This window comes from Pseudomonas sp. IT-232MI5 (assembly GCF_949767845.1).
Taxonomy (GTDB): Bacteria; Pseudomonadota; Gammaproteobacteria; order Pseudomonadales; family Pseudomonadaceae; genus Aquipseudomonas.
In genome coordinates this window covers 57,672-173,014 of the sequence record NZ_CATKQE010000004.1, presented here as the reverse complement: position 1 = coordinate 173,014, position 115,343 = coordinate 57,672, and the positions used below count along the sequence as shown (strand labels likewise).

98 protein-coding genes and 5 pseudogenes (2 of these 103 cut by a window edge) are annotated in these 115,343 nt (G+C 59.1%); 46 read left to right on the top strand and 57 right to left on the bottom strand.

Translation table 11 applies throughout. The features are described 5' to 3' along the window. Window positions 1-9,287: the 5' portion of an autotransporter-associated beta strand repeat-containing protein gene (locus tag ACM6JQ_RS04635; RefSeq protein ID WP_414893311.1), read on the bottom strand. It extends 1,237 nt beyond the left edge of the window; only the first 9,287 of its 10,524 coding nucleotides appear in the window; the start codon lies at window positions 9,285-9,287; the stop codon falls past the left edge of the window. Between the two features lie 452 nt (window positions 9,288-9,739). Between ACM6JQ_RS04635 and ACM6JQ_RS04630 the strand changes: the two genes are divergently transcribed. Both ACM6JQ_RS04630 and ACM6JQ_RS04625 read left to right on the top strand, forming a co-directional pair. After that, a complete protein-coding gene (locus ACM6JQ_RS04630) occupies window positions 9,740-10,699 on the top strand; it encodes a nucleoside-specific channel-forming protein Tsx (RefSeq protein WP_123376971.1) in 960 nt (319 codons plus the stop codon). 15 nt (window positions 10,700-10,714) lie between these two features. Then, window positions 10,715-11,737 carry a purine-nucleoside phosphorylase gene (locus ACM6JQ_RS04625; protein WP_414893310.1) on the top strand — a complete coding sequence of 341 codons (1,023 nt, stop codon included), beginning with the start codon at window positions 10,715-10,717 and terminating at the stop codon, window positions 11,735-11,737. A 122-nt stretch (window positions 11,738-11,859) separates the two neighbouring features. Here the strand turns inward: ACM6JQ_RS04625 and ACM6JQ_RS04620 are convergent, their stop codons facing one another. The 3 genes from ACM6JQ_RS04620 to ACM6JQ_RS04610 form a co-directional block, all read right to left on the bottom strand. Beyond that, entirely contained in the window at window positions 11,860-12,816 is a 957-nt protein-coding gene (locus ACM6JQ_RS04620; RefSeq protein ID WP_095114266.1) for a quinone oxidoreductase family protein, read from the bottom strand. A gap of 30 nt (window positions 12,817-12,846) precedes the next feature. Continuing rightward, the gene (locus ACM6JQ_RS04615; RefSeq protein WP_007969534.1) at window positions 12,847-13,020 is read right to left on the bottom strand and encodes a DUF1427 family protein; all 174 of its coding nucleotides are present in this window, start codon (window positions 13,018-13,020) and stop codon (window positions 12,847-12,849) included. Window positions 13,021-13,160: 140 nt separating this feature from the next. Continuing rightward, window positions 13,161-13,934, bottom strand: coding sequence for an AraC family transcriptional regulator (locus ACM6JQ_RS04610; protein ID WP_095114265.1), 774 nt, complete (start codon window positions 13,932-13,934; stop codon window positions 13,161-13,163). A 136-nt stretch (window positions 13,935-14,070) separates the two neighbouring features. On the opposite strand from ACM6JQ_RS04610, the gene ACM6JQ_RS04605 reads away from it, so the two are divergent. Together ACM6JQ_RS04605 and ACM6JQ_RS04600 are read left to right on the top strand one after the other, a co-directional pair. Next, window positions 14,071-14,298 carry a DUF6555 family protein gene (locus ACM6JQ_RS04605; protein WP_007919026.1) on the top strand — a complete coding sequence of 76 codons (228 nt, stop codon included), beginning with the start codon at window positions 14,071-14,073 and terminating at the stop codon, window positions 14,296-14,298. Between the two features lie 40 nt (window positions 14,299-14,338). Continuing rightward, a complete protein-coding gene (locus tag ACM6JQ_RS04600; protein ID WP_007919028.1) occupies window positions 14,339-14,611 on the top strand; it encodes a hypothetical protein in 273 nt (90 codons plus the stop codon). 26 nt (window positions 14,612-14,637) lie between these two features. Here ACM6JQ_RS04600 and ACM6JQ_RS04595 read toward each other — a convergent pair whose 3' ends face one another. From ACM6JQ_RS04595 to ACM6JQ_RS04585, 3 genes are all read right to left on the bottom strand, one after another. Further along, window positions 14,638-14,796 (bottom strand): metallothionein, encoded by a 159-nt coding sequence (locus ACM6JQ_RS04595; protein WP_095114264.1) that lies wholly within the window; start codon window positions 14,794-14,796, stop codon window positions 14,638-14,640. Between the two features lie 988 nt (window positions 14,797-15,784). Continuing rightward, window positions 15,785-16,237, bottom strand: a complete 453-nt coding sequence (locus tag ACM6JQ_RS04590; RefSeq protein WP_095114263.1) for a DMT family transporter — start codon at window positions 16,235-16,237, stop codon at window positions 15,785-15,787. 3 nt (window positions 16,238-16,240) lie between these two features. Then, a complete protein-coding gene (locus ACM6JQ_RS04585; protein ID WP_016987941.1) occupies window positions 16,241-16,726 on the bottom strand; it encodes a DMT family transporter in 486 nt (161 codons plus the stop codon). 113 nt (window positions 16,727-16,839) lie between these two features. Between ACM6JQ_RS04585 and ACM6JQ_RS04580 the strand changes: the two genes are divergently transcribed. After that, a complete protein-coding gene (locus ACM6JQ_RS04580; protein WP_127929071.1) occupies window positions 16,840-17,775 on the top strand; it encodes a LysR family transcriptional regulator in 936 nt (311 codons plus the stop codon). A gap of 208 nt (window positions 17,776-17,983) precedes the next feature. On the opposite strand, the pseudogene ACM6JQ_RS04575 reads toward ACM6JQ_RS04580, so the two are convergent. The 3 genes and pseudogenes from ACM6JQ_RS04575 to ACM6JQ_RS04565 all read right to left on the bottom strand — a co-directional run. After that, window positions 17,984-18,577 (bottom strand): annotated as a pseudogene (locus ACM6JQ_RS04575) (methyl-accepting chemotaxis protein); the annotation flags it as partial. 312 nt (window positions 18,578-18,889) lie between these two features. Next, a pseudogene (locus tag ACM6JQ_RS04570) lies at window positions 18,890-19,666 on the bottom strand (cache domain-containing protein); the annotation flags it as partial. A 194-nt stretch (window positions 19,667-19,860) separates the two neighbouring features. Then, window positions 19,861-21,177, bottom strand: coding sequence for a Na+/H+ antiporter family protein (locus tag ACM6JQ_RS04565; RefSeq protein WP_414893309.1), 1,317 nt, complete (start codon window positions 21,175-21,177; stop codon window positions 19,861-19,863). 48 nt (window positions 21,178-21,225) lie between these two features. Between ACM6JQ_RS04565 and ACM6JQ_RS04560 the strand changes: the two are divergent. Continuing rightward, a pseudogene (locus tag ACM6JQ_RS04560) lies at window positions 21,226-22,722 on the top strand (HAMP domain-containing protein); the annotation flags it as partial. Window positions 22,723-22,824: 102 nt separating this feature from the next. Continuing rightward, on the top strand, window positions 22,825-23,580 hold the full coding sequence (locus ACM6JQ_RS04555) for a methyl-accepting chemotaxis protein (RefSeq protein WP_371857720.1): 756 nt from the start codon (window positions 22,825-22,827) through the stop codon (window positions 23,578-23,580). A gap of 295 nt (window positions 23,581-23,875) precedes the next feature. On the opposite strand, the gene ACM6JQ_RS04550 is transcribed toward ACM6JQ_RS04555, so the two are convergent. Genes ACM6JQ_RS04550 through ACM6JQ_RS04535 form a run of 4 tightly spaced genes read right to left on the bottom strand, consistent with a single transcriptional unit; the run spans window position 23,876 to window position 26,477 of the window. Continuing rightward, window positions 23,876-25,189, bottom strand: coding sequence for a sensor histidine kinase (locus ACM6JQ_RS04550; RefSeq protein WP_414893308.1), 1,314 nt, complete (start codon window positions 25,187-25,189; stop codon window positions 23,876-23,878). Then, a complete protein-coding gene (locus ACM6JQ_RS04545; protein ID WP_038362523.1) occupies window positions 25,186-25,854 on the bottom strand; it encodes a response regulator transcription factor in 669 nt (222 codons plus the stop codon). The genes ACM6JQ_RS04550 and ACM6JQ_RS04545 overlap by 4 nt, the downstream gene beginning before the upstream one ends. A gap of 3 nt (window positions 25,855-25,857) precedes the next feature. Next, entirely contained in the window at window positions 25,858-26,169 is a 312-nt protein-coding gene (locus ACM6JQ_RS04540) for a PepSY domain-containing protein (protein ID WP_007915591.1), read from the bottom strand. Beyond that, window positions 26,169-26,477: a PepSY domain-containing protein gene (locus ACM6JQ_RS04535; RefSeq protein WP_007915590.1), complete on the bottom strand. Its 309-nt coding sequence runs from the start codon at window positions 26,475-26,477 to the stop codon at window positions 26,169-26,171. The genes ACM6JQ_RS04540 and ACM6JQ_RS04535 overlap by 1 nt, the downstream gene beginning before the upstream one ends. 192 nt (window positions 26,478-26,669) lie before the next feature. Between ACM6JQ_RS04535 and ACM6JQ_RS04530 the strand changes: the two genes are divergently transcribed. The 5 genes from ACM6JQ_RS04530 to codA all read left to right on the top strand — a co-directional run bounded on the left by ACM6JQ_RS04530 (window position 26,670) and on the right by codA (window position 31,897). Beyond that, the gene (locus ACM6JQ_RS04530; protein ID WP_137218750.1) at window positions 26,670-27,749 is read left to right on the top strand and encodes a patatin-like phospholipase family protein; all 1,080 of its coding nucleotides are present in this window, start codon (window positions 26,670-26,672) and stop codon (window positions 27,747-27,749) included. Window positions 27,750-27,834: 85 nt separating this feature from the next. Then, complete coding sequence (gene queD / locus ACM6JQ_RS04525) at window positions 27,835-28,191, top strand: 6-carboxytetrahydropterin synthase QueD (RefSeq protein WP_007915588.1); 357 nt, start codon at window positions 27,835-27,837, stop codon at window positions 28,189-28,191. 142 nt (window positions 28,192-28,333) lie between these two features. Continuing rightward, the gene (locus tag ACM6JQ_RS04520; protein WP_414893307.1) at window positions 28,334-29,146 is read left to right on the top strand and encodes an alpha/beta fold hydrolase; all 813 of its coding nucleotides are present in this window, start codon (window positions 28,334-28,336) and stop codon (window positions 29,144-29,146) included. 217 nt (window positions 29,147-29,363) lie between these two features. After that, window positions 29,364-30,635, top strand: a complete 1,272-nt coding sequence (codB, locus tag ACM6JQ_RS04515; RefSeq protein WP_007915586.1) for a cytosine permease — start codon at window positions 29,364-29,366, stop codon at window positions 30,633-30,635. 14 nt (window positions 30,636-30,649) lie between these two features. Further along, window positions 30,650-31,897 carry a cytosine deaminase gene (codA, locus tag ACM6JQ_RS04510; RefSeq protein ID WP_095114259.1) on the top strand — a complete coding sequence of 416 codons (1,248 nt, stop codon included), beginning with the start codon at window positions 30,650-30,652 and terminating at the stop codon, window positions 31,895-31,897. Window positions 31,898-32,150: 253 nt separating this feature from the next. Here codA and ACM6JQ_RS04505 read toward each other — a convergent pair whose 3' ends face one another. Further along, window positions 32,151-33,131: a diaminopimelate epimerase gene (locus tag ACM6JQ_RS04505; protein WP_414893306.1), complete on the bottom strand. Its 981-nt coding sequence runs from the start codon at window positions 33,129-33,131 to the stop codon at window positions 32,151-32,153. A gap of 236 nt (window positions 33,132-33,367) precedes the next feature. Here ACM6JQ_RS04505 and ACM6JQ_RS04500 point away from each other — a divergent pair, with 236 nt between their 5' ends. Together ACM6JQ_RS04500 and ACM6JQ_RS04495 are read left to right on the top strand one after the other, a co-directional pair. Beyond that, complete coding sequence (locus tag ACM6JQ_RS04500) at window positions 33,368-34,519, top strand: MFS transporter (protein ID WP_007915581.1); 1,152 nt, start codon at window positions 33,368-33,370, stop codon at window positions 34,517-34,519. 93 nt (window positions 34,520-34,612) lie between these two features. Continuing rightward, window positions 34,613-36,121 (top strand): trypsin-like serine peptidase, encoded by a 1,509-nt coding sequence (locus tag ACM6JQ_RS04495; RefSeq protein ID WP_414893305.1) that lies wholly within the window; start codon window positions 34,613-34,615, stop codon window positions 36,119-36,121. Between the two features lie 55 nt (window positions 36,122-36,176). Here ACM6JQ_RS04495 and ACM6JQ_RS04490 read toward each other — a convergent pair whose 3' ends face one another. The 7 genes from ACM6JQ_RS04490 to ACM6JQ_RS04460 form a co-directional block, all read right to left on the bottom strand. Continuing rightward, window positions 36,177-38,603, bottom strand: a complete 2,427-nt coding sequence (locus tag ACM6JQ_RS04490) for a TonB-dependent siderophore receptor (protein ID WP_414893304.1) — start codon at window positions 38,601-38,603, stop codon at window positions 36,177-36,179. A 98-nt stretch (window positions 38,604-38,701) separates the two neighbouring features. Next, the gene (locus ACM6JQ_RS04485) at window positions 38,702-39,685 is read right to left on the bottom strand and encodes a FecR family protein (protein ID WP_414893303.1); all 984 of its coding nucleotides are present in this window, start codon (window positions 39,683-39,685) and stop codon (window positions 38,702-38,704) included. Window positions 39,686-39,725: 40 nt separating this feature from the next. Next, the gene (locus ACM6JQ_RS04480; RefSeq protein ID WP_007915577.1) at window positions 39,726-40,217 is read right to left on the bottom strand and encodes a sigma-70 family RNA polymerase sigma factor; all 492 of its coding nucleotides are present in this window, start codon (window positions 40,215-40,217) and stop codon (window positions 39,726-39,728) included. A 106-nt stretch (window positions 40,218-40,323) separates the two neighbouring features. Next, window positions 40,324-40,701 (bottom strand): c-type cytochrome, encoded by a 378-nt coding sequence (locus ACM6JQ_RS04475; RefSeq protein WP_007915575.1) that lies wholly within the window; start codon window positions 40,699-40,701, stop codon window positions 40,324-40,326. A 208-nt stretch (window positions 40,702-40,909) separates the two neighbouring features. Then, window positions 40,910-45,379: a hemagglutinin repeat-containing protein gene (locus ACM6JQ_RS04470; RefSeq protein WP_414893302.1), complete on the bottom strand. Its 4,470-nt coding sequence runs from the start codon at window positions 45,377-45,379 to the stop codon at window positions 40,910-40,912. 111 nt (window positions 45,380-45,490) lie between these two features. Continuing rightward, the gene (locus tag ACM6JQ_RS04465; protein ID WP_095114253.1) at window positions 45,491-47,227 is read right to left on the bottom strand and encodes a ShlB/FhaC/HecB family hemolysin secretion/activation protein; all 1,737 of its coding nucleotides are present in this window, start codon (window positions 47,225-47,227) and stop codon (window positions 45,491-45,493) included. A gap of 108 nt (window positions 47,228-47,335) precedes the next feature. Further along, window positions 47,336-48,469: an MFS transporter gene (locus ACM6JQ_RS04460; RefSeq protein WP_095114252.1), complete on the bottom strand. Its 1,134-nt coding sequence runs from the start codon at window positions 48,467-48,469 to the stop codon at window positions 47,336-47,338. A 98-nt stretch (window positions 48,470-48,567) separates the two neighbouring features. On the opposite strand from ACM6JQ_RS04460, the gene ACM6JQ_RS04455 reads away from it, so the two are divergent. The 3 genes from ACM6JQ_RS04455 to ACM6JQ_RS04445 all read left to right on the top strand — a co-directional run bounded on the left by ACM6JQ_RS04455 (window position 48,568) and on the right by ACM6JQ_RS04445 (window position 52,127). Further along, window positions 48,568-49,332 carry an AraC family transcriptional regulator gene (locus ACM6JQ_RS04455; protein WP_095114251.1) on the top strand — a complete coding sequence of 255 codons (765 nt, stop codon included), beginning with the start codon at window positions 48,568-48,570 and terminating at the stop codon, window positions 49,330-49,332. A gap of 96 nt (window positions 49,333-49,428) precedes the next feature. Next, window positions 49,429-50,538, top strand: a complete 1,110-nt coding sequence (locus ACM6JQ_RS04450) for an HlyD family secretion protein (protein WP_414893301.1) — start codon at window positions 49,429-49,431, stop codon at window positions 50,536-50,538. Further along, on the top strand, window positions 50,535-52,127 hold the full coding sequence (locus ACM6JQ_RS04445; protein ID WP_414893300.1) for a DHA2 family efflux MFS transporter permease subunit: 1,593 nt from the start codon (window positions 50,535-50,537) through the stop codon (window positions 52,125-52,127). The genes ACM6JQ_RS04450 and ACM6JQ_RS04445 overlap by 4 nt, the downstream gene beginning before the upstream one ends. Window positions 52,128-52,174: 47 nt before the next feature. Here ACM6JQ_RS04445 and ACM6JQ_RS04440 read toward each other — a convergent pair whose 3' ends face one another. Further along, window positions 52,175-52,615 carry a carboxymuconolactone decarboxylase family protein gene (locus tag ACM6JQ_RS04440; RefSeq protein WP_007915567.1) on the bottom strand — a complete coding sequence of 147 codons (441 nt, stop codon included), beginning with the start codon at window positions 52,613-52,615 and terminating at the stop codon, window positions 52,175-52,177. A 186-nt stretch (window positions 52,616-52,801) separates the two neighbouring features. Here ACM6JQ_RS04440 and ACM6JQ_RS04435 point away from each other — a divergent pair, with 186 nt between their 5' ends. Further along, window positions 52,802-53,101, top strand: coding sequence for a hypothetical protein (locus tag ACM6JQ_RS04435; protein WP_007915566.1), 300 nt, complete (start codon window positions 52,802-52,804; stop codon window positions 53,099-53,101). Between the two features lie 224 nt (window positions 53,102-53,325). Here the strand turns inward: ACM6JQ_RS04435 and ACM6JQ_RS04430 are convergent, their stop codons facing one another. The 3 genes from ACM6JQ_RS04430 to ACM6JQ_RS04420 form a co-directional block, all read right to left on the bottom strand. After that, a complete protein-coding gene (locus ACM6JQ_RS04430) occupies window positions 53,326-54,897 on the bottom strand; it encodes a diguanylate cyclase (protein WP_095114248.1) in 1,572 nt (523 codons plus the stop codon). 177 nt (window positions 54,898-55,074) lie between these two features. Beyond that, window positions 55,075-55,848, bottom strand: a complete 774-nt coding sequence (locus ACM6JQ_RS04425) for an aldolase (protein ID WP_414893299.1) — start codon at window positions 55,846-55,848, stop codon at window positions 55,075-55,077. 12 nt (window positions 55,849-55,860) lie between these two features. Then, entirely contained in the window at window positions 55,861-56,565 is a 705-nt protein-coding gene (locus ACM6JQ_RS04420; protein WP_007915562.1) for a haloacid dehalogenase type II, read from the bottom strand. A 109-nt stretch (window positions 56,566-56,674) separates the two neighbouring features. On the opposite strand from ACM6JQ_RS04420, the gene ACM6JQ_RS04415 reads away from it, so the two are divergent. Beyond that, window positions 56,675-57,532: a LysR substrate-binding domain-containing protein gene (locus ACM6JQ_RS04415; RefSeq protein WP_414893298.1), complete on the top strand. Its 858-nt coding sequence runs from the start codon at window positions 56,675-56,677 to the stop codon at window positions 57,530-57,532. A 17-nt stretch (window positions 57,533-57,549) separates the two neighbouring features. Here ACM6JQ_RS04415 and ACM6JQ_RS04410 read toward each other — a convergent pair whose 3' ends face one another. From ACM6JQ_RS04410 to ACM6JQ_RS04395, 4 genes and pseudogenes are all read right to left on the bottom strand, one after another. Then, window positions 57,550-58,071, bottom strand: a complete 522-nt coding sequence (locus ACM6JQ_RS04410; RefSeq protein WP_414893297.1) for a hypothetical protein — start codon at window positions 58,069-58,071, stop codon at window positions 57,550-57,552. Further along, on the bottom strand, window positions 58,071-58,799 hold the full coding sequence (locus tag ACM6JQ_RS04405) for an alpha/beta hydrolase (RefSeq protein WP_414893296.1): 729 nt from the start codon (window positions 58,797-58,799) through the stop codon (window positions 58,071-58,073). Before ACM6JQ_RS04405 ends, ACM6JQ_RS04410 begins: the two co-directional genes overlap by 1 nt. Window positions 58,800-58,802: 3 nt before the next feature. Continuing rightward, a pseudogene (locus ACM6JQ_RS04400) lies at window positions 58,803-59,099 on the bottom strand (hypothetical protein); the annotation flags it as partial. Window positions 59,100-59,256: 157 nt separating this feature from the next. Next, the gene (locus ACM6JQ_RS04395; RefSeq protein WP_123376994.1) at window positions 59,257-59,922 is read right to left on the bottom strand and encodes a ribonuclease T2; all 666 of its coding nucleotides are present in this window, start codon (window positions 59,920-59,922) and stop codon (window positions 59,257-59,259) included. A 165-nt stretch (window positions 59,923-60,087) separates the two neighbouring features. On the opposite strand from ACM6JQ_RS04395, the gene ACM6JQ_RS04390 reads away from it, so the two are divergent. The 8 genes from ACM6JQ_RS04390 to ACM6JQ_RS04355 all read left to right on the top strand — a co-directional run bounded on the left by ACM6JQ_RS04390 (window position 60,088) and on the right by ACM6JQ_RS04355 (window position 68,906). Then, window positions 60,088-60,558: a hypothetical protein gene (locus ACM6JQ_RS04390; protein WP_095114243.1), complete on the top strand. Its 471-nt coding sequence runs from the start codon at window positions 60,088-60,090 to the stop codon at window positions 60,556-60,558. Between the two features lie 135 nt (window positions 60,559-60,693). After that, a complete protein-coding gene (locus ACM6JQ_RS04385) occupies window positions 60,694-61,965 on the top strand; it encodes a hypothetical protein (protein ID WP_414893295.1) in 1,272 nt (423 codons plus the stop codon). A gap of 53 nt (window positions 61,966-62,018) precedes the next feature. Further along, window positions 62,019-63,716: a copper resistance system multicopper oxidase gene (locus tag ACM6JQ_RS04380; protein WP_414893294.1), complete on the top strand. Its 1,698-nt coding sequence runs from the start codon at window positions 62,019-62,021 to the stop codon at window positions 63,714-63,716. An 11-nt stretch (window positions 63,717-63,727) separates the two neighbouring features. Next, window positions 63,728-64,597 (top strand): copper resistance protein B, encoded by an 870-nt coding sequence (locus tag ACM6JQ_RS04375; RefSeq protein WP_414893293.1) that lies wholly within the window; start codon window positions 63,728-63,730, stop codon window positions 64,595-64,597. A 31-nt stretch (window positions 64,598-64,628) separates the two neighbouring features. Further along, complete coding sequence (gene copC / locus ACM6JQ_RS04370) at window positions 64,629-65,003, top strand: copper homeostasis periplasmic binding protein CopC (protein ID WP_414893292.1); 375 nt, start codon at window positions 64,629-64,631, stop codon at window positions 65,001-65,003. Window positions 65,004-65,006: 3 nt separating this feature from the next. Then, window positions 65,007-65,876, top strand: a complete 870-nt coding sequence (copD, locus tag ACM6JQ_RS04365; RefSeq protein ID WP_414893291.1) for a copper homeostasis membrane protein CopD — start codon at window positions 65,007-65,009, stop codon at window positions 65,874-65,876. Between the two features lie 59 nt (window positions 65,877-65,935). After that, complete coding sequence (locus tag ACM6JQ_RS04360; protein WP_414893290.1) at window positions 65,936-66,727, top strand: transporter substrate-binding domain-containing protein; 792 nt, start codon at window positions 65,936-65,938, stop codon at window positions 66,725-66,727. A 496-nt stretch (window positions 66,728-67,223) separates the two neighbouring features. After that, window positions 67,224-68,906: a glycosyltransferase gene (locus ACM6JQ_RS04355; protein WP_414893289.1), complete on the top strand. Its 1,683-nt coding sequence runs from the start codon at window positions 67,224-67,226 to the stop codon at window positions 68,904-68,906. Between the two features lie 63 nt (window positions 68,907-68,969). On the opposite strand, the gene ACM6JQ_RS04350 is transcribed toward ACM6JQ_RS04355, so the two are convergent. The 5 genes and pseudogenes from ACM6JQ_RS04350 to ACM6JQ_RS04330 form a co-directional block, all read right to left on the bottom strand. Further along, the gene (locus ACM6JQ_RS04350) at window positions 68,970-69,182 is read right to left on the bottom strand and encodes a hypothetical protein (RefSeq protein ID WP_095114238.1); all 213 of its coding nucleotides are present in this window, start codon (window positions 69,180-69,182) and stop codon (window positions 68,970-68,972) included. Window positions 69,183-69,356: 174 nt separating this feature from the next. Next, window positions 69,357-70,136, bottom strand: a complete 780-nt coding sequence (locus ACM6JQ_RS04345; RefSeq protein WP_095114237.1) for an EAL domain-containing protein — start codon at window positions 70,134-70,136, stop codon at window positions 69,357-69,359. A gap of 144 nt (window positions 70,137-70,280) precedes the next feature. Continuing rightward, window positions 70,281-71,060, bottom strand: a complete 780-nt coding sequence (locus ACM6JQ_RS04340; protein ID WP_371857974.1) for a methyl-accepting chemotaxis protein — start codon at window positions 71,058-71,060, stop codon at window positions 70,281-70,283. 78 nt (window positions 71,061-71,138) lie between these two features. Beyond that, window positions 71,139-72,215, bottom strand: a pseudogene (locus tag ACM6JQ_RS04335) (methyl-accepting chemotaxis protein); the annotation flags it as partial. 414 nt (window positions 72,216-72,629) lie between these two features. Further along, a complete protein-coding gene (locus ACM6JQ_RS04330; protein ID WP_007915532.1) occupies window positions 72,630-73,130 on the bottom strand; it encodes an Lrp/AsnC family transcriptional regulator in 501 nt (166 codons plus the stop codon). Between the two features lie 119 nt (window positions 73,131-73,249). Between ACM6JQ_RS04330 and ACM6JQ_RS04325 the strand changes: the two genes are divergently transcribed. The 3 genes from ACM6JQ_RS04325 (at window position 73,250) to ACM6JQ_RS04315 (ending at window position 76,930) form a co-directional block, all read left to right on the top strand. Next, window positions 73,250-74,284 (top strand): histone deacetylase family protein, encoded by a 1,035-nt coding sequence (locus tag ACM6JQ_RS04325; RefSeq protein WP_123376999.1) that lies wholly within the window; start codon window positions 73,250-73,252, stop codon window positions 74,282-74,284. 50 nt (window positions 74,285-74,334) lie between these two features. Next, a complete protein-coding gene (locus tag ACM6JQ_RS04320) occupies window positions 74,335-75,387 on the top strand; it encodes an ornithine cyclodeaminase (RefSeq protein ID WP_414893288.1) in 1,053 nt (350 codons plus the stop codon). 127 nt (window positions 75,388-75,514) lie between these two features. After that, entirely contained in the window at window positions 75,515-76,930 is a 1,416-nt protein-coding gene (locus ACM6JQ_RS04315) for an amino acid permease (protein WP_414893287.1), read from the top strand. Between the two features lie 86 nt (window positions 76,931-77,016). Here the strand turns inward: ACM6JQ_RS04315 and ACM6JQ_RS04310 are convergent, their stop codons facing one another. Next, window positions 77,017-77,379 (bottom strand): DUF6124 family protein, encoded by a 363-nt coding sequence (locus ACM6JQ_RS04310; RefSeq protein WP_414893286.1) that lies wholly within the window; start codon window positions 77,377-77,379, stop codon window positions 77,017-77,019. Window positions 77,380-78,223: 844 nt separating this feature from the next. Here ACM6JQ_RS04310 and ACM6JQ_RS04305 point away from each other — a divergent pair. The 4 genes from ACM6JQ_RS04305 (at window position 78,224) to ACM6JQ_RS04290 (ending at window position 81,146) form a co-directional block, all read left to right on the top strand. Beyond that, window positions 78,224-79,321: a hypothetical protein gene (locus ACM6JQ_RS04305; protein ID WP_414893285.1), complete on the top strand. Its 1,098-nt coding sequence runs from the start codon at window positions 78,224-78,226 to the stop codon at window positions 79,319-79,321. A gap of 139 nt (window positions 79,322-79,460) precedes the next feature. Continuing rightward, on the top strand, window positions 79,461-80,006 hold the full coding sequence (locus ACM6JQ_RS04300) for a PAAR domain-containing protein (RefSeq protein WP_414893284.1): 546 nt from the start codon (window positions 79,461-79,463) through the stop codon (window positions 80,004-80,006). A 10-nt stretch (window positions 80,007-80,016) separates the two neighbouring features. Continuing rightward, window positions 80,017-80,799 (top strand): hypothetical protein, encoded by a 783-nt coding sequence (locus tag ACM6JQ_RS04295; RefSeq protein ID WP_414893283.1) that lies wholly within the window; start codon window positions 80,017-80,019, stop codon window positions 80,797-80,799. Continuing rightward, window positions 80,784-81,146, top strand: coding sequence for a hypothetical protein (locus ACM6JQ_RS04290; protein WP_414893282.1), 363 nt, complete (start codon window positions 80,784-80,786; stop codon window positions 81,144-81,146). The genes ACM6JQ_RS04295 and ACM6JQ_RS04290 overlap by 16 nt, the downstream gene beginning before the upstream one ends. Before the next feature lie 184 nt (window positions 81,147-81,330). Here ACM6JQ_RS04290 and ACM6JQ_RS04285 read toward each other — a convergent pair whose 3' ends face one another. Beyond that, window positions 81,331-82,032, bottom strand: coding sequence for a hypothetical protein (locus ACM6JQ_RS04285; RefSeq protein ID WP_414893281.1), 702 nt, complete (start codon window positions 82,030-82,032; stop codon window positions 81,331-81,333). 175 nt (window positions 82,033-82,207) lie between these two features. Here ACM6JQ_RS04285 and dusA point away from each other — a divergent pair, with 175 nt between their 5' ends. Beyond that, on the top strand, window positions 82,208-83,203 hold the full coding sequence (gene dusA, locus ACM6JQ_RS04280; RefSeq protein ID WP_414893280.1) for a tRNA dihydrouridine(20/20a) synthase DusA: 996 nt from the start codon (window positions 82,208-82,210) through the stop codon (window positions 83,201-83,203). Between the two features lie 27 nt (window positions 83,204-83,230). Then, window positions 83,231-83,650: a DUF2388 domain-containing protein gene (locus ACM6JQ_RS04275; protein ID WP_414893279.1), complete on the top strand. Its 420-nt coding sequence runs from the start codon at window positions 83,231-83,233 to the stop codon at window positions 83,648-83,650. On the opposite strand, the gene ACM6JQ_RS04270 is transcribed toward ACM6JQ_RS04275, so the two are convergent. After that, window positions 83,651-84,484: an undecaprenyl-diphosphate phosphatase gene (locus ACM6JQ_RS04270; protein ID WP_095114324.1), complete on the bottom strand. Its 834-nt coding sequence runs from the start codon at window positions 84,482-84,484 to the stop codon at window positions 83,651-83,653. It abuts the gene before it with no gap. Between the two features lie 586 nt (window positions 84,485-85,070). On the opposite strand from ACM6JQ_RS04270, the gene ACM6JQ_RS04265 reads away from it, so the two are divergent. The 3 genes from ACM6JQ_RS04265 to ACM6JQ_RS04255 all read left to right on the top strand — a co-directional run bounded on the left by ACM6JQ_RS04265 (window position 85,071) and on the right by ACM6JQ_RS04255 (window position 88,509). Further along, window positions 85,071-85,811: a winged helix-turn-helix domain-containing protein gene (locus ACM6JQ_RS04265; RefSeq protein WP_007915508.1), complete on the top strand. Its 741-nt coding sequence runs from the start codon at window positions 85,071-85,073 to the stop codon at window positions 85,809-85,811. Between the two features lie 279 nt (window positions 85,812-86,090). Further along, window positions 86,091-86,723, top strand: a complete 633-nt coding sequence (locus tag ACM6JQ_RS04260; protein ID WP_414893278.1) for a winged helix-turn-helix domain-containing protein — start codon at window positions 86,091-86,093, stop codon at window positions 86,721-86,723. A gap of 391 nt (window positions 86,724-87,114) precedes the next feature. Beyond that, the gene (locus ACM6JQ_RS04255; protein ID WP_414893277.1) at window positions 87,115-88,509 is read left to right on the top strand and encodes an undecaprenyl-phosphate glucose phosphotransferase; all 1,395 of its coding nucleotides are present in this window, start codon (window positions 87,115-87,117) and stop codon (window positions 88,507-88,509) included. An 810-nt stretch (window positions 88,510-89,319) separates the two neighbouring features. Here ACM6JQ_RS04255 and ACM6JQ_RS04250 read toward each other — a convergent pair. From ACM6JQ_RS04250 to galE, 6 genes are all read right to left on the bottom strand, one after another. Then, the gene (locus ACM6JQ_RS04250) at window positions 89,320-91,398 is read right to left on the bottom strand and encodes a YjbH domain-containing protein (protein ID WP_414893276.1); all 2,079 of its coding nucleotides are present in this window, start codon (window positions 91,396-91,398) and stop codon (window positions 89,320-89,322) included. After that, window positions 91,395-92,153 carry a capsule biosynthesis GfcC family protein gene (locus ACM6JQ_RS04245; RefSeq protein ID WP_007910555.1) on the bottom strand — a complete coding sequence of 253 codons (759 nt, stop codon included), beginning with the start codon at window positions 92,151-92,153 and terminating at the stop codon, window positions 91,395-91,397. The genes ACM6JQ_RS04250 and ACM6JQ_RS04245 overlap by 4 nt, the downstream gene beginning before the upstream one ends. Continuing rightward, the gene (locus ACM6JQ_RS04240; RefSeq protein ID WP_414893275.1) at window positions 92,153-92,818 is read right to left on the bottom strand and encodes a YjbF family lipoprotein; all 666 of its coding nucleotides are present in this window, start codon (window positions 92,816-92,818) and stop codon (window positions 92,153-92,155) included. The genes ACM6JQ_RS04245 and ACM6JQ_RS04240 overlap by 1 nt, the downstream gene beginning before the upstream one ends. A gap of 11 nt (window positions 92,819-92,829) precedes the next feature. Further along, window positions 92,830-93,891: a polysaccharide biosynthesis/export family protein gene (locus tag ACM6JQ_RS04235; RefSeq protein ID WP_042705001.1), complete on the bottom strand. Its 1,062-nt coding sequence runs from the start codon at window positions 93,889-93,891 to the stop codon at window positions 92,830-92,832. A 144-nt stretch (window positions 93,892-94,035) separates the two neighbouring features. After that, window positions 94,036-94,272, bottom strand: a complete 237-nt coding sequence (locus ACM6JQ_RS04230) for a hypothetical protein (protein ID WP_007910552.1) — start codon at window positions 94,270-94,272, stop codon at window positions 94,036-94,038. 230 nt (window positions 94,273-94,502) lie between these two features. Beyond that, window positions 94,503-95,519, bottom strand: coding sequence for a UDP-glucose 4-epimerase GalE (gene galE / locus ACM6JQ_RS04225; RefSeq protein WP_007910551.1), 1,017 nt, complete (start codon window positions 95,517-95,519; stop codon window positions 94,503-94,505). A 392-nt stretch (window positions 95,520-95,911) separates the two neighbouring features. Between galE and galU the strand changes: the two genes are divergently transcribed. Beyond that, the gene (galU, locus tag ACM6JQ_RS04220) at window positions 95,912-96,745 is read left to right on the top strand and encodes a UTP--glucose-1-phosphate uridylyltransferase GalU (protein WP_007910549.1); all 834 of its coding nucleotides are present in this window, start codon (window positions 95,912-95,914) and stop codon (window positions 96,743-96,745) included. A gap of 29 nt (window positions 96,746-96,774) precedes the next feature. Beyond that, window positions 96,775-97,179 (top strand): mannose-1-phosphate guanylyltransferase, encoded by a 405-nt coding sequence (locus ACM6JQ_RS04215; protein WP_414893274.1) that lies wholly within the window; start codon window positions 96,775-96,777, stop codon window positions 97,177-97,179. Between the two features lie 120 nt (window positions 97,180-97,299). Here ACM6JQ_RS04215 and ACM6JQ_RS04210 read toward each other — a convergent pair whose 3' ends face one another. The 8 genes from ACM6JQ_RS04210 to ACM6JQ_RS04175 all read right to left on the bottom strand — a co-directional run bounded on the left by ACM6JQ_RS04210 (window position 97,300) and on the right by ACM6JQ_RS04175 (window position 106,995). After that, window positions 97,300-98,430, bottom strand: coding sequence for an SGNH/GDSL hydrolase family protein (locus tag ACM6JQ_RS04210; protein ID WP_414893273.1), 1,131 nt, complete (start codon window positions 98,428-98,430; stop codon window positions 97,300-97,302). Between the two features lie 223 nt (window positions 98,431-98,653). Then, on the bottom strand, window positions 98,654-99,700 hold the full coding sequence (locus ACM6JQ_RS04205; protein WP_414893272.1) for an acyltransferase family protein: 1,047 nt from the start codon (window positions 99,698-99,700) through the stop codon (window positions 98,654-98,656). A gap of 12 nt (window positions 99,701-99,712) precedes the next feature. Further along, a complete protein-coding gene (locus ACM6JQ_RS04200) occupies window positions 99,713-100,816 on the bottom strand; it encodes a hypothetical protein (RefSeq protein WP_007910541.1) in 1,104 nt (367 codons plus the stop codon). Then, entirely contained in the window at window positions 100,807-102,039 is a 1,233-nt protein-coding gene (locus ACM6JQ_RS04195; protein WP_123377045.1) for a polysaccharide biosynthesis C-terminal domain-containing protein, read from the bottom strand. Before ACM6JQ_RS04195 ends, ACM6JQ_RS04200 begins: the two co-directional genes overlap by 10 nt. After that, on the bottom strand, window positions 102,036-103,148 hold the full coding sequence (locus tag ACM6JQ_RS04190) for a polysaccharide pyruvyl transferase family protein (protein WP_414893271.1): 1,113 nt from the start codon (window positions 103,146-103,148) through the stop codon (window positions 102,036-102,038). The genes ACM6JQ_RS04195 and ACM6JQ_RS04190 overlap by 4 nt, the downstream gene beginning before the upstream one ends. Window positions 103,149-103,163: 15 nt before the next feature. Next, a complete protein-coding gene (locus tag ACM6JQ_RS04185; protein ID WP_414893270.1) occupies window positions 103,164-104,246 on the bottom strand; it encodes a glycosyltransferase family 4 protein in 1,083 nt (360 codons plus the stop codon). A 40-nt stretch (window positions 104,247-104,286) separates the two neighbouring features. Further along, window positions 104,287-106,515: a polysaccharide biosynthesis tyrosine autokinase gene (locus tag ACM6JQ_RS04180; protein ID WP_414893269.1), complete on the bottom strand. Its 2,229-nt coding sequence runs from the start codon at window positions 106,513-106,515 to the stop codon at window positions 104,287-104,289. A 39-nt stretch (window positions 106,516-106,554) separates the two neighbouring features. Continuing rightward, window positions 106,555-106,995, bottom strand: a complete 441-nt coding sequence (locus ACM6JQ_RS04175) for a low molecular weight protein-tyrosine-phosphatase (RefSeq protein WP_414893268.1) — start codon at window positions 106,993-106,995, stop codon at window positions 106,555-106,557. 294 nt (window positions 106,996-107,289) lie between these two features. On the opposite strand from ACM6JQ_RS04175, the gene ACM6JQ_RS04170 reads away from it, so the two are divergent. Both ACM6JQ_RS04170 and tal read left to right on the top strand, forming a co-directional pair. Beyond that, window positions 107,290-108,246: a glycosyl hydrolase family 5 gene (locus ACM6JQ_RS04170; RefSeq protein ID WP_123377048.1), complete on the top strand. Its 957-nt coding sequence runs from the start codon at window positions 107,290-107,292 to the stop codon at window positions 108,244-108,246. Between the two features lie 202 nt (window positions 108,247-108,448). Next, window positions 108,449-109,375 (top strand): transaldolase, encoded by a 927-nt coding sequence (gene tal, locus ACM6JQ_RS04165; RefSeq protein WP_007910528.1) that lies wholly within the window; start codon window positions 108,449-108,451, stop codon window positions 109,373-109,375. Window positions 109,376-109,591: 216 nt separating this feature from the next. Here tal and rssC read toward each other — a convergent pair whose 3' ends face one another. Both rssC and rssB read right to left on the bottom strand, forming a co-directional pair. After that, complete coding sequence (gene rssC / locus ACM6JQ_RS04160; protein WP_003226553.1) at window positions 109,592-110,074, bottom strand: anti-sigma factor antagonist RssC; 483 nt, start codon at window positions 110,072-110,074, stop codon at window positions 109,592-109,594. Then, window positions 110,074-111,255 carry a two-component system response regulator RssB gene (rssB, locus tag ACM6JQ_RS04155; RefSeq protein ID WP_042705031.1) on the bottom strand — a complete coding sequence of 394 codons (1,182 nt, stop codon included), beginning with the start codon at window positions 111,253-111,255 and terminating at the stop codon, window positions 110,074-110,076. The genes rssC and rssB overlap by 1 nt, the downstream gene beginning before the upstream one ends. 275 nt (window positions 111,256-111,530) lie before the next feature. Between rssB and ACM6JQ_RS04150 the strand changes: the two genes are divergently transcribed. Further along, a complete protein-coding gene (locus ACM6JQ_RS04150; protein WP_123377049.1) occupies window positions 111,531-111,830 on the top strand; it encodes a PilZ domain-containing protein in 300 nt (99 codons plus the stop codon). Window positions 111,831-111,882: 52 nt separating this feature from the next. Here the strand turns inward: ACM6JQ_RS04150 and ACM6JQ_RS04145 are convergent, their stop codons facing one another. Continuing rightward, window positions 111,883-112,572: a VacJ family lipoprotein gene (locus ACM6JQ_RS04145; protein ID WP_007910522.1), complete on the bottom strand. Its 690-nt coding sequence runs from the start codon at window positions 112,570-112,572 to the stop codon at window positions 111,883-111,885. Between the two features lie 198 nt (window positions 112,573-112,770). Between ACM6JQ_RS04145 and ACM6JQ_RS04140 the strand changes: the two genes are divergently transcribed. Further along, window positions 112,771-113,391, top strand: a complete 621-nt coding sequence (locus ACM6JQ_RS04140; RefSeq protein ID WP_007910521.1) for a hypothetical protein — start codon at window positions 112,771-112,773, stop codon at window positions 113,389-113,391. A gap of 108 nt (window positions 113,392-113,499) precedes the next feature. Beyond that, on the top strand, window positions 113,500-113,763 hold the full coding sequence (locus tag ACM6JQ_RS04135; RefSeq protein WP_414868868.1) for a DUF4404 family protein: 264 nt from the start codon (window positions 113,500-113,502) through the stop codon (window positions 113,761-113,763). 173 nt (window positions 113,764-113,936) lie between these two features. Here the strand turns inward: ACM6JQ_RS04135 and queF are convergent, their stop codons facing one another. Both queF and ACM6JQ_RS04125 read right to left on the bottom strand, forming a co-directional pair. Beyond that, a complete protein-coding gene (queF, locus tag ACM6JQ_RS04130; protein ID WP_414893266.1) occupies window positions 113,937-114,767 on the bottom strand; it encodes an NADPH-dependent 7-cyano-7-deazaguanine reductase QueF in 831 nt (276 codons plus the stop codon). 61 nt (window positions 114,768-114,828) lie between these two features. Then, window positions 114,829-115,343: the 3' portion of a plastocyanin/azurin family copper-binding protein gene (locus ACM6JQ_RS04125; protein ID WP_414893265.1), read on the bottom strand. 13 nt of this gene lie beyond the right edge of the window; the window shows 515 of its 528 coding nt (coding positions 14-528); its start codon lies off the right edge, out of view; it ends in the stop codon at window positions 114,829-114,831.

Genomic DNA, 115,343 nt, shown 5'->3' with positions numbered 1-115,343 from the left:
TTTACGCCACCGCCCGCCGTAATCAGCGAATACGTGGTGTTGCCGGTGAACGGTGCCAGCGAGTTGACTTGCAAAGCGCCGCCCAGATTTGCCGTGCCGCCGATTGCCAGTGGCGTCGCGGTTGGCGAACTGACGGTCAAGGCCAGCACACCGTCGCTAGCGTTGGTCAGGTTACCGGCCACGCTCAAGGTGCCCGCTTCAGAACCCGAGGCGACAACGCCATGGTTGACCACCGAGCCGACACTGCCGTTGCCGCTCAGACCGGCGCCGTTGGCCACGGTGACTTGCCCACCCAACGAAGCGCGCGCCGCAAGGCTGCCGACTTGCAACACACCTTGATCGACCGCGACCGTGCCGCTGAACGGATTATCACCGGTCAACAGCAAGGTGCCGGTACCGCGTTTGAGCATCGCGCCAAGTCCACGCAGCGATCCGTTGAACTGACCATTGAAGTTCTGCAAGAAGAGCAGCGATGCGTTGTTGAGGATGTTGCCCTGCAGGCTGGTGGTGTTACCGACCAGCGTACCGCCGCTGACCGTGGTGCCACCGCTGTAGGTGTTGGCGCCACTGAGCACCAGCGTGCCGGAATCGAGTTTTTCGATCCCGCCAGTGCCCACCAGCGGCGCGGAGATTTCCGCACTCGCGCCGGCGTTGACGCGCACCGGTGCAAGGCTGCCGTCCGTCCCGTTGACCGGGGTCAGTGAGCCACCGGCACCCGGCGTCAGGCTGTAGCCATTGGCGAGGAATTGCAGGCCGGTAAAGTTCTGATTGCCCTGCACGGTGACCGTACCTGCCTGACCGCCGAACACCGCGAACTGACCATTTGAAGCCAGGGCCTGAGTACCGCTCGGATCGGTCCAGTTAGTACCCGGCCCCCACACGCCGCTGCCGCCACCGATGCTGCCGTCCGGGTTTGTGGTGCCACCGTTCCAGAACTGCACCTCACCCGGGGTGCCTTGCACCAGCAGGTTGATCTGATTGGCGATAGCCGTTTGCAGGGTCAGATTGGCCGCCGACACCGGCAGGCTGCCATACACCAGACCGTTGTCGGTCAGGCTGCCGCCGTAGCTGAACAGTTGATAAACGCCGGTGCCGAAACCGCCGGCGTTGCTGATGTTCAACGTACCGTCGAGGGTCAGGTTGCCGGCAACATTGACCACGGTGGTCGAACTGGCCGCCGAGCCGAGACTGAAATCCAGATTGGTCCCCGAGGACAGTGCCAGCGAACCGACCGACAACGGCGTCGCGGTGCCGCCACCGGCCAGCGTCGCACCGTCAGCCAGTTGCACAGCGCCACCGAGCTGACCGCCACCGCCGATGCTCGCGCCGCTGGCGACACTGACGTTGGCGCTGTTGAGCACACCATTTACGATCAGGTTGCCGGCCTGCACCGACGTGTTGCCGGTAAAGCTGTTGTTGCCAGTCAGCAGCAACTCACCCGTACCGGTTTTGTTCAGCGTACCGGCGCCGGTGAGATTGCCGGTGTAGCTGCCATCGGCGTTTTGCTCGAAGGTCAGCGTCGCGTTGTTGACGATTGCACCTTGCAGGCTACTGGTATCGCCGCGCGTCGTGCCGCCGTTCAGGGTGGTGCCGCCGCTGTAGGTATTGGCACCACTGAGCACGAGATCACCGCTACCGTTTTTCACCAGACTGCCGGTGCCAGTCACAGCACCGATCAACGTGGTGTTCTGGTTGCCGGCGAGGATCAGTTGCGCGCCAAGGTTGACGGTGTTGGCCAGTTGCAATGCCGAGGTGCTGTCGAGGGTGCCGGTGCCGGTCACGTTGAGTGCACCGCTGCTGATTGCACTGTTGTTGCCGAGGATCAGCGTACCGCCGGCGAGTTGAGTGCCGCCGCTGTAAGTGTTGCTGCCGTTGAGGGTCAGGCTCGAAGCGCCGGCCTTGATCAGGCTGCCGCTGCCGCTAACCACGCCGCCGAGGGTCAAGGCGTTGGAACCGGCAACGGTCAAACCACCGTTGACGACCACGTCGTTACCGAGGCTGACGGCCGCATTGCTGTCCAGCGCCGTGCCATCGGCGGCGGTCAACACACCGCTGCCGAGCGCCGTGTTGTTGCCGACCACAATCTTGCCGCCATTGAGCGCCGTGCCACCGGTGTAGCCGTTGGCCGCGTTGAGCACCAGCGTACCCGTGTCGTATTTGCCCAGCGTGCCGCTGCCGTTCAGCGCGACACCAATGGTTGCCGTGGCGTTCGGGTCAACCCGCACCGTGGCATTGCCCAGCGAACCGTTGACCAGATTCAACGAGCCCGCCGCGCCGTTCACCAGGCTGTAGCCGTCGGTGACGAACTGCATGCCGGTGATGGTTTGCGCGCCGTTGACAGTCACTGTGCCGGCCGCGCCCTGGAACACCGCAAAATTGTTGGTCCAGGCCTGGTTGGTGGTGCCGTTGACGTCGGTCCAGTTGGTGGTGCCGGTGCCCCAGGCGCCGCTGCCACCCTCCACCGAACCGTTGGCCATCAGTTGATTGCCGTCCCAGAACTGCACGGTGACGCCCGGTGCGGTGACCAGCAGGTTGATCTGATTGGCCAGCGCGGTTTGCAGGGTCAGATCGCCCGGCGTCACGCTGCCCGGCAGTGTGCCGAAGAGCATGCCGTTGTCGGTCAGGCCGCCGGTGTAGTCGATCAGGCGATAGACACCGCTGCCAAAACCACCGATGTCGCTGACGTTGAGGGTGCCGTCGAGGGTCAGGTTGCCGCCGACATTGACCAGCGCATTGCCGCCACCGGACACCGGTGTGCCGAGACCGACGTCGAAGTTGGAATTGCCGTTGAACAGCAGCGAACTGACGTTCAGCGTACTGCCGGTGACGCCAGCCAGATGACCGCCATCGGCCACGGTCACGGCACCGGTCAGGGTGCCGCTGCCGCCGAGGGTGCCGCCGTTGTTGACCAGCACATTGCCGCTGGCCAGCGAACCGTTGACCTGCAAGGTACCGGCGTTGACGTTGGTGTCGCCGGTCAGGTCGCTGATGCCGCTGAGGGTCAGGGTGCCCGTGCCAAGTTTGCTCAGGCTGCCGTCACCGCTGAGGATGCCGGCGAAGGTGCTGCTGACGTTGTTGCCACCGAGGCTCAGCGTGTTGCCAGTGCCGATCAGCGCCGTACCGCTGCCGGTGAGGCTGGCAAGGCTGCCCGAAGCACCGAGATTCAGCGCCGCGCCGCCCGCGAGATTGACCGTGGCGTTATTGCCCAATGCCGTGCCGTTCAGGGTGGTCAGGCTGCCGGACAGTACATCGAAAGTGCCGCTGAAGGTGTTGTTGCCGGACAGTGTCACGTCGGCCAGACCGTTCTTGGTCAGAGTGCCCGCACCGGCAATCACGCCGCCGAGGGTCAGGTTGTTGTTGCCGGCCAGACTCAGGTTGGCATTGACGTTGACGTTGTTCGCCAGCACCAGCGGCGCACTGGTGTCGAGGCTCGACGCGCCGGCCACGGTCAGTGCGCCGCTGCCCAATGCCGAACCGGTGCCGAGGGTCAGCGTACCGGCGTTCAACGTGGTGCCGCCGGTGTAAGTGTTGACGCCGTTGAGTGTCAGGTTCGACGCGCCGTCCTTGATCAAGCCACCCGCGCCGCTGACCACACCCGCGAGGGTCAGATTGTTGCTGCCGGTGTTGCTCAGATTGGCATTGAGCACAACGTTGTTGCCCAGGCTCAGCGCACTGTTGCTGTCCAGCGCGGAGGCGCCGGCTACGGTGAGATTGCCCAGACCCAGCGCCGAGTTGCTGCCGGCGGTCAGGGTGCCCGCGTTGAGGGTCACGCCACCAAGAAAATTATTGTTGCCACTCAGGCTCAGGTTGGCCGCGCCGTTTTTGCTCAGGCTGCCGGCGCCGTTGACCGTGCCGGCCAGGGTCAGATCCGCCGTGCCGCCAATGCCGAGGTTGCCCGCGAGGTTGACCGCGTTGTTCAGCGAAACCCCGGTGCTGGCATCCAGCGTGGTGCCGCCCGCTGCATTCAGCGTGCCCGAGCCGAGCGCCGAGTTCGACGCCAGAACCAGTCCGCCGGCATTCAGCGCGACCGGCCCGAGGAAGGCATTGTTGCCGCCGAGGGTCAGGTTGGCCGCGCCGGTTTTGATCAGGCCACCGGTGCCGCCAATCACGCCGTTGAGGGTCAGGGCATTGCTGCCGACGATGGTCAGGTTGCCGTTCAGCGTCGCCGCGTTGGCCAGTGTCACCGCCGCGTTGCTGTCCAGCTGCGTACCGGCATTCGCCGTCAGCGTACCGGTACCGAGCGCCGTATTGCTGCCGACGATAATCTTGCCGCCGTCCAGTTGCGTGCCGCCGGTGTAAGTGTTGGTACCGCCGAGCACCAGGGTGCCGGCGTCAAGTTTATTAAGGATGCCGCTGCCATCGATATTGGCATTGATGGTCGCCGTGACGCCCGGATCGACGCGCAACGAAGTGGTGCCGCCGGTGCCGTTGACCGCCGTGAGTTGCCCCGCCGCACCGTTGACCACGTTGTAGCCATCGGTGAGGAATTGCATGCCGGTAAACGCTTGCGTGCCGTTCACCGTCACCGTGCCGGCAGTGCCCTGGAACACCGCGAAGTCGCCGGCCCACGGTTGGTTGACCAAACCGTTGGCGTCGGTCCAGTTGGTGCCGACCGCGTTCCACGTGCCGCTGCCGCCATCGACCACGCCGTTGGCGATGGTCTGGCTGCCGTCCCAGTAACGAATGTTGACGTTCGGCGCCGACACTTGAATGTTGATCTGATTGGCCACGCCGGTCTGCACCACCAGGTCGCCGAGGCCGTAGCCGACCGGCACGCTGGCCACGTCCAGACCGAGATTAGTCAGGGCACCGGTGTAGTTGAACAGGCGATACACACCAACGCCGAAACCGCCGGCATCGCTGACGTTGAGATTGCCGTCAAGGGTGAGGTTGCCGCCGACGTTCATCAGCGACGCAGTCGACGGTGTGCCCAGTGCCACATCAACGTTGCTGCCGGCGCCGAGAGTCAGAGCACTCGCCGACAAGGTGTTGCCCGACGCCAACGCCAGATGCCCACCGTTGTTGATGTTGACCGCGCCGAGCGCCGAGCCGGTACCGGTCAGGGTGCCGCCGGTATTGACGTTGAGTTGAGCACTGCCCAGCGAACCGCTCAGGTTCACGATACCGCCATCGATCGCGGTATTGCCGGTAATGCCGTTGATGCCAGTGAGGTTCAAGGTGCCGGTACCGACTTTGACCAGGCCGCCGCTGCCGCTGAGATCGCCATCAAAGATGCTGGTGACGTTGCCGGTGCCGACCGTCAGGGTGTTGCTGCCGGTCAGTTGCACACTGCCGCTGCCGCTCAGCGCGCCGAGGCTGGCGTCACTGCCCAGATTCAGGCCGGCGCCGGCGCTGATGTTGACGCCGGAGGTGTTGCCCAATGCGTTGGTATTGAGCGTGGTGACGCTGCCCGAAATGATGTTCAGCGCGCCAGTGAAGGTGTTATTGCCGGCCAGGGTCAGGTCTGAAAGGCCGTTTTTGGTCAGGCTGCCGGCGCCGTCAATGATGCCGTTCAAGCTCAAATCGTTGTTGCCGGCGACGGTCAGTCCGGCATTCAGGGTAATGGCGTTGCCGATGCCGAACGATGCGCTGTTATCCAGCGTTGCCGCGCCACCGACGACCAATGCGCCACTGCCCAGACCGTTGGCATTGCCAAGGGTCAACGTGCCGGCGTTGAGTGTGGTGCCGCCGCTGAAGGTGTTGTTGCCATTGACGGTCAGGTTGGCTGCGCCGTCCTTGATCAACTGGCCGGTGCCACTGGTCACGCCGCCGAGGGTCAGGTTCTGCGTACCGCCCACGGTCAGCGCCGCATTCAGGGCGACATTGTTGTTGAGGCTGACCAGCGGCGAGTTGCTGTCCAGTGTCGCGGCGCCAGCGACGGTCAATGCACCGGAACCGAGCGCCGAACTGTTGCCGACGGTCAGAGTGCCGGCGTTCAGCGTGGTGCCGCCGAGGTAGTTGTTGGCGGCATTGAGAATCAGATTGGCCGCGCCGTCTTTCACCAGACTGCCAGCCCCGCTGACCAGACCGGTCAGGGTCATATCCGCTGTGCCGCCGATGTTCAAGGCACCGGCGAGTGCCACGGCATTGTTCAGGCTGACGGCGGTGTTGGCATCCAGCGTGGTGTTGGCCGCCGCGTTCAACGTGCCGGAACCCAGCGCGGTGTTGCTGCCGACGGTCAGTTTGCCGGTGTTCAACAGGGTGTTGCCAAAATAAGTGTTGGCGCCGTTGAGGGTCAGGTCGGCAGCACCGTTCTTGGTCAGTCCACCGATACCGGCGACCACGCCGCCGAGGGTCAGCGCATTGGAGCCACCCAGGGTCAGAGTGCCGGCGAGGTTGACGTTGTTGGCCAAGGTCGCGGCGGTACTGGTATCGAGGGTGGTGCCGTTCGAGGCGTTGAGTGTGCCGGTGCCCAGGGCGGTGCTGGAACCGACAATCAGTGAACCGGCGTTCAGCGCCGTGGTGCCGGTGTAGGTGTTGTTGCCGTTGAGGGTCAGACTCGAAGCGCCGGTTTTGATCAGACCGTTACCGCCACTGATCACCCCGCCAAGGGTCAGCGCATTGGCGCCGCCGGCGGTGAGGTTGGCGTTGAGAATGACGTTGTTGTTGAGGGTCACGGCCGAACTGCTGTTGAGGGTGCCCGCGCCTTCCACCGACAAGGCGCCAGTGCCCAGTGCCGCGCCGTTGCCGACCGTCAAGCTGCCGGCATTCAGCGTGGTGCCGCCGCTGTAGGTATTGGTGCCATTGAGCGTGAGATTGGCGGCGCCGTTTTTCACCAGTTGGCTGGTGCCGCTGATCACGCCGCCGAGGGTCAGCGCGTTGCTGCCGCCAATGCCCAGGCTGTTGTTGAGAATGATGGCATTGTTCAGGGTCACCGTCGCATTGCTGTCGAGGGCGGCCACGCCGCCGACGGTGATATTGCCACTGCCCAGCGCCGCGTTGGCGCCCGCCGTGATCGTACCCGCGTTCAACGCGACGGCACCGAGGAAGGTGTTGGCGCCGTTGAGAATCAGGTTGGCCGCGCCGTTTTTGGTCAGCCCGCCGCTGCCGCTGACAATCCCGCCCAGGGTCAGGTTGGCACTGCCGCCGACAGTCAGGTTGCCGCCGAGTGAGACTGCGTTGGTTAGCGCAACGGCAGTGCTGGCATCGAGGGTGGTGCCCGCCGCCGTGGTCAAGGCACCCGTGCCCAGCGCGGCGTTGGAGCCGACAATCAGCGTGCCGGCATTCAGCGCGGTACCGCCGGAAAAGGTGTTGTTGCCGCTGAGGCTGAGGTTGGCGGTGCCGTTCTTGATCAGATTACCGGCACCGCTGATGACGCCGCTCAAACCCAGCGCCTGCGTGCCGCCGATGGTCAGATCGGCCGCCAGCGCGACGGCGTTGGCGAGAGTCACCGCCGTGGTCGCATCCAGTGTGGTACCGGCCGCCGCGTTCAACGCGCCCGTACCCAGCGCGGTGTTGCTGCCAACGAACAGGCTGCCGGCATTGAGCAGCGTGTTGCCGCTGTTGGTGTTGTTGCCGCTCAAGGTCAGGCTGGCGCTGCCGGATTTGGTAATCCCACCAGTGCCGGACAACACGCCGCCGAGTGTCAGGGCATTGCTGCCGAGCACGTTGAGCGCACCGGTCATGCCGATGTTGTTGGCCAGGGTGACGTTGGTGGTGCTGTCCAGACTGGTGCCGGCGGCGGTATTCAGCGCGCCACTACCCAGCGAGTTGTTGTTGGTCACCAGCAGGGTGCCGGCGCTCAGGGTGGTGGTGCCGGTGAACCCGCTGTTGGCGCCACTGACAGTCAGGCTGCCGCTGCCGGTTTTGGTCAGGCCGCTGCTGCCGCTGATCAAACCGCCGAGGGTCAGCGCGCCAGTGCCGCCGGCGGTCAAGGTGCCGCCGAGGCTGATGGCGTTGTTCAGGCTGATCGTGCCCGGGGCGCTCAACGTTGTCGCGCCAGTGACGTTGAGGGTGCCGGTGCTCAGCGCCAGGTTGTTGCCCAACTGCACGGTGCCGCCGTTGAGCGTGGTGTTGCCCAGGTAGGTGTTGGCGGCGCTGAGGCTCAGTTGCCCGGAACCGACTTTGGTCAGGCCGCCGCTGCCGGAAATGACGCCGCTCAGGGTGGTGGCGTTGGTACCTTGCACTGTCACGCCGCCCGCGCCGAGGGAAATCAGGTTACTGACGTTCAACCCGGCATTGCTGGCCTGGAGTATCCCGCCGTTGGAGGTGATCACGCCGCTGCCGAACGTGGCGTTGTTGTTGAACTGGGCGACACCACCGTTAAGCGTGGTCGCGCCGCTGACCAATGGCCCCTGCAAGGTCCAGGTGCCGCTGTTGAGGGTCAGGTTGTTGAAGTTGACGTAGGTCGCGCTCGATGCGGTGCCGACACCCGTGGTGCCGCCGCCGACGCCGATCGGGTTTTGCAGAATCAGGCTGTTGGTGCCGCCCGCGCCACCATCGACCGTGCCGGTCGGAGCGAAGGTCAGATTGATGCCGATCAACCCGCCGAGGCCGACGCTGATCTGTACACCGTCACCGACGTTGACGCTGGAACCGGTCACCGCGGTGAAGGTGTTGGTGCTGGCCGCGCCCATCGACACGCCGCCGGTAATCGCACCGGCGTTGGTGAAGGTATTGCCTGCCGCCGATGTTTCGAACGCGATCCGGCCGTTGATCACACCGGTGCTGCTGTTGGTCATGTTGACCTGCGAGCCGCCGTAGACGCCGACCACCGGGGTGTCGGCGAGGGTGATGCCGCCGATCGACAAACCGGTCGAGGTGATGGTGCCGTTGTTGGTGATGCTGGTGGTGCCGGCAGCAGCGTTGTTCACCGCAATGCCGAGGCCGTCGATGCTGGTCAGGTTGAGCCCGAGCAACATGCCCGTACCACGGATGATCCCGCTGGCGTTGTTGAGCACGCTGACCGTACTCGTAGCGCCAGTGCCAATGAACGCGCCGCCGCTCAGCACCGAGACCAGGCCGAGCAGTGCCGGGTCGAGCGTGCCGGAGTTGTTCAGGGAAATGTTCACCCCGGTCAGGTCCATCACATGGCCGCCGAGGGTCGCGTTCATCTGCGCCCCACTGTTGACGTTGACCGTCAGGCCACTGGTGGCGCTGGAAAAATTATTCAGAAACAGCGGCAGACTCGGCACGCCGGTGCAGGTCACCGTGGACCCCGCCGTGGAGCACGTGGCCAGCGCAGGAGCGCTGACGCCGCCGAACAACAGCCCGGCGACACTCAGATGCACAGCAAGGGAAAGAGGGGAAAAGCGCGAAACGAGGGCGACACCAAACCTTGCTTCCACGGGCTACTCCTTGTCGTGGCCAAATTCTTCCTTGAGCGCGCGAAGAGCCGTGCTTATTCCACACGCGAATCAAGACTGCGACGGTCATCACAAAACCGTTGATTGGGGACAAAGCTAGTAGACGCCCGGCAATGGGGCACGGATTAAATGGTGTTAATACTTTAATACTAGAGGGGTCTGGAATAAGCGTTTCAGCCCGTATTCGTGAGCCTTCAACCTGTCGCAGAACCTGTAGGCCTTCGCGAGCAGGCGAAGGCCTACAGGGGTTTGCGGTGATCAGTTATACCTGATCAGTCCGTCAGTTAAATTTGCGAATTCTTCGATATTTCATGGCATTGAGAAAACTGGTACGCCTTGTGCAAACGTTTGCGTAACGTCAATCCCAACGTTTTCGTAACAAAACCGTACAAGCCCACGGAACACGGGCCTCGATCCGCAAAAAAGGACTTTGAATGGCCATTGCATGCCCTTTTCGCGCACCTTTCTCGTGCACGCTTGCTGTTTCCTTGCTACTGACCGGCGTTACCGGACTTCTCAGCCACAGCGCTCTGGCGCAACCGGCAGCCAAAGAAGAATCCGCCCAGGGCGAAGCCCTCAGCCCCGAAGCCAGCCCGCCGAAAAAAGGCGCCTACCTCTCGGACTGGTACAACCAGGACCTGATGCTGATCGGCAGCAAGGACATCAGCTTCGGCCCGCAACCGGCCGACGATATCTATCTGGAATACGAGTACTTCGGCCGCAAAGGTCCGTTCGAACTATACGGCTATGTCGACATTCCGAAGATCTTCAACATCGGCAACAGCCACGACAAAGGCGTGTGGGATCACGGCTCGCCGGTGTTCATGGAGCACGAACCGCGCATCTCCATCGACTACCTCGCCGGCCGCAGCCTGGCCATCGGTCCGTTCAAGGAATGGTATGTGGCGTTCGACTGGATCTACGACCACGGCAGCCGCAAAGAGAACCGCGCCAACACGCTGTACAGCGGTTTCGGCACCGACATCGATACGCACTCGCGGGTCAACCTGTCGGCCAATCTGTACGGTCGCTATCAGTGGGAAAATTACGGTGCCAGCAACGAATATTCCTGGGACGGCTACCGCGCACAGCTCAAGTACATCGTGCCGATCGATAAATTCAGCAACGGCGCCTCATTGACCTACATCGGCTTCACCAACTTCGATTTCGGCTCGGACATCCACAAGGACAACCCGGCGCGCACCGCCAATGCGACGGTGGCGACCAACGTCCTGCTCTACTCGTTCACGCACTTGCGCTTCACCCTGGTCGGCCGTTATTTCCACAACGGCGGCAACTGGGAAGACGGCAGCGAGCTGAATTTTGGCGATGGCAATTTCCGCGCGCGTTCCAACGGCTGGGGTTACTACGCCGGCGTCGGTTATCAGTTCTGAATCAAGGAGTTTTCCATGCAAGCAATGATGCGTTTGACCCTGGCCGGTGCGGCCCTGCTCTCCTCCACCGCGTGGGCGGCCGAGGCCCCGATGCAACCGAAAGTCGTGTTGATCACCATGTTCGCCCCTGAGGCGCAGCACTGGATTGATCGCCTTGAACTGAAGCAGGAAATCCGCGTGCCGGGCCTGTCCGCCGAGTACCCGAGCATTCGCTGCAACACGCAGCAGGTGTGCCTGTTGACCACCGGCATGGGCCAGACCAATGCGGCCGCCTCGACATTGGCGTTGGCGCTGTCGCCGAAATTCGACCTGCGCAAAAGCTACTTCCTGATCGCCGGCATTGCCGGCATCAGCCCGAAACACGGGACCATCGGCACCGCTGCATGGGCGCACTATCTGGTGGAATTCGGCACGCAATGGGAGATCGATTCGCGTGATGCGCCGTCGACCTGGCCGACCGGCTATCTGGGCATCAACACCAAAGGGCCGAACGAAAAACCGCCGCTGGATTACAAGACCGAAGTTTTTGAACTCAACCCGAAGCTGCAGGCCAAGGCCTTCGCCCTGAGCCACAAGGTCGAGCTGAGCGAAAGCAAAGAGTCCGCCGCGTGGCGTCTGAAATATCCGTCGGCCCCGGCCAATCAGCCGCCGGTCGTGACGCGCTGCGACACACTGGCCGGCAACACCTGGTTTTCCGGAACGCGCCTGAGCGAGCGGGCCGAGGTCTGGACCAAGTTGCTCACCGACAACAAGGGCGAATACTGCACGACGCAGCAGGAAGACAACTCGACCTATGAGGCCTTGCTGCGTGCCGGTCGTGAAGGTCTGGTCGATGTCCAACGCCTCGCCGTGGTGCGTGCAGGCTCCGACTTTGACCGCCCGGAGCCGGGCGGCAGTGAAGTGGATAACCTGCTCAAATACGCCGATCAGGGCGGCTTCGTGCCGGCGCTGGAAAACCTCTATCGCGCGGGGAATCCTCTGGTGCAGGACATACTGAAAAACTGGTCGGCGTGGGAAAACGGCGTCCCGCAATCCTGAACCCAACAACGATCTACTGTAGGAGTGAGCCTGCTCGCGATAGCGGTGTGTCAGTTTAATCATGAGTAACTGATACACCGCTATCGCGAGCAGGCTCACTCCTACAGGGGTTTTGCGGTGTATCAGGGAATGAGGATGACCTTGTCGCCACTGCCTTGATTGACGTCGGCGTAGCGCGCCAGGCCTTCGGTCAGCGGCACTTCGACCAACCCTTGCGGCAACGGCAACAACCCTTCATCGAAGAACCGCCCGAACTGCTCGAGCATCGCCGCGCAGGCTTCAACGCCATACAACAACGAATTGATTCCGACCACCGACCCGCCCTTGCGATACAAGGCCAGCGCCGGCAGTTGCACATGCCCGTCCACCGGTGCGGCGATGATCGCGATCCGTCCGAACGTGGCCAATGCCGCCACCGACGCCGGCAGCCAGAAACCGGTAGTGTCAAAGATCACATCGGCACCACCGCGATACACCGCGTTGACCTGCGCACCGAGGTCTTCGGGTTTATCCAGTTGAATCGTCTGATAACCCTGCGCTTGCAGTTCCGCCACCTGCTCCGGGCGCCGCGCCGCCGCCAGCAACTGCGCGCCACGCACCTTCGCCAGCGCCAAAGCAGCGGTCGCCACCGCTCCGCCGCCGATCACCAGCAAACGCGTTTCGGCCGTCACCAGACTGCGTTCCAGCGCATCCCACGCCGTGGTGTACGGCACGCCGAGGCTGGCGGCCTGGGTGAAACTCAGGTGTGACGGTTTTTGCGCTATGCCATTGGCCGGCAGTTTGACGAATTGCGCGTGCGTGCCGTCGGCGAAAAAGCCCAGCTCACGGCCGGTGCCCCAGACTTCCTGACCGATCAAAGCCTGCGGGCCTTCGACGACGACACCGGCGAAATCGCGACCGGGAATTCGCGGCAGCGTGGTGTAGGGGAAGCGGCCGAGGACGTTTTTCACATCGCTGGGGTTGAGGCCAGCAGCCTTGATCTGCACCAGCACTTCGTCAGCGCCGGGTACCGGAGTCGGCACCTCGACGTAACGCAGGGAAGACAGGTCGCCGGTTTTATCGAATTGCAGTGCTTTCATGGGGACATCCACCGAAGGAAAAGAGGGATTTCAGGACAGCCAGCCCGCGACCAGTTGCCGGCCCATCGGCCACAGCTGCTCACCTGCCAACATGCCGAGTAAACCGACCAGCGCGATAGCCGGTGGCGCCGGAGAACGGAAATCCAGCGCGCCGTACAACAGACCGACGCCCAGACCGATGGCTAGCGAAATCAGGTAATTCATGGGGAGGAACTCCGCCCGTGGAAAGGAATGGGCAAAGTTTAGGGAGTCGGCGAGGTTGGCATCGGCCAAGGACTTCTGAATTTCGGACAAACCAACCACAGTCACCACAAGGTTCTGTGTAGGTTCAGGATATAGCGTCGTTACAGAGTGAATTGCGAAGGGGCGACGCCCAGTTCGCGACGAAACATGTCGCTGAAGCTACTGGGTGAATAGCCGAGCTCCCGGGCAATGACACTCACCGCCACGCCCTGAATCAACGCCGCCACCGCCGTCGCCAGTTGTACCTGCCGCCGCCACTCGGCGAAGCCCATGCCGAGGCTGTCCTTGAACAACCGCGCCAGGGTGCGCACGCTGGCTCCGGCATTTTCCGCATGCTGTTCGAAAGGAATCTCCAGCGACGGCGCCGCCATCACTGCCTGACACAGATTCATCAAGCGCCGGTCGGAGTCATCCGGCATCGGGATCTTCAGCTGTGAACGCCGTGCGCGTTTCAGCTCCAGCAAGGCCAGCCCGACCAACGCCTCGTAATACGCAGGATCACCGCTGTCGCCCTGCTCCACCAGCCCGACAATCAACTCGCGCAGCAACCCACCGACCTCGATCACCTGCACCGTCGTGTCCAGCGTCGCCGCCAGCGCCGGGCGCAGGTAGATATTGCGCATCTGCAAATCCGACACCACGCGAATCCCGTGCGGCACGCCCGGCGGCAACCACACCGCCCGCTGCGGCGGCACCACCAGCGCTTCGTGCGGCGTCTCGACCCACATCACCCCGCTCATCGCATACAGCAACTGTCCCCAGACATGCTCATGCGGCTCGATAAACAAGCCGCGCGGATACGTCCGCGCCACACGTTGCACGGGCACATCGGTATCGCTCAGATCTGGGGGTGCGGCAAGGGCCATGGCGAGCATTCATTGGGGTTGGCGAAAAACCCATGGTAACCAGTGCGCCACGGCGTCGCCAACGATAGATACCGTCGGACAATCCGAGTGAATTTTCCCGCAGCGCCGCGATCCCTCTATTACCACAGGGAGGAATACGGGCTTTATGAACAACGCAAAACTCTATGTCATCGAATACACCCTTCACGGCACGCCCAAGTCGTTCATTATCCGCTCGGACAAAATGGACAACACCGAGGCGTGGCACTGGGCGAGCTGCGACGCAGGCGTTGGTCGCATCCCGCGCTTTGGCCGTGAAAAAGTGCAGAAGACCAGCAAACCGATGGCGGAAAAATTCGGCGTGGAAAACGTTGTGTGGCGACCGACCAGCTAAGCTCTGCGCATCGATCGGCATCATTCGGGGGGAATGCACCATGAGCAACATCATCAGCCCGGCGCACCTGGACTACGGCCTCGATACGCTGTTTGGGCGGATCACCAAAAGCGTGGACTGTCGCGTTGGGCTGGAGGCGGTCGAAGGTGATCCGTTTCGCTTTGCCTTGCGAGTGCCGGCGCCGCTGCCTGAAGATCTGGACCAGGCGAAAACCATCGTGGTCAGGGTTGAAGGGCGACGGCTGCAAGGCACAGTGAGGCATACAGAGCGGCTGGATGATGAAAGTATGAAACTGGAAGTGGAGCCTGATTAGGCTCCACTTTTTTTATGCGTCGTTCGTCATCCGTGGGCGCATTTACAGCCCTTGGTTGAACATTGCGCACCGTTCTCATGATGATGGGCGCAAGCCTCGCAGCAAAAATGCTTGCCATGGCGCACGACCGGGTGCTCGCCGAGCTTGCAATTGCATTTAGGGCAGTCACAGGTTTTATCAGGCATGGGACAGACTCCTTGGGTAATGGTTGTCTGGGGCTTGAAGGGCAAGCCGTAATATCCAGTGTAGGACCTGCTGCAGGCTGCGATCTTTTTGATTTTGTTTGCGATTGGGGAGTGGATTTGGGGAGTGGATTGGGGGCATATCCGTTGCTGCGGGTGCTGCCGCTGGCGGTTTCGCTCTTACAGCGACTCACTTTTCCAGACGCCGAAAAGTAAGCAAAAGGCTTTGCCCCTGGCGTACGGCACTTCGCTTAGGCTCAGTGTTCCCTCGCTACGGTGTCCATCCGGGGGCATCGCCTACGGTTTGCTTCGCTGCACCTCCTCTCGATGTATGCGGCTACGCCGCACGGCGCTGCGCGCCTAACCCCGGATGAACACCTCCGCTCGGCCTGCCGATGGGGCAAAAGATCAAAAGCCAAAGCCACATCAAAAGCCAAAGCCAGATCAAGAGCCCCTCACCCTAGCCCTCTCCCGGAGGGAGAGGGGACTGACTGTGGTGTTTGGGAGAGGTACGCCGACGTGCGATACCGCGTTGAACTCAGATTCTGAAAGGCCCACCACCGGCTCCCTCTCCCTCGGGAGAGGGCTGGGCGGGCGGCGTTCCGATGAGGGGCAAATCCACCACAAATCCAAAGCCGACCACGCCCCGCTCTTCACCACTCAATAGGCCGAGTGTCAGCTCGCCTGCTCTTGATCTTGACCCACGGGCGACGTCGGAAGGCTGAGTGGAGGGATTGATCCGGGCGTGGGAGCGCAGCGACCGTTTGGCGCAGCCAAACACAGCGAGAGGAGGTGCAGCGAAGCAAACCGTAGGCGCTGCGCCCGGATCGATCCCGCAGCGAAGGAACCCCGAGCCCTAGCGAGCGGGCCGTACGTAGGAGCAAGCGTTTTTGGTTACTTTTGAGGCGTTTGTCAAAAGTGACCCGCCGTAAGGGCGGAACCCTAAGCCGCCGTGACCGCAGCAACGGATATGTACTCAACTAAACCCAACTCACCCAGCCTGACGCGAACTCCTATACATAAACACCAAAGCCACCCCCAAACACACCATCGCCAAAATCCGCGAACCAGACAGCTCAATCGCCGGATTCCCCAACCAGCCAAAATTATCAATCAACATCCCCATCCCCAACTGCCCGACAATCACCGCCACCGTCGCCACAGCCGTCCCCACCACCGGCACCGCCCCGACCATCACCATCATGTACACCACGCCAAACAGCGCCCCGGTCAACTGCCACTTCGGCACATCCAAAAGACTCACCGCATGGGCCGGCTCAAAAAACAAAATCAACAACCCGGTCGACACCGCACCCACAACAAACGTCAGCAAACTACTGCGCAACACCCCAACGCTCTCGCCCAGACGCCCATTGATCGCCGCCTGCACACTCAACACCGCACCGGCCAACACCACCACCGCCAACAAAATAACCAGACTCATCACTCACCCCCGCGCAATCAAAACCAAAGCCACCACAATCAACCCCAACGCCAGCCACCGCTCGGCATTGACCTTCTTGCGCGTCGCGCCGAACCAACCGAAATGGTCAATCAACACACTCTTGCCAACCTGCCCGGACAGAATCGCAATCATGGTCATCGCAATGCCGATATGCGGCGTCGCCAGGGTCAGCACCACCACATACATCGGCCCCAGAAACCCGCCAATCAACTGCCAGCGCGGCAGATCAGTCAGTGCCGGGCCTTTTTGCGGGCCAGCGAACAACAACAGCAAAAACAGAATCGCCGAGCCCACACCAAAGATGCTCAAGGTCGCCCACAGATGCCCGACCTGCACACCCAACGGCCCGAGCAACCCCGCCTCCACCGACAAGCCCATGCCCGCGAGAATCACCAGCGGCAGCAACAACAAGCGCAACCCCGACTTCGTCGCCGGCGCGCTAACGCTCACCTCATCCAACGTCTGCATAAACAACCTTCCACTCAAGTAAACGATGGCGCGGATTATCGGCTGGCGCAGCTGTGCGATAAATGGGAGCATCCGGACAACACTTTTGCGCAATACGCACAACAGGATCATCCATGCACGGGCTCAACGAACTCGGATTCAAGGCACTCAGGCTGTTTGTGGCCGTTCTCGATCACGGCAGTTTTTCCGAAGTCGCCCGCCGCGAAGGCGTGGCGCCCTCTTCAATCTCCCGGCAGATTCAATTGATGGAGCAGGCGCTGAACCAGCAATTGCTCTACCGCCATACCCGCGCCGTCACGCCGACCGAAGCCGGGCGTATGCTCGGTCACCATGCGCGGCTGGTGCTGGTGCAACTGGAAGAAGCCGAACAGGCCTTGCAAGAGCAGCAAAGCGAACCCACGGGTCTGGTGCGCATCAACGCGCCAGTGGTGTTCGGCCAGCGGCATCTGACGCCGTGGCTGGGCAAGTTGTGTGCGCGTTATCCGAAGCTGCAACTGGATATCCAGCAGACCGACCACTACGTCGATCCATTGCAGGAAGGCGCCGACCTGCTGTTCCGCATCGGCCCGTTGCACGACTCGAGCATGCAGGCACGGATTCTTGCGCCGCATCGCTTTCAGGTCGCGGCCAGCCCGGCGTATCTCAAGCGCCACGGTACGCCGCAGAAACCCGAAGATCTGGCGCAACACCAATGCCTCGCCTACAAAGGCGCGACCGGCCAGCAGCGCTGGTTTTTCCGCCGCGACGGCGAGGACTGGACGCCGTATTCGGTGAAAGGCCCGATCACCGGCAACCACGCCGACACCCTCACCCAAGCCGCTGAACAGGGTTTGGGGCTGGTGATGTTTCCGTCTTGGCTGATTGGCGAAGCCGTGCGCGATGGCACGCTGGTGCCGGTGCTGGGGGAATATCAGGTGTCGAACAGCCTGGAGCCGCAGCAGATTGCGGTGTTGTGGCCGGGGAGCCGGCGGTTGTCGGTGAAGGTGCGGACGGTGATTGATTTCTTTGTCGAATGCTTTGGCGAAGTGCCCTACTGGGATAGACCTTGAGGGGCTGAAGATCAAGAGCCCCTCACCCTAGCCCTCTCCCGGAGGGAGAGGGGACTGATTGGGGGATGCTGTGGAACTACGCCGACCTGAAACAGCTTTACCGAATCCATAAACGACTGAATCTTTCAGGTCGATGTATGACGCAAGACACTTCGGTCAGTCCCCTCTCCCTCCGGGAGAGGGCTAGGGTGAGGGGCTTTTCAAGCTGTCAGATCCGGAACTGACCCACGAGTTTGCCAAGGCGCTGCCCCAACTCCGCCAGACTGCGCGACGTCTGTGCACCCAACTGCGTTTCATCGGCCACGCTGTCCACCGCCACCGCAATCTGATGCACGCTGCGGTTGATCTCTTCGGCCACCGCCGTCTGCTCTTCCGCCGCACTGGCAATCTGCGCGTTCATCGAGTTGATCGTCGCGATCAGCTCGGCCATGGCATCCAGCGACGCCCCGGCCTGATTAGCCTGCTGTGAAGTGCCGTCACCCGCCTCGCTGGAACGGCGCATCGCCTCGACCGCCGACTGCGTACCCGCCTGCAAGCGATCGATCATGCCCTGAATTTCCTGGGTGCTGATCTGCGTGCGACTGGCCAGTGCCCGCACTTCATCCGCCACCACGGCAAAGCCGCGCCCGGCCTCACCGGCCCGCGCAGCTTCAATCGCCGCGTTGAGTGCCAGCAGGTTGGTCTGTTCGGCGATCGAACGGATCACCCCGAGCACGCCAACAATCGACGTCACGTCCTGCTGCAGGCTGTCGAGCGACACGCCGCTGCTGCGAATGTCATCGACCAGCGCATGAATCTGCTTGATGCTGCCGGCCACCACACGCTTGGCGCTCTGGCCTTCTTCGTCGGTCTGCTGGGCGGCGACGGCAGCGTTCTGCGCGCTCTTCGCTACTTCCTGCGCGGCGGCGGACATTTCATTGATCGCCGTGGCGACCTGATCGGTTTCGTGACGCTGACGCTCCATCGCCTGATCCGAACGCTGGGCCTGATCGGACACTTGCGTCACCAGCCCGGTCAGTTGCGTGGTCATCTCGGTGATCTGCCGCACCAGACCATGGATCTTGTCGACGAAGCGGTTGAACGAGCCGGCCAGTTCGCCGAGTTCATCCTGGCTGGTGATGTTCAGGCGACGGGTCAGATCGCCCTCGCCCGCTGCAATGTCATCGAGGTTGGCTTTCATCAGGGTCAACGGACGCAAAATGGTATTGGCCAGCAACATCCCCGCCGCCGCGATCACCAGCAGCACCACCACCGCCACGCCGACGATGCTCAGCACCACGCCTTGCATACGCTCCTGCACTTGCGCTTCGACCTGTGCGACTTGCGCTTCGATGCCGTCGAGGTTGACCGAGGTACCGACCGCCATATCCCACTTGGCCAGGTATTCGGTGTAACCGAGTTTCGGTACCAACACCTTGGCATTACCCGGCAACGGCGAGCTGTATTGCAGATAGTGCGTACCGTCCTTCGCCACTTTCACCAAGCCAAGGTTGACGTAAACGCCGTTCGGGTCGCGGTTGTCTTTAAAGCTTTTGCCCACGCCTTCGGGGTCGTTGGCCTTGAACAGGCGCACGGTCTCGGAGTCGTAGCCGAAGAAGTAGCCGTCCTTGCCGTAGCGAATGCCGGAGAGCAGTTTGATCGCCTGGGCGCGTGCCTCGTTATCACCCGGCGCGGCCGCGTCGTACAGCGGCTTGATCGTGGTCATGGCCACGGCGACGTAACTTTGCAGGGTGGCTTTGGCATCGCCAAGCAGGCGTTCGCGGGTCTGTTCGACCTCTTTGTGCGCCTGTTCCTGGAGGATGAACAGCGTGGTCAGGCTGATGACCAGGGCAAAGAGCAACACCGGGAGAACGGCGAGGGACAGGACTTTAGCCTTGAGGCTCAGGCGCATTGTGGGAGCTCACTCTTTTGGTTTTATTGGCGTGGTTAAAGGCTTTAACGGCACGCCATCACAAAAGTTGAGTCTGCAGACATTGCATCTACCTGTGGGAGCGGGCTTGCCCGCGATGGCGGTGTGTCTGACACATAAATATTGAATGTGCCGACGCCATCGCTGGCAAGCCAGCTCCCACAGGTTTCAGGGGTTCAGAGAACCATCGCGGCCACCCAGCCGAACGCCAGCAGCGGCAGGTTGTAGTGCAGGAACGTCGGCACCACGGTGTCCCAGATGTGGTGATGCTGGCCGTCGATGTTCAGACCGGAGGTCGGGCCCAGCGTCGAGTCCGAGGCCGGCGAGCCGGCGTCGCCCAAAGCACCAGCGGTACCGACGATGCACACGATAGCGATCGGACTGAAGCCCAGTTGCACGCACAGCGGCACGAAAATCGCCGCCAGAATAGGCACCGTGGAAAACGACGAACCAATCCCCATGGTTACCAGCAACCCGACCAGCAGCATCAACAACGCGCCGATGCCCTTGCTGTGATTGATCCACGACGCCGACGACTCGACCAGGGTCTGTACCTCACCGGTGGCCTTCATCACCTCGGCAAACCCGGAGGCGGCGATCATGATGAAGCCGATCATCGCCATCATCTTCATGCCCTCGGTGAAGAGGTCATCGGTCTCGCGCCATTTCACAATGCCCGACACCGAGAAGATCAGGAAACCGACCAGCGCCCCGATAATCATCGAGTCCAGCAGCAGTTGCACGATGAACGCAGCGGCAATCGCCACACCGGCAATCATCAGGCTCAGCGGGTTGTACTGCACCGCCACTTGCTCGACCTGCTCAATCTTCGCCAGGTCGTATACGCGCCGTTTGCGATAAGTGAGGAACGCCATCGCCAGGCCGAAGACCATGCCCAGCGCCGGAATGCCCATGGCGTGGGTGACATTGATGCCGCTGATATCAACACCGCTACGGGCAACGTTGGCCAGCAGGATTTCATTGAGGAAGATGTTGCCGAAGCCCACCGGCAGGAACATGTACGGCGTGATCAGACCGAAGGTCATGACGCACGCGATCAAGCGGCGGTCGAGTTGCAGCTTGGTCAGTACATAGAGAAGTGGCGGCACCAGTAGCGGAATGAACGCGATGTGGATCGGCAGGATGTTCTGCGAAGCGATCGCCACGACCCACAGCAAGCCGATCAGCAGCCATTTGACGCTGCCACCGCCGGTCGCATGCTGGCGATCAACCATTGCCAGCGCCTTGTCAGCCAGGGCATGGGCCAAGCCCGACTTGGCAATCGCCACGGCGAAAGCGCCGAGCAACGCGTAGGACAACGCCACCGTCGCCCCGCCGCCCAGGCCGCTGTTGAACGCCTTGAGCGTGGCGTCGATGCCCAGGCCACCGGTCAGGCCGCCGACCAGCGCGCCAACGATCAAGGCGATCACTACGTGCACGCGGGACAGGCTGAGAATCAGCATGACGCCGACTGCCGCTATGACTGCATTCATTTCACTTCCTCGAAAAACACTGCGGTGGAAAACCGACCGCCAGACAGAATGAGTCCGCCAACGGTTCACCGGCGGATTTGCAAAGAGGGTCTTATTAGAAGGGCGCGCACTGTGCCGCAGAGTGGCCGCAGTGTCAAAGCGAGTGGGCGATTTCGGCTGCGGCAATCGGTCATATTGTGTTTCAAGGATAAAGAAAGCCGAAACGCGGCCGTTACAGTGCAAAGTCTCAGATATTTATCGAATAAGGACGTCTCCATGTCGCTCAGACAACTTTCCATCCAATGGAAAATCACCCTGCTCGCCGGCCTCTGCCTGGCCGGTATCGTGACCCTGTTGGTGGGTCTTTCGCTGTATCGCATGGAGCACAGTTCTGAACTGGTGAAAGCTTCGAGCATGGAGATGCTCACCGAGTCGGCGCAAGCGCGCATCGAGTCGCAAGGTGAAGTGCAGGCTGCCGGCATTCGCCAGCAATTCATGGACGCCTATCAGTACGGCCACGGTTTCTCGCGGCAGGTGCTGTTCCTGCGCGAACAGGCCGAGAAGCGCTTCCTCGATGCTTTCGATCTACGTGAAGACATGACCCGTCAGGTCAAATCGGCGCTGCAAGCCAACCCGGACCTGCTCGGCCTATCGCTGGTGTTCGAAGCCAACGCACTGGACGGCAAAGACGAACTGTTCGCCGGCCAGGCTGAACTGGGCAGCAACGACAAGGGCCGTTTCGCTCTGTACTGGTCGCAACCGACCCCGGGCAAAGTCACCTCGATGGCCCTGCCGGAAAGCGACATGGCCGACACCAGCACCGGTCCCAGCGGTCAAGCGGCCAACGCCTGGTTCACCTGCCCGCGCGCCACGCTCAAGCCGTGCGTGATCGAACCGTACTTCTATGTGATCGACGGGCAAAACGTGCTGATGACCAGCATCGTCTTCCCGCTGATGGTCAACGGCAAAGTCATCGCCTCGCTGTCGGTCGACATCAACCTCAACAGCCTGCAAGCCATCAGTCAGGGCGCGAGCAAAAAGCTCTACGACGGCCAGACCGCCGTGAGCATCATCAGCCCCGCCGGCCTGCTCGCCGGTTACAGCCCGGATGCCGGCAAACTCAGCCAGCGTCTGGATGCGGTGGATAAAACCAGCGGCGCCGAGTTGCTCAGCAAGCTCGCCTCCAGCACAAGCGTCAGCAGCCTGCACAGCAACGGCCAGTTGAAAGTGCTGTCGCCATTTCAACCGATTCCCGGGGGTCCGTCGTGGGGCGTGCTGCTGGATGTGCCAGAGAAAGTCCTGGTCAGCCGCGCCGAAGCGCTCAAGCAACAACTGGACGCGAGCAACAACTCCGGCACGCTGATCGAATTGAGCCTCGGCGTGCTGGCCGCGTTGATCGGCTTGCTGCTGGTGTGGCTGATGGCGCGCAGCGTGACCAAGCCGATCCTCGGCGTGGCGCACATGCTTGAAGACATCGCCAGCGGCGAAGGCGATCTGACCCGCCGTCTGGCCTATGACAAAAAGGACGAACTCGGGCAACTGGCCGGTTGGTTCAACAAGTTCCTCGACAAGTTGCAGCCGATCATTGCCGAGGTGAAACGCTCGGTGCAGGACGCGCGCAACACCGCCGACCAGTCTTCGGCCATCGCCACGCAAACCAGCGCCGGCATGGAGCAGCAATACCGCCAGGTCGATCAGGTTGCCACTGCCTCCCACGAAATGAGCGCCACCGCGCAAGACGTCGCCCGCAGCGCCGCGCAGGCTGCCGAAGCCGCCAAGGATGCTGATCGCGCGACTCGTCAGGGCCTGACCGTGATCGACCGCACCACCGCGAGCATCGACACCCTCGCCGCCGACATGAGCGCAGCCATGGTGCAAGTCGAAGGCCTGGCCGCCAACAGCGAGAAGATCGGCGCGGTGCTGGAAACCATTCGTGCGATTGCCGAGCAGACTAACTTGCTCGCGCTTAATGCCGCGATCGAAGCGGCGCGCGCCGGTGAGGCCGGACGCGGTTTTGCCGTGGTCGCCGACGAAGTCCGCAACCTCGCCCGCCGCACACAAGAGTCGGTGGAAGAGACCCGTCAGGTCATCGAGCAACTGCAAACCGGTACGCAAGATGTGGTTGGTTCGATGGGCAACAGCCATCGTCAGGCTCAGGGCAGTGTCGAGCAGGTTGGCCAGGCTGTGACGGCGCTGCGCCAGATCGGCGATGCGGTCACGGTGATCAGCGACATGAACCTGCAGATTGCCAGCGCGGCGGAAGAGCAGAGCGCGGTGGCCGAGGAGATCAATAACAACGTGGCGACGATTCGCGATGTGACCGAGTCGTTGTCCGGGCAGGCGAATGAGTCGGCGCGGGTGAGTCAGTCGCTCAATAGTCTGGCGAATCAGCAGCAGAGTTTAATGGATCAGTTTCGGGTTTGATTCGCAGGTTGTGGGGTGTCAGTGAGATTCCCCCCTCACCCCAGCCCTCTCCCCCCAAGGGGGGCGAGGGGGAAAGGGAGCCGATCTCCGTGCCATTCAAAACCTGAGTTCGACTCGGCATTTCAGGTCATGGGGAAGCTTTCAAAACCCGAGTTCGACTCGGTGTCTCACGTCACAGGGAAGCTTTCAAACCCTGAGTTCGACTCGGTATCTCACGTCGGCGTACCTCGAACAAACACCTCGGTCAGTCCCCTCTCCCTCCGGGAGAGGGTTAGGGTGAGGGGCTTCTAAAGACTCACCGCCGAGGCAACTCGATTACCACCTTCAACCCGCCCCACTCACTCTCGCCCAACACCAGCAACCCGCCCCAGGTCTCGACAATATCGCGGACAATCCCCAGCCCCAGGCCATGCCCGTGGGTCTGCTCATCCAGCCGCGTGCCCCGACTGAACACCTCGGCGCGCTGTTCTTCGGGAATCCCCGGACCGTCATCTTCCACGCTCAGGGCAAAGCCATCCGTACGCTCGATCACGCTCAGGCGCACTTCGGCATCCGCCCATTTGCAGGCGTTGTCCAGCAAGTTGCCGAGCAGTTCCAGCAAATCCTCACGATCCCACGGCAGTTGCAATCCCGCCGGCGCGACATAACTCAAGGCCAGATGCTCGCCGTGAATCATGTTCAGGGTCGCCAGCAATCCCGGCAGTTCCGCATCGCAATCAAACAGCGCACCTGGCAACGCATCACCGGACAGCCGCGCACGGTTCAACTCGCGATTGAGCCGCTGCTGCACCTGCTCCAGCTGTTCCTTGAGCACTTTGCGCAGCTCAGGATGCGCATCGAGTTTTTCGCTGGACGCCAGGCTCAACAGCACCGCCAGCGGCGTTTTCAACGCGTGCCCGAGATTGCCCAAAGCATTGCGTGAACGCTTGAGGCTGTCTTCAGTGTGCGCGAGCAAATGGTTGATCTGCGCCACCAGCGGTTCCAGCTCCACCGGCACCTGATCATCGAGTTGTGAACGTTGGCCCTGCTGCAACTGAGCAATCTGCTCGCGGGCCTTTTCCAGCGGTTTCAAGGCGCGGCGCACGGTCAAGCGCTGCAAGAACAGAATCAACAGCAACGCCGCCAGCCCCAGGCCCAGCCCGATCTGGCGCATGCGCTGAAAGCTCTCGCGCACCGGCGTGTAATCCTGCGCGACGCTGATCGAAATCGACTGGCCCAGACGCCGATAGTCCGAGCGCAGCACCAACAGCTGCTGACCGTCCGGCCCCAGTTGCAGATTGCTGTGCAGACCGGGGTGTTCGAGCAGCGGCAGGTCCTGATCCCACAACGAGCGCGAACGCCAATGGCTGTCGGCAAAATCGATGCGGAAATAGTGCCCGGAAAACGGCCGCTGATAGGCCGGTGACAGATGTCGCTCATCCAGTTGCAAACCCTGCGGGCCACGCACCAGCGCCACCAACAGGCTCTCGCTGTCGTTGCGCAGGCCAGCTTCGAGGTAACGCTGCAAACCCACTTCGAACAACCACAGACTGGTTTGCGCCACCACCACACCGACGACCACCATCACGCTGATCAAACCCAGGCTCAAGCGGCGCTGGATCGACCTCACGAAGCTTGCCCGCCGAACAGGTAACCCTGGCCGCGACGGGTTTCGATCACGCTTTTGCCGAGCTTGCGCCGCAGGTGATTGACGTGCACTTCGAGGACGTTGGAGTCACGCTCGGTTTCACCGTCGTAGAGGTGTTCGGCGAGGTGGCTTTTGGAGAGGATCTGCTCCGGGTGCAGCATGAAATACCGCAGCAGGCGGAATTCGGCGGCGGTCAGTTGAATGTCGGCGCCATCGCGCACCACGCACTGACGGCCCTCGTCCAGATGCAAACCGGCCGCCTGCAATGTCGGCTGATTGGCCTGGCCTTTGGAGCGGCGCAACAACGACTGAATGCGCAGTTGCAGCTCTTCAGGATGGAACGGTTTGGTCAGGTAGTCATCGGCGCCAGCCTTCAGGCCTTCGATGCGCTCGGCCCAGGAATCGCGCGCCGTGAGGATCAGCACCGGAATCGCCAGACCGCCGGCGCGCCACTGCGCCAGCACCTCAAGCCCCGGCACCCCCGGCAGGCCGAGGTCGAGAATGATCAGGTCATACGGTTCGCTGCTGCCCTGATACAGCGCATCACGACCGTCCGCCAGCCAATCGACCGCATAGCCCTGCCGTTGCAGGCTGGCGAGCAATTCGTCAGCCAACGGTACGTGGTCTTCCACCAATAGCAAACGCATCGATCAATCTTCCTTGTCTTTCACAAGTTCACCGGTATCGGCCTTCAAGTGCAGCTCACGGGCGACACCTTCGACGGTCAGCAACTCGACTTCATAAATGTAGACGTCGTGTTTTTCTTCCAGCTCGACTTCCAGCAGTTTTGCGCCGGGATAACGATCCATCGCCTGCTGCAGCACTTGCTCCAGCGGCAGGATCACGCCCTGCTTGCGCAGATCAAGCGCCTCGTCCGGACCGAGGTCGCGGGCCATGGCCGTCGAGCAACACATCACCAGCGCCAACGCCGTACGGCGGGTGGCGCGAACATTAACCTTCATTACGTATCCTGATGATCCTTGAGAACCTGCCCAGTCACCGCGTCTAATTCCAGATCCCACTCCAGCCCCTGCGGATCACGCATTTCGATCTGGTAGATGTACTTGCCGTACTGCTCTTCCAGCTCGGTATCGGTGATCGTCGAACCCGGGTGTTTTTCCAGCGCCGTGGCGTTGAGCTTCTCGAAGGAGACGATAGTACCAGCGTCGCGCAGACGCAGGGCTTCGTCGGGGCCGAGATCGCGGGCGTGGGCGAGGTTGGCGGTGAAGCCGATGATCGCGGCAATGGACAGGGCAGTCAGGGTTTTCATGGGGTCTCCGTATTTTTATGTGTTGCTTACGGTGGGCACCTTAGCGAGATGAACTTAACTGAAACTGAATTGCCATCATTGCCCCAGCTCAACACATGCCCCCGTGTAGGAGCTGCCGCAGGCTGCGGCAGCTCCTACAGGATTTTGTAACATGTGCTTATAATTGTTCGCTTGCTAACGATCGAGACCGGTATGACCGCCATCCACATCAAATTCCCCGCCCTCACCCTCAAGGCCGGCCCACGCGCCATGGCGCGCATTCGTGCCCAAGGCCTGAACGCCGCCGACGTCGGCACCCTGCCCGGCGCGGCCGGTGGACCGAAGGCGTTGGGCATTCAGGGACTGGATCTGGCGTTGTTCGGTGAATGGCTGCCGAGTGCACCGCGTGAGCGTTCGCTGATCGGCGCCTCGGTCGGTTCCTGGCGCTTCGCCAGCGCCTGCCTGCCGGACGCCGCCGAAGGCATTCGCCGCCTCGGTCATCTGTACGCCGAGCAGAATTTCAACAAAGGCGTGACCATGGCCGAGATCAGCCAGAGTTCGCAGCGCATGCTCAACGACCTGCTCGACGGCCGCGACGCGAGCATCCTCGACAACGCGCATTACCGGCTGAACATCATGGTGGTGAAAAGTCAGGGGCGTCTGGCCGATGACCATCGCGGCCGACTGGGTCTGGCACTGGGCTCGGTGATTGCCGACAACCTGCGCGGTCGCGCGCGGCTGTCGCGGCACTTCGAACGACTGATCATCCACGACCCACGCCTCGCCCCGCCGGTCAATGCGCTGAACGATTTCCCGTCGCGCTTTGTCGCCCTGAATGCCGGCAATCTGCGTCAGGCCTTGTTGGCGTCGGGATCGATCCCGATGGTCATGGAAGGCGTACGTGACCTGCCGGGCGCCGGTGCCGGGACGTTCCGCGACGGTGGCCTGCTCGACTATCACCTTGACCTGCCCTACAGCGGCGACGGCATCGTGCTTTATCCGCACTTCACTGATCGGGTGATTCCCGGCTGGTTCGACAAGACCCTGCCATGGCGCAAGGCCTCGGTGGAGCGCTTGCAGGACGTGCTGCTGCTCGCGCCTTCGAAGGAATATCTGGCGCGTCTGCCCTACGGCAAACTCCCCGATCGTAATGATTTCAAACGCTTCATGGGCGATGCGCCGGGCCGGCAGAAATACTGGCACGCAGCGATGGACGAGAGCCGTCGCCTCGGCGATGAGTTCCTTGAACTGACTGCCAATGGTCGCCTCGCCGAGCGCTTGCTGACCCTTTAGTCAGCACGGCCAAAGACAAGCTGGTAAACTCGCCGCCTGCCCGAATCGCTGCGGCGAACGCCATCTGAACAGAGCCGAAAATACCGTGGAAATCTTCAAAGAGTTTACTTTCGAATCCGCCCACCGCCTGCCGCACGTCCCGGACGGCCACAAGTGCGGGCGTCTGCACGGTCACTCGTTCAAAGTGGCGCTTCACCTCAGCGGCGACCTCGATCCACACACCGGCTGGATCCGCGATTTCTCTGAAATCAAAGCGATCTTCAAGCCGCTGTACGAGCGTCTCGATCACAACTACCTGAACGACATTCCCGGTCTGGAAAACCCGACCAGCGAAGTACTGGCCAAATTCATCTGGAATGAAATGAAGCCGTTGTTGCCGGAACTGAGCGCGATCCGTATTCACGAGACGTGCACCAGCGGTTGCATCTATCGCGGTGAATAACCTGACGTAGATCTCCCTCGTAGGAGCTGCCGAAGGCTCCTACAGGGGGATTGGTGTTTTGTCTGGGAAATAGAGAACAGCCCGCGAGGCTGTTTTTTTACGCCTATGCTTTTTGGCTCCCACCCGCCAAGAGGACAGGCCCATGACAGACTGGCTGCTGGATCAGGTCTTTGACTTCAACGGGCATCCCGTTCGTTACGCCATACGCGGCGACGGCCCGCCGCTGGTGTTCGTGCATGGCACGCCGTTTTCGTCATACGTGTGGCACCGGATCGCTCCGCACTTTTTTGCCACACACCGCGTGCATTATTTCGACCTGCTGGGCTACGGGCGCTCCGAGCAACCTGACGCCGATGTCTCTCTCGGCGTGCAAAACCAACTGTTGGCGCAGTTGCTCGATCACTGGAATATTCAACACCCCGATGTCGTCGCTCACGATTTTGGCGGCGCCACCGTGTTGCGTGCGCATCTGCTCAACGGCAAGGATTATCGCAGCCTGACACTCATCGACCCTGTGGCCCTGACGCCCTGGGGTTCGCCATTCGTGCAACATGTGCGCCTGCATGAAGCGGCGTTCAGTGGCCTGCCCGACTACATCCAGCGCGCCATCGTGCCGACCTATATTCGCGGGGCAATTCACCGCGATATCCCCGATGACGAACTGGCGCCCTACGTGCAGCCGTGGCTGGGCGACCCGGGGCAAGCGGCGTTCTATCGGCAGATTGCGCAGATGGACGAGTGCTATACCCGTGAGGCAGAAAGCTTGTATCCGACGATTCGCTGCCCGGTGCAGATTCTCTGGGGCAAGGAGGATCAGTGGATTCCCATCGAGCGTGGCCGAGCGTTACATCAAATGATCCCGGGATCACAATTCCACCCGATTGCCAACGCCGGCCACCTCGTCCAGGAAGACGCCCCCGAAGCCATCGTCGCCGCCCTGCTGCGCTTCCTCTGACCTTGATCGTTCCCACGCTCTGCGTGGGAACGATCAAAAACAAGATCAAAAGATCGCAGCCTTCGGCAGCTCCTACATTGGGGCTCCGGTGTATTCAGGTGCACTGTTTTCGCGCTTGCCGACGCGACTCGTCTATACATAACCCGCGCCATCCGGCATTTGGCACGACCACTGCAACCCTCCCCCGCGTCTCCTCTATTCCAGCAAGGACCGCCCCATGACGCAGAACGATCCCGGCAACGATTACCCCCTCAGCGAAGTCCCCATGCATGCGCGCAAAGGCCTGGCCTCCACGGCGATGGTGTTACTGGGCTTCACGTTTTTCACCGCAACCATGTTTGCCGGCGGCAAGCTCGGCGTGGCGTTCAGTTTCGGCGAGATGATGGCGGTGATCATCGTCGGCAATCTGCTGCTGGGTTTGTACGCGGCAGGCCTGGGTTACATCGCTTTCAAGAGCGGCCTCAATTCGGTGTTGATGGGCCGTTTCTGCTTCGGCGAAGTCGGCAGCAAGCTCAGCGACCTGATCCTCGGTTTCACCCAGATCGGCTGGTACGCCTGGGGCACGGCGACGGCTGCCGTCGTGATCGGTAAATATTTCAATCTCGACGAAAGTACGGTGCTCGGCCTGATGGTGCTGTTCGGTCTGCTGTTCTGCGCCACAGCCTACGTCGGTTATCGCGGACTGGAGATCCTCTCGTACATCGCGGTGCCGGCAATGATGTTGCTGCTGATGCTGTCGATGTGGGTGGCGACGGTGAAAGTCGGAGGATTCGAGGGTTTGCTCAGCGTTGTGCCAAGCGGTTCGCTGGACTGGTCGACGGCCATTACGCTGGTATTCGGCACCTTCGTCAGCGGCGCAACGCAGGCGACCAACTGGACACGCTTCTCGCGTTCGGCCCGGGTGGCGGTGCTGGCCAGCCTGATCGGTTTCTTCATCGGCAACGGCCTGATGGTATTGATCGGCGCTTACGGCGCCATCGTTTACCAACAACCCGACGTGGTTGAAGTGCTGCTGTTGCAAGGTTTCGCCATGGCGGCGATGGCCATGCTGTTGCTGAACATCTGGAGCACCCAGGACAACACCATCTACAACTTCGCCGTCGCCGGTTGCAACCTGCTGCGCACCGGCCGGCGCAAAACCGTGACCCTCGCCGGCGCAGTGATTGGCACCCTCCTCGCGCTGCTGGGCATGTACGACATGCTCGTGCCTTACCTGATTCTGCTCGGCACGGTGATTCCACCGATTGGCGGGGTGATCATGGCGGACTTTTTCTTCCGTTGGCGCGGGCACTATCCGCGTCTGGCCGACGCACGGTTGCCGGCGTTCAACTGGCCGGGCCTCGGGGCCTATGCGGTCGGCACTGTCGCCGCGTTCAGCTCGCCTTGGGTCGCGCCACTGGTAGGGATCGCCGCTGCCGCGCTAACGTATGTCATCGTCACCGGCGTGCTCGGCGCTCGCAGCGCGAGCGCGCCACTACAAGACCTATAAAAAGGATTCGCCTGATGCACATCATCAACGCCCGTTTGCGCAACCAGGAAGGTTTGCACGAATTACACCTCGAAGACGGCCTGATCCGCAGCATCGCCCGGCAGACCGAAGCGCCCACTCTCGGCCCGGATGACCTCGACGCCGGCGGCAATCTGGTGGTGCCGCCCTTCGTCGAACCGCACATTCACCTCGACGCCACGCTGACCGCTGGCGAGCCACGCTGGAACATGAGCGGCACATTGTTCGAAGGCATCGAGTGCTGGGGCGAGCGCAAGGTCACCATCACCGAAGAAGACACCAAGACCCGCGCCAAGAAAACCATTCAAGCCCTGGCCGCGCACGGCATCCAGCACGTGCGCACCCACGTCGACGTCACCGACCCGCAACTTACCGCGCTCAAAGCCATGCTCGAAGTGCGCGAGGAAAGCCGCCACCTCATCGATCTGCAAATCGTCGCGTTTCCGCAGGAAGGCATCGAGTCGTTCCGCAACGGTCGCGAGTTGATGGAAGAGTCGATTCGCATGGGCGCGGACGTGGTCGGCGGCATTCCGCATTTCGAGTACACCCGCGATCAAGGTGTGAGTTCGGTGAAGTTCCTGATGGACCTGGCCGAGCGCACCGGTTGCCTGGTCGACGTGCATTGCGACGAAACCGACGACCCGCATTCACGCTTTCTTGAAGTCCTCGCCGAAGAAGCACGCAGCCGCGACATGGGTGCCCTCGTCACCGCCAGCCACACCACGGCGATGGGTTCTTACGATAATGCCTACTGCGCGAAACTGTTCCGTCTGCTCGGCCATTCCGGAATCAGTTTTGTCTCCTGCCCCACCGAGAGCATCCACCTGCAAGGACGCTTCGACAACTTCCCGAAACGCCGGGGCGTGACCCGTGTGAATGAATTGCTCGAAGCCGGCATGAACGTCTGTTTCGGCCAGGATTCCATCGTCGACCCATGGTATCCGCTGGGCAACGGCAACATCCTGCGCGTGCTTGAGGCCGGGCTGCACATCTGCCACATGCTCGGTTACCGCAACCTGCAAAGTGCGCTGGACCTGGTCACGGATAACAGCGCCAAAGCCATGCACCTGGGTGAGCGTTATGGCCTGGAACAGGGGCGTCCGGCGAATCTGCTGATTCTCTCGGCGGACAGTGATTACGAGGTGATCCGCAGTCAGGGCTTGCCGTTGTACTCGATTCGCGGCGGCAAGGTGTTGATGAAGCGGCAGATGCCGGTGGTGGAGTTCAGTGGTGAACTGAGCTGAGCTGAGATCTGCGGCGGGGCTGATGGCCCCATCGCTGGCAAGCCAGCTCCCACAAGGATCTGTGGCGCACCGCAGATCCAATGTAGGAGTAAGCCAGCTCGCGATAGCGCACTGGCATTCAATAAAGATGTTGTCTGATCTACCGCTATCGCGAGCAGGCTCACTCCTACAAGGGTTCAGTGGCGTACACAAATGAGGTGTTCACCACAAAACCCTGTGGGAGCCTGGCTTGCCAGCGATAGGGTCTTTGAATTCAGCCCATCAACCGCGCCGTACCAAACAACCTGACCCGCCGCAATTCACCCTCTGCTTCTTCGAGCAAAATCGGCGCCGTGCCGCCGGGCATGACCACCTGCACTTCTCCCGCCTCGACCCAACCCACCCGCCAAGCCGCCGATGCCACGGCACTGGCACTGGTGCCGGAGGACGCCGTCGGCCCTTCGCCGCGTTCAAATACTCGCGCGAGGATTTTCTGTGGTGATTCCAGCACCGCCCATTGCAGATTGACACCTGCCGGGCATGGATCTCCGGCACCGGTGGGCATGGCGTAGGCGATTTCGGTCAGGCCTTCGTTCAGGGGTGATTCACGCATTTGCTCGTTGATCGGCAAAGTAGATACATCGCGGAGCAGCGTTACGCAATGCGGATTGCCAATGCGCACGAATTGGCTATGCGCCCAGTCGGAATCAAGTTGTGCCAAGGGCTGAACGTGGCTCACGTCCCGAGCATTGAACTCAATGCCTTGAACAGTCTGCGCACCGACCGCATCCGGTCCAAATCGCGGTTGGCCGAGATCGAGCCAGAAGCCTTTAACACCTTCGACTTCAGCCGGTTTCGCCGAGGTCTCCACGGCGTAACCCTTGTCGTGATGCACGCGCAACAAAGCACCCTCCTCTGGCATCAAGCCTTGCTCGGTCAGCGCCTGCGAGAAAATCGTCAGGCCATTGCCACTGCGCTCGGCGAGCGTGCCGTCGGTGTTGACGATCAGCACGTCGAATGGCGGCGACGTCTGGAACGGGCCGATCAGCAGGCCGTCACTGCGGTGGGACTTGCTGTTTGCCGGGCGTTGGTCTTCGGGCCAGTCGCAGCAGAGTTTGATCGCCGCTGCGCTCCAAGAGTGACGCGCAGAGGCGCATTCAGTGGCGCTGACGGGCACAACAATGCCCGCGTCGCGCAATGCCTGCGGCGCAATCACCCCATAAATATTGCCCCGTGCATCGTAGAATTGCGTCATCAACCTTAGTCCCTGCTACCGAAGAATCCCACTGTAAACCGAATCCCCTGTAGGAGTGAGCCTGCTCGCGATAGCGGTGTATCAGGCAAAAAAATATTGACTGACAAGCCGCTATCGCGAGCAGGCTCGCTCCCACAGGGTAGGATGTCGTCTGCACGTCCCCGAGCATCGGCGATCGAACCTCGTCGCTGAATCAGTGTCCTTCGGGGACGCGATGTTTTTTGCCAAGGATCGATATGACCAGCCTCAACCCCCAAGACACCTTCGTCCCCGGACGCCTGCAACAGATGTCCACGCGCATCGCCTTTTTCATCGCCGGACTCGGTATCGCCGCGTGGGCGCCGTTGGTGCCGTACGCCAAGGCCCGTGCCGGACTGGATGAAGGCACGCTGGGGTTGCTGCTGTTGTGCCTCGGCGTCGGTTCGATTCTGGCGATGCCGTTGGCGGGGATTCTGGCCACACGCTTTGGCTGTCGGCGGGTGGCCACCGGCGGCACGCTGCTGATCTGCGCGGCGCTGCCGTTACTGGCGACGGTGTCGTCGATACCGGCGCTGATCGCTACCCTGTTCATGTTCGGCGCCGGCCTCGGTACGGTGGATTCGACGGTGAACCTGCAAGCGGTGATCGTCGAACGCGCCAGCGGCAAGAACATGATGTCGGGTTTTCACGGCTTGTTCAGTCTCGGCGGGATTGTCGGCGCGGCGGGTGTCAGCGCCCTGCTCGGCCTCGGCTTGACGCCTCTCGCAGCCATGTTGGTGGTGGTCGTGGTGCTGATCGCGGCATTGTTCAAATGCGTGCCGCACATGTTGCCTTACGGCAGTGAAAGCTCCGGACCGGCATTCGCCATCCCTCACGGCATCGTGCTGTTTATTGGCGGGATGTGCTTCATCGTGTTCCTGACTGAAGGCGCGGCGCTGGACTGGAGTGCGGTGTTTCTGGCGCAGGAACGCGGGATCGACACGGCGTACGCGGGGTTGGGTTATGCGGCGTTTGCATTGACCATGACCGCCGGACGTTTGCTGGGTGACCGCATTGTGCGGATTGTCGGTGCCACGCGGATCATTCTGTTTGGCGGTCTGTTGGCTGCGGCTGGCCTGTTTCTGGCGACATTTGCGCCGAGCTGGCAAGCGGCACTGGTGGGTTATGCGCTGGTCGGTGCCGGCTGTTCGAACATCGTGCCAGTGCTGTACACGGCGGTGGGCAAGCAGACGGTGATGCCGGAAAGCATCGCGGTGCCGGCGATTACCACTTTGGGCTATGCAGGGATTCTGGCCGGGCCGGCGGTAATCGGTTTTGTCGCCCATGCCAGTAGCTTGAGCTTTGCCTTTGGCTTGATGGCGGTATTGTTGGTCGCGGTGGCCATCGGCGGTAAGACATTGAAAGTATGAAGATTGGCGCGACACCTGTCAGGTTTGACAGTAGACAGCCCTTGACCCTTTGAATCATGGTGATTTCCAGCCACGCGGAAATGGAAATCTGTCATGAACATTCGAATTGGATCGGCTGTTGCACTTATCGCTCTTCTCCAGGGATGCGCCTCCGTCAATCGATACGACTGGGGCGAAGGCGGAGCCAACTTTGCTCCCGCTGAGCGGCTGGCCAATGCCAACGGACGTTATGCGCATTGGCAAGCCATTGGCCGTGTCGAAGTTGAAGGCGGCATGACCTGCTCCGGTACACTCATTGACACACGAGAACCCGGTACTGTGTCGAATCCGGCTTATGTACTGACCTCCGGACACTGCACACATCCGGAGATAGGCAATAACGAGGTCATCGTCAATCAGCCTGCAAAGGGTCGGGTTACGTTCAATTATTTTTTCGACACGCAACCGCACAGTCGCTCCTATGCGGTAAGCCGGATTGGCTGGAGCACGCTGCGTGGCCAAGACATCTCTATCGTTGAACTTGAACAGCCTCTGGAACAGTTGATCAGCGACGGTATCGAGCCTCTGAAACTGGCGCATGCCCCCTTGCCCCCCGAAGAAAACATTTTGATCACCGGCGCGCCCGTGAACGGCTTCATTCAGCGAATGGCATGCAAACAGGAACATTCGGCAGCGGTCATCGAAGGCCCGTGGCGATGGGTAGGACAATCGAGCAACCGTTGCCTCGATGTTGTCAGTGGATTATCCGGCTCACCGTTGCTTGCGCGTTATTCCAATGAAGTCGTGGCTGTGTTGGGCACTACCACGCGCGGAAGTGAGCGTAATCGATGTGACAAGGGCGCCCCCTGTGAAGTCGTTGCCGGGCAGGTCAACAAGCGAACTGACACCAACTACGCCTCCACAACCGAAGGCCTGGGTGCATGCTTCACCAAGGGCCGTTTCGACCCGCGTCCGGGCGACTGCCCGCTGGGAGCGGCATGGTCTTTTCCGACATCATCGCAAAACAGCGATTACATCAAAGTCGAGCGTGACGAGCACGGACAAGTCGTGCCATGGCATTGGCTGCAAACCTTCGCATTGAGCGCTCCCTACTACCGCTATCGCTATACGCGCACGCTGGACGAATGCCAGTCGCTTGCTGGGTATAGCCAGGTACAAACCGCTCGCCCTGGTTCCGAGAATCAGTTGAACCATGAACTCAAAGAAGGTGCGGGGCTATATTTTCTCTGCCTGATTGGCCAACAGCGGCCTACGGACGTGCCAAAACAATCGGATGGAAAAACCCCCAGCATCTATTGGCGGTGGTTGCTGGAAGCACCAGCGCCGTTGGCGCCGGCCTATAAAATCGAATGGGTGGGTGACGATGACTACGATGTCAGGGTTTTTCCGGTCTCACCGGATCTGGATCCCTTTCAATTTCAGTACAAGTCCGGGCAGCCCGGGAGCATCAACTGCAATGACGGGCTGGGATTCCAGCGCGTATCGCCCTCCACGGGCGTGTTCCATGTTTCCGTTGCCAATGGCCGGCAGAACGTCTGCCTCAAAGGCGCAGACCTGGCGGGGAATCCCGGACCCGTTCTCAACTTTCTGATACCTGAATAGCCTGAGAGCGTTTATTGCTGAACCAGAGGAAACCGGTTCAGCAATGGCTTGAGTCTTAGAAACCGACGCTGGCCTGCACAAAGAACGTACGCGGCGCGCCGACATACATCCCCGAGTTGTTGTCGCTGGAGCGGGTGAAGTACTGCTTGTCGAAGACGTTCTTCACCCCGGCGCCCAGCTTCAGGTTCGACACCTGCGGTCCGAAGTCATAGCCGCCACGCACGTTCCAGGTCACGTAACCCGGAATGTCGCCGTACTGCCCGTCTGCGGTGCCGTCAGTGATGTAGTTGCCGTTGAAGCTGCCATCAGCGTTAACCCCGGTGCCCGGCGAGCGCTGTTTCGACTGGGCGAAACCGTCGAGGTTGTAGGTCCAGCGGTTGATGTCGTAACGCAAACCGACGGTCGCCACCTGACGCGAATAGAACGGCAGATCACGGCCCTTGAAACCCGGAATCTCGCCTTCATACGTGGCGCGGGTGTAAGTGAAACCGGCGTTGGCGGTCAAGCCATCGAGGCGCGGATCCAGTGCCGCCATGTCGTAGTGCACCGACGCTTCGATGCCTTGGTGCTTGGTCGCGCCGAGGTTGGTCCAACCCACGTCGTTGCTGATGTATTGCAGCTCGTCATCGAAGTCGATGTAGAACAGCGTTACCTCACCGCCCCACACATCATCGTTGTAGCGCGTGCCGATCTCGTAGGTCTTGGCCTTTTCCGGCTCCAGGCCATTGGCGGTCTGATCACCCGAGCCGCCCTGACCGAGCTGGAAATACTGCAGGCTGCCGAACGAGGTTTCATAGTTGGCGAACAGTTTCCACGCGTCCGACAGGTGATACATCACGCTCAGCGCCGGCAACGGTTCATTGCTCTCGATACTGCGGTTTTTCGCCTGTACCGGCTTGCCGGCCGTGTCGAGCACCGCGCGGTCATGCCAGTCAGTGCTGATGTGTTCGAAGCGGATGCCCGGGGTGATGGTCCAGTTGCCGACATCGATTTTGTTGTCGAGGTAGACCGAGTTGGCTTCGGTGCCGCCGGTACGATCCTGGAAAACATGACCATCAGACGTCGGCGTGAGCACCGGCTGATTATTGACCAGCGCCACTCGGCTCGACGATTCGTGCATCGCCTCTTTCAGGTAGCGATAACCGACGCTGACTTCCTGCGTGGTCGGGCCGACATCGAAGACCCGCGAGACCCGTGGCTCGATGCCCAGCGTGTAATACGAGCGCGGATAGGAGCTGAGGGTTTTCTGGTCGCGCGCGGCGATGGTGCTGCCACGGAAACTGTCGGTGTAATAAGTGAGGATTTCCGCCTGGGTGCGTTCGTCGATCTGACGGATCCATTTGAACGACACGTCTTTGCGCCGACCGGTGAACTGATCGTAGTCACGCACCGAGTCATACGGTTTGGCGTCGTACTGTTTTTGCGTCAGACCGCCGGGCATATCGGCCGTGGCGTCGTAGTAGTGAAAGTTGAGGCTGAAATCGTCCTGATCGGTCGGCGCCCAGTGGGTCTTGAGCAGCACGTCGTCGATGTCGTTGCCATTGTTGCGCTCGCGGTAACCGTTGCCGTTGACGCCCGAATACAGCAACGCCACGCCCATGCCGTTGTCGGCAGTGCCACCGAGGAACGCGGTGTCGATGTGTTTCCAGCCACCGTACTGAGTGGTTTCCAGGGTGGTGCCGATTTCACCGGTGGCTTTTTCCGGGATCGCGCGGGTGACGAAGTTGATCACCCCGCCGACGTTCTGCGGCCCATAACGCACCGAACCGGCGCCACGCACCACGTCGATGCTGTCGAGGTTGCCCGAGGAAATCGGCGCCATCGACAGTTGCGGTTGACCGTACGGGGCGAATGCCGCCGGTACGCCGTCGATCAACACGGTGGAGCGCGGCGACAGACGCGAGGTCAGACCGCGCACGCCGACGTTGAGGGAAATATCGCTGCCGCCGGTGCCGTTGGAATCCTGCACCTGCACGCCCGGGACACGCTTGAGCACGTCGCTGACGTTCATCGCGCCCTGCTCGACCATGGCTTCGCGGCGGATCACCGTGCGCGCGCCGGGATGGTTCTGCACCACGGCGGCGTTGGCATCACCGAGCCAGTCACCAACCACCTTGATGTCGGTCACGCCCAGTTCCAACGGGCCGTTGCTGGCGGCGGAACTCGCGGCCGGCGACAGCGTTACCGAACCTTCGTTGATCTGATAATCCAGACCGCTGCCCTGCAGCAATTGGCGCAACGCCTGCTCCGGCGAGACATCACCGTCGACTGCCGGCGCCTGTTTGCCGGCGACCAGGTCCGGGCTGAAAAACACTTGCAGCGATGTCTGCTGGCCCAGTTCGCTGAGGGCCTGACCCAATGGCTGCGCGCGGATATGAATCGCTTCACCGGCAAACGCCAGCGGCATGGCAGCGTTGACCGCCAGCGCTAGGGCCAGCGGCAGCCAAGGGGATTTTTTGTTGTTGGCAGTGGTGTTTTTCACGTCGTACGTAGTCCTGTGGATCGCAAGAGTGTGCGGCTGTTAATGCAAACCAGTTGCAGTTGAACAGGAAGACGATGAACTCGAAAAAAACCTGAATTTTATTTTGCGATTATTTCCTGACTGCCATCCGCAAGGGTGCGAACGGCCACCGGCAGGATGCTCGGCAAGGCTTTGAGCAAAGCGTCGGTGTTGTCCGATTTGAACACGCTGGTCAGGCGCAGACTGGCCACGGCCGGATTGGCCACGGTCAGCGGCTGCTCACGGTAACGCGAGACTTCGGCCGCGACCTCACTGAGGCTGGCGTTGTTGAACACCAGTTTGCCGCTGCGCCACGCTGTCAGCTCCGCCGGGTTGACTGCATAGGCGGCGGCGACTTTGCCCTGCGCATCGACATAAGTGCCGAGGCCTGCGGTCAGGCTGATGAAGTGATCATCCGCTGCATCGCGCCCCTGCACTTTCACCGTGCCCTGCTCCACCGCTACGCGGGTTTGTGCGACATCGCGGCGCACATCGAAACGCGTGCCGGTGACCGTGACCTTGCCATTTCCGGTCTCGACCACGAACGGTCGCGAGGTATCGTGCGCGACGCTGAACAGCGCTTCGCCTTCGCTCAACTCGATCAGTCGACGATCCTGTTCATAGTGCACTTGCAAGCGGCTGCGGCTGTTCAGATCGATCACCGAACCGTCCGGCAGCGCCACGTGTTTGCGCTCACCCAGCGCCGTGGCGAATTCGGCGCTGTAGCCGCCGGGATGATTCAAACCACTGAACAAACCCAGGCCGAGCGCCACCGCCAGCACACTCGCGGCCACGGCATAACGCAGCATCGGACGGCGCTCGCGGCGAGTGGGCGGCGTTTCAACAAGGGCTTTGAGGCGTGGCGCCGGGAGCAAATCCGCCGCCGACCACAAGCCCTGCAGCAATTGGAATTCGTCACGGTGCTGCGGATGTTGATTCAGCCAGGCATCGAAGCGCTGCTGCTCGTCGGCACTGACGGCCGGCTCCTGCAAACGCACAAACCAGCGAGCCGCGTCATCGCGCACCGTTGTTTGCCCGCACGCGCAATCACGCGTATCCATCATGGAATGTCCTGTTGGGCTAGGGATGAAAAGCTGCGGCGGTTCATGACTGCAACCCGTCGAGGCGATCACGCAGATGCCGCAGGGTGCGGATCATATACTTTTCGACCATGTTCTTGGACAGGCCCAGGCGTTCGGCGATTTCCGCCTGGGTCAGGCCTTCGATCTTCTGCCAGACGAAGATCTTGCGGCAATTGACCGGCAATTCAGCGAGCGCCCGTTCGATGGAGTCAGCCAACTGGATCGCATGCATGTAATGCTCCGGGTCGCCGGATGACGACTCACTGTGATCGATGGCCTGGGACTCCATGGCGCCGCGCCGATCCTCACGCCGATAACCGTCGACCGCGATATTGCGCGCGGTCTGGTGCAAATACGCCCGGGGCTGCTGCACCGCCGCCGAATCCGACTCAAGCACCCGCACAAAGGTGTCGTGCGCCAGATCCTCGGCCTGCGCGCGATTGCGCAGGCGGCGAGTCCAGGTGCCGATCAACTCTTCGTAATGCTCGAAAAAGCCGGGTCTGCGGGGACGCATTGGGGTATGGGCGGCGTGCTGAGGAAAAGGGTGTGAATAGTAATGGTTACCATTAAGCCGAAGCAATGGATTCCTCAAATCCGACCGTCCGGGTCGCCTCGCGAGCTCAGCGTTTTATCGAAATCACACCACTCATGTAGTCATGCAAGTCACGCAGATCCTTAACGCTCCAGGCATGCGGCGGTATTTTTACCCCGTTTTCCTGCAGCGTTTTTGGAATCAGGTTGCCGTTCGGGCGAAGGATGATCGACGACACAATCACCCCCGGATATTCACTCAGGCGTTTTTTGAACGCGGAGGTGGTCAGGTCGGGTGTGGGCGGATTGCTTTTACGCGCCAACGGTCCGCTGCCTTTTATATCGGCGCCGTGGCACACAGCGCAGCGCTGCGAATAGAGGTTTTTGCCGTTGCTGTTATCCGCGAAGGACACGGATGGTTGGGCGATCAACAAAGCCCCGAGTACAGCGACGAATGCGGTTTTCATTGTTTGCCTCCCTGGCGTTTTTTAAGGTCGCGCATGATGCGCGAGATTTAACGCCTGGCGCAAAACAATGTGGGAGCGAGCCTGCTCGCGAATGCGGTACATCAGTCACTGGTTGCATTGACTGACAGGACGCTTTCGCGAGCAGGCTCGCTCCCACAGGGTTGGGTGGTGGATGCGGGGTCAAGTGCATCCACCACTGGCCGTTGGATCAGCCTTTCTCGTCGATCCCGGCTTGCAGGGTCTGGGTGTCGAGATGCCCACTCAGGGTGACCGGGCCGACTTTCAAGGTACCGTTTTCCAGGGAAACCTTCGGTGCGTTTTCCTCGGCTTTATGCGGCAGATCAAGGCCCGCTTTCACGCCGTAGTCACGGTTACTCAGATCGGTGCTGCTGACCTTCGAACCACCGAGATCGACCTTTCCTTGCGTCGCCGAAATCCGCGCGCCGGTCAGCTGTGTCGCGCCGCCGACTGCGAGGTTCACGCCTTGGCTGGCACTGATCGCGGACGCCTGCGCAACGCTGTCCTTGTGCGCGTACTCACCCTGCGCTTTCAGTGTCGGTTTGTAGTCGGTGCCGGCGAGCTTCTCCTTGTCGCTCGGTGGATTTTTCTTCGCAGTCAGGCCCAGATCAACATCGACCTTGGCGTGGTTGCTCGCGTCCTGACGGCTTTCGACGGTCAGATCACCCGCGACCTTGCCGCTGACATCTTTAGCGTCGATCCGCGCACCCGCCAGCTGTGCATCACCAGCGCTGTTCAACACCACGCTGTCAGCCTTGATCTGGCTGTTCTGCTGGGTGCTGCCCTGCAAGTAATCCACAGCGACTTTGGCCCCGGCGTTGAAACCGTGGTCGCTGCTGGCCTTCTCATCAGCGGCGGTCGGGGTTTTGCTGCTCAGGTTGCCACCGGCATTCAGCGCGACATTCCAGTTATTGCGGTGGTCGGTGGACTGCGCCGACTCCTGCACGTAACCACCCTTTTGCGCGTCGATGCTGACGTTCGGTGCGCTGACTTGCGTGCCTTGCAGATGAATCGAATCACCGCTCAACGCGATGCCGCTCTGGCTGTTGAGTTGGCCACCGATAAGGGTTTTCGAATCCTCGTTGACCCGACCGATATTGAAGTTGCCACTCAGATTGCCGCCCTGATCGCGGCTCTTCTCGCTGCTGGTTTTGCTGCCGCCACCCTTCAAGCCGCCGCCGAGGTTGCTGCCGGTCGCGGTATGAGTGTCGGTTGCGGCTTGCAGATCGAACTTGCCATCAGCGTGCAGATCGATGGCGCCAGCGCTGTCGATTTTCGTGCCTTGCTGGACTTGATCGCCGCCGCTGCTGAGTTGCACCGGACCGTTGCCGGTGATGCTCGCCACATGGGCCTGAGTGTCAGTGCTTTGCTTGCCGCTGTGATCAAGCTGGAAACCGGCGCCGAGATCAACGTTGGTGCCATCGGTGCCGGGCAAGGTGCCGACCGTCAGCGAGCCATTGCCGCGCAGGCTGCTGTCATTGCTGGTCTGCCGGTCATTGGCCTGATTCAGCGCCAGATCACCGCCCGTCTTGATGCTCACACCGCCCTGCCCGCCGTCGAAACGACTGCCTTCGAACTGCGCATCGCCGCCGACCTTGATGTTCACACCCTGGCTACCGGCGTAACCGCCGACCACGGCGCTGGAGTTGTCCTTGCTCGACGCACTGCTGCCACCCGCGCCGCTGCCGGCGACATTCACGTCTTCACCGGTCTTGGTGTAGACGCGCACATCGACCTTGGCATCCACCGCGTTGGCGCTGCTGTTGTGCGTATTGCTGGCGGCATCGGCAAGCAGTTGGTCAGCGCTGATGTTCACTTGGCCGGCGCTGGCGTGGTATTGCGTGCCTTGGTCGTGCAACGTGCCGGTGGTTTTCACATCGACAGTGCCGCCGTCAAAACGGCTGACTACAGCGTTGTTGTTTTGCTCGGTTTTGCTGGCGCTGCCATGACCGACTGCGACGTCTATGCCGACATTCGGCTGACCGAGATTGGCCAGCGAATCCTTGTCCGGCACCTTGCCGCCGAGCACGTCTTTGACTGCGCCCGCGATCGGCCGGGCGATGTCTTTGTACTCGACGTTGGCGCCGATGTCCGCCGACCAGTTGCTCTCGCTATGCGTGCTGCTGTCAGTGTTGCTGGCCGCACGGTTGTCGATCTCGTTCGCGGCGACTTTCAGACCGTCGCCAGCCTTGAGTTGCGCACCTTCAGTGGCGAGTTTGTCGGCATTGATCGTCAGGCTGCCGCTGCTCTGTACGCTACTGGTTTGCGCGGTGGTTTTACTGGTCGAATCCTGCGCCGTGCTGTGGGCGAAATCGACGCCACTGCCGGCACGGTCGAGGCCGCCGGTGTAGTAGAAACCGCCGCCGGTGCTGGAGGTGTCGGTGGTGGTTTTGTGACTGTCGGCTGCGGTCAGCAACGACACGTTTTGGCCGCTCAACGTGGTGTCGCCAACGGTGGATTTCACCTCCGCGCCTTTGAGCGTGACGTCACCGCCCGCCTTCACCTGCACACTGCCGCCGCTGAGGCTGGAGCCTTGTTGAGTGACGTCGTTGCTAGTGACGGTTTGCTGTTTGTCTTCGTAGTGGATCCCGGCGCGGTATTGTTCCGGCGTTTGCTCTTTGGCGTACGCATCGAAGCCACGGGTGTGCGTGGTGTCAGTACTGTCGTGAGTGTTCTGCGCCGAATGCACATTGACGTCGCCTGCCGCGTCGGCCGTCAGCGCACCGCCAGCCTTGACCGTCGAGCCCGCCACTTCGATATCCTTGGCGCTCTTGAGCTTGAGGTTGCTGTCGGACACCAGTTCGCTGCGCACGGTGCTGCTGTCTTTGCTGTTCTGCCGCGACTCGTCCTTGCTGATGCCGAAGAACTTGCTGTCCTTGTCGTGGTTATTGCTGTGCGAGGTGTCCTGCACGCCATCGATCACCAGCGAACCCTTGTCGCTGATCACGCTGGCGTCGGTGCCGCCACGCACTTGGCTGCCGCTGATGCGCACGTCGTCAGCCTTGACGATCAGTTTGCCGCTGGCGTTGACCTTGCTGCCCTGATGCTGGGTCTTGCCCTTGTCGGCATCGCCGGTCTTGCCGAAGAAACCACCGCCGACCAAGTCACCGGAGTAACGGTTGTCGCTGCTGCGATTGGTAAGAGTGGCCGTGGTGATTTCCACCTGTTTGCCGGCCAGTTGCACGTCGCCGGAGCTGTTTAACTCGGCGCCTTCGGAGCGCAACAACGCGGCGGTTTGCAGAGCAATGTTGCCGGCCTTCAGTTGGCTGGTGACGCTGCGCTGCTCCTCGCTGCTGCTGTTCCAGTCGGCTTTCCACAGGTGTTTGCGGTGATTACCTTGATCGGTCTGCGTATGGCTTTCAGTGGCGGCGGTCAGGCGCAAGTCGCCGCCGCTTTGCACATCGAGAGTCTTCGCCGCTTCGACTTTGGCGGCTTTCAGTTCGGTGTCTTTACCGGACGACAGTTTGGCGTCGCGGCTGGCGATAATCTGGCTGCCGTGCTGGCGCGATTCACTGTCGATCTGGGTGCGGTCGTAGGTTTCCCAGGTGATGCCGATGGTGCTGTTGTTCCAGTTTTCGCGCTTTTCCTGAAGCTTGCGGCTTTCGACCGTTGACAGGGTCAGGTTGCGTTTGGCGTCGAGCGTGACGTCGCGAGCGCTGACATCGGTAGCCGCCAACGTCAGATCCTTGCCGCTGTGCAAAGCCACATCGCCCTGACTACTGCGGAGACCGGCGCGGGTCACGTCGAGGCTGTTGGCCACGGCTTCACCGCTGACACTGAGGTCACCGGCCGAGCGAATCTGCACGCCATCACGCCCGGCGACTTGCACCGCGCCAACCCGTACGCCGGCACCTTCGGCGGTGCTGACAATGTTGATGCGCCCGGCCTGCATGGCGCCGAACAGACTGGCGTCGATGCGTTGATCGCCGGTGTTGCCGGCAGGGTCGACGGTTTTCACCTGGCCGCTGGCGTAATCAACCTGATTGCGCCCGACCGTAAGGTTCAACTGGTCGCGCGCAGTGATCGCGCCCTGGCTGTCGATTCGCGGCGCGATCAGGTTGATCGAGCCCTCGCCGTTGCGTAGTCCACCGCTGTGAATCTGCAACTGACCACTGGCGTCGCGGGTATTCAGACTTTGCAGTTTGCCGTCATTCAATTCCGGGCGACCGACCACCAGATTGGCATTCGGCGTATTGATGAAACTACCGCCATTGACCGAGATGCCGTTGGGGTTGGCCAACACGTAATCGGCAGGCCGACCGAAGATTTCCTGCGCGCCGTTGATGGCGGACGGATTGCGGCTGATCACTTCGTTGAGAATCACGCTCGCCGCCTGGCCTTGCAGTTGCGGGTTGGCCGCCAGTTGCCCGGCCAGTTGCGATTGCCCGGCCTGCAAGGCGTTGTTCAGTACCAGCCCCTGACGGTCGACGTTGTAATCGAGGAACTGGTTGTGCGACAGGCCCGAACCGTTGGGCGCGACGATGTTGACGATGGGCACACCGCCCTGGGTCTGCAATTGCGCGGTGCCGCCGGGTCCCGGTGCGACCACGACGCCGCCGGCGAGCGCGCTCGGCAGGTGCACGGCGAAGAACAGGCTGGCAATCGCCCAGCGCAATTTGCCCCGCGGCGAAAGATGAAATGCAAAGGTGTGTGCTGGCATAAAAACGTCTCCATGTGAGTACGGCATCACGTCGCGCGTTTAGTCTTGGCCGTGGCTGACGCGCTCAGATCCGACGGCTGTTTGTTCACTGCGTTGTTCGTTGCGGTAGCGTCATATCTGCACCCCGACGCGCATCAGCCAGGTTTGCGGTTCGTGTTGCAGACCGCTCGGGGTGTTGAGCGCGCGTTGATAATCGACGTCCACTTGCAGATTCTTCCAGCCCAGATTCAGACCGACACTGGCGCCACTCAGGCGTTGGCCCTGCGCGCCGTGATCGGCCTTGATCCAGCCGTGGTCGAGGCCCACCCGCGGGGTGATCTGCACCGGCCATTGACTGCGCAGCGGCAAGCGCAAGGTGTTGCGCCAGATCGCGCCGCTGGCGCCGGAGGCACTGCTGACCCGATAGCCGCGCACCGCCGAATCATCGGTGCCGAGTAACTGTTCGATCGCTGGCAACGGGTCCGGGCTGTATTGCACGTTGAGCTGGCTCTGCCACTGCCAGGCCAGCGCGCCAAGCTGACCATTGCGCCACTGACTGAGGCCGGCGCGGTACTTGCGGAACTGCGCCTTGGGCAGATTGTTGATCTGCTGCTGTGAGTCGTCGTCGGCGCCAAACCAGCGCAGGCCCTGAGCGTAATTGACATCAAGGTTCCACACCGCGCGGTCGAGCCAGAACAGATTGAGGCCAGCCTCAGCCACCGTCAGCGTCGGGCTTTGAATACCGAGGCGAACGTCTTGCAGGTAGCTGTCGACATCCTTGTGCGCCAGTTGCAGGTTGGCGCTGAGCTGACGGCTCTGGTCGCGCCACAGCACACGGTCGGCGCGCAGGCTGACCTGATCGGTGATGCCGGTGTTGTGAAAGATCACGCTTGGCAGTTTGAATGGCGCGCGATATTCGGCATGGCTGGCGAACACGCTGTAGGTCCAGTAACCGTAGGGAATCGCGTAATACAGGCTGGCGTTGCGGCTGTAGCGATCGCCCTGATTGAGGGTGTCGCTGGCGCTGAGGCTCAACAGGTCGTTGAGTTGCAACGGGCTGTCGAGACTGAGGCTGACGGTGTCGCGATCACGTCCGGTGCTGGCGCTGCCGAGGTTGTCGATGCCCGCGTTCAAGGCCCAGCGCGAATGCGCGGAGGTGCGAGAACGCAGGATGATCCGCGAGGCACCGGGCTGGCTGCCGGGAGCGATATCGGCGGTGAGATCGATCGAGCGCAGGCGATTCAGTTGATCAAGGCCCTGCTCCAGATCGCGCAGGTTCAGCGGCTCGCCGAGCATCCCCGGAAACGCGCCGCCGAGGGACACCGGCAGACTCTGATCGGCCAGTTCGATGGACTCGATGTAGCCTTCGTCAACGCGGATATCCAGTGACTGCCCCGCTGCCGGTGCGCTGAGCAGATACGGACGGCTGGCGATATAGCCCTTGTCGACGTAGCTCGCGGTGATGGTCGCCAACAGATGATTGATCTGGCCGACGCCCATGCACGGCGCCAGCAGCGGTTTGATCCGCGCGTTGAGTTTGGCGCTGTCGATCAGCGTGACGCCGCCGATGCGCGCACCGCTCAATGGCCAGCAACGTTCATCGGCGGTGACGGTTGGCGGAATGGCCGGGGTGACCGGGGTGACCGGCGCCGGACCGAACGCGCCGCGCTCCAACTGCCGCTTTCTTTGCTCAAGTTGCAGTTGTTGCAGATCGCGCTGTTGCTGTTGTTGCTGGCGCAGCACTTCCTGGCCCGGCGCGACAGGTTCGGCGGCTTCAATCGAGGAGGCACACACACTCAACACAAAGGCCGACAACAGCGGGCAAAGCGGGGAACGACGGCGAAAAACAGCGCGAAACGGAAACGGCACGCAACATCCTTGCGATCATCAAATGGCGTAATGCCATGTCATCAATGATCGTGATAGTCGGAGCCCTCCTACACAAATGCAAGACGCTTCCTACAGCGCTTACATTTCTTAAACAATTGCTTTGCCCGGCTTTATTGTCAGCAGCAAGGCCACGGCACTGCACGCTATCAGGGTTTCCCCGAGGGCTTGAAACCAGCCGGCGAGCATCAGTCCCGCGCCGATCAGCAGGTAATACATCAAACCCAACAACGCCCCGGCGGTGCCCAATCGATCCGCGTAATTGGCCAGGGCCGAACCGAGAATGTTCGGGATTGCCAGGCCAAACGCCAACACCACCAGCAGCATCGGCAGCACGAACGCGACACTGCCTTGCAGCGACCACACGCCCACGCCACCGAGCAAGGCGATGCCAGCCGCGAGGCGAATCAACTGCAATGCCTTGAACCCGGCCGTCAATAAACGCCGGTTGAACCATGCTCCAAAACCTGAGCCCAGCGCGAGGATCACGCCGCTGTAGCCGAACCCGCTGGCGTCCACGTCCAGCCGCTGAAACATGAACGGTGCGAGGCTGTAATAGCTGAACAGCGCCACGTTGAACGATGCAATCCACAGCGCCGAGCGCCAGATCCCCCAGTCTCGCAGCATGCGCCCAAGGGTTTCGAACAGACCGACATGGCTGCAGGGCGCTGGCCGGGTTTCCGCCAGGATGTACCAACTCCATAGCCACAACAGCGTTGCCAGCAACAGCAATGCAGTGAGGACACCGCGATACCCGAAAACCTCAACCAGGCTGGCGCCGCTGAACAGGCCAATCGCCGGACTGGCCGCCAGCGCGATGCCTACCAGGGAAAACACCTGCGCCAGTTCGGCGCCTTTGAAGCGGTCGCGCAACACGGTTTGCGTGACCACCGAGCCCACCGCAGCACCGAAAGCCGCCAACATCTGCGCCAGTAACAAGCCGTTGAAACTGCTGACCCGCAGACCGAAAAGTGTGGCAGCGGCGTAGATCGCCAGGCCCGCGAGCATCGCCGGGCGCCGACCGATGCGATCACACAAACGCCCCCACACGACCACCCCGACGGCAAACGCGAGGAAATACACCGACAAGGTCTGCGCGGCGGCTTGCGGGCCAACGTTAAACGCACGCCCGATATCGCCGAGCGCCGGGCTGTACAGGGTTTGCGCGATCTGCGGAAACATCAGCAGCGCAATTGCCAGCCACAAGAAATATCTGTTGTTCATCCTTCATCACTCCTCACTTGAACCGCCGAGGAGTTTAAGAACCGGCCACTGGCGTATTATCCAAATCCTGCCAACTTATCGCTGAAATCGGACAACCCATGGCCTGGCTCGATGCCCACGCAACATTCGACGCAGATCGCTTTCAGGCGCCGGTGATTGGCATCGCCTCTACCTTGGGCGACCACGACTCCGGCCTGCACCGTCATCAACGCGGGCAACTGCTGTACACGCGACAAGGCTGCACGCGGATTACTCTGGCGCAGCAACTGTGCCTGTTGCCGCCGTCGCGGGCGGCGTGGATTCCGCCGGGTGTCAGCCATCGGGCAGTGATGCAGCGAAGTGTCGATTACCGCTCCATCTACTTGATCCCCGAACTGTGCGCTGCACTGCCGCAGCAGGTCTGCGTGATTGAAGTCAGCCCTTTGCTGCGTGCGGTGCTGGAGCCCATGGCGCTGGCCGATTTCGCCACCGATTGGCAGCTAGGAAAATTCGCCCACTTGCTCGGTCTGTGCCTGAGCGAAATCGCTGAAGCGGCGCAACAACCGATGTTGTTGCCGTTACCTCAAGACAAACGCCTCGCGCCGCTACTACAAACGCCCGAACGTCTGCCTCCGGAGCTGCAAGTGCTGGAACAGCAGATCGGCGCCAGCAGTCGCACCATCGGGCGAATCTTCCAGCGCGAAACCGGCATGAGTTATCAGCAATGGCGCCAGCAGTGGCGCTTGATGCGCGCGATGGAGTTGCTCGCCACCGGGCGCAGCCTGAGTTACTGCGCGTTCGAATCGGGTTTTGCCAGCGACAGCGCCTTCATCGCCTTCTTCAAAGCCATGACCGGCAGCACGCCGGGCCACTGGCTCAAGTGAGCAACTGACGATTGGCAGCAGAAATAATTTGCGACTAAATATTACCTGCGTCATATTACGGACGTAATAACGACCCGTTTGCGCAGGTATCCCGCCATGACCAGCATGCCCACCCTCGAACCTGTTGTGGTAAAGACCAGGCCGCCCCTGCTTAAACGCCTGCTGCTTCCCGGCGCAGGATTGCTCGCATTGATCTTTGCCGGTCTGTACGCCGTGCACTGGTGGGGCGCCGGGCGTTTTCTCGAAGAAACCGACGATGCCTATATTGGTGGCGATGTCACGGTGATCGGGCCGAAAGTCGCCGGTTACATCGACGAAGTGCTGGTCAGCGACAACCAGCACGTCAAGGCCGGCGATGTGTTGATCCGCCTCGACGCCCGCGACTATCGCGCCAATCTGGCCAAGGCCGAAGGCGCCGTCGCCGCCGAAGAAGCCCTGCTGGCCAACCTCGACGCCACCGAACAACTGCAACAAGCGGTGATCGGCCAGGCCCGCGCCGGCATCGACGCCGCCGGCGCAGAAACCGCGCGTTCGCGGGACGACAACGCACGCTACAAACGCCTGGTGACCAGCAACGCCGTGTCCGTAGAAAGCGCACAACGCGCCGACGCTACCTTCAAAACCGCACAAGCCCTGAGCGCCCGTGCACAGGCCGAACTGCTGGCCGCGCAACGCCAACTGGCGGTGATCGACACCCAGAAACAACAGGCCCGCGCCGCCCTTCAGCAAGCCCGCGCCGAACGCGATCTGGCGCAACTCAACCTCGGCTACACCGAACTGCGCGCGCCGGTCGATGGCGTGATCGGCAATCGCCGCGCCCGGGTTGGCGCCTATGCTCAGGCCGGCTCGCAACAGTTGTCGGTGGTGCCGGCCAGCGGCCTTTGGGTCGATGCCAATTTCAAGGAAGACCAATTGGCGCGGATGAAACCCGGGCAACGCGTGAGCATCCGCGCCGACGTCCTTTCCGGACAGGAATTCCACGGCCGCCTCGACAGCCTCGCCCCCGCCACAGGTTCGCAATTCAGTGTGCTGCCACCGGAAAACGCCACCGGCAACTTCACCAAAATCGTCCAGCGCGTACCGGTACGCATCCTCCTCGACCCGGCTGATGGCGTGCTCGGGCACTTGCGCCCGGGCCTGTCGGTGACGGCGGAAGTCGACACCCGCGCACAACCGGAAACCAGTGCCGTGGCCGTCGCGCCATGAGCACCGCCCTCGCCGCTCCTGCACAGCCATTCAACGCAGCGGACATGGCGACCGCCACCAAAGTGTTCGCCTTCGCGACCATGTGCATTGGCATGTTCATCGCGCTGCTGGATATCCAGATTGTCTCGGCGTCACTGCGCGATATCGGCGGCGGACTGTCCGCCGGCACCGACGAAACCGCGTGGGTGCAGACCAGTTATCTGATCGCCGAAATCATCGTGATTCCGCTGTCCGGCTGGCTGTCGCGGGTGTTCTCCACGCGCTGGTTGTTCTGCGCGTCGGCGGTCGGTTTCACCCTCGCCAGCCTGCTCTGCGGCGTGGCCTGGAACATCCAGAGCATGATTGCCTTTCGGGCGCTGCAAGGTTTTCTCGGCGGCTCGATGATCCCTCTGGTGTTCACCACCGCGTTCTTTTTCTTCACCGGCAAACAACGGGTGATCGCCGCCGCGACCATCGGTGCGGTCGCATCATTGGCGCCAACCATGGGGCCGGTGATCGGTGGCTGGATCACTGATATTTCCTCGTGGCACTGGTTGTTCTACATCAACCTGGTGCCGGGGATTTTCGTCGCTGTGGCGGTGCCGATGCTGGTGAAAATAGACCAGCCGGAACTGTCCTTGCTCAAAGGTGCGGACTATCTGAGCATGGTGTTTCTCGCGCTGTTTCTCGGCTGCCTGGAATACACCCTCGAAGAAGGCCCGCGCTGGAACTGGTTCAGCGATCAGACCATTCTGACCACCGCGTGGATCAGTGGCCTCGCCGGGTTGGCCTTCATTGGCCGCACCTTGCACGTGGCCAATCCGATCGTCGATCTGCGCGCCTTGAAGGATCGCAATTTCGCCCTCGGCTGCTTCTTTTCGTTTGTCACCGGCATCGGCCTGTTCGCGACGATTTACCTGACGCCGCTGTTCCTCGGCCGGGTGCGCGGCTACAGCGCGCTGGACATTGGTCTGGCGGTTTTCTCCACCGGCGTGTTCCAGATCATGGCGATTCCGCTGTATGCCTTTCTGGCCAATCGCGTCGATCTGCGCTGGATCATGATGATCGGTCTGGGTCTGTTCGCGATATCGATGTGGGAGTTCAGCCCGATCACTCACGACTGGGGCGCGGGGCAATTGATGCTGCCGCAAGCGTTGCGCGGGATTGCCCAGCAATTGGCGGTGCCGCCAGCGGTGACGCTGACCTTGGGCGGGTTGGCGCCCGCACGTTTGAAACACGCATCTGGCCTGTTCAACCTGATGCGCAATCTGGGTGGTGCGATTGGTATTGCGGCGTGCGCGACCATTCTCAATGACCGCACCAACCTGCACTTCACGCGATTAGCCGAACACTTGAACAGCAGCAATGAAGCGATGAATCAGTGGCTGTCGCAGGTCAGTGGAAACCTGGCGAACCTGGGCCAGAGCGGCGACGTCGGTGTCACCGCCAGCCTGCGCCAGTTGTGGCTGCTGACCTACCGCGAGGCGCAAACGCAAACCTACGGTGACACCTTTTTGATGATCGGGGCGTGCTTCGTCATCGCCACGGCGATGGTGCCCTTGATGCGCAAGGTGCAACCACCGGCGGCGCCGAGTGCGGATGGGCATTGATCCAGTTTTATAAAGTTTCCCCGGCCCGTGTAGGGATTGTGGGCAGCTTAAGCCTGTGGGATTTTGCGGAAGCCTACGGCCAGACGATTCCAGCTGTTGATGGTGTTGATCGCCACGCTGAGGTCGACCATTTCTTTCGGTGTGAACTGCGCCGCAACCACCTCGTAATCTTCGTCCGGGGCGTGGGTCAGGCTCAGTTGGGTCAGCGATTCAGTCCACAACAGCGCGGCGCGTTCGCGGTCGCTGAAAAACGGCGCTTCACGCCATGCCGTCACCGCGAACAAGCGGCGCGGGGTTTCGCCACCCTTGATCGCATCGGTGGTGTGCATGTCGATGCAGAATGCGCAGCCGTTGATTTGCGAGGCGCGCAACTTGACCAATTCGATCAGGGTCTTTTCCAGCGGCAGTTTGGACACGGCAGTTTCCAGAGCCATCATCGCTTTCAAGGCGTCTGGGGAGGCGGTGTAGAAATCGGTACGAGGTTGCATGGTAGCTCCGGGTAGCAAGTGAATGTGTGGCTACGTTAGCCCTCACACCCGGTTCGACAAATAGCCAATATTCCAGAAGATCAGGAGGCCACTCGGTTTTCCCGCTGACCGCTCGTCAGCCATTCGGCACCAAGGGTTCTGCGCGTCAGACCAATATCAGGTACATGCCCTTTCTGGAGACGGATCATGATCACGCGCAAACTCACTTCGTTATTGCTCGCCGGGTTGCTCGCCAGCGCCTCGGCCGCCAGCTTCGCCGCCAACGACGGCGCTGACGCCACCGGCACCAAGTCCGGCGGCCCGACCAGCACAACTACGCCGCCAGACAACACGCCGGGCGCGCCTTCCGGTGGCAGCGGCTCTTCGGGTATGGGTTCCGGGACTGGCACCAATGGCGGGGCCAGTGGTTCGGGTTCCGGGGCTGGCGGCGGTACCGGATCGGCCGGCGGCGGCACTGGCGGTGCGGGCGGTGGCACTGGCGGCTGAACGAACAAGAGCCACCCGTGGTGAAAACCCTCGGTTGTATGGGTATTCACATAACCTTGGCTTGATGAAAATCACTGTGGGAGCTGGCTTGCCAGCGATAGCGTCAGCACAGTCAACATCTTTCTTGACTGACCGACCGTTATCGCTGGCAAGCCAGCTCCCACAAGTTCCTGCGACAATCACACAATCCCCTCTCACCCATAGGGTTTGTGCCAGGCTCTGGGTCAGCGATCGGAGCGCATCAATTCGGCCAGGCCGCTGTCCAGTGACAACACCGCCGCACGATTGCGCCCGGCATTTTTCGCCTGATACAACGCCGCATCGGCACGCTGGATAAACACTTCCAGGCTGTCATTGCCGCTCGGAATAAACGAATAACAGCCCAGACTCACCGTCAAATACCCGGTTGGCGAGCCGCTGTGGATGATGTGTTTGTCGATCACGCTGCGCCGGATCTGCCCGGCAATCGCCAGTGCGCCGTTGATGTCGGTGTCCGGCAACAGCACCGCAAACTCCTCGCCACCGTAGCGCACCGCCAGATCCGACTTGCGCTGGCAGCACGTCTGCAGCACTTGGGCGACCTGAGTCAGACAATGATCCCCGGCGACATGACCATAGGCGTCGTTGTAGCGCTTGAAGAAATCGATATCGAGCATGATCAGGCTGACCGGGCTGACCTGCCGCGCGCCACGGGCGAATTCGACTTCCAGAGAGCGCTCGAACAAACGTCGATTGGCCAACCCGGTCAGGCTGTCGTGAGTGGCGATCTGCTCCAGCGTACGCTGGGCTTTGCGCAGGTTTTTTTCGATCCGTTCACCATCGCGCACCTGATGAATGAACACCCAGCCAAACAGGCCGACGCCAAGAATCACCAAGGCGACAATCACACTCGACTGGAAGGCGCGTGCGTACCAACCCTCGAGAATCGTGTCGCGCGAGGTCGCCGCCGACACCACCAGCGGATACGCCGACAAGCGTCGATAACCATACAAACGCACCACGCCATCGACCACCGAGTTGATCATCGCCGTGCCGGCCGCCGCTTCGGGCAGCAACGTGCGATAAATCCGCCCTTGCGCCAGCGACGTGCCGATCAGGTTTTCATCGAACGGCCGACGGGCGAGCAAGGTGCCGTCACTCAAGCCGAGAAACATGATGCCTTGATCATCGAGGCTGAAGCTTTCGAAAAAGCGGTCGAAATACGACATCTTGATCCCGGCCAGCAACACCCCCTGAAAATTGCCCGCGTGATCATTGACGCGTTTGGAAATCGGGATGATCCACTCGCCGTTCTCACGGCTGCGAATCGCCGGGCCGATGTGCGCCAGCGTCGAGGCGTTCTGCTGGTGGAACTTGAAGTACTCGCGATCGGCCACGCCATTGCCACGGGGCAGATCAGCGAATGAAGTAATCACCCACTGGCCCTGCGTGTCGAAGAGAAAAATGCCGTGCAGCTGATCGAGTTGCTGCACGCGCCGGGCGAAGGTTTTCTGCAGGCGCGGTCTTTGCGCCGCGCCGTAACCGTCATCCTGAATCCAGTCAACCAGGCTGGTCATCACCAGATCGGCGGCCAAAAAGGTGTCTTCGGCCTGCTGCGCCATCGCCCGGGTCAGGTTGCTCGAGGCCATTTTCGCCACGGCCAGATCCTGACGACGCGACTGCTCCAGTTGCAGGTACAGCAAACCGGACAGGCACAACCCCACCGCAACGATAAACAACACCGCCGCTTTGCGCAGCGGCAGGCGTTTAAGGGTGCCTCCGGGGGCCTGATGCGGATCGTGAATAGGGATAGGCAAAAGCAAGTCCTGGGCAGGTACGACAAGGGCGCCAGCGGCAAAACCCTTATGTTTGTGAGCGTAGCCCACCGGAATCTACGGGGCAAACGCCCCGGTCCCGCTCAGGTATATCGGCGCACAACGAGTTTGGATGATCGCTGTTCGCCGATTTATTTTCGATCGCTCCTTTAGGGTTAGTCAGTTGTGAAGGGCCAGGCGCCGCATCGCACTGTGCAGGTGGGCTCGCGCACTTTGCGGATCACCTTCGCGCATCTGCTCATAGGCCCGTTGCGCAATGGCGTGGGGCACAGGCTTCAGTTCCCGTTGCGTGGCCATCGCCAGCAGTTGCACCTGCGCGGCGCGTTCCAGGTAATAGAGGTCGTCCCAGGCTTCGGCGATGGTCGGCGCGGCAACGATCACACCGTGATTTTTCAGGAACAGAATGTCGGCGTCGCCCATGACCCCGGCGATACGGTCGCCTTCGGACGCGTCCAGCGCCAGGCCGTTGTAGTCCTCGTCCACCGCCGTGCGCCCATAGAACTTCAGCGCGGTCTGCCCCAGCCATAACAGTGGCGGCCCTTGTAGCAGGCACAACGCCGTGGCGTGAGGCATGTGGGTGTGAAAGGCGACTTTCACTCGCGGCAGTTGCTTGTGCAGACGCGCATGAATGTAAAACGCCGTGGCTTCCGGCAAGCCTTCGCCTTCAACCACATTGCCGTCGAAGTCGCAGACCAGCAGATTCTGCGCGGTCACTTCGGCAAACGCATAACCGTAGGGATTGACCAGGAACAGATCGTCGTGCCCCGGCACCATCGCCGAAAAGTGATTGCAGATGCCCTCCTCCAGGCCATGCAACGCGGCCAGTTGAAAGCACGCCGCCAGCTCAGTGCGCGCGGTGATGATGGCTTCTGTGTCGAGGTTCAGCGCTGTCGGGCGTGCGGCCCGCGCACTGGCAGTCAGGGTGTGAGCCATGACGATTCTCCGTTACCAACCGAGGGATTTGAACAGCGGCAAGACTTGATCGAGGCGGTTGAGGATCGCGTCGGGGCGATAGTCCGCCAGCATCTGGCGACCAGTGCCACGATCGATCCATACACAGCGAAAGCCCATGTCCCGCGCGGCCGTATGGTCGAGCATCGGGCTGGCGCAGATGTGCACCACCTCTGCGCGGCTGACGCCCAACTGCTCATGAGCGTAGTCGAACAGGCGCGGCGCCGGCTTGTAGGCGCCAGCCTGTTGCGCGGTGATCACCCGGTCGATGTGGCCGCCGAGCTGCGCGACGTTACCGGCAATGATGTCGTCGTCGGTGTTGGAGACGATGCACAGTTTGAAGCCCATCGCCTTGAGTTGCGCAAGGGTTTCGATCACCTCGGCAAACGGCGGCATTTTCGGGATGGCGGCGGCCAGACGCTGGCTGTCTTCAGGCAGGCTGGGCAGCCCCAATTCTTCCAGGGCCAATTGCAGGCCGAGGGTGCTGAGTTCGCGGAACGATCGGTGCGGCGGGGTTTGTTCGAGTCGATGTTCATGGCGATCATAGACTTCGATCAGGTGCCCGGCGTCGACCTGATGTTCGCCCTTCTCGCTGAGAATTTCGCCGACCACAGCTTTGAGGCCTTCGTCCCATTGGATCAAAGTGCCGTAGCAATCGAAGGTCAGCCATTGCGGGCGCGGGGTGTGGATGAGTGTCATTGATCGAGTCCTCCGTGGTGAGGACTTCAGCTTATGAGCGCCCGGTGATAGTGTGAAATTAAATAAATAGCCAATCGTCAGTTGAAAAACCACTATCGAGAGCGCCGCCATGCTGGACCTGGAATTGCTGAAAACCTTTGTCTGCGTGGTTGACGAAGGCAGCTTCACCCGCGCCGCCGAGCGCGTGCACCGCACTCAGTCGACAGTCAGCCAGCAGGTGCGCAAACTCGAAGAGCTGGTCGGCCACGCCCTGCTGCTGCGCGACCGTACCGGGCTGAATGTCGCCGTCACCGAACACGGCGAATTACTGATCCATTACGCGCGCCGATTACTGGCGCTGTCCGCTGAAGCCACCGAAGCATTGGCCAGCGACCTCGATCTGGAAATCCTGCGGATCGGCATGCCGGAAGACTTCGACGCGCGGCGCATGGCGCTGATTCTCGCCGGCTTCACCCGCAGCCATCCGCAAGCACGGCTGGAAACGATCAGCGGCATGAGCCTCGATCTGCGCCAGCGTCTGGATGCCGGCGACATCGACATCGCCCTGATCAAACGTGAACCCGACAGCGGCCGGGCGTGGGCGACCTGGCCGGAGCGGCTGGTGTGGGTCAAAGGTGCGGAATTTGACTCGTCCACTGGCGTGTTGCCGTTGGCGTTGTTTCCGCAAGGCTGCCTGTATCGGCAGCGCGCCATTCGTTTGCTCGATGTTGCCCAGCGCCCCTGGCGGGTCGCGTTCGGCAGTCACAGCCTGACCGGGATTCAAGCGGCAGTGGCCTCGGGGTTGGGGGTGTCGGTGCTGCCAGTGTCGGCGGTGTTGCCTGAGCATCAGGTGTGTACGGATTTGCCGGAACTGGCGCCGACGGAATTGGCGTTGGTCAGTCGTGATGGGGTTTTGACCGGGTTGCAACGTGGTTTGGTGGAGTTTTTGCGTGGGGAGTTGGGGGTGGATGCGGGGGGATTCGCCTGAAATCCCCCCCGTTTTTATCATTGGGGTTTGTTGATTTCCCGCAGCAGATCCGCGACGGGAATGTTCATGGTGTTTGAGTAGTAGGGTTTGTAGCCGTAGGCGGTGACGACGACTTTGCAGGGGATTTGTTGTTTGTTGGCGAGGAGTTGGTTCAGTTCTGCCGCTGACAGATCTCTCTCCGTACTTCGGTCGCTGGATGTTTCAGTGATGAATGTACTGGTCGAAAAGGAGAATTTGGAGTTGCCGTTTTCGCGTATATCAGAATCTACCAGCCCCACCGCAGAAAACTGAATAGCTTTACCAACAGAAAAATCGTGGTCATCCGCTAACGCGCACCTCAATGTCCCCGAAGCCATCCCTTGCCTTTCGCCTCGGCCAAACAGGTTCAAAACATCCACATCGGATTGATATTTGATGACATATAAAAGGGAACTCGACCTTTCTACGGACACATAACTTAAATTTGCCGGAGGCTGTAAATGGTCCTTTGCACATCCCGAACAGACAGCCAGAACCACACAAAGGAAAAACCTGTACATCACGAAAACTCCTTCATGATTGAATCAAACAGCAAGTCACTTGCAGATTTACCATCAGCGATTGGGGCGTTTAGCAATCCCAGTGCGTTAGCGTGATTCGTGTCGACATTTACGTTAATTGACGGTCCGCAGGAGATAATCCATTTTTCCCCGAAGTCCGCGACCCCGTCTGATGGGTCTCTCTTGGAAGGTGTTGCCTTGATATTGATCCAATCAACCGAAACTGGCGCGGGACGTTCGCGATAAATGTCTGAGCCCAGCCACACCAAAGCCCCTTCACCCACAGGATCCAGAGTGATCAGCATCTGAACCTTGTAACCCCAATCCGACATTATTTTGGACAGGTGCGCACCATTCCAGCCGCCGAGGCTATGGCCGACGATATAGACGGGACAGCTTTTATACGGAATAAGGCTTAGCACGTGCCGTTGAATGTCCTGCTTTCCTCTGACTTCGTTGTAACCCAACCATTGCGACTTATATTTCCCTTCTGCCTTTAATGTCTCAGTGCGCCTATCAAATGCAAGTCGTGCATCCTGGATGTTTTCATAAGGACCCGAAAAATAATAACTCTCCTTATCTCCCGCACCTCCGATAAAAACCACAATCGCCTTGGTACTCTCCACCGGCACAGTCTTGTCACTGACCTCCTTCTTGTCCGTCAGCGCATGTTCCTTGTGAAGCTTGTAATTGTTGCCCTTCGCGCACGTTACCGTTTCAGCAGCCATGCCTCACTCCTCCAAAAACAACTTGATGGTTTCAGGCAGGTGCGAGCTGACTGGGTGAGTAAATCCGTTCGCGTCAGACACCCCATGTTCCAGACGTCCGTCAGCGCGCTGAATAACGTAAGGATGATCAGGCATCGGCTCACCGGTTACGTCATTGACCAGTTTCAACCGGTCAGTGAAATGCACCGGCATCGGCAACAAGCCACTGAAGGGCGCGACTGTCACCGTGTCACCGATGATGACCGTGCCTGAACCGCCGATGACGACATTGCCGTGACCACCGGTGCTGTCCAGCGTCGCGGGCGGCGGGTTTTCCGCTCATGAACAGCTCCTTGCAATGTAACGTGGTCATCCTTTCGGGGGCGCAAGCATGCGGGAGTTCGTCGGGTACTTCAAACCATCAGACCAAAAAAGGCGCCCGATCGGGCGCCTTTTTTATACGTGGAAACCGCTCGTCTCAACGCGACGGCGGCACCCGAATATCCCCCGCCCGGCACTGGGTTTTCACACCCTTGCCACACGCGCCGAACTGCAGATCCTTGCCCATGCAGACGCGCACTTCCGAGAGTTCCGGGCCACTGCAAATGACCGCGATGCCGTCGGCTGGAATGCCCGGGTTGGCCTTGCGGAACAGGTCGGCAATTTCCTGCGCCTCGAAGTAATACGAGGAGCTGAACGGTTGCAGCTCATCGGGGATTTTCACCGCTGCCACGGCTTTGTCCGCTTCATCCAGATAGCCCATCGCGCCGAGACCGCTGCAGGTGCCGTGTTTGGACCATTCGTGGTCGAGCAGTTTTTTCGTCGGAAACAGCGTCAGGCCTTTGCTGCTTTCCGCCGCGTTCAGCGTGGTCAGCGGCGGGCAGGATTCCGGCCAGCCGCCCTTGGCGTATTGCGGCCACAAACCGTGCAGCACGAAGCCGTAGCCCTTGCCCGTGCACTGCGAGTCATCTTTGTGCGTCAAACAAAAAGTCGGCGACCAGGACAACGCCAGCAGGTAGTAATCGAATACCCCCGCCACCGATTCCGTCTGGGCCTTGCTCGACTGCGATTGCCGCGCCGAACTCAAACCGATGCTACCGGCCGTCAGCGCAATCACTGCCAAAATTGTAAACAGCTTTTTCATGTACCCACTCCTTTGGGACGCCTGCGTCCATGGTTTTCGATCCTGACCGACTTGGCCAGCGCTGATTTCGACACGCTTGTGTTGCAAGCGCATGACGCAAGGCAACGCCGTACGCCGTTGAAAGGTCTACGATTAACAGGCAGCCACCAAACCTAGGGAACCAAAATGAGTAAAGCAGACGAACTCGCCGCCAAACTCAAGCAAACCCGGCATACCCACGCGGATGCGGCACTGGAAATCGATTGCTGGCCTGCTCAGGTGTATGACTTGTACCACCGCATTGAGGCGTGGTTGCAGCCCGTCACCGAAGTAGGACTGAAGATTCGGCGAAATCCTACGCATGTTTGCGAAACTTCACCGGATGGTGAATCCCACGATTACGCCATCGACCAACTGGTGATCGAAGCCAACCATCAAAGCCTGACATTCGATCCCATTGCGCGGTTTACCGAGGATGGCGCCGGGCGGGTGCAGATCAGCCCGTCAGCCACAGACACTTATCTGCTGCGTACCGTGGATGAGCACGGTGAAAGCCATTGGTGGATGCAGTCGATTGAAACAGGCCAGCAGCTGGATGCCATTGCGCTGACCGAAAACAATCTGTTGCTGGCGGTGCAGGAAGGATTGGGACTTTAAATTCTCCACGCCACCACAAGAGCTCCTGCCCGGAGCAACACGGGCCCGCCATTTCAACGGCCAGACTTCCTAAAGAATTCTGGCCGTTTGTCGTTACAGGACCCACAAACCAAAATCGATGGAAAGCCTTTACGCATGGATGCTTCGACCGCACCAACGTTCACCCAGTTTTTTAAGCGCAACTTCAAACGTGTTCTTGATTACTGGAGCCAGATCACCGTCACTCTGGGCTTTCTCGGCGCGGGGTTGGCAATCCTTGGGCTTTACGTCTACACCCGGGCAATTGGTCGTACTGACCTTTTCCTGGCAGGCAGCGATGCCAAGTCAGCGCTTGCTATCTGGCTTTTACTGATCGTGCTGATCATGGTGGGCTACCTTGGCGTACTCTCCGCCAGCGCATGGTTCTACGGAATCACCGTTTCGATGTTCGAAAAAGTGCCAAAAAGGCACAAACAGATCGCTGCCTTTTTGCTGCTTCCTATGTGTTTTGGCTTTGGTACCTTCATTTCTCTGCTTTTCAATTTCCCGAACGCATTCAGCGCCGCAGGTTCGATGCTGTTTGTTTTTTCCTTGACCCTGCTGGCCTACTTCGCACTTTTCCTGTTCAAACGCTTTCGAAAGATTTTCAACAAAAACACCCGTCGAATGGGAGGCTGGAAGAAAAACGGTTTCCGACTCTTGATCGGTAGCATGATCGGCTTAGCCGTTCTGTGTGCGTCACTCCCCACATTGCTGATCCTCGAGACCTACGTCGGCGAAGATAATGCGCAGGCGGTAGTGGTTGTCGGGTTGTTTTCCCTCGGCACACTCATTTTCAGTCTCGTCCCGATTTTGATTTTTTATATCAGCAGAGGCCATGTCTTTGCGCGTATCGCTTATGGAATCGCAACAGCACTGGTTCTGTTCAGCGGGTTTCTTCTTTTATCGCCAGGTGCAATGCCAAGCATCACCTACGCAGCCGCTGGAAATCTGGCGATTCGTCAGCAGCCGGCGCGATTCATACTTGACGAAAACATCAGCCTGGACGATCTGGATAACAGACTTTGGCGAACCACACTCAATGAAAAACAAAAGATCGAAGTCACGGCGTTTCCATTGTTCACCTTTGGCGACATCTTGCTGTTGTGCAGCAGAGACCTGCAGCGTTTGAACCTGTATGAATTGCCTCGCTACACACACTTTTGCATCGCCACACGTAACAGCAAGGTCACTCAGAAACCGTTGCGTCCAGGGCTTGCGCCGCTACTCAGCTGGCAGCAGCGTGCTGAACACGTCGTTGGCTGGGATCACTTGCGCTCAGCCATTCTCAAGCCGATTCACCTATCGCCACAGGTCTTCCAACTCCAACGCCGCATTGAGCAATTGGCTGAACCTGTCAAAACTGTAATCCCCTACTCAGCTAACTGAAAGCCGGCGCTGGTTAGCCTCCTCGTCATGAGTCAAACGGGGATTTCCAGCGCATGCCTTCCAACCCATCACGACGCACCTTCGTCAAAGGCCTCGCCGCCGGCAGTCTGCTCGGTGGCCTCGGCCTGTGGCGCACGCCGGTCTGGGCGCTGAATGCGCCCGGTCAATTGGATGAACTGAGCGGCAGCGACTTCGAGCTGTTCATCGGCGAAACCCCGGTCAACTTCACCGGCAACCCACGCACGGCGATGACCATCAACGGCAGCTTGCCCGGCCCCCTGCTGCGTTGGCGCGAAGGCGACACGGTGACGCTGCGGGTGCGCAACCGGCTCAGCGCCAGCACCTCGATTCACTGGCACGGCATTCTGCTGCCGGCGAACATGGACGGCGTACCGGGCCTGAGTTTTCACGGCATCGAACCGGGTGGCGTGTACGTCTATCAATTCAAGGTGCGGCAGAACGGCACCTACTGGTATCACAGCCATTCCGGGTTGCAGGAACAGGCCGGCGTTTACGGGCCGCTGGTGATCGACGCCAAAGACCCTGAGCCATTCCACTACGACCGCGAGTTCGTAGTGATGCTCAGCGACTGGAGCGACGAAGACCCGGCCAGCCTGATGAAGACCCTGAAAAAACAGTCCGACTACTACAACTTCGACAAACGCACCGTCGGCGATTTCATCGATGACGTCAGCGAAAAAGGCTGGGGCGCCACCGTTGCCGATCGCAAGATGTGGGCGCAGATGAAGATGAACCCCACTGACATTGCCGACGTCAGTGGCGCCACCTACACCTTCCTGATGAATGGCCACGCGCCGGATAACAACTGGACCGGCCTGTTTCGCCCCGGGGAAAAACTGCGCCTGCGCCTGATCAATGGCTCGGCGATGACCTACTTCGACATACGTATTCCCGGGCTGAAAATGACCGTGGTCGCGGCGGACGGCCTGCACGTCAAACCGGTCAGCGTCGATGAATTGCGCATCGCCGTGGCCGAGACTTACGACGTCATCATCGAGCCGGACGCCGAGGCGTACACCCTGTTTGCTCAGGCCATGGATCGCAGCGGTTTTGCCCGTGGCACCCTCGCCACTCGCGCCGGGCTATCCGCGCCCGCACCGGTTCTGGATCCGCGCCCGCTGGTGAGCATGGACGACATGGGTATGGGTGGCATGGATCACGGCTCGATGGACATGAGCGCCATGGATCACTCGACGATGGGTCCGATGCAATCCCATCCCGACAGCGAAACAGACAACCCGCTGGTCGACATGCAAGCCATGACCACCGCGCCCAAACTCAACGACCCCGGCCTCGGCCTGCGCAACAACGGCCGTCGCGTGCTCACCTACGCCGACCTGCGCAGCACCTTCGCAGACCCGGATGGCCGCGATCCGAGCCGCACGGTCGAGTTGCACCTGACCGGGCATATGGAAAAATTCGCCTGGTCGTTCAACGGCATCAAATTCTCCGACGCCGAACCCTTGCGGCTGAAGTACGGTGAGCGCATCCGTCTGGTGCTGGTCAACGACACGATGATGACCCACCCGATTCACTTGCACGGCATGTGGAGCGATCTGGAAGACGAAAACGGCGACTTCCAGGTGCGCAAACACACCATCGACATGCCGCCCGGCACCCGCCGTTCCTACCGCGTGACCGCCGACGCACTGGGTCGCTGGGCCTATCACTGCCACCTGCTGTACCACATGGAAACGGGCATGTTCCGCGAAGTGCGGGTAGAAGAATGAAGGGGCCGATGATGACTCGATTCACAGCGTTTTCTTTATTGCTGATCGGCAGCTCGGCGATAGCCGCCAACGACATGCCGGGCATGGACCACAGCCAGATGTCCGGCATGGATCATGCCGGGATGCAGAGTATGGACGACGGCATGATGCAGCCCGCCGCCCCGACCGAAAGTCGCACGCCGATACCGCCACTGACCGACGCCGACCGCGCCGCCGTGTTCACCAGCCCCGGCGGCCATCAAGTCCACGACAGCGCGATCAACACGTATTTCCTCGCCGACAAACTCGAATGGCAGGACGCCGATGACGGCAGCGCGTTGGCCTGGGATCTGTCCGGCTGGATCGGTGGTGACATCGACCGTCTGTGGCTGCGCTCCGAAGGTGAACGCAGCAACGGCAAGACCGAAGACGCCGAGATTCAGGCGTTTTGGGGCCACGCGATTTCGCCGTGGTGGGATGTGGTCAGCGGCGTGCGTCAGGACTTCAAACCCGGCGCGCCGCAGACCTGGGCCGCGTTCGGTGTGCAGGGCATGGCGCTGTACAACTTCGAAGCCGAGGCCACTGCGTTCATCGGCGAAGGCGGCCAGAGCGCGCTGCGGTTCGAGGGTGACTACGACATCCTGCTGAGCAATCGCCTGATCCTGCAGCCCACCGCTGAACTCAATATCTACGGCAAAAACGATGCGCAACGGGGCATCGGTTCCGGGCTATCCAACAGCGAAGTCGGCCTGCGTTTGCGCTATGAAATCCGCCGCGAATTTGCGCCTTACATCGGCGTGACGTGGAACCGCACCTACGGCAACAGCGCCGATTACGCCCGCGACGAAGGCGAGGATCGCAGCGAAGCGCGCCTCGTCCTCGGCGTGCGGCTATGGTTCTGAATTCCAATAGAAAACAACCCAGAGGTCTTGCATGCGCACCTTGAAAATCACCCTTGTACTCACCAGCGGCTTGCTCCTCAGCAGCCTCGCTCAAGCCCACCCCAAACTGCTGTCGTCGACGCCCGCCGAAGGTGCCGACGGCGCCGCGCCCGGCAAGATCGAACTGCACTTTTCCGAGAACCTGCTGACTCAGTTCTCCGGCGCCAAACTGGTCATGACCGAGATGCCCGGCATGGCCCACTCACCGATGCCGATGAAAGCCAAAGTCAGCGCCGGCAGCGACCCGAAAAGCATGCTGATCACCCCGCTCGCGCCGCTGCCCGCCGGCACTTACCAAGTCCAATGGCGCGCGGTGTCGTCCGACACGCATCCGATCACCGGCAACGTCACGTTCAAAGTGAAGTAAGCGATGGCTGAGCTGATCAACATCGTCCTGCGGTTTACGTTGTATGTGGATTTGCTGCTGGTGTTCGGGCTGGCATTGTTTGCGCTGTACAGCACTGATGCGCTGCTGCGGTTGCGGCCGATGCTGCGCGGGATGGCGTTGATCGGGGCGCTGTTGTCGATGGCGGGACTGGTGCTGATGACCCGCGCCATGAGCGGCGAAACGGCGCTCGCGGCGCTGTGGCCACATCTGCAAATGATGCTGCTGGAAACCGACGTTGGGTTGGCGTGGGCGCTGCGGATGATTGCCCTGATTGTGCTGTTGATCAGACCGGGTTTATGGCTCGCATCGATTGCCGGCGCCGTCGCCCTCGCCTCTTTGGCCTGGAGCGGACACGGGGCGATGGACGACGGAGCACTGCGGTTCTGGCATTTTCTCAGCGACATTCTGCACCTGCTCGCAGCGGGTGCGTGGCTGGGTGCGATGCTGGCGCTGGTGTTGATGGCGCGGGGGCCGCTCGATGAAGCTCGCATTCGTTCGCTGGCGTTTGCGGTTCGGCGCTTTGAGTGGATCGGTGCGGTGATCGTGCTGACGCTGTCGATCACTGGTGTGGTGAATTACCTGTTTATCGTCGGCCCGAAGCTGGAGGACGTGTTGCTCGGCACGTACGGGATGCTGTTGGCGATCAAAGTTCTGCTGTTTGCCGGGATGCTGGTGTTGGCGGCGCTGAATCGCTTTCATCTTGGCCCGGCATTGGCGAAAGCGTTGCGCGATGGGCAGCATGCCATCGCGGCCAATGCGCTAAGGCGCAGCGTGGTAGTTGAACTGGCAATCGCATTGTTGATCGTGACACTGGTGGCGTGGCTCGGCACGTTAAGCCCGGAAGCAGGATGACACCCGGGAAAGCCTTTCACTACACTGGGCCACCGTCCTTATCAGAAGCCCCGATCGCAATGACAACACTAAAAAGCACGATGATCCTCTGCGGCCTGCTGACCCTGGCCGCCGGCGCCCATGCCGAGCAAACCCTTTCGCACCTCGACAGCATTCAGCAACAGGGCCAGTTGCGCGTGTGCACCACCGGCGACTACAAGCCCTACACCTTCAAACGCCCCGACGGCGATTTCGAAGGCATCGACATCGCCATGGCCCGTTCGCTGGCCGACAGCCTCGGGGTCAAAGTGCAATGGGTGCAAACCACCTGGAAAACCCTGATGCCGGACATGCAGGCCGGCAAGTGCGACATCGCCATGGGCGGCATCTCGGTGACGCTCGAACGGCAGAAAAAAGCCTACTTCAGCAATACCCTCGACACCGACGGCAAGATTCCGCTGGTGCGCTGCGCCGATGTCAGCAAGTACCAGACCGTCGAACAGATCAACCAGTCCAATGTGCGTCTGGTCGAACCTGCCGGCGGCACCAACGAAGCCTTCGTCCACGCCTTCCTGCCCAAGGCGCAACTGGCCCTGCACGACAACGTGACGATCTTCCAGCAACTGCTCGACAACAAGGCCGACGTGATGATCACCGACGCCTCGGAAGCGCTGTATCAGCAGAAACTCAAACCGGGCTTGTGCGCGGTGAATCCGCATCAGTACATGCAATATGGCGAGAAGGCTTATCTGCTGCCGCGCGATGACATCAGCTGGAAACTGTATGTCGATCAGTGGCTGCACTTGAGCAAAGTCACCGGTACTTACCAGAAAACTTTGAGCGAATGGATTGCGGTGCCTGCGCCCCTCTAAAACTGGCGTCTCAAACCGAGTCCACTTCACAGGTGCCGACAAGGTCTTCTTGAAGCACTCTCAATCCGCAAAGCGCCAATGTTCCGCACACCAATATCGCCAAAGTATTGGCGTTTCGGCGGTAAACACCCGAGAAATGATCATCAACTGGTCACAACTGTGTAACGAAGTTGAAAAAACACCTGTCTTGCATGTCAACATTCATCTGAAAGCTGTACAAAATGTGTATGATGCACAACCGGCACGGAAGCGCCGTCCCTGCTCGGTTGACGACGAATTGCAGTAATTGTCAGCCATGCGCTGACCGCGGATATTACTTTATAAAGAGAACCAGAGGCGCACCCCGGCAGCCTCTGCCTCCCATGGGTAATCTCCCCGGTAGACTTCGTTTTTGATACAGCTCAATTAAAAGGAACAGATTTTGGCTCGCAACAGGTTTCTCTCAAAACTTCTCAAGTTTTCCAACAAAGAATCAGAAATCCTGAGAACTCCTGAAGTGTCTGCGCCGGTTCAAAGCGAGCCATTGATCTCTGTTCAAGCCGAAGCCGTTCCAGCCATCCCGGCCGTTGAAGCGGTTGAGCCAGTGGTTGCTAAACGCCAGGCCACTGTCGCCAATCGCGTTAAGCTTCCGGCGAATTTCGACCCGGCGCTGTACCTGAAGCTCAATCCGGACCTGGGTACAGCCATGGATCCGGTCGCTCACTATCTGAACCACGGTCATCAAGAAAGCTGGCGGATAGTCACCCTGCCAGAAATCAAGCTGTCGAATAACCGCGCTTTTGATCCGGCGCGCGAAACAGTCATGGTGGTCAGCCATGAAGCGTCCCGTTCCGGTGCTCCAATACTTGCACTCAATCTGGTCGAGCGCTTGGCCAGCCGTTACAACGTGGTGGCTTTGTTGTTGGGTCAAGGCGCACTTCTTGAATCTTTCGAAGCCGCTGCCGTCGCCACAATGGCCAGCCCTCGGCTGAAGAACAACGTTCAATACACACAGTTCGCCATCGAGAAACTGTGCAGTGATTACAACTTCAAATTCGCACTGGTTAATAGCATGGAGTGCCGTGTCGTTCTGGAGCCATTGGCCCGACACTTTGTTCCTGCCATCCCTCTGATCCACGAATTTGCGTCTGCCTACCCTCAGTCGAACGCATTGTTCAGCGATGCGAAACTGTGGTCCAGCGACCTGGTGTTCTCCGCCGACCTGACCTGGAGAAGCGCACAGGATTCCTGCCCGGCCCTGCTGTCGTTGACCGCGCACATCATTCCGCAGGGGCACTGCGTACTGCCTCAGCAGGCAACCGATGCGCAAAAGAAGCAAGATGACGCCAACTACTTGCGCAACAAAATGCGCCCTGCCAGCGACACCGACAGAAAGTTCGTGATCCTCGGCGCCGGCTACGTCAACTTCCGCAAAGGTGCCGATCTTTTCATTCAGTGCGCCATCAAAACCATGCTGACGCCTGGCGGCGAGAAGTTTCGCTTCGTCTGGATCGGCAAGGGATTCAACCCTGATGTAGAAGATGGCTATTCGGTATATTTGGCCGACCAGATCAAGCGATCCGGGCTGCAGGATCGTTTCGTGATGCTGGATGAAACATCGGCAATCGAAGTTGCCTACGAAGAAGCGGATTTGCTGTTTATTTCGTCCCGACTGGACCCTTTGCCAAACGTCGCCATCGACGCCATGGGCGCTCGCCTTCCAGTACTTTGCTTCGACAAGGCCACAGGCATTTCCGACTTTCTGTCGACGTGTGGCTTGCGTGAGTCTTGCATCGCTGATTACCTGGATGTCGATAGCGCGGTTCAGAAAATATTTGCCCTGGCCAACTCCAGCCAATTGTACGAACAGGCTGCCACGCTCAGCCATGATGCGTCCGCCAGCTACTTCGACATGGACAAATATGTCGCTGAACTGGAAGCCATCGGTACTCAGGCGGCCGTGCGTGCGCAACAGGAAAAACTGGATGTCAAAACCATCCTTGATTCCGGCGTGTTCAACAGCAAGGAGCAGGATGTACGACGCTATGTACGGGCATGGGCGAGCGGCATCAACCCGCCGTCGCCAGGCACGAACTTCAAGCCGGGTGTCTATCTGGAACAACACGGCGTTGCAGTTGCCAACAGCGATCCATTTGCCGACTACCTGCGTGCAAACCGCCCACAAGGCGCCTGGAACTGAATCCAGCAGCTAAACACGAAGCCCCGCATACGCGGGGCTTTTTACATACAGGGTTTGATTTATCTAGTCATCCTTCAACATGCCAGAACTGTACTGATTGAGACTGCTGCCAATACTGTTGCCGCCAAACTTCAACGTATTGGCGTTGCGCCCCTCCGGCGACTGACAGTCGCTGGAGAAACAACTGGTGGTGGTCAGGCCACCCGCGCCCGAACAGGCACTCAACACCGATACCGCTGCAGTAATCAACAGCACTTTGACGACATTAAGGCGCATGGCACGATTCCCCTCGGGATGAAAAGCGACGATCTTGTGCCAACATCCTAGGCCTGCGCCGAACCCGGCAAGATGAAACTTTGCTCATCGACAGGGGATTACCAACGCCAAAGGCTCAACAAACGTCCGGCGCTGAGCCAGGTTATCGAGCGGATCAGCGCGAGCTGAAAGCGATCATCGCTTCAGCCACGCACTTGTCGGGATCTGCGCCAACGATTTGAAGGCAGGCCTGGCGAACCAGTACCCCTGCATCAGGTAAATGCCGCAATCGGCGAGAAAGTCTCTTTCATCGGCAACTTCTATGCCCTCGGCGATCACCTCCACGTCCAACTCTCTGCACATGTTCACCACATTACGCACGATGGTCTGGCGAACCCGGTCACGGTGAATATCGCGGATCAGCGCCATATCCAGCTTGATCAAATCCGGCTGAAAATCCGCCAACAAGTTAAGGCCGGAATAGCCTGCGCCAAAGTCGTCGATCGCCGTCTTGAACCCAAACTCACGATACTCACGCAAGATATTCATCAAGTGCTTATTGCTTTCAACGTGCTCGCCCTCCACCGCCTCGAAGATCAGGCGCTCCAGTGGAAAGCCGTGAGCACGCGCCGACTCCAGCGTGCTGCGAATGCACATTTGCGGGCGGTAAACGGCATTCGGCAAAAAGTTGATCGACAAGTACTGCGTCATCCCTAACTCAGCCGCCGTGGAAATCGCCCGCACTCGACACAGTTGATCAAATCGATAACGGTTTTGATCGTCCACCTGCTCCAGAACTGACAAGGCGCCCTCACCCTTCACGCCGCGAACCAAGGCCTCATGGGCAAAAATCGTTTGATCACGCACATCCACAATGGGCTGAAAAGCGAAGGCGAAATCCATGTCCGGCACGCCTTTGTCCTTACAGCCCTGGCAGCCTCCGCGAGACGCGAATGATTCTGGAAAGTCGGTCATGACACCCCCTGATATCGGGTTATAACCTTGCTTGGCTATAGGTAAAAAACTGCTGTTGAACCGAGTCACCTGCTCACCACGCCCCATCGGTAGCCCTGCGACGCTTGAATATTCGAAATCGCCGCAGGTTCATCGTTCCAAAAATCAAGTGCGGAAATGCGCAGTCATTCGCTGCAAGTCCTGCCCCAGTGACGCCAACTCAACCGTCGCAGCCGCACTCTCTTCACTGGCAACAGCCGACTGGTCAGCCACATCCCGTACGCTGACGATGCTGCGATTGATTTCGTCGGCCACGGCACTTTGCTGCTCGGCAGCGGCCGAGATCTGCAGGCTCATCTCCTGGATCGTACCGATGGACTGATTGATCTCGGTAATGGCCAGCTCGGCCTTCTGCGCCAACACCACCGTATCGAGGGTGCGCTCGCGGCTGGAGGCCATCAGTGTTGAGGCCGCTTGCGCGCCTTGTTGCAGGGTGATGATCAGCGCTTCGATTTCCTTGGTCGAGTCCTGCGTGCGCTGCGCCAGCGAGCGCACTTCGTCTGCGACCACGGCGAACCCACGCCCCTGCTCTCCCGCTCGCGCGGCTTCGATAGCGGCGTTCAATGCGAGCAAATTGGTCTGCTCGGCGACGGCTTTGATGACATCGATCACTTTGCCGATCTGCTCACTGTCCTGGGACAGCACGTTCATCGCGCCGCCCAACGCTTCAATGGCCGCAGCGAGTTCACTGATCTGCAAAGTCGCCTGCTTCACCACCGTACTGCCGTGGCGCGCCTGTTGATCGGCCAAGGTCGCGGCGGCGGACGCATCGGTCGTGTTACGCGCAACTTCCTGCACCGTCGAAGCCATTTCGTGCATCGCTGTGGCGACTTGATCCACTTCGCTTTTTTGCTGACGCACGCCCGCGCTGGTCTGCTCGCTCATGGCCGAGAGTTTTTCCGCAGAAGTGGAAATCTGCGTGACGCCATTGCCGATACCTTGCACCAGCGTGTTCAGGTTCTGCGCCATGTCCTGCATTGCATTTTGCAGATCGCCCAACTCGTCTTTGCGGTTTGATTTGGCCTGTACCGTGAGGTCGCCCTTGGCGATCCGTCGAGCCAGTTCAACCGTCAGCGCCAGCGGCGCAGTGATCTGGCGCGAGATGACCACCGAAGCAATCAGCCCGATCACCAGCGCCAACACGGTCAACACGGCGATCTGAATAAAGGCTGAGTGCTGATCTTCACGCGCCAGGCGCTGCTGGGTGTCCATCAGGCCATTCATGATCTTGTCCATCGCCTTGCTTTCCTGGTCGACCTGCTCGCGCATGTTCTGCTTCTGCTCAAACAGCCCGGCCACTTCCACCAATACTTCGCGATAACGACGCATCCCGGCGTGCGCTTCTTCCAGTTGGCTCGACAGGGTCGCCGGCAAGTTGCTACGCGCCTTGGTGATATCACTCAAAAAGGTATCGATGGTTTCCATCAGCAGGTTTTTGTTCGCGTCGTTGGGCACCGCAATGTAACGACGCAACATCAGGCGAAACGTGGTCATGCCATTGCGCAAGTCGGCCACCGTGCGCAGATCCCGAACACGTTCGCCATCGGCAGACGCCAGCGCACTGGTGGTGGTGGCCTCAAGCATGCCGGCAAAAGTTTGCGCGTACTTGTCCGACAGTGCAGTCAGCGGTTTCAGGGCATCGGTGGTCGACTTATCGGCAGCGATCAGCCGTTTGACCTTCTGGTCGTAGGCGACAATCGTGGTTTGCAAGGCCTTCAAGGCTTGCTGGTTTTCAGCGCGGGTCAACGTTTCCAGGGCCTTGCTGACAAGTCCCTGCAAGACATTCAACTGCGCGTTATAGGAATCGGCGAACGCTGCGTCAGCGGCGGCTTCGTACTGTTTCTCGGACAGCCGCATATCTTGCGTAGCGTCATTCAGCGTGCCGATCAGACGCGTCGTGCTCAAGCGATCAACCAGCACGCTGTTGCTGTTATAGCCAATGAAGGCCACCGCCAAAACAGCCAGCAAAAGAATGCCAAAGCCGGTGCCCAGCTTGCGGGAAACTTTGATATCTCCGAGGAAATTCGATGCAACTGCCATATTCAGCCTCAAACGCCCTGACGCGAAACGCCAGGCACAAAAAATTGATCTCCGGTGACCACAGTCACCGTCCAGACATTCGGGGGTCGTCATCCAAGGCGTAATACGGGACGCTCCAGCTGTCCCGGAAATGCAAAATGCGGATGCTGTTGAAGCGTCGAAAAGAAACCCGACGCGAGCATCGGCAGACAAAACCATCACGTCGCAGACAGGGCGTCTGCACGCTGGATTTATCGTTTCAGCAAAGGTGTCTGGAGGGATGCTAGTAATTTTGTGAAAACTTGTACAACTTTATATTTTTGTACAATCGTTGAACTTTTTGAGCGACGTGATGACGCATTGCCATCACGATTTGTGGCATATCGCTATCGGCGTAAAACGCAGCTGAAAAGGCTGACTCAAACGCCTGCCGACTCAGTCCTTTCCCGGCTTGGGAATAGCAATACGGCTACCGGACTTGACCTCACGCAACGCCAGGCTGGACTGGATCGACGCAATCCCCACCTGACGCCTGAGCACCTGCTCGATAAAGTCGCTGTAGTGATCAAGATCCTCCGCCAACACCTGCAACACATAATCGGCATCGCCGGTGATCTTGTGGCAGGCCACCACCTGCGGCAATTGTGCAATCACCGCCTCGAAAGCGTCCGGCGCGTGGTCGGCGTGGGTGGAAAAACGAATGTGCACAAACGCCATGATATCCAGCCCGAGCATTCGCCGATCCAGATTGGCCTGATAGCCCTTGATGACTCCCGCCTCCTCCATGCGCTTGCGCCGCCGCCAGCACGGCGTAAGGCTCAACGACAGCCGCTCACTGAGTTCAGCATTGGAAATACTGGCGTCTTCCTGCAACAACTCAAGAATCGCCAGGTCGGTCTCGTCGAGGCTGATGCGTTTGGATATTTTTTTCTGCATGACGCCATTCCTGAGTAAAAACGCCCGATTAATCCACCAAACCACGAACACAAAGCAAAGAAAGCGCAGCCCAGCCGGAACAGAATATTTGCACTGGCTAACAATAACGGATGCGCAGAATGTTTACAGTTTTCAGTGATTCCCACCGTTTGCACCACGGCACCGAATTGAAAGACGGCGTGCTCAAGCCGTCGTTCGAACAACCGAGTCGGGCCGACACCGTGCACAACCGCGTAAAACAGGTCGGCCTCGGGCAGATCGTCGAACCGCGCGCATTTGATCGCTCGTGCTACGTCAACGCGCACAGCGAGCGCTACGTCAGTTTTCTCGAAACTGCCTGGGGCGAATGGTGCGCAACCGGTCGCACCCACGACGCCTTGCCACTGGTCTGGCCGGTGCGCGATCTGGCCGGCGAAGAGGTGCCGACGTTCATCGACGGCAAGCTCGGCTTCTATGCGATGGACGCCGGTTCGCCGATCACCGCGACAACCTGGCAAGCGGTGAAAACCAGCGCCGATATCGCCCTCACCGGCCTGGCCCTGATCGATGAAGGCCACGACAGTGCCTTCGCCCTGTGCCGCCCGCCCGGCCATCACGCCGCGCGCGAATACATGGGCGGTTATTGCTACCTCAACAACGCCGCCATTGCCGCACAACAAGCCATCACCCAAGGCGCCAAACGCGTCGCGGTGCTGGACGTCGACTTCCACCACGGCAACGGCACGCAGAACATTTTCTACCAGCGCAGCGACGTCATGTTCGTCTCGTTGCACGGCGAACCGGCGGTGTCCTATCCGTACTTCTCGGGCTACAGCCACGAAGTCGGTGCGGGGGTTGGCGAGGGGTACAACCTCAACTATCCCCTGCCGAAAAACACCACCTGGGAGAGCTACCGCAACGCCCTGCTCCACGCCTGCAAAAAGCTTCAGCAGTTCGCGCCTGAAGTGCTGGTGATTTCCCTCGGTGTCGACACGTTCAAGGACGATCCCATCAGCCACTTCCTGCTGGAAAGCGAGGACTTCATTGGCATCGGCGAACTGATCGCCAGCGTCGGTTGCCCGACCCTGTTCGTCATGGAGGGCGGCTACATGGTCGATGAAATCGGCATCAATGCCGTCAACGTACTGCACGGTTTCGAGAGCCAACGCAGCTGAGCCATCCCGCGCTCTACAGCCTTTCAATATCTGGATCGGAGAACAAGAACATGACGCTTTTTATTGATGTCGATGATGCTGCACGCCTGTTCACCCAAGTCGGCATTCGCCGCGCCATCCGCGAAATGGCCGGCTACATCGAAGCGGACTACGCACGCTGGGCGCAGTTTGATAAATCGCCGCGCACGGCCAATCACTCGGCAGACGGCGTGATCGAGTTGATGCCGACTGACGATGGCCAGCAGTACTCGTTCAAATACGTCAACGGCCACCCGAACAATGGCCAGCAGAACTTACTGACGGTCATGGCCTTCGGGCTTCTGGCGGATGTGCAGAGTGGCTATCCGACGTTGCTCAGCGAACTGACCTTGACCACCGCCGTGCGCACCGCAGCCACCTCCGCGCTGGTCGCGCAATCGCTGGCTCGCCCCGGTGCGACCTCGATGGCCCTGATCGGCAACGGCGCGCAAAGTGAATTTCAGGCACTGGCCTTCCATGAAATGTTGGGTATCAGCGAAATCCGCCTCTTCGATATCGATCGCGACGCTTCGCTCAAGTTGAAGCAAAACCTCGCCGCGTTCCCGGACATCGACGTGATTCTGGCCAGCTCGGTGAAGGACGCGGTCAAGGGCGCGGACATCGTCACCACGGTCACCGCCGACAAAGCCTACGCAACCATTCTGACCCCCGAAATGATCGAGCCCGGCATGCACATCAACGCGGTCGGCGGTGACTGCCCGGGTAAAACCGAACTGCACGCCGACATCCTGCGCAATGCCCGGGTCATCGTCGAATTCGAGCCGCAGACGCGTATTGAGGGCGACATTCAGCAACTGGAAGCCGACTCCCCGGTGATCGAGTTTTTCCGCATTGTGCTGGGCGAAGTGGCCGGACGCGAGAACGATGCGCAGGTGACGGTGTTCGATTCGGTGGGTTTTGCCCTGGAAGACTTTTCCTCACTGCGCTACCTGAAAGACCTGGCTCAGGCACAGCAAATCGGCCAGCGCATCCACCTGGTGCCGACGCCGGCCAACATCAAAAACCTCTTTCAACTGCTCGATCCGCAACCGGCCAAAACCGCGCGTCTGCGCACCGTCAGTTAATCGGTCATGACCGCCCCCAAGCGACAGGGGGCGATTGACCTTGTGATTAGCCGCTGCACCTCTAACAAGAACGCTCGACACCTACTTTCTGCCAAAACTCAAAAACATAAAATCAAGAGGTTTTGCAATGAAATCGACCCCTTCCGGGCTGCTCGAACAGCCTGCGCTGCAGCGCACGCTCAGCAATCGTCACATCCAGCTAATGGCCATGGGCGGTGCCATCGGTACTGGCCTGTTCATGGGCTCCGGGAAAATCATCGCCCTCTCCGGGACGTCGATCATCCTCATCTACATGATCATCGGCCTGTTCGTGTTTTTCGTCATGCGCGCCATGGGCGAAATGCTCCTGTCCAACCTCAACTTCAAAACCTTCGCCGACTTCGCCGGCGCCTACCTCGGCCCGCGCGCGGCATTCTTTCTCGGCTGGTCGTACTGGCTGAGCTGGAGCGTGGCGGTGATCGGCGACGCCGTCGTGGTCGGCGGATTCTTCCAGTACTGGTTCCCCGACGTACCGGCGTGGATACCCGCCGTCGGCATGCTGGCAACCCTGTTCGCCCTCAACGTGCTGACCGTCAGGTTGTTCGGTGAAGTGGAATTCTGGTTCGCGATCATCAAGATCATTGCCGTCGTCACCCTGATCGGCGTCAGCAGCGTGCTGATTGCAAGTTCGTTCGTCTCGCCTAGTGGCGTCACCGCGTCCCTGAGTCACCTGGTGGACAAACAAGCGGCGTTCCCCAACGGCTTGTTCGGCTTCTTCGCCGGATTTCAAATGGCGATCTTCTCCTTCGCCGGCACCGAACTGATCGGCACCGCCGCCGCCGAAACCCGCTCACCGGAGAAGACCCTGCCCAAAGCGATCAACTCGATTCCGCTGCGGATCATCCTGTTCTACGTACTCGCGCTGACCTGCATTATTGCCGTGACCTCATGGCAACAGGTCTCCCCGGTCAAGAGCCCGTTTGTCGAACTGTTCCTCGTCGCCGGGTTTCCCGCAGCGGCCGGCATCGTCAACTTCGTGGTCCTGACCTCGGCGGCATCCTCGGCCAACAGCGGCGTGTTCTCATCGAGCCGCATGCTGTTCGGGCTGGCCAACCAAGACAACGCGCCCGGCCTATTCCGCCGACTGTCGAGCAACAGCGTGCCGCTGCTGAGCCTGGCGTTCACCACACTGTTGATGCTGGTCGGCGTACTGGTGCTGTTCATCGTGCCGGAAGTCATGACCGCATTCACCATCGTCTCCACCGTGTCGGCGATTCTGGTGATCTTCACCTGGTCGACCATCCTCGCGTCTTACATCGCCTACCGCAAAAAACGTCCGGATCTGCATGCGAAGTCGGCTTACAAGATGCCGGGCGGTGTGCCGATGGCTTGGTTCTCGTTGGCGTTTTTGGGGTTTGTGCTGGGGTTGCTGGCGTTGCGGCCTGATACGCGGATTGCGCTGATGATCATGCCGGGGTGGTTTGTCTGGTTGGCGATTGCTTACCAGTTGACGCGGTTGAGGAAGCCGAAATCTGCGGTTGAATCGGCGAGTCAGTTTGGCTAGATCTGCAAGCGAAAGCCGTCACCTTAAAGTGACGGCTTTTGGTTATCAGTGAACGAGCATTTCACCTGCCCATGGCGGGACAGGTTTTACGCCTTCACCTCAACGTTATCCAACGCCTGATTCACCGCCAATTCACCCAACATCACAACCTGCGCGATGCCCAGCGCGGTTTTGCGGTGTGAGGGCTCGAGTGCTGCGGCGAAGTTGTTGAGCATTTCCGAGGCAGAACTCAGCGTCTCACTGGCGTTGGCCAGCAGGGATTCCGAGTCGTACTTTGGGTTGGCGAGGTACATGCGCTCGGGTTCGTTGACGCTGGCCATGATGTGGCCGGCGGGAAGGAGATAGTGATCGAGGGCGCGCTCGGCGGCTTCGTGGAGTTTTTTGGGGCTGAGGGAATCGTAGGGGGATGCGGGATCGGTTTCTGGTGGATTCGGTGTTGGTTTGAACATAAGTGAAACTCCAATGCTATTAGTGGAGCTTTCACCCTCTCGCTACCAAACGATGGGTGGCGGCCATACGAAGGTTGGTAGACCGGGCATTGGAACCGGCGCTTCCGAAGAAGCCCTGCGCATGGCCACCATCAAAACAGCCCCCAAGAAAGGCGCTGTGCTGGGATGACGCAATGCATCAATGCTGCGGGTCTACCAAACCCGATCACTGCTTTTCAGTGACCTAGGAACGATAGAACCCGCGAGCTAGAGGCACAAGCCGGCGGATTCTGTCTTAGGTGTAGGGGGTGGCGCAAGGTGTTGTAGGTGACCAACTACAACAATGTGTCTCATCTAAACATGCGCGTTTTTCTGTGTTTAAAATCTTAATGAGCACAGAGATCGAACCCAAGCCTGTCGCCATTTGCTAGGCGCTCTGTGCACTTATTTTTCAAGCGCTGTCCGTCGCACCGATAATGGATTGGAACCACGAACTCTACAGTCCAGTAAAACCGTGGTTTATAGCGAACCTCTGAAAACCCCGTAGCATTTTCGTACCACCATTCACCGAATCGCGAGTGGTCCGCAGGCGTGGCGGGGGGACGAATGCACGCCAAGTTGAAATGTCCTATTACCTGCAGCACCACCAACCTTGAGAATTTGAGTGTCCAGCACTTTAATCGTCCCCGAAGCTACTGACCCACCTAGAGAGTTGGCTGGCCTGAATTTACGAGGTAGTGTCAGTCTGATTTAGAGTAAAACCCTGGCAGGTACGAATGCTCGCCATTTTAGATGCACAAGCCTCTGAACCGTCGCGGTATGGTTTACTAACTTGGGAATAGGGAATAGGAAATAGGGAATAGAAATGGGACAGGCGAAATCACGAGGCAGCAAACAAGAGCGAGTAGAACAAGCATTAAATCGCCAGATGGAGGCAGACCGCGCAGCCGCAGAGCGTCGGCGAGCCGTGGGCCAGCAGATTGCCAGGTTCAACAAGCTTTATCAGACCAAGGTGTGCCTTGCACCACACCAAAATCATGAAGGTCCAATCGTATCTGCGCACACTCTGTCCCTCGAGGCATTTTTAAGACCAATATCAAGAGACGGTCGCGTTTATGCTATGCGCGGAAACATCAGTGGAGACCACTTAAAATTCCCCCTGAATCTCGAGTTGCAAGGTTTGCGAGATGTTTCTGTTTTTAACGGCTTCTGCCGTGCACATGATCGGGATCTATTTGCGTGCATTGAGACTCGGGCTTTCGAATTCACCTCTGAGCAACTGTTTATGCTTGCATACCGGGCCGTAGCTCGCGAAAGCTATTACAAACGAAAACAGTTTGAGTCCACCCCTTCTCTTGAACAGTACGCTGCGATGCATAGCATTCAAGAGGACGTACAGTTCTCAGAGCAATTTGAAAAATATCTTTCAGAGGTTCTCGAAAGCGCATCAGACATTGAAGCGCTGAAAAGCCGACTAGATGAAGTACTGATAGCTAAGGATTGGAAAAGGCTTGTGTCTCGGGCTTTGATCTTCCCTGAGCCGCCAACTGTAGTAGCGTCTTTCGCTGTTGAGCCAACCGTCGACTTTAACGGAAATCGGCTTCAAGACTTGGCAGACAGAACTGTCGAAATATCCCATGTAATGGTTTCGATCATTCCCCTGAAATCCGGAAGCGCAGCAATTTTTTCTTGGCTCGATACAGCGAATGACGCTCCATTGAGACTTTTTGAGTCATTGGCACATTCAGGCTCACCCACCTTAGCCGTAATACACGCAGCACTAGATCTCAGTGAAAACGTTGCGCTTTCTCCTGAGTGGTACGAGTCATTGAAGCCGGCAACCCATAAATACATCGAGTCTCGGATGTTGAATTTCGCCCAAGACGAAATTTATGCAACCCATGGCAACCCGTTGGCGCGCTCCCCGAACCTTGGTGATTGGGGAGAACCAGCCCATTTATAGAATCAACGCCGTATGAAAATAAATCTGCCCCCATTTCGCCCCCCATTTCGTTACTTTTTCGTTAAGGTTTCCGCCAGCCATTTCTCAGAGCAGGTCTGATACAGTTGTTCCCGTTAAATTCTTTGACAGGGAGTCAATCATGGCGAAGCCAGCTGCACGTATCACCGACCCAACCAGTTGCCCCATACCTGGGCACGGCCCCAAAGCTATCGCGTCCGGCTCTCCTGATGTGTTCTTCGACGGTCTTGCAGCCGCTCGCAAAGATGACACATGTACTTGCGGCAGCGCGCTAGCCTCGGAAGTGTCCGGCACCGTGTTTATCAACGGAAAAAATGCCGCATTACTCGGTACTGTGGGCACCCATGGCGACGTTGTGATTGGAGGTTCGGGTACAGTAATCATCGGCAGCGCCCATACGCCTGCCACCTTTATTCCGCCAACACCCATGGTCATCCACGGAAACTGGATCGGCTTTAATATTCCCGCAGAAGAAAGCTATGAAGGATTTTCCTGCACCGCTCACTTTGACGATGGCTCCTCGATGCCCGGAGTCTTTGACGCGAACAACTCGGTCAAATTCTCCAACCCCACTGGAAAGACATGCCATACCTTGGCATTTGCCCAACACGAGAACACCTGCACAACCGCAGGTATTGACGGACTGCTGAACGATATTTTGGGATAAGGATATTCTCGTGACGGAACCGAACCTAGTAACCGGAAGTTATGTTGTCAAAAGCGAACATACGCTTGACCGGTCTCCCCTTGAGATGGCGATTTCAGGCATGGAGGGGGCGGCCAGCCGTTTTTCCATCGATGCCATCAAGGACGAGCGCGTCCGTGCAAGCTACGAGGGCAATATTCGACGAATGTCACAGCAGATATTCGCTGACGTGAGAGCCGGCAATATCAGCGTCGAGGACGCGACAAAGTTCAGCAACGAGATGCGCAACAAAATCATGTACGAACACCGCAAGCTGACCTCTGCACAGGGCCTGGCCATCGTGCAAAAAAAGAAAAAAACTGGAAAGACATACAGCGAAATCCTCGACGGAAAGTCTCAAACCCAGTTCAACAAAAATTACGAACAACTTTCTAAGGCCCAACAGAAAGAAGTCTTATACAAAGCTCTAGAGCGGTCTGGCAGTGCTAATGCCAAATTCTCTGCTGGAACCAAAATCATGTCTGTTATGGGAAAGGTTGGAATCATCATGACGGCGGTGCTTGCCACATACCAAATACTGAACGCAGACGACAAGGCCAAGGAAACGGCCCGTCAAGCCACCATCCTCGGTGGTGGTGCGGCTGGTGGGTTTCTGGCGGGCTTGGGCATATCCGCTCTTTGTGGTCCTGGAGCTCCGGCCTGTGCCATAGCCGTTGTTCTCATTGGAAGCATCGCCGGCGGGATTGCTGGCGGGATCGCGGCTGATACGTTCGATGCAGAGTTAGAGGAGCTGGCACATTGGGACATATTCTGACTCCTGCGGAACGGGCGAGTATCCAGATCGCGCTGGCAGAAGCCTTCGTAGACAGCGCTGTCGACTATTCCTCTATCGCAGAGCGAATTCGGAGCTACGACCCGAAGGTCGTTGAAGAAATCTTGTACTCAGAAGTTGCGCCTGTGTGTTTCAGCAACCTTGAAACGCCCGTTCCTCCTGTTTGGAGTGGTTTTCAGGATGAGTGGTTACTTGATGAAATAGCCAAAGAACTCAATGCGCGAGAACACAGTTGGCTTCGACGTAGCTTCGACCTGTTAAAAGTTACATGGCTGCGCTACAGCTACAGCTATATCTGGAAGGAAATTATGAAATTTCATGATTCTTAAGTGAGGCGGGCCCCTACACTTCGAAAAAAGGGGACGGATTTATTTATATCCCATCCCCTTAGAGTACTAATGCACACCTCCCCCGGGAACAACGGGGACAGATTTATTTATCTTCTAAAAATTAGCAAACAAATCTATCCCTTTCTACTGTTAGCGAGGCGTGTTAAACAACAAAGTACCAAACTCAGAAAGATTCAACCGGTTTTTTGGTCTGCTCAACGAGCTTGTTCTCGTCAAGTTTCGGGAAAGAAAACTTGATCATGATGACCGATTCCTCGCCCTCGCCCGTGACAATCAGATCAGCCCCCCTGACATTCGCAGGCGCGGCTGCCATCAAACCAGAAACACTAGGGGTGCCTTTGATCGAGGCGGCACCCTCAATAAACGAGTAAGTTAGATTATTGGCGTTTAGAGCAACACTTTCGTAGTTGGTGAGTTTAGCGGTGTACTCATCCTTACTTTTAGCTTTTGCCGCCAGATCGACAAGATCCAGCATGGACTTGCCGTCAGCCAGTGCGACCAGACCGAACGACTTGGCCAGCGCACCGATGGCACGCCCAAACAGTTCACGCTCATAGGGCGCGAAAAGGGAAACCATAATCAGCTTGTCACCGCTGAACACCAAGCCAGCGGTGAATTTCTGATCAATGAAATCCACGTCATCAATACACCGGGCGGGCGCGCCCACCTCTTCCGAGCAATCATAGTAACCGCCAGCCTCGGTGTATTTCGTGATTGGCGTATCGTAGCCGTAGCTCTTGAACAGGTTGTCAGCTGCAACGGCACTCTGCATAGCGCCAACAAGGCCGCCCAGGCAAAGCACTAAAGCATGGATTTTTTTCGACATGGATTCCGTTCCTACAAGGATGTGAATATTGATAGCCACATGCTATCAATCCTGCATTGGATTTGTCTCGCTCAATCCAATGCAGGTTGAGCAAGCTCAGCAGGTCCAGAAGTAGGACGCTGTAAACCCACTCTGCCATTCCTGCCCCCAAGCCCCCACCTCCCATTCCTGATAAACTCCCCCACCTCCCAGCCACACCGATTCCGTATCCCTAATGTCCCCTATTCCCGCCACACCCGCCCCACTCTCCCGCCGCTTCTCCGTCGCCCCAATGATGGATTGGACAGACCGCCATTGCCGTTTCTTCCTACGCCTCCTATCGAAGAACGCGCTCCTCTACACCGAAATGGTCACCACCGGCGCGCTGCTCAACGGCGATCACGAACGTTTCCTCCGTCACAACGAAGCCGAGCACCCGCTCGCTTTACAGTTGGGCGGTAGCGTTCCATTGGACTTGGCAGCCTGCGCCCGCATGGCCCAAGAGCACGGTTACGACGAGGTAAACCTGAACGTCGGCTGCCCAAGCGATCGCGTTCAAAACAACATGATCGGCGCGTGCCTGATGGGTCACCCGCAGTTAGTGGCGGATTGTGTGAAGGCGATGCAAGACGCAGTGACAATCCCGGTGACGGTAAAGCACCGCATCGGCATCAACGGTCGGGACAGTTACGCTGAGCTGTGCGATTTCGTCGGCACCGTTCGTGATGCCGGGTGCACCAGTTTTACCGTGCATGCGCGGATTGCGATTCTTGAGGGGTTGTCGCCGAAGGAGAATCGCGACATTCCGCCGTTGCGCTATGACGTGGCGGCGCAGCTGAAGGCGGATTTTCCGGAGTTGGAGATTGTGCTGAATGGCGGGATCAAGACGATGGAGGCTTGCCACGAGCATTTGCAGACGTTCGACGGTGTGATGCTGGGGCGTGAGGCTTATCACAATCCGTATTTGCTGGCGGAGGTGGATCAGCAGTTGTTCGGCAGTTCGGCGCCGGTGATCAGTCGGGCTGAGGCGTTGGCGCAGTTGCGTCCTTATATAGCCGAGCATTTGCTGGCCGGTGGTGCGATGCATCACATCACGCGGCATGTGCTGGGCTTGGGCACGGGGTTCCCGGGGGCGCGGAAATTCCGTCAGTTGTTGTCGGTGGATATTCACAAGGCCAAGGATCCGCTGGCGTTGCTGGATCAGGCGGCTGAGTTGCTTGAAGGTCGTTGATTGATGGTTTGAGTGTGCGGGCGGCGAATGAGCGTTGCCCGTTGTTTTGTTGTGCTGACAGGATGTCTTTTGTTTATGCCCGCGTTCACTTTTTCTGCTTTGAAGCGTTTCACCCTACTCGCCTTATTCAGCTTCACTTCCGACGTTTATGCGCACTGCGATGGCTTTTGCATGGGCCGCACTGATACGCCGTGGGAGGTGACGCAGTTTTCCGGCTTCACCTTGGTGTCTTTAATCCTCGCACCTATTTCGACTAGCCAGGAAACGACCGACAGTCACAAGCGTGTTTACTCTGCCGAGGAGCAAGAAGACGCGCGACTCTATCTGGCCAGCGACGGCATGCTGCAGGCCGCGTATTTCACCTCGGCCTTGCAGCGCTATCGCCAGGAGTCGCCGGATTCGGCGTTAAACGATCTCGCCGTTGCGGCGTTGATCAGCGCTCAGTGATCAGGCGGCCGCTGCGGCGGTCCAGTTGACCCAGCCAAACAGCCACGTCGCCAGAATCAACAAGCCAAACGCGATCCGGTACCAAGCGAACGCGGCATAACTGTGGTTGGCAATAAATTTGAGCAAGCCACGCACGGCGATCATGGCGAAGATGAACGCGGTGACGAAGCCGAGGGCGAAGACTGGCAGGTCGTTGGGCTGGAACAGGTCGCGGTATTTGTAGCCGGAGTACACGGCGGCGCCGACCATGGTCGGCATGGCGAGGAAAAACGAGAACTCGGTGGCGGCTTTGCGCGACAGGCCGAAGAGCAGGCCGCCGATGATGGTCGAGCCGGAGCGCGAGGTGCCGGGAATCATCGCCAGGCATTGTACGAATCCGACTTTCAGTGCGTGAGACCAGCGCATGTCGTCGACGTGTTCGACGCTGATCACATGGCTGCGCTGTTCGGCCCACAACATGATGATGCCGCCGACGACCAGTGCCACGGCAACGGTGATCGGGTTGAACAGGTATTCGTGGATGGCGTCGGCGAACAACACGCCCAAGACCACGGCGGGCAGAAAAGCGATGAGCAAGTTGAGGGTGAAGCGTTGTGCATTACGTTCGGTGGGCAGGCCTTTGACGATTTCGAAGATCTTCGGTCGAAACTCCCAGACGACGGCAAGAATGGCACCCAGTTGAATAATGATGTTGAACGCCATGGCGCGTTCGCCGCCGAATTCCAGCAAGTCGGCGACGATGATCTGGTGGCCGGTACTCGAGATCGGCAAGAACTCGGTCAGGCCTTCTACCGCACCTAATATCAACACCTGGAAAAGGGTCCAGAAATCCATTAATCCTCCGTCAGAGCGCTCTTGATGAGCGACCGGGTAATAACACTCAGGGGTTGAGTATCTGAAGTTACACAATTGGCGTATATGAAGATCAAAAGATCGCAGCCTTCGGCAGCTCCTACAGGGGAATGCATTTCAAATGTAGGAGCTGCCGAATGTTCGGGCCGCGATCGGACGATCTTTTGATCTTGAAGAATAGGTCTTATGAATTGCCACACTCAAGACATGTTAGTAATCGTCGGCCGACGAACTACGCAGAAAATATTTAGGCCTTTTTGCAGAAAAAAGTTGCTCTGACAATAAAGTGTGATCAATATCACATTATCCAGAGATGGCCAGACAGTGGCAGATGGACATAGACAAAGCCATCGCAATAAGCTCAAAATAGTGGCACCATTGCATATCGCCACCATCTAAGCAGTAGTTCACCCTTTCGAGAAAATCAACTAAAAGCTTGAAAAGCTTAATTATTGTTAGAAAACTCGGGAGCCACGTCTAAAAATCGCGTGAATGTTACCAATTGTCAGTCACAGATGAGAACCGGTGCTTTAACATCCCGATGTCAGCACTTAATTCGAGTCAATGCATGATGCTCTCAGCGAACTTAGCGACTAGAAGCCCGCGCCCGACAAACGACGAACCTGGTGTTCTTACTCTGGGTCGTACCCGTGGCGTGGCTGAACATTTCAAAGCGCTAGTCGCCCAGCATATACGTACCGATATGGCGCTCGAAGCCAATGCGTACACTAGTGCATATCAGTTGAATGAACAGTCTGGTTCGTATCGAGCGATCTTCCTGATTATCGACAGCCCACAGGCCCTCGAAGACAATCTGGCGCTGGTCGAGAACCTGCGCAGCGACAACTTGAAGCCGATCATTTGCGCGGTCATCACCGGTCGCGGCGCCTTCAACAAGATCAAATATTATCTGGCTGGCGCGGATGTTTGTATCAAGCTCAATACCCTTTCCGAGGATGGCGCCGAGTTGCTGGGCGAGTTCTTCAACAGTGAAGAATGGCAACGCGATATCGATCTGACGCTTGATCCGACCCGTATCTGCCTGATGGGCACCAGCAAGAAACTCGACATCTCGTTTGCCGAAATGAAGATCCTCGAAGCCTTCGCGCAAACCAGCAATCACATTCTGAGCCATGATGAAATCGCCAGCATCATGGGCCTCAACGCCAATTTCTACGACCCTCGAGCACTGGAAAAATCAATCAGTCGCTTGCGTGGAAAAATCAAGGACATGTATGGTACAAACGCGATTCAGAGCATTCGCGGCTATGGCTATCGCCTGCTGCGGGGTCTGATATCGACTGCCTGACTCTCGGGCAGCCATCCCATTTGCATACGTACGAAGGATCGTCTAATGCAACCATATAGCTCCCGTTCTGCTTCACGCCTGTTTGAAATCAAGCAATTGAATGAGCGCGACAACACGACCCATAACAATAAAACTCCATAACATAGCAGCAGATCGAGTGGAATTTATCGAGGGCCAATCTTGGGCCCAGACCCTGCCTATCGATTACTTCCGAGGAAGTCATTGCTCGCCTGCCGATTTATCTTTTAGCCAATTTTGGTATGTATTCAGGAGAGAGACATGGAAACTAGTACAACCCTCCCAAGGAAATATTTTGTTGTCGTGACTCACAGTACAACGTCGCAACGCGAACTGGAGAGCATGCTGTCCAGCGAACGTTTCAATTCGTTTGAAGGGGTGGATTCGCCCTCTTCCGCTCCAATGGTGATGGAGTTCACATATCCAGGCATCAGTCGAAAAAACGCCCCGCGCAGTATCGAACACGATACTCAGCGAATATTGGCCACGCTCGAGTCCGAATGGCGCGCAGCGCAATCGGCTAATCCTTTCCAGAATGTCCCGGCCATTACCGGGGAAACCCGCAACATGCCACCTGCCGTTGAAGGTGATATACCCGGCAATGAAACCTGGCATCTCGACCCTGATCAGGGTGCACTGGTCAAAGAAGGTGTCGAAATCAGCCTGACTGGCCTGGAAACAGCACTGGTCAGGAAAATGCTCAGCCATGAAGAGCGTGTTGTCAGTCGTGACGAGCTGATTCTCAGCATCGGCCGGGAGCCGGAACAATATCGCGGCCTGGAGATGTGCCTGAGTCGCCTGCAAGACAAGTTCAAAAGCGCCAGTCATGGCGAACGACTGTTTCGTGCCGTCAGAAACCGCGGTTATTGCCTGATTCAGGAAATCGTCGCGTAACCTCGCAAGACCTCCACGAACAGAACAAACAGAAAAAAGTGCGATTACAAAAACAACAAGAGCACTCTGTTTGATTTCATCTTCCTCCTTGATTTGAACACTCCCTGCCTCCACCCTCCAACAGTAACAAATACAACATCATTTATTCACCCCCTCCTCTGCGACCTTTTCTAACACTCTTATATTTAATTATTAAAAAGTTGGCACTGTGCCATCTTGTTAGAACTCGTCAGACACCATTCCCGGCAATAACTTAGTCTATTGACTGACGACAGTTCGGCATATCGATGTTGTTACCTCAGGACACTCGTTAGAACAAAAACAATAAGTCTGCATAACAACTCGGTTTTCAACTGTTGAAACCTGAATGGACGTCTTTTGGGGATACCGTATGGATCTTTCTCTAAGTATCAATCGAAGCACAGGCCTCAAGGGACTGACCTTTTGGGGCCAATGGGCGCTGGCACAAGGCTTTGTGGTGACGCTGTTGTTCATACTGGCCGAGCAGCACACCGGGACGGTCGCGTTTTACTACCGGATGTGTGCAACGCTGGCGGTACTGGCGTCGGTGCCGGCTTATACGTTTAGCGGTGTGTATCGCAAGCGTGATAATTACCTCACCGGTCTCGGTCGACTGTTTATGGGTTGGTCGATGACCATGGCGGCGCTGGCGTGCATCGCCTTTGTCTGCCAGGCCGATGAGCTGTTTTCACGACAGGTGATTCTGAGCTGGGCGGTGTATGGCTTCCTTGGTCAGGCGTTTCTGTACGCTCCGCTGCATGCGTTTTCCAAGTACTACCAACGGTCGCGTAAAAGCGAGCACAAGACGCTGATCGTCGGCACCGGCGAACTGGCGTTGGGTCTGGCGAAGAAGCTCAGCCAACTGGAAAACCTGCCTTTGGTAGGTTTGGTCAGCAATGGTGATGTGTCTGCGCTGGGTCCGGATGCACCGCGCGTGGTTGGCGATCAGGAGCAACTGCTGGAGCTGATCGAGGCGCATGACATTCGCCGCTTGTATATCACCCTGCCGCTGTGTGAAGCCGCGAAAATCGAGGCGATTTATGGTGACTTGCTAGGAGCCAACGTTGATGTGGTGTGGGTGCCGGACTTGAACAGTCTAACCCTGCTGAATCACTCGGTGAAGGTCGTGGACGGTCTGCCGGCGATCTACTTGAACGAGAGCCCGTTGACCAGCCGCCCTACCGCTGCTTTGAGCAAGAGCTTGGTAGAGAAAACCGTGGCGTTTCTGGCGATCATCGCGCTGAGTCCGATCCTGCTGATCATTGCGTTGGCGGTGAAGATCAACTCGCCCGGCCCGGTGTTTTTCAAGCAGGATCGTCATGGCTGGAACGGCAAGGTGATCAAGGTCTGGAAGTTCCGCTCGATGCGTGTTCACGATGACCGTGATGTGAAGCAGGCCAGCCGCAATGACTCGCGCATTACCGCAGTCGGCCGCTTTATTCGCCGCACTTCGCTGGATGAACTGCCGCAACTGTTCAACGTGCTGCAAGGGCATATGGCTCTGGTCGGCCCACGCCCGCACGCCGTCGCGCACAACAACTACTACTCGGGGAAAATCCTCGCGTACATGGCGCGTCACCGGATTAAACCGGGGATCACCGGCCTGGCCCAGATCAGCGGCTGCCGCGGTGAGACGGACACCATCGACAAGATGCAGAAGCGTGTCGAGATTGACCTGCAGTACATCAACAGCTGGTCGTTGTGGCTGGACCTGAAGATCCTGGTGAAGACGCCGTTTACGTTGCTGTCGAAGGATATTTACTGAGGTTTGAAGCTGTATACCGCAAGGGGACGAAAGTCCCCTTTTTTGTGCCTGGGATTTGGGGATGGAATCGGATCTTGGATGGATGCAAAAACTGTGGGAGTGAGCCTGCTCGCGATGGCGGTGGGTCAGGCAATGATGATGCTGACTGTGCCGACGCCTTCGCGAGCAGGCTCACTCCCACAGGGATTTGTGTTTGGCTCAAGCCTTGTGGCTAGACACGTAACCTGTGGGAGCTGGCTTGCCAGCGATGGCGCTGTGTCAGGCGACATCAATGTTGCAGGTGCTTGCCAGCGATGGCGGTGGGTCAGCCAATAACAATATTGAATGTGCCGACCTCATCGCTGGCAAGCCAGCTCCCACAGGGATTCGGGATTGGCTCGGGATTTGTGGCGTGACAAATAGCCAATGTAGGCCTTCGCCTGCTCGCGATGGCGGTGGGTCAGGCATCAGGGATGTCGGCTGGTCGAACGCTATCGCGAGCAGGCTCACTCCTACAGGGGATTTTTGGCTGGCTCGGGATTTGTGGCGTGACAAATAACCAATGTAGGCCTTCGCCTGCTCGCGATGGCGATGGGTCAGGCAACAAGGATGTCGGCTGGTCGGGCGCTATCGCGAGCAGGCGAAGGCCTACAGGGGATTTGTGGTTGGCTCAGGCCTTGTGGCTAGACACATAACCTGTGGGAGCTGCGGTGCGACGATTCGACTTGCCAGCGATGGCGGTGGGTCAGCCAATATCAATCTTGAATGTGCCGACCTCATCGCTGGCAAGCCAGCTCCCACAGGTTTCAGAGGTGTTTCGGATATCTGCGCTTACTCGGTAATCTTCTCGAAATTCCGATAAAACATATCCCCTTCCCGGCTATCGGTCATCGAGTGCAGTTGGTAGCCGCGATTCAGTCGCGCACCACCGTCACGGGTCAGTGGGGCCCAGACCAGGTTGGCGCGGCGCATGGTCGACATGCTCATCATTTCGTCGAACGGGATCGACAGGTAGATGCCTTTGTCGAAACTACCTTCGCCATATTCCGCGCTGCCCGCCGTGGTGATCGTCGCCCACGCGCCAAAGCGCACGCCATTGAAAAACTCACGCGAGATGTCCAGCGTGCCGCCCCAGTCTCCGGCCAGATAACGCCCGACGCTAACCGCCGCCAGCGTATCGAACGGCAGATCGGTATACCCGGTGATATGCCCGGTCACCACCGAGTAATCACGCAACGCAAAACCCTGATCGAAATCACGCTGCCGCACCCAGTTGATATCCGCGCCCACCGACCAGCGCTCACCGGTCGGGCGGAACAACACTTCGCCGCCAACACCGGCAAACATCGATTCCAGATAACCGCCATACACCATGCCGTACCAATCTTTATCCAACTGCTCGGCATGGCTGACCTGAAACAACGGCATGGTGGTGTTAGACGTGGTCAGGTACTGACGCAAATCCGTGCGCACACGCGGCAAGCCGCTCGGCGCGTCGTAGGTGAATTTGTCGAAGTTGTTGGCCAGGTTGGCACTGAGCAAGCCGCTCCACCAGGTGTTGCGATTGAAGCGGTATTCGGCGTCGGCATCGGCGCTCAATTGATAGAGCAAGCCATCCGGACCGCCAACGTTCTGCTTGAAGCCCAACCCCACGCCATAACTGAAATGCTGCGGCGCTTCGGTGTAAAGGGTCTTTTCGTTACGCGGCATCGCCGGGTTGATCTCGGTGGTGCGGTGCAGCGATTGCAGCGGCTCTTCGTTGTTGATCACTTCGCGGAAGGTCTGGCGCGGCACGCTGGTTTCTTCCAGCGGCAAGTCGTAGCGCTTGTTGACCACGGTGAACCAGTCGATGTCGTCGTTGACGCTGTTGTCGAGAATCCGGCTCGCCCGCCCGACTGCCTTGGACGAATGGAAGTAACGCTGCTGCTCGCCATACACAATCAGTTCGGAATCACGCTGCGTGATGCGCTCGACCTTGTAGCCGGCATTCTGCTGCAAACGCTGCGAGACGTTGGCCCAGTTGACCTGATCCATCGCCGTGGTCGGTGCCTTCGCCGGCAGCGGTTCCGGGGTCGGATCGTAAGTCTTCGCCGGTGCCTTGCGGCTGACGAAATTGGTGTGGAAAGTCACGCCAAACATCGCCGTATTACCGCGCTCCCACGCCGCACTGACATCGACCGAATCAGTCACCTTGAACACTGCGCCAAGGTTGATCGGCGAGTCCTGTTTGATCTCGTTGTCCTTCGGCTCGTGCTTGTAGTCGTTACCTTCGAATTCGAGTTTCAGGCTGAGGCGATCCCACGGCGTCTGATAGCTCACGCCACCGAAGAACGACGGCCGCCCACGAAAGTACGAACCCGAGTTGACGTCACCGGTGCCTTCCAGGGCCGGACGGGTATCGAAACGATCACTGACGTAGCCCAACGGGTTGTCGATATCGCCGCGATTACCGAGGTAACCCCAGGCGATCCCGGCGCTGAAATCGAAGTTGTCGTAGCGCTTGTTGGCAACGAAAAATTCACTGGAGAACAAACCCGTACCGCCGACGTCTCGGAAGCCCAGCGCCACATCGGGCAGCCAGTGGCTTTCCTGCCACAGCCGGACTTTGACGTCGACCGCCTTGTCCTTATAGCTTTGACTACCGCTGAGGGCCTCCGAGCCGTACGGCCGGTTGGTGATCGCGGTGTAGCGAAACGAGCCTTCGAGCCAGTCCAGCGGCTGCAACGACACGCTGTAGCGACTGTACGGATCGGTGCGGTTGGCGTTGACGCTCAACTCGCCGGCCGGGGCCATGCGCGCGGTCGGCGTCTGCAACAGACCGGTGCCACCGAAGTCATTCTGGGTAATGCGCGGCTCTGCATGAGCCAAACCACACGGCAATAACAACACAGCTGCAAAACGTAACTTCAACGAACCACCTCGGCCAGCTGCGTGGCAATAAATTCAGCCAACTGCTGATTCAGCTCAGGGATAGGCGGATCAAGATCATCATTCTTCAACGGCACCAGAATCTTGCTGCCGGCCACCGGAAACTGCCCGGACTCGCGATTCCAGTGGGCAATGCCGACGCGCCGCGACACGCCGTTGGGCTGGATCAGCCACAGGTAATCGGCTTCGGCATCGGCCAGAATCGAGCAGTCTTGCAGATACTCACGGGCCTCCTGCAACGGCTGATACGGCAAGTGACACGGCTCGGCGACTGCGCCCAACACTTGCACTTCGTCGACGCGTTGCGGATAAACCAGACGATCGCCGTCATCGAGGCGAATGTTGCGCGCGAAGCCGACTTCCAGCGCCACCGGATCGAGATCGGCAATCTGCCGTCCGGTCACCGGCATCCGCCGCACTTCTTCGGCAATACGCTGCGCCAGCGCCGCCCGACTCGGCAGATCGAACAGCATCGACATGCGTTGCAGCACATCCAGGTCAAACAACACGCCGACCTTCAGCCGCGTTTGCTCCTCGATCAGCGACTGACGCAGCAACCCGCCCGCCAGCCAATAACCTTCGGCATTCGGCACGGCTTCGCTGATCACATCGAGCAAGCGCCCGCCGGCTGGTAACGCGACCGGCCCGGGATTGGCGACATCGCCCGAGACCGTGACGGCCGCCTGACTCACACTCGCGACCAGCAACAAGCTCGCCGATAATATTTTCAGGCGCATCACGGCAGGTGCCTGCGATCAGGGGTCAGTTGCACAACCTTGACGCGTAACTGCGAGGTCAGTTGCTGCTCGCTCTGCAAAATGAAACCGTCACGCGGATCGACCCAGTAACGATTGGTCGCGCTCAGGCCAATGGCCGGGGCGTCAATCTGTTCATCGACACGCAGCACGGTGTATTCCTTGTCGAGAATCTGCAGGGTCTGTTCGGAGCGGCGGGAGAAGCGGCTGTTGACGATCACCCCGACTTCCTGGCCCTTGTAGAGGTCGATCCAGCGCCGCGTGGTGAAACCGTCGGCGACGAGGTGCAGGCCTTGTTTGAACGGCGAGTCATCGGCCAGCCGCGTGCCATCGAGATCGCCTTCCAGACCCAGACCAATGCTGCGCACGGCGAGGCCATTGCGCAGCAGCAGAACCTGTTTGCCCGAGGCGACCCAGAACTGCAGGTCTTCGCGCTCGCGCACCAGCGCCAGCACCCCGGAACCGGACGGCGTGGTCAGTTTCATTTGCGGATAATTGACCCCGGCCACTTCAGCCGCCGACACGTCGACCTCATCCGGGCCGACGACTGCCGCCTTAAGGTTGTTCAACGAAGCGCTCATCAGCGGGTTACAGCCGCACAACAACGAGGCCGCCATCAGGCACAGGCCAACTTTCAAAATATTCAAAGTCGGCGACCTTATTTGCTGTTGTTACTGTATTCGCTCCAGTTCTTCGCAGCGGAAGCGCCAGTGCCGACAATCGATGCCGACGGCACCAGTTGGCTGATCAGACGGTTCCAGCGAGTCACGTTGGCAGGCCCGACATACACCACGTCCTGCGGGCGGACTTCGAAGTGCGAAGCGAGCGCCATGGCAGTCGGCGATTCAGCTTCCAACTGGTAGATCTTCGCCGGCTCGACATCGAGGTTTTCCACGCCACGAATGACGTACACCGCGTTGCCGTTGGAGGTGGTCTGGCTCAAGCCGCCGACCGAACCGAGCACATCGGTGAGGTTCATCGTCGCGGTCTTGAAACTCAACGCGCGCGGCTGGTTGACCTCGCCCATCACGTAGATGCGCTTGTTGTCGTTGTACGGCAGATACAGCTGATCGCCGCCCTTGAGGAAGACGTTCTGCAACTCGGAATCCTGCTGATTGAGCGAGTCGAGGTTGAGCGGATACGTGCGGCCGTTGCGGGTCAGCAACAGCCCGGACAAATCGGCATTGTTGGTATCGATGCCGGCGGAACCGAGGGCTTCGACCACGCTCAGCGGATTGGTCGAAATCGCTTGCGGGCCGGCCTTGGCCACCGCGCCAGTGACCACGACTTTCTGGCTGGCAAAACGCAACACCGCGACATCCACCTGCGGCTCGGCAATGAATGCCGACAGCCGCTGTTCAATGTCCGAGCGCAGTTGCTGGATGGTCCGGCCGGTGGCCTGGACTTCCTTGATGAACGGGTAATAGAGCGTGCCATCGGAGCGCACCAGACGGCCGTTGGCATCGATCTGTTGTTGCGCGCCGGACGGGGCCGTCAGCTCGGGGTGATCCCACACGGTGATGTACAGGACATCGTTGTTGCCGATGCGGTATTCGGCCGGGGTCGCCAACAACTCCGGCGGCAGCGACTCACGCTTTTGCGTGGCGCGGTTCATGGCAATCAGCTTGGGCGTGATCGGAATCAGCTCGACCCGGCTGCTTTCGCTGGCGCCCTGGCGGGTGATGCTGCCGGTGCTGAGGTATTGACCGGGGGAAAACATGCAACCTTGCAAAGCGAGACTTGCCAACATTAAAAGATAAACACTACGAGTCATAATGGCACTACGCTATTCAAGGGCGAATCCAAAAACAAAGTCACCCGACTTGCGTCGGGCGACCTTGTACTGCACTAACAGAACTTCCTGTTAGTTATGCGTGCCGGTTGTACCGGTGGTACCCGTCGTACCGGTGGTACCGCCGTTGGCACTGCCACCGCTGTTAGACGCCGCTACAGCACTGGCAACCATTGCAGTACTGGCTGCGGGCGCTTGAGAAGCCGCCACGTTGCCACCTACATTGGTTACCGCTGTCAGCGGTGCTTCAGCGGCGGCAGCCCAGTTGCTCAACATCGTCAACAGGGCAACTGCCATCACTTTTTTCATATCAACTCCTTTCTAACATTCGACCTGTTAAAAAACCGGCCTCAGTTAGCGGTGGTGAGTTCAAGTCCGCAAAAAGCGCGAACATGATCCGTCGTTCTTTCACAGTCTTACCCAACTGATAAAAGTCGAACGGCAGGTTTATATCTACGGACTTGCAAAAGGCATTGCCAGTGTAATTTCCCGACGTTATCTAACAACCTGACTGAAAATAACATTGAGTTAAATGGCCATCATCCCAAGTAGCCTTTGGGATGGTTCGATTGCCAGCGCCAAGTGTCAGTGACCATATCCTGCAAGTTGCGCGTGGCTTTCCAGCCAAGTTCCTTCGCAGCCTTGGAGGCGTCGGCCCAGCTCTCGGCGATATCCCCGGAACGGCGCGGCATCATCCGGTAAGGCACCGGTTGCCCGCAGGCCTGTTCAAACGCTTGGAGCACTTGCAGCACGCTGTAGCCATCGCCCGTGCCAAGGTTCCAGGTATGAATGCCGGTGCGTCCGGAGATCGACTGCAACGCCTTCAAGTGACCGTCCGCCAGATCGACGACGTGGATGTAATCGCGCACGCCAGTACCGTCGACAGTCGGGTAATCGTTGCCGAAGATCGACAACTCTTGCAGGCTGCCGACCGCCACCTGACTGATGTACGGCACCAGATTATTCGGGATGCCATTGGGGTCTTCGCCCATATGGCCGCTGGCGTGGGCGCCGATCGGGTTGAAGTAGCGCAGCAAAGCAATGCTCCAGCGCGGCTCGGCCAGGCTCAGGTCACGCAGCACGTTCTCGACGATCAGCTTGGACTGGCCGTAAGGATTGGTCGGATTACCAGTGGGGAAATCCTCGCGGATCGGCATCTGCTCAGGCTCGCCATACACCGTGGCCGACGAGCTGAACACCAGTCGGAACACCCCCGCCGCCGCCATTGCCTGGCACAGATTAATGCTACCGCTGACGTTGGTCTCGTAGTACTCGAGCGGTTTGCGCACGCTTTCGCCGACCGCTTTCAGGCCGGCAAAATGCAGCACCGCGTCGATGTTGTGCTCACGGAAAATCCGGTCGAGCAGTGCCCGGTCACAGACATCGCCGCGGATCATCCAGGCACTCTTGCCGCAAATGCCCTCAACCGCGTGCAACGATGCTTCGCTGCTGTTACAAAGGTTATCCAGTACAACAACTTCATAACCTGCTTCAAGTAGAGCAAGTGTGGTGTGCGAGCCGATATAGCCGGCGCCACCCGTTACCAGAATCTTCATAGCGCGATCCGTCTTTGAATGAGTGACAAGTAGCGTGTCAAGCCTGATTCATTGAAGATGTGTCACAATCCACACAAACAAGGCGACAACAACCGAAAACAAAACTAGTTCAATGACTGGCAATAAATATTTTTGCAGGTCACACTGTATTGCCCGCTACTTATTAGCACTCCCTGTGCACTCATCACTATCAACAGATACCGACTAAAAATAACTAATAAGGCACTTACCGACATCTCATAACATTGTCGTGTTTTACCGTCACGAGCATTTGCCATTAATAACCTGACTCAGGTATTAAAGTAAGCCTTCAATCCAACATTGAAACTTGTACGCCCTTAATTAGGGCGCGCATCTGTCGCCTGTGTTCCATGACTGTCCAGGATACTTTTATGATTCGTAAATGTTTGTTCCCCGCTGCCGGCTACGGCACGCGTTTCTTGCCGGCCACCAAAGCCATGCCTAAAGAGATGCTGCCAATCGTCAACAAGCCGTTGATCGAATACGCCGTTGAAGAAGCACGGGACGCCGGCCTGCAACACATGGCCATCGTCACCGGTCGCGGCAAGCGTGCGCTGGAAGACCATTTCGACATCAGCTACGAACTCGAACACCAGATCCGCGGCACCGAGAAAGAGAAGTTCCTCGCCGGCACCCGTGAGCTGATCGACACCTGCACCTTCTCCTACACCCGTCAGGTGGAAATGAAGGGCCTGGGCCACGCGATTCTCAGCGGTCGTCCGCTGATCGGCGACGAACCCTTCGCCGTGGTGCTGGCCGATGACCTGTGCCTGAACCTCGAAGGTGACGGCGTACTCACGCAGATGATTGAGCTGTACAAGAAATTCCGCTGCTCGATCGTCGCCATCCAGGAAGTCCCGGCCGACCAGACCCACAAGTACGGGGTGATCGCCGGCGAGCTGATGTCCGACGGCATCTACCGGGTCAACAACATGGTGGAAAAACCGGCCCCGCAAGACGCGCCGTCGAACCTGGCGATCATCGGTCGCTACATCCTCACTCCGGACATCTTCGACCTGATCGCCGACACCCAACCGGGCAAGGGCGGCGAAATCCAGATCACCGACGCGCTGATGAAGCAAGCGCAGAACGGCTGCGTGCTGGCCTACAAGTTCAAAGGCCTGCGCTTTGACTGCGGTGACGCCGAGGGCTACTTGCAGGCGACCAATTTCTGCTACGAAAACGTCTATCTCAAGGGCCGCTGAGACGGCTCCCTTCACTCAACGAGGCCACCATGAACATTGCACAACATTCCGTAGAGATTGAACGCGAGGTGGGTAACCTCGGGGTGATGAGCTGGCTGTCACGCCATCAGCCGTTGCCCAGCGCCAACGAGTCCTGGCTGGGCACGATTCTGCTGGTGGAGCGGATTGGCGTGTTTCCCGCGTCCGGGGATATCCGCCGGCCGATGCGCGATCCCTATCCGCTGCTCGCGCATTTGAAAAAGCTGTACGGCGAGCAGGCGCTGGAGATGGATGACAGTGATGGGCTGAAGGTGATCTTCAGCGACTGGCGCTTTCGCGTGCGGATTTGCTGTAACGACCCGGCGATCATCATCAACGTGGAAACCCGTTGTGATACGCGGTTGATGCCGCAGAAGATTGCGGAGTTGCTCGAGCAGGTCGACGCCTTCGAATAACTCCTCTCACCTGATCGTTCCCACGCTCTGCGTGGGAATGCATCCAGTGACGCTCTGCGTCACCCAGCGAAGGGACGCGGAGCGTCCCGGGCGGCATTCCCACGCGGAGTGTGGGAACGATCAGTGTGGCGAAGCTTCGCAACCGCTTTGGGTGCCAGTGATCCAGCCATAAAAATAATCGGCAATGACCTTCCCGCCCGTGGCCGGTACCGGATGAATCTTGTCCGGACCAATCATCGCCGCCGCGTAGCGTTTAACGTCCGGCCCGAACGCGCATTGCAGGTTGGCGTACCCCAGATGCTGCTCCCGCGCCCACGGTTCAAGCACCTGCGCATACGCTGACATCGGGTAAGCACTGGAGCGCGTGGTGTCCTGACGCATGATCAGGTTGATGCTCGCCTGCGGTTGAATCTCGCGCAGCATGCCCACCAGCCCCTGAACATTCTGCAAGTACTGCGCGGGTTTAACGCCGAAGCCCTGATCGTTACCACCGAGCATGATCAGGTAAACATCAGCGGGGATCTTCGACACGGCAGCTTTCCACTGCACCTGCCATTGCGGATCCTTGTGATAGAAATCTGCAGACGCTGCGCCCGATGCCGCCAGTTTCGAAACCCGCACGCCGCTCTGATCGTTGCTCATCCACAAGCCGAACAACGTCGGCGCGCCCTTCACCACTTCCAGTTTGAAGGACCAGTCTTTCGCTGCAGACAGGCCTGCCAATGGCACTTCCTGAACCCCCGCGCCTGTCAGCGTCATGGGCTGCCAATCTTCTGAAGGTGACCAGCGGTAACGGATCTCGGAGGATTCGCCTGTGCCCAGGTAAAGCAATTTCGCCTGAGTGACCGCCGTATCGATGCGCGGCGTCGGGTTGGCATCCACTTGCAGCCAAGCGCCGGGCCGGCCTGTTACCGTGCGACTGTCCGGGCTCGCCTGGCCCAGGTCTGAAACCTTCCAGTCGCCGCCAAAGTACTTGTCACTGCTGCGGGTGTATTTGAAATGCGTGCCGCCCAGCGCGGCACCGTGGTTGAAACCGACGTAACCGGGCCCGGCAAAACCGACCTCCCCGGCCACGCGTTGCACCAGTTTGTTCAGGTAGAAATCCTGCCCGGCAGTGTAGCTGTCACCGATTACCGAGACTGACAACACCTTGCCGGCCTTGCCTTCACGCCACTGGGCAAAACGCTCGCGGGCATCGCCCACCTGAACCACCGACGCTGCGACGTGTTGCGCATCATCTACTGCCACCATGCAAAATTTTCCTTCAGTCTGAAATGGCCCACTGGATGCCGGGATGTACACAGATCAACTGTAGGAGCTGTCGAGTGAAACGAGGCTGCGATCTTTTGATCCTGCGCTTCAAAAACAAAATCAAAAGATCGCAGCGTGCCGCAGCTCCTACAAGAGATCTTGTGTACGACACGGATCCACTGTGGGAGCGACGGTGCGACGATTCGACCTGCTCGCGAAGCTCTTAGCTGTTTTGTGGTTGCACCACCGAAGTGACAGGCACCAACGGTTTCTTCTTCGCCGCGCGCTCGCCAAGAAACAACACCGAAGTGAAATTGAACCGGCTGAAAATCATCGACAACACCACCGGCCCGAGCAAGCCACAACTCAAGCCGCCGAGCACCAGCAGGCTTTCATCCTTCACCCCCAACCGTCCCAGTACAAACCGTGACGTTGCCGCAAACAGCACATGAAACAGGAAGATCGCGTAGGAATAACCACCGAGCCAGGTCAGCGCCTTCGAGCGCATATCACTCGACAGCAAGGCGATGCACGACACGCAACCGACAGTCAGACCGATCAAACTGCGACGATCAACAATCAGCTCGCGATCAATCGCCGCCACATACAACAGCGTCAACGAGATCAGTACAAACACCAGCGGCCCGATCACCTTGAAGCGCTGCTTCAACGCGTCGACATTCTCCTGGCCAATCATCCCCGCGACAAAAAACGGCAGCAGATAAATCGCGCCGTTAATTCCGAACGCATCGAACTTGAACGGCGGCAGCAGAAACAACAGCGCCGCAAACGCAAACAGCCCATACAAGCGCGTCGCCGAACGCAACATCCCGCGCCACTCCAGCAGCCCGACGAACATGAAAATGATGAACACCGCCTGCAGGAACCAGAAGTGGTTGATCGGCACCCAGAACGACAACAACGCGTCGATCACCCCGACATCCTTGTTCACCCCCGGCCCCACCGCTTGCAACACCGAGAACGGTACACCGACGCAAAACAGCGGCACGATCAAGCGCCGCACCTTGCCGCTGAAGAACGCGGAAAAGTCATTGCCACGAATCTTGTAGATGGAATAGATGTACCCGGAGATGAACGTGAACAGCGGCATACGCACATACACCATCGAATCGGCGAGCACCCGGAACGGCGAGCCGATATCGATCTTCAGCCCGCCGCCCAGCGGTCCGATGACGTGATAGAGCACCAGCAAAAGGCACGCCAGCCCGCGCAGGGTTTCAATCTCCAGGGACTTTTTCTTGCTCGACATAAAGCACCTGCCTCAATTCAGAATTCGTGATTCAACCTGCACCGGTTTGTTCGCCCGCAGCATCAGGCCCAGGCCGACAAACAACACCGGCACCACCATCGAGAAGTGCCGGGCGAAGGAGCCGAAGTCCGGCTCGAACAGGCCTTGCACCAGCAGAAACGCCAGCGGGATCGCGATCAGTTCCTTGGGCTTGGTCTGGATCGGCGCGCCTTTGTAGTCGGTCGAGGTGATGACTTTGAACAGCAGCAACGCGGTCATGATCATCAGCGCCACGAAGATCACCTGCCCCGGCCCCGAGAGCAGAATCAGCTCCACCGGAAACGACAGTCGGAAGAAGATGATCATCGAGTCCAGCGCCTGCGAAACGAAGTCGCTGCCGCTGAGCCACGACACGATCAACGATTTCGAGCCCTCCTCGCCCGCCGTGCGCAACTCGTTGTTACTGGCGCGAATCGATGACACCGGAAAGCCCAGGGCGATCTGGATCGACATCGCCACAGCGAGGTAGAACAGGAACAACATCAGGAAGAAGGTCGTGCGCGACACGTACTTTTTCATCACGCAGACGCCGACCCACGACAGCGAAAACAGAATCCAGTAAGGCCGGATCAGCACGCCGTAGATCACTGCCGAGAGAAAAAACCCGCCGCGATATTTACGCGTCAGCGAGCTGAGCAGAATGCTCAACACCGCCACCGACACAATGATTTCCTTGGTCAGGTTCTCCAGGAAAAACGAGCGCACAATCCCCCACAGACACAAGGTGCCGAAGATCGCCAACGGCATGCGCCGAAACACCACCACCGGAATCGCCGTGAGGAAAAAATTACAGAACATGCCGTAGGCCCAGGCATTGGTCAGGTTGATCCCGGTGGGCCGCAGCAGGAACGCCGAACACTCGTAGGACGAGCGATCCGGCGAGAACGGGTTCCAGAAGTTGCAGTTGTCGGCACGCGCGTAAGACGACCACAAGGTCATCGCATCCGGACCCGGATCACGCGGGATCAGCAGCGGCATGGCCACTGACAGAAACAGCCCGGTGAAGAGGATCAGGAACGACACATACGAATCGAGTCGCTTGCCACGAAACTCGATGCACGGCAGCTTCAGGCCCATGACAATGCGGCCTTTTTCGCCTGGGTCGCACGGGTCAGCACAGCAATCACCACAAGCTGCACGATGATCGCGAAGACATTGCCCCACGCCGCGCCGTAAATCGAATAATGCTTGATCAGCAGATAGCTGACCGGCACTGACACCAGCAGGCAAATCGCCGCACTGGCCAGCGACACCCGACTGTTTTTCGAGGCAATCAAACCGCCCCAGACAATGTCGCCAATCGCCCGTAAGGCGAAGGAAAAAATCAGCACGCCAAGAATGCCGTTATCCGGGCGCGGCACGCTGGTAGCGACGTAATCGAGCACCACGTTGAAAAACACATAGATCGCCACCGCCACCGCCGCCGACACCACCAGCGAGCGCATGACCCACTTGTTGATGAACAGTTGCTTGACCGTGAACGGCTGTTGATCCGCCTGAAAACGCTTGGCCAACAGCGGAATCCCGACCACCGCCACCACCGCGTAAGACAACGCCTGCAAGGTGTTCGCCGCCGACCACGCGTACACGTATTGACCCAGTTTGGCGTACGGTTCGAGGTCGGCGATCAGAAACCGCTCGGCGTACTGACTCAAGGCGATCAACCCGGTGCCGAGGTAAAACGGTAATCCCGCTTTCCACACGGCGGCGGTGGCCAGTGTCCCGGCTTCTCGGCCGTGATGAACGTTCACCACGATCAAGTAACCGGCGATGATCACCAGCACGTTGGCGGCGACCCACAGCCACAATACACTGGCGATTCCCGAGACCCAACCGAGCATCATCCCGCCCACCGCCAACACCGCCCAGAGACCGGTCTTGATGAAGAACAGCAATGCGCCGGCCGTGGCTTTCTGCGCGGAAAACACGAATGAGTTGATCTCGAACGACAGGTGCTCTGTGAGCAACACCAAGGTCACGCAGAGAATCAGCGTGGCGGTCGCTTCGACTGTCTGGAACAGCGAATAAATCAACACCGTTACCACCGACAGCACCAGCCCCACTGCCAGATACAGCAGCAGAACTTTGTCGACCACGCGGCGCGAACTGCCGCCGACGCTGATCAAGCGATTGATCTCGGAACTGAAACCGACGCTGTAGAACTTCGACGCAATCAGCGACGCCGCGACCACCACACCGTAAAAGCCCAGCGCCTCATAACCGAGGTAATGGGTGATCGCCAACACCAGCAAAAACTTCGCGCCTAACGCTCCGCCGCGAAGCAGCAGCCGAAATATCATCGAACGACACCCTTGATGATGTCGTCCATGGCCACGGTTTTCGCTTCGATTTCACGGCAGGTGTCGGTCAGGCGTTTGCCGAAATTCGACAGCGCATTCGGCGCGTAAACCGTGTTGATGATGGTGTCGACATTGATGTCGCCGCCGTTGATCACCCAATCCTCGACACCCATGTCCTGATAGGCGCCAAAGCCTTTGCGTTCATAGCTGATGTGGTACGCCGGCACGCCGGAGAGCAGCGATTCGATGGCGCCGTGCAGGCGCACGGAAATCACCAGGTCCGGCTGATATTTGGCAATCGTCGCCTTCAACGACAGCAAGTCTTCGGTAATGCCCAGCTCGCGATAAAACGCACCGTCATCGTTGCCACGCACCGCGCTCTGTACGGCGCAAACCACTTTGCTTTTGTTCTTCAGGCGCTGCAGCAGCACTTTCAGATTGGCCACGTAAGCGACTTTCTTTTCCTTGCTCCACTCCGGCGGCTTGCGCAGTACCACGCACACGGTGGCTGGCGAAGACGCGCAGCGGGTGAATTTTGCTTGCTGGAGGATTTTGCTCGCCAGCGACTGCACCGCCAGATCCGGTGCGCGGTAGACGTTGGCGCAGGCATCGAAAATCGCCGAAGAGCGATTGTCGCGGACGAACACCGCATCAGCACTGGCGTAATGCTCGACGATCTTACTGCTCTCGCCATGGAACGGGCCGATGCTTTGCGGCAAGTACACCGACGGCACTTTGCTGAGGATCGCGGTTTCCAGTTGTTTGGCGTGGCCGAGTTTCAGCTTGATGTGTTCGAAAGCACTTTTCGAGCGCATGTAGCCGCCGCCGACACCGACGATCAGGTCGGTTTTCTTCAACAGATCCGCCAGCCCGGCGTAGGACTGATTAAGGAACACCGCTTGCTTGACCCGGCCCAAACCTTTGGCCGCCATCACCGGCGCGTCGAAACGCGGGTGCGGCAAGTAGCTGAAAGAGTCCGGATCGGAGGCCACGACACTGATCGCGGTGTCTTCACCAAAGTTGCGCTGCACCAGCGCGATGGCCAGATCGACGAGCAGACCGTCACCGGAGTTGGACGCACTGTAGCCATGCAAAATCGTTACGTTCATATGCTTGAGTTCTACTTAAAAAGTGGGAGCGCGATACAGGTCGTAGGTCTGGCGAATCATCAACGCGGCACTGAAACGCTCGCGGACGATGCTCCGACCTTGGTTGCCGAGGTCGAGCAGGCGCGGCTTCTGGATGATCGTCAGGACATCGGCCAGCGCCTGGTGATCACCGGACGGGAAGACATAACCGGAGACTTCATTGGTGACCAGTTCAGGCAGCGACGTGCAGTTGCTGGCGATCACCGGCAAGCCCATGGCCATGCCTTCCAGCGGCACCATGGCGAAACCTTCCCAGCGACTCGGCACAATCAGCGCATCGGCTTGCTGATACAGCGCCTGCACTTCGCTCGGCGTGACCCATGGCAGGTATTCAACAGAGTCCATCGGCGGGCACTCCACCGCGTCCTCGTTCACCGCGCTGCCGACCACGGTCAGCTTCAAGTCTTTGCGCTGCACATTGGCGAAGGCCTTGAGCAACACGTCGAAGCCTTTCTGGTAATCGAGACGACCGACAAAGAGCAGATGAATCGGCTCGGGACTCGCCGCTTTCGGCGCATCATCCTTGCGGTGAATGCCGTTGTAGATCAGCGTCATGCGCTTGCGCTCGATGCCGAAGCGTGCGGCTTTGTCGAGTTCGTACTGACTGACGCAAATGATCACGTCGGTTACTTTCTGCAGTACTCGCTCGATCCACGCATAGACTTTCTGCTTGGTCGGCGAGCTTTCCATCAGGAACGAAAACGCGTGCGGGCAGTAGACGATTTTCGGCTTGCGCCACGGTCGCAGCAGCACACACACGCAACGGCCGATCACCCCGGAAAAGGTGCTGTGCAAATGCACCACGTCGGGTTTTTCCTTGAGCATGACCTGGGTCAGGCGCCAGGCGAAACGCAGCAACGACGGTACATTGCGCCCGGTGCGCGGGAAGGTGCGGATCTGTTGCTCGCCAATGCCGTGCAACTCTTTGGCCTGATCATCCGGGACCAGATACACCAGCTCGTAGTTCGCCGCATCGCCTTCCGGCGAAGCCGAAATCGTGCGGATAACGGTCGCGACGCCACCTTTGATCGTCTCTGCCACGTGCAGTATTTTTTTCACAAATCACCCACTTCAAACAGGAAAAAGCAGTCGCTGACAGTCAGGATTTGTCGGACGCGTATTCGTAGTTGTAATAGCCGTAGCCGCCGTTGCCGTAGTAGCTGGCGGCGCGCTTCTCGACGCCGTTGAACACCGCGCCTTTGAGCTCGATGCCGTTCTGCGCGAAGCGGCGAATGGTCAGTTCGATCTCTTTGGCCGGGTTCACCCCGAAGCGCGTGACGATCAGGCTGATCCCGGCTTCACGGCCAACGATTGCCGCATCGGTCACCGCCAGCAGCGGCGGCGTATCGATGATCACCAGGTCGTAGCGCTCGCTCAGTTCCGCCAGCAGCTCGCGGAAGTTGGCGTGCATCAACAGTTCGGAAGGATTCGGCGGAACCTGACCACGACTGATGAAGTGCAGGTTGTCGACTTCGATTTTGTTGATCGCCTGATCGATACTGCAGCGCTTGACCAGCAGGTCGGACAAGCCGTTGGTGATCGGCGTGTTGAGGGTTTTGTGCAGGTGTCCTTTGCGCATGTCGGCATCGATCAGCACCACGCGCTGGCCGCTCAGGGCCATGACGGCGGCGAGGTTGGACGAGACGAAGGTCTTGCCGACCTGCGGGCTCGGCCCGGAAATCATGATGCGGTTGTTGGTCGAATCGAGCCCGGCGAAGTGCAGGCAGGTGCGCAGGCTGCGGATCGATTCGATCGACAGATCCGTCGGGTTACGCAGGGCCAGCAGGTACGCCGGTTTGTCGACACCGTCGCGGGCGCGGCCTTTTTTGTTGTCTTCTTCATCCTGCAAGGCGCTGTACGGAATCGACGCGTACACCGGCAAGCCGAGTTGCTCGATGGCCTCCGGGCCTTCCAGACCACGGCTCAGGGATTTACGCAGCAGCACCAGCGCCACACCAACGAAGGCACCGAGGAAGGTGGCAATCAGCACAATCAGGGCTTTTTTCGGTTTGACCGGACTGGTCAGGTCGACATCCGCCGCGTCGACCAGACGCACGTTACCCACCGCGCCGGCACGGACGATGTCCAGCTCTTGGGATTTGTTCAGCAACTGCGTGTAGATCTGCGAGGCCACTTCGACATCGCGGGTCAGGTTGAGCAATTCCTGCTGTGTCGCGGGCAGATCGCCGACTTTGCCTTCCAGCGACTTCTGTTGCTGGATCAGTTCGCCGATCTGGCTCATCAACGCGCGATAGGCCGGATGCTGCTTGGTGAACTTGCGATCCATCTCCGCCTGCTGCATTTTCAGCTCGGAGATTCGCGTTTCCAGCGCTACCGACTGACCGAGCACCGATTGGGTTTCCAGCGAGATGTTCACGGTCTTGCCGTGGGTCTGGTAGGCGTTCAACGCATCGCTGGCCTTGGCCAGATCACGCTTGACCTGCGGCAACTGGCTTTGCAGGAAAGCCAGACTTTGCGCCGCTTCCGCCGAGGTGCGGCGCACGTTCTGATCGACGTACAGCGCAGCAATCTTGTTGAGGATCTTCACCGCTTCAGCGGCGTCGCTGCTGGCCAGCGCCAGTTTGATAATCCCCGATTCCTTGCCCTGCTCGGAGATGTCCAGCGCGTCCTGATAGCCTTGAATGGTCACGATTCGCGGGTTGCGCACCACTTCGAAACGCGTACCTGGGTTAGCCAACAACTGCGTGATCTGCCCTTCTACGCCATCCTGCGCGAAGGCTTCGCCCGCCGTGCCTTCTACCAGCAGGTTGTCGTTGTCATCGAGCAACTGGAAGCGCTTTTGTTCGCCAGCAATCAGGGTGAGTTTCTTGCCCAGCAGTTCTTTCGGCAGATTCAGCCGGGCAAACTCCAGGCGTTCACCACCCCAGGCGTAGCTGGTCAAACCGAAACGCGGCGCAGCGACGCTGGTCTCAGTCTCGCCGCGATAACGCCGGGCGAGAAAGCCGCCGATCATCGGGAAGGTGTTGGGGGTGACATCGATATCCAGGCGCAAGTCGTCGACGGTTTTGCCGATCACCGCGCGGGATTTGATGATGCCGATTTCGGTCACCGACGGTGATTGCCCGCCGAGCATGCTATTGAGGTCGGAAAACCCGAGCATGTCGTTCTTTTTCGGCTCGACCTGCACCAGCGCATTGGCCAGGTACACGGGCGTGGCCAACACTGCATAGGCCACACCGGTGACCATAAAGGCGCCGGTGAGCGCGCCGATCAACCATTTCTGGTCGATCAAACTGCCGAATATGCCGAGAAGATCAATACTGTCTTGATCATTGTCGCGGGTGCCGATGACGGACGGTAACTGCATAAGTCTGTTCTTACCATTCATTGATCTGAAGAATATTTATCAACGCGCGAGGCGTTGCGCCCATGAGCTAACAGCATCTTCAATCAATGCATGGGCATGAATAAAAGCGGCCTTGCCTTGACGATACGGGTCTTGTATTTCGCGCTCGCTCTGCCACTTGCCGAGGAGAAACACTTTGCCTCTGGCGTGAGAGGCAATCTTCAGTACTTGATTAACATGCTGTTTTTCCATGACCAGAATCAGGTCTGATTCATTGACGATGTCGGCGGTCAGTTGCCGTGCCCTGAAGCCTTCGGCGTTATGCCCATGGTCTTCCAGCACTTGCCGGGCGGAAGCTTCGACACCTTCGCCAACCCGCGCCGACAGGCCTGCGGAGGAGACGGTGATCGCTGAAGGGGCCAGCGCGTTACGCAGCATCAGTTCTGCCGTCGGACTACGGCATATATTGCCCACGCAAACGACAAGGATCTTTCTGAACAAGGTTTTACTTTCCTGTGTAATGTCAAACGGCCAACATCTCAAGAGCAATTGAATGAACCCTCAAGATCTTCCTGCACTCAGAAATAGATTCGCCCTGTTAGTACCGAAGTATTAAGTACCACAGCGTTTAAAAGCCCCCCAACCACAATTAGCGGACTAAAAATAACTGTGATTTTCGAGTGATTGTTTTCCGACAAAAAATAACATTCGTGCACTAAGTGCCATTACCTCACTCGAAAATTGAGAAACGAGATCATTTATTCGCAGTTGTCACTTCTCTTCGGGAGAACAGACATGAAATCAACACCTCTCAAAAAACTCGGCGCTTTGGCGTTAATGATGGCGGGGGCTACGACCCAGCTTCACGCCAGCGAGCTGTTTCCCAACCTTCCGGCCAAGAACATCGGCGTACAAGTAAAGATCCAGAACTTCACGGCCGCCGACGCCGCGCAGATCAAATCGGCTGGCTTCGGGTTTGTCCGCTTCGGTGTGTGGAGCGACAGCCTGACGGCCAAGGCTTATCAGAAACAGGTCAGCGACGCCTTTGCGGTGGCGCAATCGGCGAGCCTGCCGGTGTTGCTGACGGTCCGCGCGATCAAGCCGTTACCGGCCACATCGAGCGCCGAGCTGACCTCCGCCGGTGAAGGCTTCGGCAACGCCGTGACAGGGCTGCAACAGTCGTACGGCAAGCAACTGGTGGCGATCGAGCTATGGAATGAACCCGATCTGGAAACCTACTGGCCGACAGGCAAGTTCGACACGACGTTTGTGCCGTTCATGAGCGGCGTGTGCAAGGCGTTGCAGGCGCAACCGCCATCGACACCGGTGATCGGCTACGGCTTCGCCCGCCCACCTAGCGCCGGCTCGGCTTCAACCGTGGCGCTGAACCGCATCGTCAGCGAATATCCCAAATGCCTGAGCGCGGTGTCCTATCACCCCTACGGCATGACCGCCACACAGATCAGCAACGCGCAAAACTTCATTCAGCAAAACTTTCATCTGCCGGGGATCATCAGTGAATGGGGGATTTCGGCGCTCACCTCCAATGGCGGGCCGGAAGGACAAGCGAGCAAGATCAACGCGTTTATTGGCGATGTTAAAAAACTCAATATCCCGCTGACGTCCATCTACGAATGGAAGAACAGCGATTCCGGCAGTAACGATCGCGAGAAGAACTTCGGCCTGCTGACTTCTGACGGCCAGCCGAAACCGGCGCGCATGTCGGTCGAAGCCCTGTTGAACGCCGGGTAGTTCCTGAGCAACCGATCTGTACGCAGGTCGGTTGCTTTGAACCTGTTGGCCGTTTTGGCATCGTATTCATCGATACCGCGCCCCGCCTTTCAAACAATTGTTTTCAGGTTGTTGCCGCAGGGGCCATCGATACACGCACCTACCCTTGAGTGGCCGTCAGCGCTCGGGTAATGTCATCAGAACCATAGGACAGAGCACGCCCATGACTTCCAAGCTGGAACAACTCAAACAATTCACCACCGTGGTTGCCGACACCGGCGACTTCGAAGCGATCGCCCGAGTCAAACCGGTCGACGCCACCACCAACCCTTCCCTGCTGCTCAAAGCGGCGGCCATTCCGGCCTACGCCGAGCTGCTGAACGCCTGCGTCAGCGACTGCAAGGGCGATGTCGGCCTGGCCAGTGACCGTTTCGGCGTCGCGGTGGGTCAGGAAATTCTCAAAGTGATCCCGGGCCGTATTTCCACCGAAGTGGATGCGCGCCTGTCGTTCGACAAGGATGCCGTGCTGAAACGCGCACATCGCTTGATCGAGCTGTACGACAAGGCCGGTATCGGTCGTGATCGCGTACTGATCAAGATCGCCTCGACCTGGGAAGGCATCCGCGCCGCCGAAGTATTGGAAAAGGAAGGCATTCAGACCAACCTGACCCTGCTGTTCTCCTTCGCACAGGCTGCCGCGTGCGCCGACGCGGGTGTGTTCCTGATTTCGCCATTCGTGGGCCGCATCTACGACTGGTACAAGAAGGCCAATGGCAACGACTACACCGGCGCCGATGATCCGGGCGTACAGTCGGTTACCCGCATCTACAATTACTACAAGTCCAATGACTACAAAACCGTGGTCATGGGCGCGAGCTTCCGTAACCTCAATCAGATCGAGCAACTGGCCGGCTGCGACCGCCTGACCATCAGCCCGGACCTGATCGACAAGCTGGCGGCCGATACCGGCAAGCTGGAGCGCAAACTGGCCCCAGGCAACGCCGGTGAAGCCCGTCTGAGCCTCAATGAAGCGCAGTTCCGCTGGTTGTCCAACGAAGACGCGATGGCCACCGAGAAACTGGCTGAGGGCATTCGTCAGTTTGCTCGCGACCAGGAGAAGCTTGAGGCGCTGTTGCAGGCCAAGCTGTGATTTGAGTGGGTGAAATGCAAAAAGGGCGAACCTTCACAGGTTCGCCCTTTTTTGTGTGCGCTGGATTACATCAGTGTTCTTGCGAGAGCTATCGCGAGCAGGCTCACTCCTACAGGGGATCTGTGGTCTGATCGCGATTGTGTGTCGAATGAAGAACCCTGTAGGAGTGAGCCTGCTCGCGATGAGGCCAGCAGGGCCTACCCTCAATTCAGCGGATCAATGCCGCTCGAGGGCATTCACCAGATCATGAAACGCTTCACGATTGGAATCGTTGAGGCCCATGAGGATCTTGTGCGCTTCGAGCACCTTGATCCGCACCACTTCTTCCGACTGGTCCTGATCCGGCAGGTCGTCCAGGCACTCCGGGCATGGCACCGGGTGGTTGACGATGTTGAACACCTGCTCGAAGCCCATCGATTGCAGCAGACGGGTAATGTCTTCGTGGGTGGTGACGACGGTCGGCAACAGGCCGACCTTCTGCCGCGACAGGATCGACAGTTTGGCCAACAGGCCCAATGTCGTGCTGTCGATGCTGCGGGTTTCGGTCAAATCGATCACGATCGCGTTGAAATTCAGCGCGGTGAAGATTTTCTCAATAGTCGCATCCAACGCCGAACACAGGGTCAGGCGAACTTCACCGACGAACTTCAGGACGAAGGTGCCGTCCTGCTCGGCGAACTGGATTCTACCGGTACTCATTAAAGATTCCTGCTCAACACCAACAGGGCGATATCATCCGGCATCTCCCCTAGCGTGGCCAATCCAAACACTTGCCGCAGACCATCCAGGCTGCCGCCCGCCGACTTCACCCGTTGAGGCAAAGCGGCTTCTTTTTCTTTGAGCGTAGGTTCTGGCAAAAGATCCAGAATGCCATCGGACATCAGCGTCAGGCTGAATGTCGGCGGCAGCTCAAGCACGTGGTCTTCGTAGGTGGCTTCATTGAACAGCCCCACCGGCAGACCACGCCCTTCGAGATAACGAACACTGTCAGGCGTGTACAACACAGGCAACGGCAGATGGCCGCCGATGCTATAGGTCAACAAACCGGTCTCCTCGTCGATGACTCCACCGACCATTGTGACGTGTTTACCCAGCTTACAACTGATCAGCCCCCGGTTGATATGACCAAGGACTTCCGAAGGCTTGAATTCCGGCAATGTGCCGTTGCGCTTGGATTCGAACAGCAAGCGCGTGGTCATGAACTTCAGCAGCACGGTGACGAAGGCTGAAGAGGCGCCATGACCGGAGACGTCCGCCAGGTAAAACGCGACCCGGCGCTCGTCGACACGGAAATAGTCGACAAAATCACCCGAAAGGTACAACGACGGGATGATCTGGTGCGCGAACTTGAACTCGTCGATGCTCCACGGGCTTTCCGGCAGCATGTTCATCTGCACCTGGCGACCGGCGTTCTGGTCTTCCTGGAGCAGGTTGAGGCTGGCCTCAAGCTCGCGGTTGGCCTTTTCCAGCTTCTCGCGGTAGCGCTGGTTTTCCACCAGCAGGCGCGCACGATCCAGGGCCCGGCGCACAGAGTGCTCGAGCACAGCCAGATCTTCGAGAGGCTTGATCAGGTAGTCCGCCGCGCCCAGGCGCAGAGCCTCGACCGCGTCGTTCATCACGCCGGCACCCGACACCACGATCACCGGCGTCTGCGGTGAACGCTCGGTAACCTGACGGATCAGTTCGAGACCGCCCATCTGCGGCATGCGCAGATCGCAGATGACCAAGTCGGGCTGTTCTTGCTCGAATACCTGAAGACCCTGTTGGCCGTTGCTGGCCTGCAGGACGCTGAAACCACTGTCTTCCAAATAGGCCGCGAGGCTCGCGCGCACTACTTCGTCATCATCGATTATCAGCAGCGTGGCACTGGTTTTTGGCATGTGGGCAAACGGCGCCAGAATTAGGTTGGCGTAGTTGGCGGGGCATCGGGCCCTGCGCAGACTACTGGATTCGCTTTCTAGCCTCTCTGCTGCACCGCTTTCGAGCATTGTCTGCAAACGCGGTTACATCAGAGGTGCCCTTCTAAGGCGCAGACGGTACTCCCATCCGCAGAGCGTTTCAAGCATGCGCCGATGGTCGCTTGACGACTTTACTTGTCAAATCACCGAGAGTTATAAGAACAGCTCAAACCGTAACCCAATGGAAGGACGTAACCATGAGTCAAACCAGTCGGGACTACAGCGAAAAGCGCGATTTCATCCGCATGCGGGTCGATGCCGATATCGTGTTGATTCATGAAGGCGATCAGATTTCAGGGGTGTGCATCGACCTCTCCAGCAGTGGCATGCAGGTCGAAGCGCCGCGTCGGTTCGCGGTCGGCGACCGTTTGAGCGTACGCATCGACTCCGATCTCGCCGCACTCCGCGGCCTTGAGGCAGAGACCGAAGTGGTCTGGGTCAGTGCACAGGATGGCGGCGGCCAAAAGCTCGGCCTGACCATCCTGAAGATGAAATAGCTACACACAAAAAAGGCGACCCTGAGGTCGCCTTTGTTTTTATCGGTCGAGATTAAAAATCGTCTTCGACCTGGCCATCCTTCACCTTGAACTCACGGTTCTGCAAGTAGGCATTGCGGATGAAGGTGTATTTGTCGCCGCTGATCAGCTTCTCGCTCGACAGCAGGCTGGCGCGGGTATCGACGATGTTCAGACCGAAGATCGAGTTACGCGTAGGCACGTGGTCGATGTAGCGGTACATACCGGTGTAGCTGTCGACGTATTTCGACGGTGCGTCACGCAAGGTGCTCGGACCCATCAGCGGCAGCATCACATACGGACCGCTGCCCACGCCCCAGTAACCGAGAGTCTGACCGAAGTCTTCGTCGCTACGGTTCAGGCCCATCTTGGTGCCGACATCGAAGAAACCGAGCAGGCCGAAGGTGGTGTTGAAGATCAGGCGAGCGGTGTCGACGCCAGCGGCAGCCGGTTTGGCTTGCAGGATGTTGTTGGCAAGGTTGGTGACGTCACCGACGTTGCGAAACATGTTGTGGATGCCGTCTTCGAGGAACTGCGGTGTGACGAACTCATAGCCCTGGGCCAATGGCTTCAGCGCGTAAGTATCAACGAAGTCGTTGAACTGGAAAATTGGACGGTTAACGCTTTCCCAAGGGTCTTCTTCCGTTGCCGCCTGAGTGGCGAACGGAGCCAGCAACAGGCCGGCACATAAACAAAGCTGAGCGAGCGGATTGCTCCAGCGCATAGAAAAACTCCTTGGAATGGTACTGTCGCGGACCTCTGGGCCCGGCTATTCAGGTCGCTAGTATAAGCGTAAAAGCCCGTTTGGACAGTCCGCGCAATGCAGCAGTCTGTAGGACGCTTCGTGCATCGCCCTTCACACCGCTGTCATCCAACTGTCACTGATACGCCCTAGCCTGATCGTTATTTCAGGGATGTTGCCATGACACACGCCGAAACCTTGCCCGTCGCTGCGCCCAGACTGACCGCGGTACTGTTTGGACTCAGCGGTTGCCTGGTAGATTTCGGTGCCCGCGCCCGGCAACAGACGATCGCCCTGCCTGAATACGCTGAGGCCACACCAGGCGCATTCGACAGTTTGCACAGTTTGCAGCGCCAGCAGATTCCCTGTGTCTGGCTGGATGAACTGCCCCCTGCCCTCGCCCGGTCCTTGTCGGCCTCACTGCCGACGTGGATCAAACCTGCGCAACATTCGGCAACAATCAATCCATGGCCTGCACCGAACGCTTGCTGGCAGGCCCTGATGGACCTGAACGTCAGCAGTCTGGACGGCTGCGTATTGGTCAGTGGTGAGCCGCGCTTGCTGCAATCGGGCCTTAACGCCGGCCTGTGGACGATCGGTCTCGCCTCCTGCGGCTCGCTGTGCGGCCTAGCGCCGGGCGAATGGCAAGCGCTGAGCCAGAAAGAACGCGAACAACTGCGTGGCAAGGCGACGATGCAGTTATTCGGGCTAGGCGTGCATTCGGTTATCGATCACTTGGGTGAACTCGACACCTGCCTGGCCGACATCAGCCTGCGCCGTCACAAAGGCGAAAAGCCCTGATCGGGATCATGCAGGTTTGCCGGGAGTGGATTAATCTAAAGGTCAGCCATAGACCTTTGGCGCGCGGCTGCGGTCAATGCCAGTGCCTATTGATAAAAGGAAAACACCATGCCCGCCCAAGAACTGCAAAAACAGCTCGATACCCTGCGCGAGCAGCTGGAGCAGAATCCGCCGCTGTCGGAAGCCGAGCGTGAGGATTTGCATGCGCTGATGGCGCAGATTGAATCCGAAATTCAACTGGAGACTGCCACGCAAGACACCAGCATCGCTGACGGCGTCAATCTGGCGGTTGATCGCTTTGAACTCGAACATCCGGCCATTGCCGGCACCCTGCGCAACATCGTTAATGCGCTGGGCAGCATGGGGATCTGATTCTCCCCCGAAACGCAAAAAGCCCTGCCATCACTGGCAGGGCTTTTTCATTTCAACTTTGGCAATGCGTCCCCCTGTAGGAGTGAGCCTGCTCGCGATAGCGGTGTGTCAGTTAACATCATCGTCAACTGACACACCGCTATCGCGAGCAGGCTCACTCCTACAGTTGATCTTTATTGACGCACGAGGCGGTGATTCGGCAGCTGTACGCTTTCGGTGCTGCGATATGGGTTGATGTCCAATCCACCGCGACGCACGTAACGTGCAAACACCGTCAGCTTTTCTGGTTTCAGCAAGCGCTGCAAGTCGAGGAAAATCCGCTCAACACACTGCTCATGGAAGTCTGAGTGCTGGCGGAAGCTGACGATGTATTCGAGCAAACTGGCGTGATCCAGTGCCGATCCACGATATTCCACCACCACCGTGCCCCAGTCCGGCTGACTGGTCACCGGGCAATTGGATTTGAGCAGATGGCTATACACCGTCTCCTCGACGATCCGCGACTCATCGCAACGCAGCAATTCCGGGCGCGGATGCTCGTAGTTGCTGACGCTGATATCCAGATCATCGATGCACACGCCCGGCAACGCCACAACGCCTTCCGCTTCAACGTCCTTGAGGCTGCGAACGCGCACCGCCACCGGTTTGCCGGCGGCGGCCGACAAATCCTTGATCAGGGTCGCTTCCAAGGACGCCACGTCGGCAAACGCCGTCTGGTTCAGCGAGTTCAAATACAGCTTGAACGACTTCGACTCGATGATATTTGGCGAATCCGCCGGGATGCTGAATTCGCCGATCGCCACCACTGGCTTGCCGGATGGCAACAGCCACGACAGCTCGAAGCAGTTCCAGAAATCCACACCTTTATACGGCAGGGTGTCGGCGGTCAGGCCCAGCTCGGCCCATTTCGCGGTGCGCGGAATCGGGAACAGCAGGGACGGCGTGTACGTGGCGATGTATTCGCTGGATTTGCCCAGCGGCGAATGTTCGGCTGCGGGATGCATGGCGGAAACCTGACTGAATAATCAGCGGATTCTACCAGCCTTTGCCCGCGCCTTTGAGTGCTTACTGACTGACCGTCAGTTTGCCGACCATGCCCGCCTGATAATGCCCGGGAATATTGCAGGCAAATTCCAGGCTGGTGGCCTTGCTGAAGGTCCAGGTCAACTCGGCGGTTTTGCCCGGCTCGACCAGTACGCTGTTCGGATCGTCATGTTTCATGCCATGGCCCATCGCTGCGTGATCCATGCCGGCCATATCGTGGGACATTTCCTTCATGCCGGTAGGCGTAAGCATGCCGCTTTGCTGCATCTGCAACATTTCCTGCTGGTGTTTGGCGTGCATCGCCGCGTCACCGAGGTTGAATTCGTGCAGCAGTTGGCCTTTATTCACCAGCACAAAGCGAACGGTCTCACCGGCCTTGATCTGAATGGTCTTGGGATCGAAGGACATATCGCCCATCACCACGTCAATGCTGCGCGAGGCTTTGGCGGCAGGCGCTGGCTGGCCGAAATCATAGGTGTGCGCGGGAGCTGCAAACACCGACGAACTCATTGCCAACAAACAGAAGGCCAGGGATT

Excerpts from the sequence above, each read along its gene's own strand:
- ACM6JQ_RS04630 (WP_123376971.1), top strand. The coding sequence starts at position 9,740 with ATGGCCATTGCATGCCCTTTTCGCGCACCTTTCTCGTGCACGCTTGCT.
- ACM6JQ_RS04625 (WP_414893310.1), top strand. The coding sequence starts at position 10,715 with ATGCAAGCAATGATGCGTTTGACCCTGGCCGGTGCGGCCCTGCTCTCC.
- ACM6JQ_RS04620 (WP_095114266.1), bottom strand. The coding sequence starts at position 12,816 with ATGAAAGCACTGCAATTCGATAAAACCGGCGACCTGTCTTCCCTGCGT.
- ACM6JQ_RS04615 (WP_007969534.1), bottom strand. The coding sequence starts at position 13,020 with ATGAATTACCTGATTTCGCTAGCCATCGGTCTGGGCGTCGGTCTGTTG.
- ACM6JQ_RS04610 (WP_095114265.1), bottom strand. The coding sequence starts at position 13,934 with ATGCTCGCCATGGCCCTTGCCGCACCCCCAGATCTGAGCGATACCGAT.
- ACM6JQ_RS04605 (WP_007919026.1), top strand. The coding sequence starts at position 14,071 with ATGAACAACGCAAAACTCTATGTCATCGAATACACCCTTCACGGCACG.
- ACM6JQ_RS04600 (WP_007919028.1), top strand. The coding sequence starts at position 14,339 with ATGAGCAACATCATCAGCCCGGCGCACCTGGACTACGGCCTCGATACG.
- ACM6JQ_RS04595 (WP_095114264.1), bottom strand. The coding sequence starts at position 14,796 with ATGCCTGATAAAACCTGTGACTGCCCTAAATGCAATTGCAAGCTCGGC.
- ACM6JQ_RS04590 (WP_095114263.1), bottom strand. The coding sequence starts at position 16,237 with ATGAGTCTGGTTATTTTGTTGGCGGTGGTGGTGTTGGCCGGTGCGGTG.
- ACM6JQ_RS04585 (WP_016987941.1), bottom strand. The coding sequence starts at position 16,726 with ATGCAGACGTTGGATGAGGTGAGCGTTAGCGCGCCGGCGACGAAGTCG.
- ACM6JQ_RS04580 (WP_127929071.1), top strand. The coding sequence starts at position 16,840 with ATGCACGGGCTCAACGAACTCGGATTCAAGGCACTCAGGCTGTTTGTG.
- ACM6JQ_RS04565 (WP_414893309.1), bottom strand. The coding sequence starts at position 21,177 with ATGAATGCAGTCATAGCGGCAGTCGGCGTCATGCTGATTCTCAGCCTG.
- ACM6JQ_RS04555 (WP_371857720.1), top strand. The coding sequence starts at position 22,825 with ATGGAGCAGCAATACCGCCAGGTCGATCAGGTTGCCACTGCCTCCCAC.
- ACM6JQ_RS04545 (WP_038362523.1), bottom strand. The coding sequence starts at position 25,854 with ATGCGTTTGCTATTGGTGGAAGACCACGTACCGTTGGCTGACGAATTG.
- ACM6JQ_RS04540 (WP_007915591.1), bottom strand. The coding sequence starts at position 26,169 with ATGAAGGTTAATGTTCGCGCCACCCGCCGTACGGCGTTGGCGCTGGTG.
- ACM6JQ_RS04535 (WP_007915590.1), bottom strand. The coding sequence starts at position 26,477 with ATGAAAACCCTGACTGCCCTGTCCATTGCCGCGATCATCGGCTTCACC.
- ACM6JQ_RS04530 (WP_137218750.1), top strand. The coding sequence starts at position 26,670 with ATGACCGCCATCCACATCAAATTCCCCGCCCTCACCCTCAAGGCCGGC.
- ACM6JQ_RS04520 (WP_414893307.1), top strand. The coding sequence starts at position 28,334 with ATGACAGACTGGCTGCTGGATCAGGTCTTTGACTTCAACGGGCATCCC.
- codB (WP_007915586.1), top strand. The coding sequence starts at position 29,364 with ATGACGCAGAACGATCCCGGCAACGATTACCCCCTCAGCGAAGTCCCC.
- codA (WP_095114259.1), top strand. The coding sequence starts at position 30,650 with ATGCACATCATCAACGCCCGTTTGCGCAACCAGGAAGGTTTGCACGAA.
- ACM6JQ_RS04505 (WP_414893306.1), bottom strand. The coding sequence starts at position 33,131 with ATGACGCAATTCTACGATGCACGGGGCAATATTTATGGGGTGATTGCG.
- ACM6JQ_RS04500 (WP_007915581.1), top strand. The coding sequence starts at position 33,368 with ATGACCAGCCTCAACCCCCAAGACACCTTCGTCCCCGGACGCCTGCAA.
- ACM6JQ_RS04495 (WP_414893305.1), top strand. The coding sequence starts at position 34,613 with ATGAACATTCGAATTGGATCGGCTGTTGCACTTATCGCTCTTCTCCAG.
- ACM6JQ_RS04485 (WP_414893303.1), bottom strand. The coding sequence starts at position 39,685 with ATGATGGATACGCGTGATTGCGCGTGCGGGCAAACAACGGTGCGCGAT.
- ACM6JQ_RS04480 (WP_007915577.1), bottom strand. The coding sequence starts at position 40,217 with ATGCGTCCCCGCAGACCCGGCTTTTTCGAGCATTACGAAGAGTTGATC.
- ACM6JQ_RS04475 (WP_007915575.1), bottom strand. The coding sequence starts at position 40,701 with ATGAAAACCGCATTCGTCGCTGTACTCGGGGCTTTGTTGATCGCCCAA.
- ACM6JQ_RS04470 (WP_414893302.1), bottom strand. The coding sequence starts at position 45,379 with ATGCCAGCACACACCTTTGCATTTCATCTTTCGCCGCGGGGCAAATTG.
- ACM6JQ_RS04460 (WP_095114252.1), bottom strand. The coding sequence starts at position 48,469 with ATGAACAACAGATATTTCTTGTGGCTGGCAATTGCGCTGCTGATGTTT.
- ACM6JQ_RS04455 (WP_095114251.1), top strand. The coding sequence starts at position 48,568 with ATGGCCTGGCTCGATGCCCACGCAACATTCGACGCAGATCGCTTTCAG.
- ACM6JQ_RS04450 (WP_414893301.1), top strand. The coding sequence starts at position 49,429 with ATGACCAGCATGCCCACCCTCGAACCTGTTGTGGTAAAGACCAGGCCG.
- ACM6JQ_RS04445 (WP_414893300.1), top strand. The coding sequence starts at position 50,535 with ATGAGCACCGCCCTCGCCGCTCCTGCACAGCCATTCAACGCAGCGGAC.
- ACM6JQ_RS04440 (WP_007915567.1), bottom strand. The coding sequence starts at position 52,615 with ATGCAACCTCGTACCGATTTCTACACCGCCTCCCCAGACGCCTTGAAA.
- ACM6JQ_RS04435 (WP_007915566.1), top strand. The coding sequence starts at position 52,802 with ATGATCACGCGCAAACTCACTTCGTTATTGCTCGCCGGGTTGCTCGCC.
- ACM6JQ_RS04425 (WP_414893299.1), bottom strand. The coding sequence starts at position 55,848 with ATGGCTCACACCCTGACTGCCAGTGCGCGGGCCGCACGCCCGACAGCG.
- ACM6JQ_RS04420 (WP_007915562.1), bottom strand. The coding sequence starts at position 56,565 with ATGACACTCATCCACACCCCGCGCCCGCAATGGCTGACCTTCGATTGC.
- ACM6JQ_RS04415 (WP_414893298.1), top strand. The coding sequence starts at position 56,675 with ATGCTGGACCTGGAATTGCTGAAAACCTTTGTCTGCGTGGTTGACGAA.
- ACM6JQ_RS04410 (WP_414893297.1), bottom strand. The coding sequence starts at position 58,071 with ATGTACAGGTTTTTCCTTTGTGTGGTTCTGGCTGTCTGTTCGGGATGT.
- ACM6JQ_RS04405 (WP_414893296.1), bottom strand. The coding sequence starts at position 58,799 with ATGGCTGCTGAAACGGTAACGTGCGCGAAGGGCAACAATTACAAGCTT.
- ACM6JQ_RS04395 (WP_123376994.1), bottom strand. The coding sequence starts at position 59,922 with ATGAAAAAGCTGTTTACAATTTTGGCAGTGATTGCGCTGACGGCCGGT.
- ACM6JQ_RS04390 (WP_095114243.1), top strand. The coding sequence starts at position 60,088 with ATGAGTAAAGCAGACGAACTCGCCGCCAAACTCAAGCAAACCCGGCAT.
- ACM6JQ_RS04385 (WP_414893295.1), top strand. The coding sequence starts at position 60,694 with ATGGATGCTTCGACCGCACCAACGTTCACCCAGTTTTTTAAGCGCAAC.
- ACM6JQ_RS04380 (WP_414893294.1), top strand. The coding sequence starts at position 62,019 with ATGCCTTCCAACCCATCACGACGCACCTTCGTCAAAGGCCTCGCCGCC.
- ACM6JQ_RS04375 (WP_414893293.1), top strand. The coding sequence starts at position 63,728 with ATGACTCGATTCACAGCGTTTTCTTTATTGCTGATCGGCAGCTCGGCG.
- copC (WP_414893292.1), top strand. The coding sequence starts at position 64,629 with ATGCGCACCTTGAAAATCACCCTTGTACTCACCAGCGGCTTGCTCCTC.
- copD (WP_414893291.1), top strand. The coding sequence starts at position 65,007 with ATGGCTGAGCTGATCAACATCGTCCTGCGGTTTACGTTGTATGTGGAT.
- ACM6JQ_RS04360 (WP_414893290.1), top strand. The coding sequence starts at position 65,936 with ATGACAACACTAAAAAGCACGATGATCCTCTGCGGCCTGCTGACCCTG.
- ACM6JQ_RS04350 (WP_095114238.1), bottom strand. The coding sequence starts at position 69,182 with ATGCGCCTTAATGTCGTCAAAGTGCTGTTGATTACTGCAGCGGTATCG.
- ACM6JQ_RS04345 (WP_095114237.1), bottom strand. The coding sequence starts at position 70,136 with ATGACCGACTTTCCAGAATCATTCGCGTCTCGCGGAGGCTGCCAGGGC.
- ACM6JQ_RS04340 (WP_371857974.1), bottom strand. The coding sequence starts at position 71,060 with ATGAGCGAGCAGACCAGCGCGGGCGTGCGTCAGCAAAAAAGCGAAGTG.
- ACM6JQ_RS04330 (WP_007915532.1), bottom strand. The coding sequence starts at position 73,130 with ATGCAGAAAAAAATATCCAAACGCATCAGCCTCGACGAGACCGACCTG.
- ACM6JQ_RS04325 (WP_123376999.1), top strand. The coding sequence starts at position 73,250 with ATGTTTACAGTTTTCAGTGATTCCCACCGTTTGCACCACGGCACCGAA.
- ACM6JQ_RS04320 (WP_414893288.1), top strand. The coding sequence starts at position 74,335 with ATGACGCTTTTTATTGATGTCGATGATGCTGCACGCCTGTTCACCCAA.
- ACM6JQ_RS04315 (WP_414893287.1), top strand. The coding sequence starts at position 75,515 with ATGAAATCGACCCCTTCCGGGCTGCTCGAACAGCCTGCGCTGCAGCGC.
- ACM6JQ_RS04310 (WP_414893286.1), bottom strand. The coding sequence starts at position 77,379 with ATGTTCAAACCAACACCGAATCCACCAGAAACCGATCCCGCATCCCCC.
- ACM6JQ_RS04305 (WP_414893285.1), top strand. The coding sequence starts at position 78,224 with ATGGGACAGGCGAAATCACGAGGCAGCAAACAAGAGCGAGTAGAACAA.
- ACM6JQ_RS04300 (WP_414893284.1), top strand. The coding sequence starts at position 79,461 with ATGGCGAAGCCAGCTGCACGTATCACCGACCCAACCAGTTGCCCCATA.
- dusA (WP_414893280.1), top strand. The coding sequence starts at position 82,208 with ATGTCCCCTATTCCCGCCACACCCGCCCCACTCTCCCGCCGCTTCTCC.
- ACM6JQ_RS04275 (WP_414893279.1), top strand. The coding sequence starts at position 83,231 with ATGAGCGTTGCCCGTTGTTTTGTTGTGCTGACAGGATGTCTTTTGTTT.
- ACM6JQ_RS04270 (WP_095114324.1), bottom strand. The coding sequence starts at position 84,484 with ATGGATTTCTGGACCCTTTTCCAGGTGTTGATATTAGGTGCGGTAGAA.
- ACM6JQ_RS04265 (WP_007915508.1), top strand. The coding sequence starts at position 85,071 with ATGATGCTCTCAGCGAACTTAGCGACTAGAAGCCCGCGCCCGACAAAC.
- ACM6JQ_RS04260 (WP_414893278.1), top strand. The coding sequence starts at position 86,091 with ATGGAAACTAGTACAACCCTCCCAAGGAAATATTTTGTTGTCGTGACT.
- ACM6JQ_RS04255 (WP_414893277.1), top strand. The coding sequence starts at position 87,115 with ATGGATCTTTCTCTAAGTATCAATCGAAGCACAGGCCTCAAGGGACTG.
- ACM6JQ_RS04245 (WP_007910555.1), bottom strand. The coding sequence starts at position 92,153 with ATGCGCCTGAAAATATTATCGGCGAGCTTGTTGCTGGTCGCGAGTGTG.
- ACM6JQ_RS04235 (WP_042705001.1), bottom strand. The coding sequence starts at position 93,891 with ATGTTTTCCCCCGGTCAATACCTCAGCACCGGCAGCATCACCCGCCAG.
- ACM6JQ_RS04230 (WP_007910552.1), bottom strand. The coding sequence starts at position 94,272 with ATGAAAAAAGTGATGGCAGTTGCCCTGTTGACGATGTTGAGCAACTGG.
- galE (WP_007910551.1), bottom strand. The coding sequence starts at position 95,519 with ATGAAGATTCTGGTAACGGGTGGCGCCGGCTATATCGGCTCGCACACC.
- galU (WP_007910549.1), top strand. The coding sequence starts at position 95,912 with ATGATTCGTAAATGTTTGTTCCCCGCTGCCGGCTACGGCACGCGTTTC.
- ACM6JQ_RS04215 (WP_414893274.1), top strand. The coding sequence starts at position 96,775 with ATGAACATTGCACAACATTCCGTAGAGATTGAACGCGAGGTGGGTAAC.
- ACM6JQ_RS04210 (WP_414893273.1), bottom strand. The coding sequence starts at position 98,430 with ATGGTGGCAGTAGATGATGCGCAACACGTCGCAGCGTCGGTGGTTCAG.
- ACM6JQ_RS04205 (WP_414893272.1), bottom strand. The coding sequence starts at position 99,700 with ATGTCGAGCAAGAAAAAGTCCCTGGAGATTGAAACCCTGCGCGGGCTG.
- ACM6JQ_RS04200 (WP_007910541.1), bottom strand. The coding sequence starts at position 100,816 with ATGGGCCTGAAGCTGCCGTGCATCGAGTTTCGTGGCAAGCGACTCGAT.
- ACM6JQ_RS04195 (WP_123377045.1), bottom strand. The coding sequence starts at position 102,039 with ATGATATTTCGGCTGCTGCTTCGCGGCGGAGCGTTAGGCGCGAAGTTT.
- ACM6JQ_RS04190 (WP_414893271.1), bottom strand. The coding sequence starts at position 103,148 with ATGAACGTAACGATTTTGCATGGCTACAGTGCGTCCAACTCCGGTGAC.
- ACM6JQ_RS04180 (WP_414893269.1), bottom strand. The coding sequence starts at position 106,515 with ATGCAGTTACCGTCCGTCATCGGCACCCGCGACAATGATCAAGACAGT.
- ACM6JQ_RS04170 (WP_123377048.1), top strand. The coding sequence starts at position 107,290 with ATGAAATCAACACCTCTCAAAAAACTCGGCGCTTTGGCGTTAATGATG.
- tal (WP_007910528.1), top strand. The coding sequence starts at position 108,449 with ATGACTTCCAAGCTGGAACAACTCAAACAATTCACCACCGTGGTTGCC.
- rssC (WP_003226553.1), bottom strand. The coding sequence starts at position 110,074 with ATGAGTACCGGTAGAATCCAGTTCGCCGAGCAGGACGGCACCTTCGTC.
- rssB (WP_042705031.1), bottom strand. The coding sequence starts at position 111,255 with ATGCCAAAAACCAGTGCCACGCTGCTGATAATCGATGATGACGAAGTA.
- ACM6JQ_RS04150 (WP_123377049.1), top strand. The coding sequence starts at position 111,531 with ATGAGTCAAACCAGTCGGGACTACAGCGAAAAGCGCGATTTCATCCGC.
- ACM6JQ_RS04145 (WP_007910522.1), bottom strand. The coding sequence starts at position 112,572 with ATGCGCTGGAGCAATCCGCTCGCTCAGCTTTGTTTATGTGCCGGCCTG.
- ACM6JQ_RS04140 (WP_007910521.1), top strand. The coding sequence starts at position 112,771 with ATGACACACGCCGAAACCTTGCCCGTCGCTGCGCCCAGACTGACCGCG.
- ACM6JQ_RS04135 (WP_414868868.1), top strand. The coding sequence starts at position 113,500 with ATGCCCGCCCAAGAACTGCAAAAACAGCTCGATACCCTGCGCGAGCAG.
- queF (WP_414893266.1), bottom strand. The coding sequence starts at position 114,767 with ATGCATCCCGCAGCCGAACATTCGCCGCTGGGCAAATCCAGCGAATAC.